Annotated in this window: 104 protein-coding genes, 1 tRNA gene and 1 riboswitch (1 of these 106 only partly in view); of the genes, 23 read left to right on the top strand and 82 right to left on the bottom strand. The window is 43.9% G+C overall.

Features of this window, described 5'->3' with window-relative positions; all coding sequences use genetic code 11:
* From AC4EG4_RS11740 to AC4EG4_RS11705, 8 genes are all read right to left on the bottom strand, one after another.
* Positions 1 to 503, bottom strand: partial view of an SMI1/KNR4 family protein gene (locus AC4EG4_RS11740; protein ID WP_490987932.1) — the 5' end (the start) only. 781 nt of this gene lie to the left of the window's left edge; the window shows 503 of its 1,284 coding nt (coding positions 1-503); it begins with the start codon at positions 501 to 503; its stop codon lies beyond the left edge, outside the window.
* Between the two features lie 16 nt (positions 504 to 519).
* A complete protein-coding gene (locus tag AC4EG4_RS11735) occupies positions 520 to 963 on the bottom strand; it encodes a hypothetical protein (RefSeq protein ID WP_490987931.1) in 444 nt (147 codons plus the stop codon).
* 215 nt (positions 964 to 1,178) lie between these two features.
* Positions 1,179 to 2,015, bottom strand: a complete 837-nt coding sequence (locus AC4EG4_RS11730; RefSeq protein WP_490987930.1) for an SDR family oxidoreductase — start codon at positions 2,013 to 2,015, stop codon at positions 1,179 to 1,181.
* 41 nt (positions 2,016 to 2,056) lie between these two features.
* The gene (uxaC, locus tag AC4EG4_RS11725; protein ID WP_490987929.1) at positions 2,057 to 3,463 is read right to left on the bottom strand and encodes a glucuronate isomerase; all 1,407 of its coding nucleotides are present in this window, start codon (positions 3,461 to 3,463) and stop codon (positions 2,057 to 2,059) included.
* A gap of 51 nt (positions 3,464 to 3,514) precedes the next feature.
* Positions 3,515 to 5,914 (bottom strand): glycoside hydrolase family 31 protein, encoded by a 2,400-nt coding sequence (locus AC4EG4_RS11720; RefSeq protein WP_490987928.1) that lies wholly within the window; start codon positions 5,912 to 5,914, stop codon positions 3,515 to 3,517.
* A gap of 63 nt (positions 5,915 to 5,977) precedes the next feature.
* Entirely contained in the window at positions 5,978 to 7,273 is a 1,296-nt protein-coding gene (locus tag AC4EG4_RS11715) for a TRAP transporter large permease (RefSeq protein ID WP_490979134.1), read from the bottom strand.
* A gap of 13 nt (positions 7,274 to 7,286) precedes the next feature.
* On the bottom strand, positions 7,287 to 7,796 hold the full coding sequence (locus AC4EG4_RS11710; protein WP_490979135.1) for a TRAP transporter small permease: 510 nt from the start codon (positions 7,794 to 7,796) through the stop codon (positions 7,287 to 7,289).
* An 86-nt stretch (positions 7,797 to 7,882) separates the two neighbouring features.
* Positions 7,883 to 8,914: a TRAP transporter substrate-binding protein gene (locus AC4EG4_RS11705; RefSeq protein ID WP_490979136.1), complete on the bottom strand. Its 1,032-nt coding sequence runs from the start codon at positions 8,912 to 8,914 to the stop codon at positions 7,883 to 7,885.
* A gap of 432 nt (positions 8,915 to 9,346) precedes the next feature.
* Between AC4EG4_RS11705 and AC4EG4_RS11700 the strand changes: the two genes are divergently transcribed.
* A complete protein-coding gene (locus AC4EG4_RS11700) occupies positions 9,347 to 10,342 on the top strand; it encodes a LacI family DNA-binding transcriptional regulator (RefSeq protein ID WP_490987927.1) in 996 nt (331 codons plus the stop codon).
* Positions 10,343 to 10,405: 63 nt separating this feature from the next.
* Here the strand turns inward: AC4EG4_RS11700 and AC4EG4_RS11695 are convergent, their stop codons facing one another.
* From AC4EG4_RS11695 to AC4EG4_RS11640, 12 genes are all read right to left on the bottom strand, one after another.
* A complete protein-coding gene (locus AC4EG4_RS11695; RefSeq protein WP_490979138.1) occupies positions 10,406 to 11,164 on the bottom strand; it encodes an SDR family NAD(P)-dependent oxidoreductase in 759 nt (252 codons plus the stop codon).
* A gap of 109 nt (positions 11,165 to 11,273) precedes the next feature.
* Positions 11,274 to 12,278 (bottom strand): LacI family DNA-binding transcriptional regulator, encoded by a 1,005-nt coding sequence (locus AC4EG4_RS11690; protein ID WP_490987926.1) that lies wholly within the window; start codon positions 12,276 to 12,278, stop codon positions 11,274 to 11,276.
* 27 nt (positions 12,279 to 12,305) lie between these two features.
* Positions 12,306 to 13,388, bottom strand: a complete 1,083-nt coding sequence (gene uxuA, locus AC4EG4_RS11685) for a mannonate dehydratase (protein ID WP_490987925.1) — start codon at positions 13,386 to 13,388, stop codon at positions 12,306 to 12,308.
* 13 nt (positions 13,389 to 13,401) lie between these two features.
* Positions 13,402 to 14,022, bottom strand: coding sequence for a bifunctional 2-keto-4-hydroxyglutarate aldolase/2-keto-3-deoxy-6-phosphogluconate aldolase (locus AC4EG4_RS11680; protein WP_490987924.1), 621 nt, complete (start codon positions 14,020 to 14,022; stop codon positions 13,402 to 13,404).
* A 15-nt stretch (positions 14,023 to 14,037) separates the two neighbouring features.
* Positions 14,038 to 14,994 (bottom strand): sugar kinase, encoded by a 957-nt coding sequence (locus tag AC4EG4_RS11675; RefSeq protein ID WP_490987923.1) that lies wholly within the window; start codon positions 14,992 to 14,994, stop codon positions 14,038 to 14,040.
* A 196-nt stretch (positions 14,995 to 15,190) separates the two neighbouring features.
* The gene (locus tag AC4EG4_RS11670; RefSeq protein WP_490987922.1) at positions 15,191 to 15,649 is read right to left on the bottom strand and encodes a hypothetical protein; all 459 of its coding nucleotides are present in this window, start codon (positions 15,647 to 15,649) and stop codon (positions 15,191 to 15,193) included.
* 72 nt (positions 15,650 to 15,721) lie between these two features.
* Positions 15,722 to 16,276, bottom strand: coding sequence for a restriction endonuclease (locus tag AC4EG4_RS11665; RefSeq protein WP_490987921.1), 555 nt, complete (start codon positions 16,274 to 16,276; stop codon positions 15,722 to 15,724).
* A gap of 56 nt (positions 16,277 to 16,332) precedes the next feature.
* Positions 16,333 to 16,581, bottom strand: coding sequence for a hypothetical protein (locus tag AC4EG4_RS11660; RefSeq protein WP_490987920.1), 249 nt, complete (start codon positions 16,579 to 16,581; stop codon positions 16,333 to 16,335).
* A 218-nt stretch (positions 16,582 to 16,799) separates the two neighbouring features.
* Positions 16,800 to 18,209 carry a D-xylose transporter XylE gene (xylE, locus tag AC4EG4_RS11655; RefSeq protein ID WP_490987919.1) on the bottom strand — a complete coding sequence of 470 codons (1,410 nt, stop codon included), beginning with the start codon at positions 18,207 to 18,209 and terminating at the stop codon, positions 16,800 to 16,802.
* A 244-nt stretch (positions 18,210 to 18,453) separates the two neighbouring features.
* Positions 18,454 to 19,959: a phytoene desaturase family protein gene (locus AC4EG4_RS11650; RefSeq protein WP_490987918.1), complete on the bottom strand. Its 1,506-nt coding sequence runs from the start codon at positions 19,957 to 19,959 to the stop codon at positions 18,454 to 18,456.
* A gap of 282 nt (positions 19,960 to 20,241) precedes the next feature.
* Complete coding sequence (locus AC4EG4_RS11645) at positions 20,242 to 21,591, bottom strand: GntP family permease (RefSeq protein ID WP_490987917.1); 1,350 nt, start codon at positions 21,589 to 21,591, stop codon at positions 20,242 to 20,244.
* A gap of 1 nt (position 21,592) precedes the next feature.
* The gene (locus AC4EG4_RS11640) at positions 21,593 to 22,735 is read right to left on the bottom strand and encodes a glycerate kinase (RefSeq protein ID WP_490987916.1); all 1,143 of its coding nucleotides are present in this window, start codon (positions 22,733 to 22,735) and stop codon (positions 21,593 to 21,595) included.
* A 133-nt stretch (positions 22,736 to 22,868) separates the two neighbouring features.
* Between AC4EG4_RS11640 and AC4EG4_RS11635 the strand changes: the two genes are divergently transcribed.
* From AC4EG4_RS11635 to AC4EG4_RS11615, 5 genes are all read left to right on the top strand, one after another.
* Positions 22,869 to 23,945 (top strand): CdaR family transcriptional regulator, encoded by a 1,077-nt coding sequence (locus tag AC4EG4_RS11635; RefSeq protein ID WP_490987915.1) that lies wholly within the window; start codon positions 22,869 to 22,871, stop codon positions 23,943 to 23,945.
* Positions 23,946 to 24,050: 105 nt separating this feature from the next.
* Positions 24,051 to 24,560, top strand: a complete 510-nt coding sequence (locus tag AC4EG4_RS11630; protein WP_490987914.1) for a glycine/sarcosine/betaine reductase selenoprotein B family protein — start codon at positions 24,051 to 24,053, stop codon at positions 24,558 to 24,560.
* A gap of 15 nt (positions 24,561 to 24,575) precedes the next feature.
* Positions 24,576 to 24,815, top strand: coding sequence for a hypothetical protein (locus AC4EG4_RS11625; protein WP_490987913.1), 240 nt, complete (start codon positions 24,576 to 24,578; stop codon positions 24,813 to 24,815).
* Between the two features lie 21 nt (positions 24,816 to 24,836).
* Positions 24,837 to 25,253, top strand: coding sequence for an NAD(+)--rifampin ADP-ribosyltransferase (gene arr / locus AC4EG4_RS11620; protein ID WP_490987912.1), 417 nt, complete (start codon positions 24,837 to 24,839; stop codon positions 25,251 to 25,253).
* 101 nt (positions 25,254 to 25,354) lie between these two features.
* A riboswitch (SAM riboswitch) is annotated at positions 25,355 to 25,462 on the top strand.
* 109 nt (positions 25,463 to 25,571) lie between these two features.
* A complete protein-coding gene (locus tag AC4EG4_RS11615) occupies positions 25,572 to 26,699 on the top strand; it encodes a 5-methyltetrahydropteroyltriglutamate--homocysteine S-methyltransferase (RefSeq protein WP_490987911.1) in 1,128 nt (375 codons plus the stop codon).
* Positions 26,700 to 26,807: 108 nt separating this feature from the next.
* Here AC4EG4_RS11615 and nadX read toward each other — a convergent pair whose 3' ends face one another.
* Positions 26,808 to 27,590, bottom strand: a complete 783-nt coding sequence (nadX, locus tag AC4EG4_RS11610; protein ID WP_490987910.1) for an aspartate dehydrogenase — start codon at positions 27,588 to 27,590, stop codon at positions 26,808 to 26,810.
* Positions 27,591 to 27,791: 201 nt separating this feature from the next.
* On the opposite strand from nadX, the gene AC4EG4_RS11605 reads away from it, so the two are divergent.
* Complete coding sequence (locus AC4EG4_RS11605) at positions 27,792 to 28,667, top strand: YitT family protein (protein ID WP_490979155.1); 876 nt, start codon at positions 27,792 to 27,794, stop codon at positions 28,665 to 28,667.
* A gap of 130 nt (positions 28,668 to 28,797) precedes the next feature.
* On the opposite strand, the gene AC4EG4_RS11600 is transcribed toward AC4EG4_RS11605, so the two are convergent.
* Complete coding sequence (locus AC4EG4_RS11600; RefSeq protein ID WP_490987909.1) at positions 28,798 to 29,607, bottom strand: TspO-related membrane protein; 810 nt, start codon at positions 29,605 to 29,607, stop codon at positions 28,798 to 28,800.
* 314 nt (positions 29,608 to 29,921) lie between these two features.
* Between AC4EG4_RS11600 and AC4EG4_RS11595 the strand changes: the two genes are divergently transcribed.
* From AC4EG4_RS11595 to AC4EG4_RS11580, 4 genes are all read left to right on the top strand, one after another.
* On the top strand, positions 29,922 to 30,737 hold the full coding sequence (locus tag AC4EG4_RS11595; protein ID WP_490987908.1) for a CPBP family intramembrane glutamic endopeptidase: 816 nt from the start codon (positions 29,922 to 29,924) through the stop codon (positions 30,735 to 30,737).
* A 214-nt stretch (positions 30,738 to 30,951) separates the two neighbouring features.
* Entirely contained in the window at positions 30,952 to 31,911 is a 960-nt protein-coding gene (locus AC4EG4_RS11590; RefSeq protein WP_490979360.1) for a thiamine pyrophosphate-dependent dehydrogenase E1 component subunit alpha, read from the top strand.
* Positions 31,912 to 31,955: 44 nt separating this feature from the next.
* Positions 31,956 to 32,957, top strand: a complete 1,002-nt coding sequence (locus AC4EG4_RS11585; protein ID WP_490979361.1) for an alpha-ketoacid dehydrogenase subunit beta — start codon at positions 31,956 to 31,958, stop codon at positions 32,955 to 32,957.
* Between the two features lie 19 nt (positions 32,958 to 32,976).
* Positions 32,977 to 33,432, top strand: coding sequence for a biotin/lipoyl-containing protein (locus tag AC4EG4_RS11580; protein ID WP_490979158.1), 456 nt, complete (start codon positions 32,977 to 32,979; stop codon positions 33,430 to 33,432).
* 198 nt (positions 33,433 to 33,630) lie between these two features.
* Here AC4EG4_RS11580 and AC4EG4_RS11575 read toward each other — a convergent pair whose 3' ends face one another.
* Positions 33,631 to 33,819: an SHOCT domain-containing protein gene (locus tag AC4EG4_RS11575; protein ID WP_490987907.1), complete on the bottom strand. Its 189-nt coding sequence runs from the start codon at positions 33,817 to 33,819 to the stop codon at positions 33,631 to 33,633.
* 328 nt (positions 33,820 to 34,147) lie between these two features.
* On the opposite strand from AC4EG4_RS11575, the gene AC4EG4_RS11570 reads away from it, so the two are divergent.
* On the top strand, positions 34,148 to 35,416 hold the full coding sequence (locus AC4EG4_RS11570; RefSeq protein WP_490987906.1) for a glycosyltransferase: 1,269 nt from the start codon (positions 34,148 to 34,150) through the stop codon (positions 35,414 to 35,416).
* Positions 35,417 to 35,661: 245 nt separating this feature from the next.
* Here AC4EG4_RS11570 and sstT read toward each other — a convergent pair whose 3' ends face one another.
* The 15 genes from sstT to AC4EG4_RS11495 form a co-directional block, all read right to left on the bottom strand.
* Positions 35,662 to 36,933: a serine/threonine transporter SstT gene (gene sstT, locus AC4EG4_RS11565; RefSeq protein ID WP_490987905.1), complete on the bottom strand. Its 1,272-nt coding sequence runs from the start codon at positions 36,931 to 36,933 to the stop codon at positions 35,662 to 35,664.
* Between the two features lie 318 nt (positions 36,934 to 37,251).
* Positions 37,252 to 37,539, bottom strand: a complete 288-nt coding sequence (locus AC4EG4_RS11560) for a putative quinol monooxygenase (protein ID WP_490987904.1) — start codon at positions 37,537 to 37,539, stop codon at positions 37,252 to 37,254.
* Positions 37,540 to 38,217, bottom strand: coding sequence for a type 1 glutamine amidotransferase domain-containing protein (locus tag AC4EG4_RS11555; protein WP_490979162.1), 678 nt, complete (start codon positions 38,215 to 38,217; stop codon positions 37,540 to 37,542).
* Positions 38,218 to 38,430: 213 nt separating this feature from the next.
* Entirely contained in the window at positions 38,431 to 38,928 is a 498-nt protein-coding gene (locus AC4EG4_RS11550) for a TspO/MBR family protein (RefSeq protein WP_490987903.1), read from the bottom strand.
* A 171-nt stretch (positions 38,929 to 39,099) separates the two neighbouring features.
* Positions 39,100 to 40,149 carry a 2,3-butanediol dehydrogenase gene (locus AC4EG4_RS11545; RefSeq protein WP_490987902.1) on the bottom strand — a complete coding sequence of 350 codons (1,050 nt, stop codon included), beginning with the start codon at positions 40,147 to 40,149 and terminating at the stop codon, positions 39,100 to 39,102.
* A gap of 307 nt (positions 40,150 to 40,456) precedes the next feature.
* Entirely contained in the window at positions 40,457 to 42,727 is a 2,271-nt protein-coding gene (locus tag AC4EG4_RS11540) for an excinuclease ABC subunit UvrA (protein WP_490987901.1), read from the bottom strand.
* Between the two features lie 259 nt (positions 42,728 to 42,986).
* Positions 42,987 to 43,718, bottom strand: a complete 732-nt coding sequence (locus AC4EG4_RS11535; protein ID WP_490979166.1) for a glucose 1-dehydrogenase — start codon at positions 43,716 to 43,718, stop codon at positions 42,987 to 42,989.
* A 149-nt stretch (positions 43,719 to 43,867) separates the two neighbouring features.
* Positions 43,868 to 44,839 (bottom strand): NAD(P)-dependent alcohol dehydrogenase, encoded by a 972-nt coding sequence (locus tag AC4EG4_RS11530; protein WP_490987900.1) that lies wholly within the window; start codon positions 44,837 to 44,839, stop codon positions 43,868 to 43,870.
* A gap of 219 nt (positions 44,840 to 45,058) precedes the next feature.
* Complete coding sequence (locus AC4EG4_RS11525) at positions 45,059 to 45,766, bottom strand: FAD-dependent oxidoreductase (RefSeq protein WP_490987899.1); 708 nt, start codon at positions 45,764 to 45,766, stop codon at positions 45,059 to 45,061.
* 128 nt (positions 45,767 to 45,894) lie between these two features.
* A complete protein-coding gene (locus AC4EG4_RS11520; RefSeq protein ID WP_490987898.1) occupies positions 45,895 to 46,305 on the bottom strand; it encodes an SRPBCC family protein in 411 nt (136 codons plus the stop codon).
* Between the two features lie 3 nt (positions 46,306 to 46,308).
* A complete protein-coding gene (locus tag AC4EG4_RS11515; protein ID WP_490979170.1) occupies positions 46,309 to 46,632 on the bottom strand; it encodes an ArsR/SmtB family transcription factor in 324 nt (107 codons plus the stop codon).
* Between the two features lie 151 nt (positions 46,633 to 46,783).
* Positions 46,784 to 47,344 carry a restriction endonuclease gene (locus AC4EG4_RS11510; RefSeq protein WP_490987897.1) on the bottom strand — a complete coding sequence of 187 codons (561 nt, stop codon included), beginning with the start codon at positions 47,342 to 47,344 and terminating at the stop codon, positions 46,784 to 46,786.
* 52 nt (positions 47,345 to 47,396) lie between these two features.
* The gene (locus AC4EG4_RS11505) at positions 47,397 to 47,753 is read right to left on the bottom strand and encodes a hypothetical protein (protein ID WP_490987896.1); all 357 of its coding nucleotides are present in this window, start codon (positions 47,751 to 47,753) and stop codon (positions 47,397 to 47,399) included.
* Positions 47,754 to 48,020: 267 nt separating this feature from the next.
* Positions 48,021 to 48,863 (bottom strand): aldo/keto reductase, encoded by an 843-nt coding sequence (locus AC4EG4_RS11500; protein ID WP_490987895.1) that lies wholly within the window; start codon positions 48,861 to 48,863, stop codon positions 48,021 to 48,023.
* A gap of 166 nt (positions 48,864 to 49,029) precedes the next feature.
* Positions 49,030 to 49,539 carry a YfiT family bacillithiol transferase gene (locus AC4EG4_RS11495; protein WP_490987894.1) on the bottom strand — a complete coding sequence of 170 codons (510 nt, stop codon included), beginning with the start codon at positions 49,537 to 49,539 and terminating at the stop codon, positions 49,030 to 49,032.
* A gap of 275 nt (positions 49,540 to 49,814) precedes the next feature.
* Here AC4EG4_RS11495 and AC4EG4_RS11490 point away from each other — a divergent pair, with 275 nt between their 5' ends.
* From AC4EG4_RS11490 to AC4EG4_RS11470, 5 genes are all read left to right on the top strand, one after another.
* A complete protein-coding gene (locus AC4EG4_RS11490) occupies positions 49,815 to 51,293 on the top strand; it encodes an amidase family protein (RefSeq protein WP_490987893.1) in 1,479 nt (492 codons plus the stop codon).
* Between the two features lie 214 nt (positions 51,294 to 51,507).
* A complete protein-coding gene (locus AC4EG4_RS11485; protein ID WP_490979363.1) occupies positions 51,508 to 52,548 on the top strand; it encodes an aromatic acid exporter family protein in 1,041 nt (346 codons plus the stop codon).
* A gap of 179 nt (positions 52,549 to 52,727) precedes the next feature.
* Positions 52,728 to 53,684 carry a calcium/sodium antiporter gene (locus AC4EG4_RS11480; RefSeq protein WP_490987892.1) on the top strand — a complete coding sequence of 319 codons (957 nt, stop codon included), beginning with the start codon at positions 52,728 to 52,730 and terminating at the stop codon, positions 53,682 to 53,684.
* Between the two features lie 245 nt (positions 53,685 to 53,929).
* Positions 53,930 to 54,958 (top strand): FUSC family protein, encoded by a 1,029-nt coding sequence (locus AC4EG4_RS11475; RefSeq protein ID WP_490987891.1) that lies wholly within the window; start codon positions 53,930 to 53,932, stop codon positions 54,956 to 54,958.
* A 397-nt stretch (positions 54,959 to 55,355) separates the two neighbouring features.
* Positions 55,356 to 56,348, top strand: a complete 993-nt coding sequence (locus AC4EG4_RS11470; RefSeq protein WP_490987890.1) for an MsnO8 family LLM class oxidoreductase — start codon at positions 55,356 to 55,358, stop codon at positions 56,346 to 56,348.
* 115 nt (positions 56,349 to 56,463) lie between these two features.
* Here AC4EG4_RS11470 and AC4EG4_RS11465 read toward each other — a convergent pair whose 3' ends face one another.
* From AC4EG4_RS11465 to AC4EG4_RS11450, 4 genes are all read right to left on the bottom strand, one after another.
* Positions 56,464 to 57,801, bottom strand: a complete 1,338-nt coding sequence (locus AC4EG4_RS11465) for a uracil-xanthine permease family protein (protein ID WP_490979179.1) — start codon at positions 57,799 to 57,801, stop codon at positions 56,464 to 56,466.
* A 30-nt stretch (positions 57,802 to 57,831) separates the two neighbouring features.
* The gene (locus AC4EG4_RS11460; RefSeq protein ID WP_490987889.1) at positions 57,832 to 58,995 is read right to left on the bottom strand and encodes a glycosyltransferase; all 1,164 of its coding nucleotides are present in this window, start codon (positions 58,993 to 58,995) and stop codon (positions 57,832 to 57,834) included.
* Positions 58,996 to 59,122: 127 nt separating this feature from the next.
* Positions 59,123 to 61,147, bottom strand: a complete 2,025-nt coding sequence (locus AC4EG4_RS11455; RefSeq protein ID WP_490987888.1) for a glycosyltransferase family 4 protein — start codon at positions 61,145 to 61,147, stop codon at positions 59,123 to 59,125.
* A gap of 364 nt (positions 61,148 to 61,511) precedes the next feature.
* The gene (locus tag AC4EG4_RS11450) at positions 61,512 to 61,967 is read right to left on the bottom strand and encodes a hypothetical protein (RefSeq protein ID WP_490979182.1); all 456 of its coding nucleotides are present in this window, start codon (positions 61,965 to 61,967) and stop codon (positions 61,512 to 61,514) included.
* Positions 61,968 to 62,307: 340 nt separating this feature from the next.
* Between AC4EG4_RS11450 and AC4EG4_RS11445 the strand changes: the two genes are divergently transcribed.
* Positions 62,308 to 63,837, top strand: a complete 1,530-nt coding sequence (locus AC4EG4_RS11445; protein ID WP_490987887.1) for an FAD-dependent monooxygenase — start codon at positions 62,308 to 62,310, stop codon at positions 63,835 to 63,837.
* A gap of 164 nt (positions 63,838 to 64,001) precedes the next feature.
* Here the strand turns inward: AC4EG4_RS11445 and nikE are convergent, their stop codons facing one another.
* From nikE to AC4EG4_RS11325, 24 genes are all read right to left on the bottom strand, one after another.
* The gene (gene nikE / locus AC4EG4_RS11440; RefSeq protein WP_490987886.1) at positions 64,002 to 64,820 is read right to left on the bottom strand and encodes a nickel import ATP-binding protein NikE; all 819 of its coding nucleotides are present in this window, start codon (positions 64,818 to 64,820) and stop codon (positions 64,002 to 64,004) included.
* A 26-nt stretch (positions 64,821 to 64,846) separates the two neighbouring features.
* A complete protein-coding gene (locus AC4EG4_RS11435) occupies positions 64,847 to 65,674 on the bottom strand; it encodes an ABC transporter ATP-binding protein (protein ID WP_490979185.1) in 828 nt (275 codons plus the stop codon).
* A 13-nt stretch (positions 65,675 to 65,687) separates the two neighbouring features.
* Positions 65,688 to 66,521: a nickel ABC transporter permease subunit NikC gene (nikC, locus tag AC4EG4_RS11430; RefSeq protein ID WP_490979186.1), complete on the bottom strand. Its 834-nt coding sequence runs from the start codon at positions 66,519 to 66,521 to the stop codon at positions 65,688 to 65,690.
* Positions 66,518 to 67,462, bottom strand: a complete 945-nt coding sequence (gene nikB, locus AC4EG4_RS11425; RefSeq protein WP_490987885.1) for a nickel ABC transporter permease subunit NikB — start codon at positions 67,460 to 67,462, stop codon at positions 66,518 to 66,520. Before nikB ends, nikC begins: the two co-directional genes overlap by 4 nt.
* A gap of 18 nt (positions 67,463 to 67,480) precedes the next feature.
* The gene (nikA, locus tag AC4EG4_RS11420; RefSeq protein ID WP_490979188.1) at positions 67,481 to 69,100 is read right to left on the bottom strand and encodes a nickel ABC transporter substrate-binding protein; all 1,620 of its coding nucleotides are present in this window, start codon (positions 69,098 to 69,100) and stop codon (positions 67,481 to 67,483) included.
* Between the two features lie 354 nt (positions 69,101 to 69,454).
* Entirely contained in the window at positions 69,455 to 70,153 is a 699-nt protein-coding gene (locus AC4EG4_RS11415) for a DUF4085 family protein (RefSeq protein ID WP_490987884.1), read from the bottom strand.
* A gap of 67 nt (positions 70,154 to 70,220) precedes the next feature.
* Positions 70,221 to 71,168, bottom strand: coding sequence for an alpha/beta hydrolase (locus AC4EG4_RS11410; RefSeq protein WP_490987883.1), 948 nt, complete (start codon positions 71,166 to 71,168; stop codon positions 70,221 to 70,223).
* Between the two features lie 296 nt (positions 71,169 to 71,464).
* Positions 71,465 to 71,791, bottom strand: coding sequence for a hypothetical protein (locus tag AC4EG4_RS11405; RefSeq protein WP_490987882.1), 327 nt, complete (start codon positions 71,789 to 71,791; stop codon positions 71,465 to 71,467).
* Positions 71,792 to 72,075: 284 nt separating this feature from the next.
* Positions 72,076 to 73,425 (bottom strand): PQQ-dependent sugar dehydrogenase, encoded by a 1,350-nt coding sequence (locus AC4EG4_RS11400; protein ID WP_490987881.1) that lies wholly within the window; start codon positions 73,423 to 73,425, stop codon positions 72,076 to 72,078.
* 437 nt (positions 73,426 to 73,862) lie between these two features.
* Positions 73,863 to 75,080, bottom strand: coding sequence for a DUF1572 domain-containing protein (locus AC4EG4_RS11395; RefSeq protein ID WP_490987880.1), 1,218 nt, complete (start codon positions 75,078 to 75,080; stop codon positions 73,863 to 73,865).
* Between the two features lie 1,103 nt (positions 75,081 to 76,183).
* Positions 76,184 to 77,023: a DUF4839 domain-containing protein gene (locus tag AC4EG4_RS11390; protein WP_490987879.1), complete on the bottom strand. Its 840-nt coding sequence runs from the start codon at positions 77,021 to 77,023 to the stop codon at positions 76,184 to 76,186.
* A 179-nt stretch (positions 77,024 to 77,202) separates the two neighbouring features.
* Positions 77,203 to 77,472 (bottom strand): hypothetical protein, encoded by a 270-nt coding sequence (locus tag AC4EG4_RS11385; RefSeq protein ID WP_490987878.1) that lies wholly within the window; start codon positions 77,470 to 77,472, stop codon positions 77,203 to 77,205.
* A gap of 149 nt (positions 77,473 to 77,621) precedes the next feature.
* Complete coding sequence (locus AC4EG4_RS11380) at positions 77,622 to 79,001, bottom strand: AAA domain-containing protein (protein WP_490987877.1); 1,380 nt, start codon at positions 78,999 to 79,001, stop codon at positions 77,622 to 77,624.
* Positions 78,940 to 81,366 carry a DUF4011 domain-containing protein gene (locus AC4EG4_RS11375; RefSeq protein WP_490987876.1) on the bottom strand — a complete coding sequence of 809 codons (2,427 nt, stop codon included), beginning with the start codon at positions 81,364 to 81,366 and terminating at the stop codon, positions 78,940 to 78,942. Before AC4EG4_RS11375 ends, AC4EG4_RS11380 begins: the two co-directional genes overlap by 62 nt.
* Before the next feature lie 516 nt (positions 81,367 to 81,882).
* On the bottom strand, positions 81,883 to 83,880 hold the full coding sequence (locus AC4EG4_RS11370) for an NACHT domain-containing protein (RefSeq protein WP_490987875.1): 1,998 nt from the start codon (positions 83,878 to 83,880) through the stop codon (positions 81,883 to 81,885).
* A 387-nt stretch (positions 83,881 to 84,267) separates the two neighbouring features.
* A tRNA-OTHER gene (locus AC4EG4_RS11365) sits at positions 84,268 to 84,367 on the bottom strand.
* 21 nt (positions 84,368 to 84,388) lie between these two features.
* Positions 84,389 to 85,180 carry a hypothetical protein gene (locus tag AC4EG4_RS11360; protein ID WP_490987874.1) on the bottom strand — a complete coding sequence of 264 codons (792 nt, stop codon included), beginning with the start codon at positions 85,178 to 85,180 and terminating at the stop codon, positions 84,389 to 84,391.
* A gap of 39 nt (positions 85,181 to 85,219) precedes the next feature.
* Positions 85,220 to 85,450, bottom strand: coding sequence for a hypothetical protein (locus AC4EG4_RS11355; protein ID WP_490987873.1), 231 nt, complete (start codon positions 85,448 to 85,450; stop codon positions 85,220 to 85,222).
* A 28-nt stretch (positions 85,451 to 85,478) separates the two neighbouring features.
* Positions 85,479 to 85,787: a hypothetical protein gene (locus AC4EG4_RS11350; RefSeq protein WP_490987872.1), complete on the bottom strand. Its 309-nt coding sequence runs from the start codon at positions 85,785 to 85,787 to the stop codon at positions 85,479 to 85,481.
* A 193-nt stretch (positions 85,788 to 85,980) separates the two neighbouring features.
* On the bottom strand, positions 85,981 to 86,658 hold the full coding sequence (locus AC4EG4_RS11345) for a hypothetical protein (RefSeq protein WP_490987871.1): 678 nt from the start codon (positions 86,656 to 86,658) through the stop codon (positions 85,981 to 85,983).
* Positions 86,659 to 87,000: 342 nt separating this feature from the next.
* On the bottom strand, positions 87,001 to 88,320 hold the full coding sequence (locus AC4EG4_RS11340) for a short-chain fatty acid transporter (RefSeq protein ID WP_490987870.1): 1,320 nt from the start codon (positions 88,318 to 88,320) through the stop codon (positions 87,001 to 87,003).
* A gap of 182 nt (positions 88,321 to 88,502) precedes the next feature.
* Positions 88,503 to 88,730: a hypothetical protein gene (locus tag AC4EG4_RS11335; protein ID WP_490987869.1), complete on the bottom strand. Its 228-nt coding sequence runs from the start codon at positions 88,728 to 88,730 to the stop codon at positions 88,503 to 88,505.
* Positions 88,731 to 88,758: 28 nt separating this feature from the next.
* Entirely contained in the window at positions 88,759 to 89,010 is a 252-nt protein-coding gene (locus AC4EG4_RS11330) for a hypothetical protein (RefSeq protein ID WP_490987868.1), read from the bottom strand.
* Between the two features lie 210 nt (positions 89,011 to 89,220).
* On the bottom strand, positions 89,221 to 92,019 hold the full coding sequence (locus AC4EG4_RS11325; RefSeq protein WP_490987867.1) for an EAL domain-containing protein: 2,799 nt from the start codon (positions 92,017 to 92,019) through the stop codon (positions 89,221 to 89,223).
* A gap of 290 nt (positions 92,020 to 92,309) precedes the next feature.
* On the opposite strand from AC4EG4_RS11325, the gene AC4EG4_RS11320 reads away from it, so the two are divergent.
* Together AC4EG4_RS11320 and AC4EG4_RS11315 are read left to right on the top strand one after the other, a co-directional pair.
* Positions 92,310 to 92,675, top strand: a complete 366-nt coding sequence (locus tag AC4EG4_RS11320) for a PH domain-containing protein (RefSeq protein WP_490979211.1) — start codon at positions 92,310 to 92,312, stop codon at positions 92,673 to 92,675.
* Between the two features lie 105 nt (positions 92,676 to 92,780).
* On the top strand, positions 92,781 to 93,884 hold the full coding sequence (locus tag AC4EG4_RS11315; protein WP_490987866.1) for a DUF4236 domain-containing protein: 1,104 nt from the start codon (positions 92,781 to 92,783) through the stop codon (positions 93,882 to 93,884).
* A gap of 83 nt (positions 93,885 to 93,967) precedes the next feature.
* Here the strand turns inward: AC4EG4_RS11315 and AC4EG4_RS11310 are convergent, their stop codons facing one another.
* The 11 genes from AC4EG4_RS11310 to AC4EG4_RS11260 all read right to left on the bottom strand — a co-directional run bounded on the left by AC4EG4_RS11310 (position 93,968) and on the right by AC4EG4_RS11260 (position 110,141).
* A complete protein-coding gene (locus tag AC4EG4_RS11310) occupies positions 93,968 to 94,498 on the bottom strand; it encodes a YdeJ family lipoprotein (RefSeq protein ID WP_490988042.1) in 531 nt (176 codons plus the stop codon).
* A gap of 194 nt (positions 94,499 to 94,692) precedes the next feature.
* A complete protein-coding gene (locus AC4EG4_RS11305; RefSeq protein ID WP_490987865.1) occupies positions 94,693 to 96,726 on the bottom strand; it encodes a beta-galactosidase in 2,034 nt (677 codons plus the stop codon).
* Positions 96,727 to 96,756: 30 nt separating this feature from the next.
* A complete protein-coding gene (locus AC4EG4_RS11300; RefSeq protein WP_490987864.1) occupies positions 96,757 to 98,481 on the bottom strand; it encodes a glycoside hydrolase family 35 protein in 1,725 nt (574 codons plus the stop codon).
* A gap of 193 nt (positions 98,482 to 98,674) precedes the next feature.
* Positions 98,675 to 100,885 carry an alpha-galactosidase gene (locus tag AC4EG4_RS11295; RefSeq protein WP_490987863.1) on the bottom strand — a complete coding sequence of 737 codons (2,211 nt, stop codon included), beginning with the start codon at positions 100,883 to 100,885 and terminating at the stop codon, positions 98,675 to 98,677.
* A 309-nt stretch (positions 100,886 to 101,194) separates the two neighbouring features.
* Positions 101,195 to 102,022, bottom strand: coding sequence for a carbohydrate ABC transporter permease (locus AC4EG4_RS11290; protein ID WP_490979218.1), 828 nt, complete (start codon positions 102,020 to 102,022; stop codon positions 101,195 to 101,197).
* Positions 102,019 to 102,966, bottom strand: a complete 948-nt coding sequence (locus tag AC4EG4_RS11285) for a carbohydrate ABC transporter permease (RefSeq protein ID WP_490979219.1) — start codon at positions 102,964 to 102,966, stop codon at positions 102,019 to 102,021. Before AC4EG4_RS11285 ends, AC4EG4_RS11290 begins: the two co-directional genes overlap by 4 nt.
* A 113-nt stretch (positions 102,967 to 103,079) precedes the next feature.
* Positions 103,080 to 104,378: an ABC transporter substrate-binding protein gene (locus AC4EG4_RS11280; RefSeq protein ID WP_490979220.1), complete on the bottom strand. Its 1,299-nt coding sequence runs from the start codon at positions 104,376 to 104,378 to the stop codon at positions 103,080 to 103,082.
* Between the two features lie 142 nt (positions 104,379 to 104,520).
* Positions 104,521 to 106,329 (bottom strand): sensor histidine kinase, encoded by a 1,809-nt coding sequence (locus AC4EG4_RS11275; RefSeq protein WP_490987862.1) that lies wholly within the window; start codon positions 106,327 to 106,329, stop codon positions 104,521 to 104,523.
* Positions 106,295 to 107,854 (bottom strand): response regulator, encoded by a 1,560-nt coding sequence (locus tag AC4EG4_RS11270; RefSeq protein ID WP_490987861.1) that lies wholly within the window; start codon positions 107,852 to 107,854, stop codon positions 106,295 to 106,297. Before AC4EG4_RS11270 ends, AC4EG4_RS11275 begins: the two co-directional genes overlap by 35 nt.
* A gap of 232 nt (positions 107,855 to 108,086) precedes the next feature.
* Positions 108,087 to 109,586 (bottom strand): flotillin family protein, encoded by a 1,500-nt coding sequence (locus AC4EG4_RS11265; protein WP_490987860.1) that lies wholly within the window; start codon positions 109,584 to 109,586, stop codon positions 108,087 to 108,089.
* Between the two features lie 153 nt (positions 109,587 to 109,739).
* Positions 109,740 to 110,141: a hypothetical protein gene (locus AC4EG4_RS11260; protein ID WP_490979224.1), complete on the bottom strand. Its 402-nt coding sequence runs from the start codon at positions 110,139 to 110,141 to the stop codon at positions 109,740 to 109,742.
* A gap of 112 nt (positions 110,142 to 110,253) precedes the next feature.
* Between AC4EG4_RS11260 and AC4EG4_RS11255 the strand changes: the two genes are divergently transcribed.
* From AC4EG4_RS11255 to AC4EG4_RS11245, 3 genes are read left to right on the top strand one after another with little or no spacing between them, the layout of a single operon-like run.
* Positions 110,254 to 110,421, top strand: coding sequence for a hypothetical protein (locus AC4EG4_RS11255; RefSeq protein WP_490979225.1), 168 nt, complete (start codon positions 110,254 to 110,256; stop codon positions 110,419 to 110,421).
* Between the two features lie 21 nt (positions 110,422 to 110,442).
* Positions 110,443 to 110,697 (top strand): hypothetical protein, encoded by a 255-nt coding sequence (locus AC4EG4_RS11250; protein ID WP_490979226.1) that lies wholly within the window; start codon positions 110,443 to 110,445, stop codon positions 110,695 to 110,697.
* 21 nt (positions 110,698 to 110,718) lie between these two features.
* The gene (locus AC4EG4_RS11245; RefSeq protein ID WP_490979227.1) at positions 110,719 to 110,889 is read left to right on the top strand and encodes a hypothetical protein; all 171 of its coding nucleotides are present in this window, start codon (positions 110,719 to 110,721) and stop codon (positions 110,887 to 110,889) included.
* 281 nt (positions 110,890 to 111,170) lie between these two features.
* On the opposite strand, the gene AC4EG4_RS11240 is transcribed toward AC4EG4_RS11245, so the two are convergent.
* From AC4EG4_RS11240 to AC4EG4_RS11220, 5 genes are all read right to left on the bottom strand, one after another.
* On the bottom strand, positions 111,171 to 111,527 hold the full coding sequence (locus AC4EG4_RS11240) for an iron chaperone (RefSeq protein WP_490987859.1): 357 nt from the start codon (positions 111,525 to 111,527) through the stop codon (positions 111,171 to 111,173).
* A 144-nt stretch (positions 111,528 to 111,671) separates the two neighbouring features.
* On the bottom strand, positions 111,672 to 112,151 hold the full coding sequence (locus AC4EG4_RS11235; RefSeq protein ID WP_490979229.1) for a DUF4306 domain-containing protein: 480 nt from the start codon (positions 112,149 to 112,151) through the stop codon (positions 111,672 to 111,674).
* 99 nt (positions 112,152 to 112,250) lie between these two features.
* Positions 112,251 to 113,306, bottom strand: coding sequence for a hemolysin family protein (locus AC4EG4_RS11230; protein ID WP_490987858.1), 1,056 nt, complete (start codon positions 113,304 to 113,306; stop codon positions 112,251 to 112,253).
* Positions 113,307 to 113,414: 108 nt separating this feature from the next.
* Positions 113,415 to 114,722, bottom strand: a complete 1,308-nt coding sequence (locus AC4EG4_RS11225) for a hemolysin family protein (RefSeq protein ID WP_490987857.1) — start codon at positions 114,720 to 114,722, stop codon at positions 113,415 to 113,417.
* 39 nt (positions 114,723 to 114,761) lie between these two features.
* On the bottom strand, positions 114,762 to 115,148 hold the full coding sequence (locus AC4EG4_RS11220) for a MerR family transcriptional regulator (protein ID WP_490987856.1): 387 nt from the start codon (positions 115,146 to 115,148) through the stop codon (positions 114,762 to 114,764).
* Positions 115,149 to 115,343 lie beyond the last annotated feature (195 nt).

The following is a 115,343-nucleotide window of genomic DNA, read 5'->3' as shown; positions in this document are numbered from 1 at the left end:
TCCTGAAGCGTTTTTGAAATAAATTCGATTAAATCTTCCACGCTCTGTGCGACGACATGCCGCGTATTTTCTTTAATTCCAAAGTTGATGACCTGTCCAGATAGACCGTTTGGGCCAGGATCCAAATCCACAGCCAGGAAATTGCCGCCGAAATCAGCCGCAAATGGAATCCATTTGCGATTGACGTAGTGGTCTTGGATCGTTTCCGGTGGAACTGCATAGAATGGGACATCGTTCATGGCTTCATCATCCGCTACTGCTGAACAGGATTGCCATTCACTCAAAACACCAGACAGAGGTAAAAAAGACATGCCGAAAAACAAACCAGGCGCTCCGCCCAACTCCCCATTATGCACTTGGTATAGTCTTTTCAAATCAGCTGGCAGGCTGGTTCCAAGTGTACGCTCCAAATTTTCAATCTCTTCGTTGGTCGCAGGTTGGCTTAAAAAGGATCCGAAATGAGAACTCAGTTTTTTAAAAATTCGTTTCATTACTAATTGCATCCGTCATCTCCCTCTCTCAATGCCAAGCATGACTTTCTAAAAGTGCACTGCAAACAACCGTAAACACTTGGCCTGAAAAAATCCGCTGCTTGTTTTTCAACTGTTCCTGGCCGGCTGCAATTGCTTCTTCCAATGTCTCGTACCGAACATAAGGTTCAAATGCTGAAAACGCAACGTGTTCGCTTTTTTCATGCTGTTGAACGAAAAGAAAATTTTGATAATGCGTAGCCTTTCCTTCATCCTTTTTTGACAAATCAGCGATACTACCCTGTCGAAGAATCGCCATTCTTTTATAGATGAGCAATGACGTATATCCCATGCTGATTTCGGTAAAAGCTCTATCCATAATGGTCGCTGGATCATCCGATATTAATGGAAAGGTGCCTTTCGTGTCACGATTTGACATCTGCACAAAAAAATTGCGGTGGTCTTGCTTGTCGATAATTTGTTTTTCAAACATATTCCAGACCCCCCTCTTATGCCTTCTATTATATACCAGTTAATCGTTAATTTATGCATACCGAAAGCATGATTTCACTTCTTAACTTATTTATTGCAAGCAAGCATTGTCCACCTCACCAGACAATGAGTCCGTCCCACTAAAAATCAATTCAAAAAACGGATTCTCAGTTAAGAATCCGTTTTTTCGTATAGTATTTAGTTAATCTTCGCTTTTTATACCCCTGAATAAGCCATAAATCCGCCATCCACAGCCATTGTCGTTCCCGTTACAAATGAAGAATAGGATTCATCGGCAAGGAACAACAATGCGCCAAGGAGATTTTCCGGTTCGCCGAACTTGTTCATTGGAGTAGCTTCCAGAATTTTTTTCGTTCGTGCTGTTGGGTTTCCTTCTTTATCCATTAACAAATCACGATTTTGGTCGGTCAGGAAGAATCCTGGAGCAATGGCGTTGACACGCAAACCTGTTTCAGCAAAATGCACGGCCAGCCATTGCGTAAAGTTGTTGATTGAGGCCTTCGCAGCACTGTATGCCGGAATTTTAGTCAATGGTGCGTATGCACTCATGGAAGACAGATTGATGATCGCTGGTGAGTCACTTTTCAATAATTCTTTGCCAAACGCTTGGCAGGCTAGGAAAGTCCCTGTGAAATTTAATGAAAAGACTGAAGAAAATCCGCTTTCATCCAGTTCAAAAAATGACTGGCCAGCTGATTCTTCATTGAATGTTTCCGGACCGGTAATGGCATCTGGATGGTTTCCGCCTGCTCCGTTTATAAGCAAGTCAATGCGGCCGAACTTTTCCAGAATTTTTTGCTTCGCCTGTTCCAGTGATGCACGGTCCAAGACATCAGCCGAAAGTGCTATCGCTTCTCCGCCTGCCTCGTTAATCGCCTTTGCAACAAGCTCGCCTTTGGCTGCCGTACGATTTAAAATGGCGACCTTCATACTTTGACGCGATAATTCACGCGCCATTTCCGAGCACAGGACACCGCTTCCCCCGGTTATGACAGCCACTCGCCCATGTAAATTTTCATGCATTGGAATCATACAACACCCTCATTTCTAAAATTCTTTTTTGCGTAGATTCATTAATCCACTTTAATATCAAAATAGTTTGTGGCGTTATTGTATGAGATGTCTTGGATCATCTTGCCGATAAACTCATAATCTGCCGGAACTTCGCCTTCCTCAATCCAGTTTCCAACCAATTGGCATAGGATTCGTCTAAAGTAATCATGGCGTGTAAACGAAAGGAAACTGCGGGAATCTGTCAGCATACCGACAAACAAGCTTAACAACCCAGCATTGGCCAGCTCTTTCATTTGGCGGAGCATGCCGTCTTTTTGGTCGTTATACCACCAACCCGAACCAAACTGAATTTTCCCTTTCATTTCACTCGACTGGAAATTGCCAATCGTGCTTGCCACCATCTCAAAATGGACCGGATTGAGCGGATAAATAATCGTTCTTGGCAAAACTTGATTGCGGTCCAAGCTGTTTAAGAATTGATTGAGCGGACGCGCCAGTTCAAAATCATTGATCGAGTCAAATCCGCTATCGGGTCCTGCTTGTTCGAACATGCGGGTATTGTTATTGCGCAATGGGCCAATATGCAATTGCATCGCCCAATTGTGTTTGGCATACAACTCACCTAGAAATTGCATCGTAAATGTCTTGTGTTTGTCTTCTTCGATTTTAGAAATCTTTTCTCCGGACAGTGCTTTATTGAAAATGTCCGCTGCTTCTTCAAAAGAGGTTTCTTCATAAGGTAAATACTCAAACCCGTGATCCGATATGCGGCAGCCGTGTTCATGGAAATAGTCGACTCGCTCTGATAAGGCTTTTAGGAAATCGCCATAGTTCCGAATATCCAACCGCGCTGATGCGCCAAGAGTTTGGATGTATGCTGAAAATCCAGCTGCGGTAATGCCCAAACCTTTATCCGGCCGGAAAGTTGGCAGCACTTTTGCTTCAATGTTTTTATCTTCAGCAATTTGAATGTGGTATTCCAGATTGTCTGCTGGGTCATCTGTGGTACAGATAACTTTGACCTTACTGTTTTTAATCAAGGTTTGCACTGAAAAAGAGTCTGATTGGACAACCTGGTTCAGTTGTTCCCACATGGCTTCCCAGTTTTTTTCCTTGATTGCTTCTTCATAATTGAAATATTTTTTCAGTTCGAGATGGGACCAGTGATACAGGGGATTGCCCATTGTATAGGGAACTGTTTGAATCCAGGCATGAAACTTTTCTTTGTCGCCTGCATTTCCTGTAATCAGGTTTTCATCAATTCCAAATGCACGCATCGCACGCCATTTGTAGTGGTCACCCTTTAGCCAGACATCTGTAATGTTTTCAAAGCGGTGGTCTTCTGCAATTTGCTGTGGGCTCAAATGACAATGAAAGTCATATAAAGGAAGGTCCTTTGCATACTCATGATACAGAATCTTTGCGCTATTGGTGTTTAGTAGAAAGTCTTCATCCATAAATTTCATCCGTACAACTCCCATGAAGGCATTATTTTCAAACGGTACTCACCTTATTTTTTAAAGCTGGACTTCGTAGCTTCCATTTTTCTTTACCAGCTGTTGTCCATTGACATAAAATTCACGTTGGTCATCCCCGTTCACATAAAAACGGATGTTGCTGTAGGGCAAGGTATATTCTCCCTGAATGTTGAGCTCCACCTGAATTTTGTGAGTGGTTGATTCCATGGAAACGTGGACTGTGGCATGATTCTCCTGGTAGTCCGCAGATACACCATCATCTTCGTACAATTGATAATCTGAGCTTCCCTGTTCGCGGTGCGGGAACAACAGAAAGCTTCGTTCATCTTGGGCTTTGGTCGAAAAGCTTGGATCCGTATCATTAATTGGAATAATGCCTCCTGCTTGCACAAGAAGCGGGTTGTAATCCAAAGGAGCCGGCACTGTAACAAGCTTCCCGCCTACATGCCATTCCGAAGTATGGAAGTTGTACCAACCGCCATCATTCGCTGGCAAGTAGACAGCTCTTTCTGTTTTGCTTTTTTCCACGACAGAAGCCACAAGCATGGAGTCGCCCAACATAAAGTCATCGTTTTCTTCGAAGGTTTGTACATCGTGTCCGAAATCATAAAACGTCGGACGAATAATCGGCTCATAATTTGCATGTGCCTCGTAAAGTGCTGTGTATAAGTAAGGAGTAATCCGGTGCCTGAACTTCATCAGCTCACGAATGGTGTCGGTGGTTTCTTCATACATCCAAGGAACATTGACTGTTTGATCATCGTTCCATGAATGGATCGTGAACCGTGGATGGAAGATCCCATTTTGTACCCAACGCACCAATAATTCGGGCTCTGGAGCAGGTCCAGAAAATCCGCCAATATCGTGCCCTACGTTGTAAATGCCGGACATGCTTAAGCCCAAGCCCATTTTGATATTGTATTTAAGTGATTTCCAGCTCGTGTAATTGTCTCCAGACCACGTTTGGACATAGCGTTGCATGCCTGGGCTGCCAGACCGGGAAATCAAATAAGGACGCAACTGCGGAGCATATTCTTTCTGTGCTTCATAAGACGCTTTCATCATCAGGAGCGGTTGGATCGCACGCACTGTTTCAAACGGCAGTTCTTTGCCAAAGCCATTGGATACAGCATCGGTTGACCAAATTTCGAATTCATTATTGTCATTCCACGTCGAGTCTATCCCATATTCCAGCAATTGTGAGGTAACATTTTCTTTCCACCATTGAATGGATTTTTCATTGGTAAAATCAATGTAAGCCCCGACTTCATCCCAAAACTGGACCATTTCCACTTCGCCAGTACGATTCCGAATGAAGATGCCCTGTTTTTCCAGTTCCTCAAATTGAGGATGGCTTTTTAGAAGCGCAGGTTTGATGTTTGCACACAACTGAACTCCCTTTTGGTGATAGTCATCGATAAAGCCTTTTGGATCAGGAAACTTATCTCTGTTCCAATTAAATACGTAACGTTTGTCGCCTATCGAGGTATACCCCGAGGACAATTGGAACGAATCGCAAATAATATCGTTTTTCTCACAGAGTTCAATAAACCGCTTTAACTGTTCCTGTGCGTCTGGAGCATCGGTGTAAGTCATAGTTGACCCTGAATAGCCCAAACTCCATTTTGGTGAAAAGATTGTTTTCCCTGTTAACCGGGAGTACTTTTTAACCACATTTTTTAATTCTGGACCTACGATTATGTAGTAATCCAAATCTCCGGCAAATGAATGGTAATACCGGTACCAGCCGTGGTAATTATCCATTTCATTGCCCATGTCAAAGACACTTTGTGCCATATTGTCATAGAAAATCCCAAAGGAGATGTCTGATTGTTTATTCCGTGTGATGTAAAACGGAATATGCTTGTATAAGGGATCTGTGTTTTGCGCATCGTAGCCCATTGGGTCCACACTTAACATCCGGTAGCGTTTGCCGTGGCGATCCATGTCCCCGCTTTTTTCGCCGAGGCCAAAATACTGTTCATCGTGATTTCTCTCTAAATAATGATAAATCCCTTTGCCGAGCGACCCGTCCAAATTGTATGCTTGGGTTTTTCGGTCTGACGCAATTTGAATCACTTCGCCATTGGTCTCTTTATAAAACCATGTCGCTTTAAAGCCATCCAAGTTGATGCAAAGTTTGACCATTTCCGTTTCAATGGTCACCGTCCGGCCTTCTTGATGCAACCGATACTCAGGAAGTGAAAAAGGGGACAAATCAAAGCGGCTGCGTCCTTCAAAGGGCACGTCATCCATTCCAGGAGCTACAAGCCACGTGTTGTCAATCTCCAGTTCTTCACCATTTGACATCAGCACTCGAATCAAGTCATTTTCCAACACCATCACTCGGGCAACCACTAAAGGGTTGTCGAGTTGGAAGGTGATGATATTGTTTTCTTCTTTTTGAAGTTCAAACAAGTAATTTTCTTTTAAAGACATACATCGTTCATCCTTTCGCTATGCATAGGCACCAACCTTACAAGCTGGTTGTGCGCAGTCGTGTTAATAACCAAGCAAGTTCGGAAGCACCATACTGATTCCTGGGATATAAGTGACTAAAAGGAGCACCACTATAATCGCGATGTAAAATGGAATGAGCGGTTTTATAACATCTTCCATGTCCAAATTCGCAATGCTGGATCCTACAAATAACGCACTGCCTACAGGAGGTGTGATGTTCCCGATGCTCAAGTTCATGACCATCATGATTCCAAAGTGGATGGGATCCATATCGAAACCGACGACAATCGGCAAGAATATAGGTGTAAAGATAAGAACGGCAGGTGTGATATCCATAAACGTCCCGATCAACAATAGGAACACATTTAAAATCAGCAGCAAGATAATCGGGTTATCTGAAATCCCCATGATGAGCTCACTGATCGCTGAAGGAATTCCGGTAAATGCCATAACCCATGACATGACCGCTGAAGCAGATACCAATAACATAATGACAGCTGTGATTTCCACCGATTCCATAATGATTCTTGGCATGTGCTTAAACTTAACCGCGCCATAAGCCAAAGACAGAATGAACGTATAGGCAACAGCCACTGCCGCAGCTTCTGTCGCCGTAAAGATACCAGACAGAATTCCTCCGATGACGATCACGATTAACATCAAGCTGGGAATCGCATCTAGGAAAGTTTTAAACGCTACTTTCAAGCTGACTCTTTCTGATGTAGGGTAATTTCTTCTTTTCGCGATAATAAACGCGACAACCATACAAGCAAAAGCCCATAACAGACCAGGCAAATATCCGGCCACGAACAACGCCGCAACAGATGTTCCTCCACTAACAAGTGAATAGATGATCAGGGTTCCGCTTGGGGGAATGATTAAGCCAATGGGTGCAGATGCTACATTGACTGCGGCTGAAAATCTTGGGTCATATCCTTCTTTTTTCTGCAGGGGACCCATAACGCCGCCAATTGCAGCTGCTGCCGCAACAGATGAACCGGATAAAGAGCCAAACAACGTGTTGCCCAAAATATTTGTATGTGCCAGTGCTCCAGGTGTCCGTCCGACAAGAACTTTTGCAAAATTAATGAGCCGTTCTGCAACGCCGCCATTATTCATTAAAATTCCTGCCAGGATGAAGAATGGAACTGCCAGCAACGTAAAACTATCCAGTCCCGTAACAAGTTTTTGGCTGGCCGTAAATATAGCCATATCCAAAGGTAAAGCTATCAATATTGCAGCTAACGAAGCGATAATAATACTCACTGAAATAGGTACACTAATGACGAGCATCAGCGTAAATACAATCGCTAAAACAATTCCTGCCTCCAAGGCCATAAAGTCCACTTCCTCATTCTAAAATTTCATCAGACTCGAATTTCGTATCAACATTTTTCCATTTATTTCTGTTGTGGAAATGTTCAACAATATGGATTACGGCGTAGAACAAAAATAGTACGCCCGATACAATTATGCTCAGATACAAATACTGCGTTGGCATATTTAAAGCGGAAGACACTTGCCCTACTGAGTTCTGGTAAGCTTGTGTGCCGCCGTAGATTAAAACAACCAGGATAAATGCCAGTACGATGATTTCAACGAGCATATCAACATAAAACTTAAATTTCTTTGGTATTTTGCGTGCCACAAATACGACAGCTAAATGTTTTTTCTTGCCGTATGCATAGGCTGAACCAAGCATCGTGAGCCAAATTAAGGAGTAGCGCAAAAATTCCTCGGATAATGTGCTAGGTGAATTTAATACGAACCGTGTAAAAACTTGCCAACAAGCAACTAAAACCATGGCCACCATTAGGGAGCAGGTCAAAAATGCGGTTACTCGATCCACAATATCTCTCATTGGGATTCTCTCCATTCCTGAATAAAGTAAGGGCCTCAACGGTGCAAGGGTTTCTTGCTGAAAGTTGAGACCCAGTTGATCATTATTTATTCGTTATAGCTTTGAAAATCTTCAAAGTAACGTTTGCTGTCTTCATTTTCTGACTGATATGTTTCGTGAAGTGGAGTAGCTGCATCGATAAACGGTTGTTTGTCGATGTCATAGAAAGTTACGCCCATGTCTTCTGCATCTGTGATGGCCTGTGTGATTGCATCGGCCCATACTGCTTTATGGCTTTCTGAAGAGTCAACCGCTGCATCTGTAATCGCTTGCTGCTGTTCTTCCGATAGCCCGTCCCACATGCTTGTGCTGACAATCAAAACATCCGGTACATATTGGTGCTCTGTGTACGAGTATGCTTTGGCAACTTCACCGTGTTTATTGCTTGTCAAACCTGTTTCATTGTTTTCTGCGCCGTCAATAACGCCTTGCTGAAGTGACGTATACACTTCACCGAATGACATCGGTGTCGGTGCGCCGCCCATAGCTTCAATCATAGAAATAGATGTTGGGCTTTCCTGCACACGAATTTTCATGCCATCCATATCTGCAGGAGAAGCAACTTCTTTGTCTACTGTGTAGATACTGCGTTGTCCGCCCGTATACCATCCAGCTGCAAAGAATCCTTCATCACGTGTATTCTGGAAAATTTCCTGTACCGCTTCGCTGTTGTCCATTACTTGGAAATAATGCTCTTCGCTCTGGAATACGTAAGGAAGTGAGAAGATGGCGTAGTTGCTGTCAAAAGATTCTAGAGCGCTTGCACTAACCTTTGCCATATCAAGTGTTCCTGATTTCACAAGTTCGATAACGCCTCTTTCATCGCCGAGCTGGCCATTCGGGAATAGTTCAATTTCGACATTGTCTCCTGAGTTCTCCGCAGCTAACTCTGTCAATTCAATCAATGAAGTATGGATTGGATGATCTTCCGGCTGATTGTGCGCCAGTCGAAGAGATACCGACTCCGCTCCTCCTTCAGCATCGCCTCCTGAAGCGCTTTCATCACTTCCGCAAGCTGCTAATAACAATAAAGATAGGACACCCGCTGTTGCTGCTGAAAATCTTTTTTTGAATACCATGTAAAATTCCTCCTTTTTTGATAAACCCTTTTCGAACCATTTACTCGTCTATAGATCCAATCCAATAAAGCAAGAAACCATTTCCTTAGTCCAATACAATATGTGTATGCTCATATCAGCGACAAACAAAAAGTTCTCCTTCCCCAGTTGATCTTTTTTACTACCAAAGGCAAACGCTTTCATTTTGTTGAAAAATATAAAAATTTAACTTAAAATTACGTTACGAACAAAATAACAACGTTGTTATTACAATTTTCATCTTAAAGTAATATAATAAAATAATCAAGTATGTTTTTTGAAATTTCTTTTTTAAAACAACTTTAGCTGGTGGAAACTCCCATTTGTGGGTTTTCACATTGCTTGTTTTTTTAATCGAATGCTATGGTGATACATACAGACAAAATTAGTATTTTAAACTGATGGAGGATTCCTATGACAATTACAATTAAAGATCTTGCCCTTATTGCGGGAGTCAGTTACTCTACTGTCTCAAAAGCCCTGAACAACAGTTCCCTTGTGAAACCGGATACAAAAGATAAAATCATCAAACTTGCGAAAGAAATGGGCTATGAACCAAACTACGCAGCTCAGCGCTTGGTATCAAAAGAGTCAAAAGTCATTGGCCTCATCTGGCCAACATTGGAACGTGTGGCCCCTTCCATATTGGTGACAAAAATCAATGAGGAAATTTCCAAAAGTTCATATTCCATGATTCTCTCGGTAAACCCCCTTCAAACTTCACTTGAAATGTTTAAGCGTTTCCAAGTAGACGGGGTAATCATCTTTAACGAGTACTTGGAAGACATGCCCGAAACCTTTCCGTTGCCCTGCCTCACGTATGGCGTCAGCAAAGACAATCCCTTCCCGGTTATCGATGTGAATTATCAAGCGGCAATGAATGATGCAGTGGCTTATTTGCACAGTCTGGGACACCGAAAAATTGCCTTTGTCGGCAGCCTCACCACTGTTGACGAGCGGCAAATTGAAAAATCAATCGGCTTTCGCAAAGCAATGGATAAATTCGGCATTTACGAAGAGGGCAGCTTGTTCGATACCGAAGGCTTAGGCTGGTACGACGGCTATATGGCCACCATTCAATTGATCAACTCATCTTATCGCCCAACTGCCATCATCAGTGCCAGCTACGATATAAGCGCTGGCCTTATCCGCGCCTTGATGCAGGAAAACTACAGCATTCCAAACGACATTTCCGTGCTCAGCTACGATAACATTCCACAAATGGCAACGATGGAAGTTCCTTTGACCAGCGTCGGGGTTCCCGTGGAAGAAATTGCACAAAGCATGGTACAAACTTTGACCAGCTATATCAAAGACCCGCAATCGGTTTCCATTGTCCAAACCTTGACTCCCGTGATTACAGAAAGAAGTTCCTGCGCTCAAGTTGTGGATAAAGCGATACAAGAATAAAAAGTAGAAAACTGCTGCAACTATCCGTTTTTTGGAAGTGCAGCAGTTTTTTTATTCGCTCTGTTAATCCATTAACATGCCGCCATTTACTTCGATAATTTCTCCCGTAACATAGCTCGCCAAATCCGATGCCAAATACAAGGCTGCGCCTGCAATTTCCTCAGCGGTTCCTGCACGGCCCAGCGGTGCTGCTGCCACCATCTTATCCACTAATTCAGGTGTTGAATAGCGCTCGTGAAAAGGTGTTTCAATCACTCCAGGTGCAATGCCGTTGACACGGATTCCATCCTCCGCAAGTTCCTTGGCAAGCCCTCTCGTTAATGTGCTGACAGCACCTTTAGCTGCAGCATAAATCACCGCACCACCTCCGCCGCCATTTCGGGCAGCAATGGACGACATATTAATAATGGCCCCGCCTGCTTGCTGTTTCATCAAAGGAAGAACAGCTTGTGTGACTTGGACGATGGATGTGAAATTGACAGCGAGTATTTTTTCCAGCGTTTCAATTTCAATGTCTTCCACTTTTGCACGTTTGACCATCGTTCCTGCATTGTTGATCAAGATGTCTATTCGCCCAAATTTGTCGGTGATTTCTTCGACCATTTTGTTTACTTGGCTTCGATCCGTTACATCCCCAAGTACAAGAAGGCTGTCCCCTCCATTGTCTTGAACGGCTTTCCAGGTTTTTTCAGCCTGTGCTTTGTTGGCATTTCCATGAACCACAACTGACGCGCCGCTCTCTGCGAACTTGATTGCCATCGCACTGCCGATGCCTGTACTACTTCCCGTAATCCACACAACTTTGCCTTCCAAATTAAACATATCGTTTCCTCCTATAAAAGTAGAATCGTTACAAAAAAGGTACATCAAAATAAGCAAATCCAAAAACACCTTGCGAACACCAGTGTTATTGGACTTGCTTTTTTAATCCTTAACAGGAATTTCGGTCTATCAATATTGGTGCCATCCGCTCGACTGCAGGTTTCCCGATTTCTTTTTCGCCTTTAATTTGCTTGAGCAGCAACTCAGCAGCCCGGTTGGCCATCTCGATTTTTGGCTGTTCCACTACGGTAATTGGCGGTGTGTAGAAACTTGCAAAGGTGACTTCGTCTATGCTGATCACCGCAATGTCACGCGGAATGGACATTCCGTGTTCTTTGATATACTTCAAAACTTCGATTAGCACAATATCGTTCCCTGCCACAATGGCTTGAGGCGGAGACTCCAGCTGGAACAGCGCTTGCAGCGTTTCTTGCAGAAATGCTGCATCCGCAGTTTTAATGTACTGTTTCTGAACCGGCAGCCCATGTTTTTCAAGCGCTTGCTTGTATCCATCAATGCGCTCTACCCGCGGACTGATATTGCGAATCACTGAAGTCGTGACGATCGAAATGTTTGTGTAATCCAGCGACACAAATTTGTCCACCGCCAATTCAGTGGCCCGGTGATTGTCGAGCATGACCGTATCAATGTCATAACCATCTAACTTCCGGTCCATAAAGACAATTGGAAAGTTTCTTTTTTTCATTTGTTCATACAAATCGAGATTTTCGCCGGTTGGAAAAACAATAAGGCCGTCAATTTGTTTCGCCAGCAGCATTTCAATGTAATTCCGTTCTTTCTCCGGATCATCGTCTGCATTGCAAATAATCGTGTGGAAGCCTTGCTTGTTAAATTCCGTTTCCAAGGTACGGATGATATGCGTAGAAAACGAGTGAAGAATATTGGCCACGATGATCCCGATTGTATAGGTCGTCTTTTGCTTCAGACTTCTGGCCACAGTATTCGGGTGATAGTTCAGCTCTTCAATCGCCTCTTCAATTCTCTTTTTCGTGCTCTCACTCATGTATTCATAGCGCTTATTCAAATACTGTGAAACCGTACTTTTGGAAATGTTCGCATGTTTAGCTACTTCTGCCATCGTTACACTTTTCATTGTCGATCAAACTCCCGAATAAACAGATTAGCGTTTTTGAGTACTGGCGTTCTTTTGTGTTTCGTATGCATCCCATAACCCAAGCAAATACATAATTCCCAGTGCCCGGTCATATAAACCGTAGCCTGGACGGCACACTTCGCCCCAAATATGGCGTCCGTGATCGGGGCGTACGTATCCTGTGAAGTTCTGTTCGTGCAATTCTTTGACAACCCCTTTAATATCAATCGAGCCATCCTGTGTGTAATGAGAAGTTTCGGTGAAATCGCCGTTGTCGTAAATTTTTACGTTGCGGATATGTGCAAAAGGAGAGCGGCTGGCATACTTTTTGGCAACTGCCACCATATCGTTCGATTTGCTGGCACCCATCGACCCTGTACACATCGTAAATGCATTTGACGGGGAATCCGAAATTTCAATAAGTTTTTCATAGCTGTGTTCGCCTGTGATAATACGCGGCAATCCAAAAATTGAGAATGGTGGATCGTCCGGGTGGATGGCCATTTTAATGCCGGCTTTTTCAGCTACTGGCAAGATTTCTTTTAAGAAGACTTCCAAATTGGCCCATAATTTTGCTTCATCGATTTCTTTGTAGGCCTCAAACAATTCGGTAATGCGTTCCATCTTTTCCGGTTCCCAGCCTGGCAAGGTCAAATCCGATGCTTCACTGACGGTGCGAATCAATTCTTTTGGATCGGCATTTTGCACTTTGGCATTTTCAAAAAATAACGCCGTTGATCCATCTTCCAATGGATGAAACATTTCTGTTCGTGTCCAGTCGAAAATCGGCATGAAGTTATAGCAAATAACTTTAACGCCTGCTTCCGCTAAATTGCGGATAGACTCTTTGTAGTTTTCTATATAATGCGCACTGTCCGCATTGCCCAATTTAATGGATTCGTGGACGTTGACGCTTTCCACGACATCTGCATGAAATCCGTGCGATTCGATATAAGCCACTTCCTGTGCGATTTCTTCTTTTGCCCAGACTTCTCCAGCAGGTTTGTCGTGAAGTGCCCAGACAATTCCTTTAACACCTGGAATTTGTTTGATGTGTTCGAGTGTGATCGTGTCGTTGCCCTGGCCATACCAGCGAAATGTCATATTCATGAATGAGGCTCCTTTACTGTATGCTTTTCTGCACGTATTTTTTGCTTAGTTCCACTGCGGCACTGTATCCACCTGCAGCGTAAGCTTTGTTCAAATCACTTCCGATGCCGGCTGCAACTGCTCCATTTGCCAACCATTCCTGAATATTGTCCAAATTGATGCCGCCTGTCGGCATAATTCGCACGTGCGGAAGCGGACCATTGACCGATTTAATGAATGAAGGAACGAAATTATTCGCAGGGAATAATTTGATGACGTCACATCCTGCCTCCAAAGCTTTGACCATTTCCCGAATTGTCATGCAGCCCGGCAAATACGGAATGCCGTAGCGATTGCAGATCGGGGCAATGGTTTCATCTAAATGAGGGCTGACGATAAACTGGGCTCCTGCCAAAATAGCATGGCGTGCAGTTTCCGCATCCAATACTGATCCGGCTCCAAGCAGCACCTCTTCTCCTTGCAACTCTTCAAATGCTTTTTGCACGTTTGGAGTTGTATACGTCAATTCGATCGCGCGAATGCCACCCTCAACCGCTGCTTTTGATAATTCAACGGCCTCTTCTGCGCTGCTTCCGCGAATAACCGCCACTACTTTAGTTTCTGTGATGCTTGATAAAATTTCATGCTTCAACATAACTTGCTTCCTCCTTTAACGTTCGATCTGCTTTTCTTTTCGGACCAATGCCAAAACCTCGTCAAGATATGGCAATCCTTCATTGTCTCCAGAAACAGTCGTCACCAAAGCTCCAACACCGTTGGCAAATTCCAGTGCATCTTCAGGTGCATAACCATGAAGAACAGCATAAACATACCCTGCATCAAAGCCATCTCCGGCACCCACTGTATCCACTACGGTCACTTTGAAGGCAGCCTTTGAATGCCATTGTCCATCTTGAAACACTCTCGAACCATTTCCACCGTCTTTGATGACAAGCTGGCTGATGCCATAATGCGCAGCAAAGTCTTCCAAAGCTTGATCTGATGCTGTGCCATTGAGCATTTCGATCTCATCCAAGCCCGTCAACAAAATATCCACTGACGGCAAAATTTCTTTGTATGACGCTTTTGCCTGATCCAAGGTCCACAATTTCAAACGGATATTGGGATCGAATGAAACGCGGATGCCTTGTTCGCCGGCAATTTTCAGCACTTGTTTAACAATAGCCAAATTTTTCGGATCGATGGCCAGGAAGACACCCGTCAAATGAACAAGATCAATCCCTTCAAACATTTCTTTCGTAATGTCTTCCGCTGCCATTGTCAGAATCGGAGATTGGTATCGATAGTAAAACGTTTTCCCAGAACCATCTTCCCGAATTTCTTTGAAGTTGAGCGATGTCGGGTAGTTTTCCACAAAGCTGACATCCGACATATCAACGCCTTCACCCCGTGCAAAATTGTAAATCACACGGCCGAATTCGTCTCCGCCTAGCCTGCTTACCCATTTTGTGTACATGCCAAGACGCGCACTGCCAATCGCAAAGTTCAGCTCCGCGCCACCCACTTTTCGTGTAAACGCTGGCACATAACGTAACGGCCCTGTTTCCGATGGATTGAACGTAATTAATGCGTCTCCCAATGTAAAAATCTTGTAATTCTCTGCCATAAGTATGATCTCTCCTAAATCGTCCATCAATATGATAAACCGGTTTAGTAAGAGTATAGACGAAGCCTTTTTCAAAATCAACTCGACTGACGCATTATTCTGAACAAAGCACCATGTTATTCCTTCTATGAAAAAAGCCACACGGCAAGGGAAATTTCCCTTCGCCGTGTGGGCGGTGGCAGTGAATGACGTTCATTTATTCACCTCTTCTATACAATACGTTAAAATCATGGGTCCAATTCACACCATCAGTGGATTGTGCCCATGAACTGTCAATTGCAGTTCCAGTTTTATCGATGGTTCCCATAAAGCGTTGACTAAAATCCAACGAAGAAAAATCTGCGCTGTCCCGCCACAACTTCCAAACACGGTCTTGCAAGCTCATTTGATACAAGCGCGTGACGCCGCGTGAATCAAAATAATGCTGCAAATAGCGCCCGGTTTCCGGATTCCAGTCGTAGACGATCATGCTGCTTGGAAATTCCGGTTTATCAATATGCAGACGCTGAATCAGGTAACTGTCATCTATCCATTCAAACGTGCTGCGGCCCATAATGGGAATGGGACGAAGATGCGGATGCGTCACTTCTACTGTCCAGGTGCCGACAAAAACGTCCAACTGGGCCATCATTTCGTTGCGCGTTGGTGATTTCATGAATTCTCCTCCCTTTGCATAACGGGCAGTCCAGCTCCATCATGGTTGAAACAAATTAAGCAAAAAAGCTGGTCACCCTGCTTTTTTAGCCAATAAGATCTCCACCAATTCATCACGGTTCACCAATTTTACGTTATTGCTCTGTGCCAGTTCTGCGGCCGCTTTTGTAAAAAAGCTGTTAGTGACAACCCAGCCTTCGTTTGCTTTGTAATGCCGTTGTGCATCAGTAATTTCCTGCACGGCTTTGATGTCCACATTCCTTTTGTGGCGCTTTGCCTGAACTGCTATTTTTTGCTGATTTTTTTCCAAAATAAGATCTGCTCCATAATCGCTTTTATAAGGCGTTTTGCGAACCACATATCCTTCAGCCCTGTAGCGCAGACGCAAAAATTCTTCAAACTCTGCTCCCGACATTTCATCCACCTGCAGAATCCCCGACTGGTTTAACTTCTTCAGCCTTCTGAATTGAAGGATTTTCGCAAGTGCCAACAGACCAATGAAACCAACACCAAATACGACAACGGTTGCTGAAACCGACTGCGTGAAAATAAACGTACTGACACTGCTTAATACCAAAATTCCAGTAAGCAACTCACCTAAGTTATTATTCTTTTTCTTTCGTGCCACATTAAACCACCTCGCTTTAAAATTCCTCCGCCCCTGAAAATATATTCGCATTACCGTCAGCTAGAATACACCAATTCATTATCAATGAATATTTTGCACTGAATGGCAAAAAAACCGCCAAGAGTTACTTTAATATTTTTCATATTCTCCATTTGCTTCAGCTTGCCAGTTAGATTTCCTCTGAAGCTAAGCCCGAGATTTTCGTCCTGCAACTCTCCGTCCACAAACAGCTTTTCACCTTCAAACCAGCGATTCTCCACTAAAATATGGCGTCCGTCATAAGTAATTTCAAAGGTTTTTTTCATGTAAGCCCTCCTAGAGAATGGATTGAGTATAGAAATCAGCTTTTGCTTTACTGATTGGTCGTACCATTTATCTGATTATTCCATAACCTTAGTGTAACATATTTTTAAAAAATAATGGCTATATTTCCCACCCCGACGTTCTCAAATGAAAACCGTACATACAAAAAACCGATCTATTTTCTCCGGAGTTTTTCTGGAGAAAGTAGATCGGTGCCCGGCTATTCGTTGACTGCCCGTTTCATGCTTTGCGATTTCTTTAATAATACTTCGAGTTCTTCCAGCGACTTGCCTTTTGTTTCAGGAATGAACTTCCAAACAAACAATGCTGAAAGGATACTCATCAAGCCGTAGATTCCGTACGTCATCGCACCGCTTACTTCCATCATTGGCGGATACGTAGAAGACACGAAATAATTCGCAGCCCATTGGAAGGCCACGGCAATAGCCAGCGCTTGTCCCCGGATTTTGTTCGGGAAGATCTCAGACAGCAAGACCCACACGACAGGACCCCAAGACATCATGAACGAAGCGGTGTAGATGATGATAAACACTAAAGTAGCGGTTCCGATTTGCTCAAAGTATGCAAGACCCGCAACCCCGAACATCCCGATGGTCATACCGATCGAGCCGATGATCAACAGCGGCTTGCGGCCGACTTTGTCGACCGTCACAATCGCAATGACCGTAAAGATGACGTTGACCAGGCCCATGACGATGGTTTGGAAAAGCGATGCATCGCGTCCCGCACCCATGCTTTCAAAAATTCTCGGTGCGTAATAAAGCGCGACGTTAATACCGACAAATTGCTGGAATACCGACAGCAGGATTCCGATGACAATAATGCCCCTGCCGTAAGCAAAAAGTTTTTCTTTTTTGTCGTCAAAGGAATGTTTGATTTCAAACAATGTTGCTTTTGCCATCGTTGTGTCGTAGGTTTTCAATAACACACCCATCGCTTTGTCGTCTTGGTGCTGAGATACGAGGTATCTCGGTGTTTCTGGAACAAAGAACAACAGCAGCAGGAACAAGAATGCCGGAATGGTTTCCGAAGCGAACATGTATCTCCAGCCCAGTTCGTTGATCCATTCGATTGTTTCACCTCTCGCAATGCCCCAGTTGACGAAATACACCACAAGCATCCCAAAAATAATGGCGAATTGGTTTAAAGCAACAAGCCGCCCGCGTAAGTTTGGCGGCGCGATTTCGCCAATGTACATCGGTGCCACTGCAGACGCAAGGCCCACCCCGATGCCGCCGATAATCCGGTAAAAGTTGAATGTGGCGAGCAGCGCGATAGATGGCTCACCTGGAGTGAAGAATAAAAACTCAGGATATGCAGAGCCCATCGCAGAAAGCAGGAATAATAATGCTGCCACAATTAACGTGTATTTGCGGCCAATCCGTGCAGAAAAGTATCCTGATAAAATTCCTCCGATAATACAACCAATCAATGCACTGGAAACCGTTAACCCATGGATAAAGGAACTGAGTCCCAAGCTATCCGTAAAATATGTTTGCAGCGAACCTTCTGCACCTGAGATAACAGCGGTATCATAACCAAATAAAAGACCGCCTAATGTGGCTACTAATGTAATTCCAACGATGTACAACAGCTTGGTATTCTTCATTTGGCAATCGAAAGCAGCTTTATTTGACTGCTCTCTCCTCCTCTCATCTTGTAAGCGTTATCAGTATTGTAACCATATTCCGCCACTTAGTGCAACGAGTAAACTAAGTTTTCTTCATTTTTTTGTTATGACGAAATAAAGTTTTGGTTGATTCTTACTGCTTCCTGCAATAAAAAAACTCTCAAAAGCGATTCTTCCGCTTTTGAGAGTTCCACTTATTTGAGTACCTTCACAAAATCGCCCGTTACCGCTTTGCTGCCTGATCACGTTTGACAATCTTATCGCTCACTTGCTGGCCGCTCAGTGTCACCATCGGCATGCCGCCGCCTGGATTGACAGTGCCTCCCACAAAGTAAAGGTTGTCGTAAAGTTCGCTTTGCTTTTTGTGCTTAAAGCCGCCATTCCTATTTTTATCGGAAACGGTGCCGTAAATCGCTCCGCGGTCTGAGCCATATGTGCGTTCAATATCGTGCGGCGTCCAAACGTCGCGCGTTACGATGTTTTCCCGCAAACCGTGCAAGCCCATGCGTTCCAGCTTGTCGAGTACGCGCTCTTCAAACTGGCGGTATTCCTCTGGTGTAAATGGTTTGTCTTGAATGTATGGGATATGCGGCAAGATTTTGATGTTTTCATGTCCGGGTGGTGCTTGAGTCGGGTCGGTTTTATTGACGTTGACCAAGTAAATGGTCGGATCGTCCGGAAGCTCGTGCTTCTCGAACACTTTTTCCATTTGTTCGTGCAAGTTTTCGGAAAAGAAAAAGTTATGGTGATTCAAGAACGGATAAGTCTTCTTGACACCGAGATGCAGCACGAGGCCAGAGCTTGACGGTTCATACTTGTTCACCAGCTTGGTGACGAACTTCTCGTCCACATCGACCATTTTTTTATAGAATGGAATCACTTCCATATTCGACACGTAATAGTCGGCCGTTTTGAACGAACCGTCTTCGAGTCTAACGCCTTCAATTTTTTTGTTTTCATTCGTATGCGCCTGAACTACACCCATCCCCGTATGGAGTTGAACGCCTTCTTCTCTCGCCAGACGCTCCAAACCTTCCGCCAGTTTGTGCGTTCCGCCTTCTACGTACCAGCAGCCTTGTGCATGCTGCATATAAATCATCATGTTGAGAACCGCCGGCGCGCTGTAAGGCGAAGAACCCACGTATTTCACATAATAAGAAAGCATGTCACGCAAATGCGGATTGCTGATGCGTTTAGAAATCGCGCTGTACATCGTAGAGGTCAAGTCGAAGCCGATCAAGGTTGCTAAGATGCCATTTTGTGCAACGGCTTCTCTCGGCGACTCAAAGCCTTCTTTCAAATAGCTGTGTTCGGTCGTCTTGTAAATCCGCTGTGCGTATTTCAATAGCGCGTAGTACTCTTTCATATCCTTCTTAGAAAGGGCTGGGTTTGCCCGTTCCATCAAGCGCAAGTCATGGTACAAATCCAGCACCGTGCCATCCGGGAAAAATGAACGCCATTCGCGTTCCAGCCGTTTGATTGGCACATAGTCCGCCATCCGCTTGCCGCTGCCTTGGAACAATTTATCGAAAATATGCGGCATCGTTAAAATCGACGGACCCAAGTCAAAACCGAAACCGTCCTGCTCCAGGCGATTTACTTTTCCGCCGATGTGGTCATTTTTTTCGTATAAAGAAACCGCGTACCCTTTTTGCGCCAGCGAAATGGCTGCGGACAAGCCGCCAAGGCCGCCCCCGATGACGATTACTGATTTAGTCGCATTCCCCATATATGTACCGCCTTTCATCTCTCAAGTATGTTTATTCCTAAAATTTGTTTGCCGAGCAAAAGTATTTGCATAGTCCTTTTAATTCCCTGTCTACGAGTCTTAAAAACTTTCATTATATAGTTTTTGTATAATTATTATACATATTTTATTATAGAAGCAGAATTGTTTGAATGTCCATACTGAAGGACTTTATTAGAGTAACCCATCCTTACTTTTCCAAACCAAAAACCACCTTTCCTAAGAAAGGCGGTTTCCCTTTTCCTTGCACATGCGTATTAATCGTTACACAAGAATCGTCCACAAAATCATCGTGAAGACAATTGTCGTAACCCCTTGCAATAAAGTCGCCATAGTCTGAGCTTTGTAGGCATCTGTTACTTTCATTCCGCTGAATTGTGTAATAACCCAGAAGAAACTGTCGTTGACATGGCTCACAGTCATTGCCCCTGCACCAATTGCCATAACAACTAGCGCGAGTGGCACTGCACCTTCAACCCCAAGAGTCGGCAATAAAGGCGCTACTAAAGTTGAAGTGATAACCAGTGCGGCAGTTGAAGATCCTTGAGCTGTTTTCAATGCTGCTGCGATAAAGAAAGGAATCAACAGGAACAATGAACCGCCGGCAAGTGCAGACAAGTCCATGCCTGCAATCACATCCGCCACGCCTGAATTGGTGATAACGCGGCCGAACGCACCACCGGCACCCGTAATCAACAAGATCGGAGCCGCACTTACCAGCCCTTCACCAATCCAACCAGACAAAGTTTCTTCGTTCCATTTTGGAAGCAATAAGAAAGCCGCAAACACACCAAACAGTAGTGCGACAGTCGGCGAACCTAAAAATCTAATCGTATTTGTCAGTGCGTCGTCACCGCCAAGAACACTGGCGATTGACCCCGCGGCGATCAACAACACAGGAAGTGCCAGCGGCAAAAACGCTTTGAATGTAGAAGGCATTTGACCAAACGACTTGATGACTTCTTCATAGTTCAAATCGCCACTTTGAACTGTATCTTCTGGCACTGCAATTTTTGAGGCGACTTTGACTGCCCAAATATAGCCGACAATCGCCGCAGGAATCGCAGTGATCAAGCCGATTAAAATGATTGTCCCCAAGTAATTTTCAGCACCGATATTGCCGGCAGCTGCGATTGGCCCTGGGGTTGGCGGTACCAATGTATGCGTCGCGTACAAACCTGTCGCAAGCGCGACAGACATTGAAGCAATCGAAACTTTTGCACGTTTTGCCAATGCTTTTTTCAAGCTTGATAAAATAATAAATCCAGAATCACAAAAAACAGGAATCGATACGATAAATCCAATAATCGACATGGCCAGCTGCGGCCGTTTTTCACCGATCAATCGCAAGACTACTTCTGCCATCCGGTATGCAGCACCGGATTTTTCTAAAATAACGCCAATAATGGTACCTGCAACAATAACGATCCCGATACTGGTCATTAACCCGCCAAAACCTTCATTGACACTCAGCACGACATCTGCCAACGGCATGCCGGATGCGATTCCCATGAAGAATGCCCCGATCAATAACGATAAGAATGGATGAACTTTAAAGACCGCAGTCAACAACACAACCAATACAACACTTAAAGCAATAATGAAAAATAACATGTCAGCACCCCTTTTGTTTTTTCAAATAAACTCCAACAACCGTTTGCGTTTTCATTTTCAGCCGGTAGTACGGATCGGCGATCGACTGTTGCGCTGTTACCGTCCCATCCACGACCGCATGGATTTCAGTAAAGTAGGGCTCCACCAGCACCGAACTCTGACTGTCAATCATTCCGGAAATCAAAAGAACCGGTTTGCCTGCTTTCATTCCAGCTTCAGCAATGCCTAAAGGTGTTTTTCCAGATAAGGTCTGGCTGTCTGTTTTGCCTTCACCGGTCACAACCAAATCGACCGTGTCCATATGAGCATGAAACGAAATAGCCTCCAAAACAACATCAACGCCGCGTTTCATTTCCCCAGCAAAAAATGCCTGCATCGCCCCGCCAGCACCTCCCGCAGCACCGGCCCCTTTTTTATCATGGAGCGACATGCCTGTCAGCCGTTCGGTAATGTCCGCAAAGTTCTGCAGATTGGCGTCGAGCTGTTGTACCATAGGAGAAGATGCCCCTTTTTGAGGTCCGAATACCGCCGAAGCCCCATGTTCACCGATTAAGACATTTTCCACATCACAAGCAATCAGGAAGGTGCTCTCGGAAATGCGGCAATCAAAACGAGAAACGTCCAGTACTGCAAGCTCAGCAAGTGCACCGCCGCCACGCGCCAAAATCTTTCCACTTCGGTCTAAAAACTTCATGCCAAGTGCTTCGAGCATCCCCGCACCACCGTCATTGGTAGCACTGCCGCCAAGCCCAATGATAAAGCTCCGAAAACCGGCATCCAAGGCATGGCGGATCAATTCTCCAGTACCAAAAGAAGAGGCTGCTAGTGGATCTCGTTCGTGTTTTTCCAGCAAGGTCAACCCGGATGCTTCCGCAATCTCAATTACGCAGGTTCTGCCGTCCCCAAGAATTCCATAACAGGCGGAAACGGTCCGTCCGATTGGATCCTGAACCTGGTGAGCGACCAATTTTCCGCCAGTCGCTTCCACCATGGCAGTCATCGTACCTTCCCCGCCATCCGCTGCCGGCATCAAAACGATTTCCGCTCCGCTGTCTAGTTCTTGTATGGCCTCTGCCATTGCCTGCGCTGCTTCCATGGCAGACAAGCTGCCTTTAAAAGAATCGGGTGCTATCATGATTTTCATAGCCAAAACCTCCTTGCCGCTTTATTAAAGCGCTTACATAAAATTATAATGAAAAGAAGTTGGAGATACATTATACTGAGTGTACATATTTTTTATCGAAATATTTAGAATATATATACCAAGGGGCGCATTTATGATTACAAGACAGCTAGCAGAAGAAATTGTCGAACAAACCATGATCCGCCTGAACCGCAATTTGAACGTCATGGATCCCAATGGCATGATTTTGGCGTCAGGTGAAGCGGAACGGATTGAAAAAATTCATGAAGGTGCAGTGCACGTTGCCAAAAGCGGCGAAACCCTCTCCATCACAGAAGCCAATTTGGCGGAATGGCACGGTGTAAAACCTGGCATCAATATGCCGATCCATTTTCAAGGAAAACTGGTCGGCGTCATCGGAATCACCGGCAATCCGGAAGAATTAAAAGAAATTTCTACACTGGTTCAACTGACCACTGAAATGATGGTCCACCAGTCGCTCATCACCTCCCACATCGAATGGAACCGCAAGCGCAATGAGTTGATTTTCGAAGAACTGACAAGCGGCAAACCTTTGTCTGCGGCTGTTCGTGAACGGATTTTCCAAATGGGGTTCGAAAACAAAATGTCTTTTGTCACACTGCTGATTGAATTGAAAAAGCCGCCTTCTCCTTCCCACCGGATCATCGAACAGCTGGAAGGGCATTTTCAAAACCAAACTGTCGTCGCTGGACACTCGCAGCTGAATGAGATTTTCCTGTTGGTGGCGAATGAAGAGCCATCCCTAATGGAAGAAGAACTGTACAATTTACTTCATTTTCTGCAGAAAAGTGCCCCTGGAAGAATCGGAGTCGGCGTAGCCGTCGACAGCATTTTTGATATCCGAACATCTTATTTGGCCGCGCGCAATGCCTTGGACTTTGGCACCCCCGGCCAGCAGCTGATTTATTTTGAAGACGTGGAATTGATGGCGCTTCTAAAGCGGAATTCTCAAGATGAACTCGCCAAATTCACTGGCAGAATCTTAGCGGGTTTGAGTGAACCTTTATGCGAAACACTGACAGCATACTTTGCCGCTAATCAAAGCCATGCAGAAACTGCTGCCCGGTTAAAGATTCATCGCCACACCCTAAGCTATCGCCTGAAAAAGATTCTGGACATTACTGGGTTGGACCCATCTGAATTCCAGGACGCGGTTGTTTTGCATTTAGCATTAGCTATTCGGGTCTAAAATTTTGTTTTGCCGTGCTCTAGAATGCACAGCATTTGTACAGGAATTTCTGCGCTGCCACCTAATATTATCCAATAGACTCTTTGAACTGGAGGAATGGCTGACATGAAAATGAAAACCCGACTCAAATCGAAATTGTCCCGGACGTTTTCCAGCAATTTCACGACTGCCTACCAGAAATTCACCATGAGCCATATGACAGAAAACAACAGCTTGCCTGAAGCCGTGTTGCCAAAACCATTGGACCAATGCAAAGTAGCACTGGTTTCAACTGCCGGTGTCCACCTAAAATCAGACGAACCGTTTGATGTGGACAATCCAGCGGGAGATCCTTCATTTCGGATCGTCCCGGCAGATGCCGCAGAGCAGGAGTTGACAGTGACGCACCTTTACTTCGACACAAAGTTCGCCAAAGCCGATCCGTCCATCGTCTTCCCGCTCCACCAGTTAAAGGACGCTGCAGTCGATGAAAAAATTGGGGGTGTTTCGGACATCCACATTGGATTGAACGGCGGCATCTTGGACACGATGACAGCCGAGAAAGATTTCATTCCCAAAGTGGTCGAATTGTTCCATAACGAAGGGATTGACGCCGCGCTCTTGGTGCCTGGCTGAGGATCTTGCCATAACGTGCTTGGGCTGTATGCCCGGGCTTTAGAAGCTTCACATATCCCAACCGCCATGGTCACTTTGTTCCCGGAAATTACCGACAAAGTCGGTGCTCCCCGCACCCTCCACGTCCCCTTTAAAATGGGACGCCCATGCGGCGAACCTTTCGACTTTGATACGCGAAAAAGAGTGGTGGACCAATTGCTGGAGCTGTTGGCACTGTCTTCGGGGACTCGGGCAATTTATCAGGAAAAGCGATAGAAACAACGGAGGCAGATCAATATGAATGAAACAAAAGAGGTTTTAGATCCAGGTCCTTTCTTTCACGGGACAAAAGCGGAATTGAAGATTGGGGATTTATTGCAGGCGCAGCATCCGTCCAATTACCAGAACAAAAAATCCAATTACATCTATTTCACGGCAACATTGGAAGCCGCCAAATGGGGTGCCGAACTAGCGGATTCTACTGCCAAAGAGAGAATTTACCTTGTAGAACCAGTAGGTGATTTTGAGAATGATCCGAATTTAACCAACAAAAGATTTCCAGGCAATCCAACACGCTCTTACCGTTCCCAATTGCCTCTCAAAGTAATCGCAGAGCTCGGTGCCTGGGAACGGCATACTGATGAACAACTTAGCACCATGCGGGCATCGTTAAAGGCGTTGCGTGAACAAGGAAAGGCCATCATCATTGATTGAATTTTTTACAATAGAAAAAACAGGATGTACATTTTCTTGCATTTATCTGGAAATTGCTTTATTGTGTAACACATCGACAAACCATTAACTTAATAATCTATTTCTTATCAAGAGAGACGGAGGGATTTGGCCCTGTGATGTCTCAGCAACCATTCTGTTACAGGATAAGGTGCTACTTCCAATAGGTGTTAGAGCCTAGAAGATAAGAAGAATGCATTTCCATACATGGGGCTTTCTTCTTTTTGAAGAAAGTCCCATTTTTTATTTGGGAAGATCGCACGTTAACTAAAAACTAAAAACCGAAAGTGGGAATGCAACATGGCCAATCCAATCACCGATCCAACGAAACGAGTCAATAAAGCGCCCTTCAAAGCAGATCACGTAGGAAGCTTGCTCCGCCCGGAAAGCATCCATCAGGCAAGAAAAGAGTTTAAAGATGGCCGCATTACGGCAGAACAATTAAGAGCCATCGAAACAACTGAAATCAAGCACATCGTCGACAAGCAAATTGAAGTCGGCCTGAAAGCTGTGACAGACGGCGAATTTCGCCGCACCTTCTGGCACACTGATTTCATGGCAGAGATTCACGGATTTGAAGGATACACGCCCGAAAAAGGCTATCAATTCAAAAATGTAGAAACGGAAGCTTATGATGTCCGCAATACCGGCAAAGCCGCCTTCAATGAAAATCACCCATTCATCCAAGACTTCATTGAATTTAAAGAAATCGTTGGGGGCCGTGCTATTCCGAAGCTGACCATTCCAAGCCCAAACCAATTTTTCAACCAAGGCATTCGCAATGAGCGCATTTATCCGGATCTTGAAGATTATGCAACAGACATCATCCAAGTTTACCGCGATGCCTTCCAAGCATTCTACGCTGCAGGTGCCCGCTATATTCAAATTGACGATGTCTATATTGCAGGATTGTCATCACCCGACATTCCGTTCAATGACGGACAATACAACCGGGATTACTTGATCGACCTGGCATTGCGCGTTACCAACGCCGTTTTGAAAGATCAGCCAGAAGATTTGGCGATCACGACCCACCTATGCCGCGGCAACTATCAATCCGATTGGGCATTTGAAGGCAGCTACGCGCTCATTGCGCCAACACTTTTCGCCAAAGAACAAGTCGATGGCTTTTTCCTGGAGTACGACGACGAACGTTCCGGCAGCTTCCACCCGCTGGAACATATCCCAGCCGGCGGTCCGCGCGTGGTGCTTGGTGTCTTCACTTCGAAAAACGGCGAACTTGAAGACAAAGAAACCATCAAAGCTCGCGTCGCAGAAGCAGCTCAATACATCCCTATCGAACAGCTCTGCATCAGCCCACAATGCGGATTTGCTTCCACCCACCACGGCAATATCCTTACCGAACAACAACAATGGGACAAACTGCGGTATATCGTGGAAGTTTCTGAAGAAATTTTTGGGGAGTGACTTGGAAAGCCCAACGCAGTCTTTGCGTTGGGCTTTTTTCGGTTGATTTACTTCATTTACGTTCTTAAAAGTATAAAATAGGTGTTCTGCTTCAGCTCACTGTCCAACTCAGTTGCCGATTCTCAATGCCCCATCTTTATTCTGTAATACAGCTAAAATACTCAACGCAGCGAGAAGGCTCGTCTTCGGGTTGCTCGGCATCGGATTGTTTTCCACTTGCAGCTGCAGTTTCCCGAAGTCCCCTTCTGCTTCAATTGTGTGCGTATTCCGTTCCATAGCCGGGTCGACAATGATGCGCACTGTCGTTTTCTCGATACCGATTCCCGCAAGTGCGAGTGTCATCGCGACGTTGACGTTTTTCGGGAATTTTTCAACGGCTTCATCTGCAGAACCTTCAAATAGTACTTTCTCTTGCTCTGCTTGAATCCCAAGCGATGCGGGTGATTTCCGTGTCGTAAGCTGAACCCGCTCCAAGCCACCAGCTGCTTTCGCCGATTGCAGGATGTCCAGTCCACCAATTGCACCGGAAGGCAGGAAAACTTGTGTTCCGCTAGACTCAGCCATAGCTTTAACATCAGTCAGAAGAGCGGCATCTTTAAAGACGCCGATACTGCTGACGACGAGGTCTTTTTGATGGGCAACGATCTCTTTCACGTAAAGATGAGCAGCTTCCACAGTCGCTGCCTCCACGACGAGATCGATCGGCGTCTCTAAGAATTTGTGAATATCTGTATGGAAATCGACCCCAAACTGTTCCTGCAAACGGCGGCCCGCTTTCTGGTTGCGGCCAAAAACTGCCGTTATTCTTCTTTCTTTGGCTACGTTGTTGGTATTCACCTGTTCCAATAAATACGTGGCGATATTTCCTGTGCCGATGATTCCGATGTTCATCGTTTAGCCTCCTCATTTAAATAGGTATAGTCTACCGAATGTTGGATACTTACCTATACCCTAAAAAGCGATACTTGATGAAGATTCATTTTGGCAGACGACTTCTTCTAAATTTGCTCTACTAAAATAGCAATAAAAGGATTATATTTAATAATTAGAGTGAAAAAGATCAGCTGGGCAACTACAGAAAAGAGGAAGAGAATGAGTATGCCATCTACAAAACGAAAAGCAAATAAAGGAAAATTAGTTTTACGGGCACTGGCCATTATCATTGGTGCGTTTGTTACTGCATATGGCCTTGAAGCTGTCTTGATTCCGAATAACGTATCAGATGGCGGCATCACGGGCATCAGCATTGTTGGCTCCCAATTATTCGGCATGCCACTGGGCGTGCTGATTGCAGTCTTGAATATTCCCTTTGTCTATTTAGGATATAAGCAAATCGGGAAAAGCTTCGCCATTTACTCCACTATTGGCATTGCTTCCCTCGCCTATGCGACGACTCTCATGCACCATATCCCGCCTATTATTGAGGGCGACACTTTATTGATTACCGTTATTGGCGGAATCATCATCGGTTTTGGCATGGGGGTTGCGCTGCGAAACGGCGGTGCGCTTGACGGCATCGACATGCTAGCCGTGCTGCTGTCACGCAAATTGCCATTCGGGACAAGTGACATGATCTTGTTCCTGAACATATTCGTCTTTATCATCGTTTCCTTCGTCTTCGGCTTGCAAGGCGCGTTCCTTTCCGGAATTGCTTATTTTATCGCATCCAAAGTGATTCATCTGGTCGAAGAAGGATTCAGTGGCTCGAAGACGTATAAAATTATTTCGCGGGAACCGGAACTTCTCGTCCAAACCATTTACGACCGCCTTGGACGAAACGCCACGTACAATATCGTCAACGGCGCCTACACGAACGAGCAATACAAAGAAATCACCTGCATCATCAACCGGCTTGAAGACAGCAAAATGAAAGAAATCATCTTCGAAATTGACAGCAACGCCTTTGTCGCCGTTTACGACGTCGCCGAAGTCAGAGGCGGCAGTTTCAAAAAGCGGGATATTCACTGATTGGTCCGAAACAAAAAAAGCGCCAGCTTCTCTTTATTAAAAAGAGAGCGGCGCTTTTTGCATCCACTAGAAAAATCAAGTATTTCTTAACGAGCTTATGGCATTGTCTACTTTCATTTGGAGAGTTCTCTTAAACCGTATGTCTCGGGAAAAGAGCATTTCCATTTTTAACAAATCTCCACACAACAGCAATCAAAAAGATGGCAATGCCAGTTAACAAGATGCCTTGAATAATCGCGGACATAGCTGGATCGAGCTGTCCACTGGTATAAGCACTATAGATTCCAAAGAAAGCCCAAGCGATGGGAATCGGAAAGGCAGCGTTTTTGAAACGGGCCAAGTAAAAGAGGACAAAGGCGATGGCAATCCCCAATACGATCATGGTCCAGATTGAATCGGAAAGTCCGAACCCGTTCCACTCCAGCTGCACTAAAAACGCAGAGATGTTAACAATCGTTGCAATGAACACCCAGGAACTGTAGAAAGTAAAACTAAGACCTGCAAACGTAGACGGAAAAGCAAAGCGATTTTTATAAATTCTTTCCACAATAAGAAGCAATGAAAACAACATGCCCAAAATCAACAGCGTTGATACGCCTAACTGTTCATAAGAAAAAGCAACAATCCACCCCATATTGAACAGGGAACTCGCGATAAACAAAGGAGAAATTAATAACACCAGCTTACTGATACGTTTGTCTTTCCTCTTCACAAATAAATAAATCAACGTAATCAGCAGTAAACTGTAGATAACTCCCCAAATCGAAAACGTAAAAGGTGCCGGCGAGATAAGCGTCATGTATTTGTCTGAGACGTCTTTCTGACTGTTCCCAGCAAAAAATCCGGAAGATCCGAAGTAATTGACGCCAAGTGTTAAAAAGTAGAAAACCAGATTTAGTGTCGTGAAAGTTTTTGTTTTTTTCAATGTGCTTTCATCCATTGTGAACTCATCCTCTCAGTAGCTGTTAGTTGGTTTCATTCGCAAGTAACCAATAAAAATATCTAGTTAACTCTCTTTGAATATGTTTTCCCTAATTGGCTTTGCTGCAAAACTATTTTTCTATAAAAACAGATTTCTTCAGTCATAAAAAATCTGTATATATTTTTAAAAATCCAAAGTCATGCTATTATAAAATCAAAATATTACTAATACGACGATTTAACATCATTTAGTAACATATGGTTTTATTTCAGAAAATAGTTCGCTCCACTTTCAGGAGCGCAATCAGCCTAAAACGAAAGGCGGCGCTGGGGATGTCTGAAGAACGAAAGCAACCGAGCATGTTCGGCTGGATGTTGGGGGCATCAATCGTATCAATCTTCATCCTGCTGCAAGTCACTCAAAATGTGCTCCTTATCGGTGTTGCCATGCTGTTGGTTTTCTATGTCGTCTTGCCGGTGCCGTTTGTCCGCTACCATTTCAAGAAGCGCGGCGTGAAATTGGGTCAATTTTTCTTTTTTCGGGGCACAGCGCGCTGGCTGATCCCGGTCCTCGGGCTTACCTTGCTGGTGATGTCATTTTCCATCAGCATCTATTGGCTGCAATTGCGTGGACTTATGTCTATTGCTCCGATGGCAGTTGAGTCAGCCCTTATGCCGCAGCCAATTCCCGACGCTTTTTGGTACCTTCTCACAACTGGCTTCATTTTGGCAGTGATTGCACCGATTGCAGAAGAGTTCGTCTTCCGCGGGCTGATCCTCAATTGGCTGGTCACGGCATTCGGCTTTTGGAAAGGAGTCGGCTTATCCAGCATGATTTTTGGTGTTTTCCACATCAACTTTTTCGGTGCCTTCTTGTTTGCCGTTCTGGCGTCGCTGTTGTATTTAAAAACCGGCAATTTGCTGGTTCCGATTTTGCTGCACATGGCCAACAACCTGGTCGCCGTTTACCAAAGTTTCGTCAATCCGTCTTTTCCCGAGTGGTTGATGGTGACAAGTATCAATGACCTGTATGCAAAAAGCATTCCGAACCTCTTAGTACTGGCCAGCAGTTTGACGTTGCTGCTGTTTGTTATTTCTTGGCTGGCTCGGGGAGTGGAAAACAAAGAAGAAGAAACTCGTTTCTTTTAGACACAAGTTTCCATATCTCCGTCATTATGACCCCTTTTAAATAAACTGAATTTTTACACAAATAAGAAAAGAGATGTTACTATAAAGATGTTTATATACTTATAATTGTGCTGCCCGCCACGGAAGGCATACCGTTTCTCAGTTGAAAGGAGGAAACGCAGTGACTATTTTTGAAGAAAAGCAATCCTCGGTATCTGTGGAAAAGCTGGAATGGATGTATGAACAGATGGTGAAGATCCGTTACTACGAAGACCAGATGGCTGAAGCTTACATGGAAGGCAAAACGCCGGTATTCAATATCGGGGCTGGGGCTGTGCCTGGTGAAATGCATTTGGCAACCGGACAAGAACCGGCTGCGGTCGGCATCTGTGTTCATTTGACGAAAGACGATACGGTGACGGCTCCCCACCGTCCCCATCACCACGCCATTGCCAAAGGCGTCGATTTGAAGAAAATGACCGCTGAAATTTTTGGCAAAGAAACGGGGCTTGGCAAAGGAAAAGGCGGACATATGCACCTGTTTGACCCAGAAGTAAAGTTTTCGTGCGGAGGTATTGTGGGTGCCGGTATTCCCCATGCAGTTGGCGCCGCCATGACCAGCAAAATGAAAGGAAAAGACTGGGTGGCCGTTGCCTTTATCGGAGAGGGTGCCGCAAATGCCGGTGCTTTTCATGAATCGCTTAATCTCGCAGCTGTATGGAATCTGCCGCTTATTGTTGTAGTGGAAGACAATTCATACGGCATTTCTGTGTCAAAAAAAGCGTCAACTTCTGTTGCATCCAATGATTTGCGGGCTTCAGCTTACGGCATTGCCGGTGCTTATGTAAAAGACAACGATCCGATTGCCATGTATAAAGCAGCGGAAGAAGCCGTTGCCAGAGCACGCAACGGCCAAGGCCCGACCATCATCGAAATCGAAACTTACCGTTATTTGGGCCATTTCCAGGGAGATCCAGAACTCTACCGGGACCAGACGGAAGTGCCGGGACTTCGCCAACTCGATCCGATCAATAAGCTGAGAAAGATGTTGGCTGAATCCGAAAGCGTCAGTGAAAAAGATCTTGAAAACATGGAAACACGCGCCAAACAGGAAGTGGATGAAGCGTACCAGTTTGCGAGAGACAGCAGCTATCCGAATCCAGAATCTGCGCTGAAAGATGTCTTTAGCTCATAAAACAGGAGAGGAGCCGATCTATTGTGGAAACAGCGAAAAAACGAATGTTGACCGGCAATAAAGCAATGGCTGAAGCGATTTCGCAGGAAATGGAAAAGGATCCGAATGTCTTTGTACTCGGAGAGGATATCGGGAAATACGGAGGCATCTTTGGTTCGACGCAAGGATTGATCGAAAAGTTCGGACCTGAACGCGTACTCGATACTCCGATTTCTGAAACCGCGTTTATCGGAGCTGCTATTGGTGCTGCAGCGGAAGGCATGCGCCCCATTGCGGAATTGATGTTCGTCGACTTTTTTGGCGTCTGCATGGACCAAATTTATAACCATATGGCGAAAATCCCTTATATGTCGGGCGGCAATGTCAAACTGCCGATGGTGCTGATGACTTCTGTCGGCGGCGGTTACCGCGACGCTGGCCAGCACTCCCAAACACTCTATGCAACGTTTGCTCATATGCCTGGAATGAAAGTGGTCGCACCGTCCAATCCGTATGATTTAAAAGGGATGATGGTGTCCGCAATCCGCGATGACGATCCGGTTGTTTTCATGTTCCATAAATCACTGCAAGGACTCGGATGGATGAAACAGTTGGATGTCGCCGTAGACCACGTGCCTGAAGAATCCTATACCGTTCCGCTGAACAAAGCAAAAGTCGTGCGGGAAGGAACAGATGTGACCATCGTCGGCATCCAAATGATGACCCATTACGCAGTCGAAGCCGCAGAGCGCCTTGCCAAAGATGGCATCGAAGCGGAAGTCATCGATTTGCGGTCGCTGGCACCGATTGATAAAGACACCATCATCGAGTCCGTCAAGAAAACCCATCGACTCCTAGTGGTCGATGAAGATTACCTATCCTACGGCATGACAGCGGAAGTTTCGGCAATCGTCGCAGAAGAAGCGTTTTTTGAAATGGAAGCGCCGATCAGCCGACTGGCTATACCGGATGTGCCGATTCCCTATAGTGGCGTGCTGGAAGACTTCGTCATTCCCGGGCCGAATAAAATCTACGAACAAGTGAAAAAGATGATGGATGAAGCATAGTGACTCTGGAGGTGTTGGAATGATCGAAGTCCGATTGCCGCAGTTAGCGGAAGATGTGGAAGAAAGCTTGATGGTTCTATGGTTTGTGTCAGTAGGCGATTTTGTGGAGAAAGGACAGCCGCTGGTGGAAGTCCAGACGGAAAAAGCCGTTTCTGAAATCACTGCCGAAAGCAGCGGCACCGTACAAGAAATTGCGGTTAAACGCGGGACCTCTGCAAAAGTTGGCGACGTGCTGGCAACGATTGATCCTGACGGGGCTCGGGGCCAAGAAGCTCCCGTCCAAGATCAACCCGCCGCTCCGGAATCAGAAACCGAAGCGAACTCTAATAGCCAAGCATCCAAAAGTTTCGTACGGGTGTCACCGAGGCTTCGCAGACTTGCCAAAGATCTTGGAGTTAATCTGGAAGCTGTAAAAGGATCCGGACCCCTAGGCAGCATCACGGAAGAAGATGTCCGGGACGAAGCGGGGCTTTGAGAGTTGAAAATGCAGAAGAACGTAACAAAAGTACGCTTTATCCAAGAATTTAAAAATGCCTTCCCGACAAAATGGGAAGGCATTTTTTTCTAGGAATCTATAACTCACTATACTGCCAACAGTTCATAAAAGCCCAAATGGACAACTCCATTATAACCACTTATGAAACATCCTGAAAATGCAATAATAGTCTTTGTTTTATAGAAGTCTTTTCTTGATTTCTTCAAATTCTTCAGTAGTTATCTCACCTTTAGCAAGCCGTTTCTTGGCGATGTCCAATGCATCTGCACTGGAGTCATTCTTGGAACGATTCCAATCGTTGTTATTACTGTTTTTCACAATGAAGTAAATGCCGAAGCCCACAATTACGATTACGATGATTAACACCAAAAACCCTCCTCCCAGTCCCATTCCCCATCCTGGTCCCATAATTGCTTTCTACCTCCTTTTTAGTTCTGGCATATGTCTGCACTTCAAATGTATACGCTAGATGTGCAGAAATGGCGAAGTTCCGGCAACAGTGGATACTGCCTCTAGTACTTCAGCTTTTTTGGAAATAAAATTTCAAAGGCCTCTGAATGAAGCCAATAACTGGTATTCAATTCTAGCCATAATCTCTAGATATTATTGACAAAGAACTTACTACAATAGAAAATCAAGTTATTCCGACGACACTGTCAGCGGAATTTTTTTATAAATATGGGGTGGTGAAAACATGAAAATCACAATCCTGACACTAGGCAGCAGAGGCGATGTACAACCGTATGTTGCGCTTGGTAAGGAACTTATAAAACATGATCATGAAGTTACCATTTGCACAGGTGCTACTTTCAAGGGTTTTATAGAAGAGAATGGAATTGCTTTTCAAGCAGCATCGGCTGATTTAATGGCCATCATAGAGAGCGAGGAAGGCAGCAGGGTTTTTAACGGCGGGAACTTTAATCTAATTAAAATGGTGAAGTTTTCAAAAACGGTGATTACGCCGACTTACAGAAGGAGTATGGATGACTTTTTCCAGGCTTCTCAAAAAGCAGAGCTGATTATTTATCATCCTAAGGCTCTTGGTGCTGTTGATATAGCTGTACATTATAATATTCCTTGTATTTGTTTATGCCCTGTCCCCATCATGTATCCGATAACAGAATTCCCGAATTTCTCTGTATCGCCCAATAAAAACTTTGGCCCCATATTAAATAGATTGTCCTATAAGGTTGTGGCATTAGGTGAGCGGCCTTTTATGAAACAAATCAACGACTTTAGAGAAAAAACATTAAACTTGCCAAAAAGAAAAGCCGGCCTATACACATATGAAATGAATGGTTCGCCTATCCCAATCCTTTATCCCATTAGCCCTTTTCTTTTTAAAGAAGTAGAAAGTTGGAATAGCCGCGTTTTTTTATCCGGTTTTTTCTTCTTAAATTTAGGCGAAGAAACACTGTCCAATGAAATCGAAGAATTCTTGGACAAAGGAACGAACCCCATTGTGGTATCGTTCAGCTCTATGCCTTTAAAAGACCCAGCAAGTTTCAAACAAAAATTGGTTCAGGCCTTAAAGGAAACAAATAATCGAGCCATTGTGCTGACCGGAACAAGTGGTATGACATTTACTCAGGAGCTGGATATAATGGCTGTTGAAAAGGCATCTCACCGACTTCTTTTCAAGCGTGCGAAAGGCATTATCCATCATGGCGGTGTTGGAACAATGTCTGAAGCTTTATTGAGTGGGGTCCCACAGTTAATCATGCCGTTTACAGTCGACCAGCCGTTTTGGGCAAATCGATTATATAAAAACGGCTATTCAATAAAGCCATTGCGCGAAAAAAATCTAGAAGTGTCTGACCTAGTACATGCCTTAGAACAAATGAATAATGAAGATTATCTAAAGAATGCACAGCGTATAAAAAACGAAATCCAATCGGAAAATGGTTTGCAAAAAGCAGTGAATTATATAGAAAATATAGCAGCTGACAGGAAAAAGGAGTGAATTCGAGAGTTTAACTAAAGAAAATCAAATCTCGCGATGCCACCTGGTTTCCTTCAACTAAATGACGTGGCTATTGAGCAATGAAACAAGCGTTCAAAAAAGTGTACTCCTGCCCTGACACCCAATACCAACACCAAAAAGCACCGCTCCGATTTTTGCCGGAGCGGTGCTTTGCCTTTTAACAAAACCTGTTTCGTTGGCGATGCAGCCTTATTTGAAGGTCCAAGTAACATCAGCCAAACATCTTAACTTTTCACCAAGTCTTCAGAAGGTTTATTGATCTCAAAACTTTTCCCGACCACTACTTCGTGGCCTTCTTTCAAACGCTTCTTGTATTCAGCCGTTGCTGTGAACAGCACGTCTGTTGAAGAGTTTAAAGCCGTTTCAAAAGAATCCTGCAGCACGCCGATGATGAAGCCGACGCCGACCACTTGCATTGCTACGTCAGCCGGGATGCCGAACAAACTACACGCCAGCGGGATCAACAACAGCGAGCCGCCCGCCACACCAGAAGCTCCGCATGCACATACTGCTGCCAGAATGCTAAGCATGATTGCTGTCGGGATATCCACTTGGATGCCAAGCGTATTGACCGCTGCAAGCGTCAAAACGGAAATCGTAATTGCGGCTCCAGCCATGTTGACTGTTGCACCAAGCGGAATAGAGACAGAGTAAGTGCCTTTGTCCAAGCCCAGCTTTTCGCAAAGCGTCATATTGACCGGAATGTTTGCAGCCGAGCTGCGGGTAAAGAATGCCGTAATGCCGCTTTCGCGCAAACATTTGAAGACTAGCGGATACGGATTGCGGCGGATATTGATGAATACGATAAGCGGGTTGACCACTAGCGCAAAGAAAAGCATACAGCCGATCAACAGCGCCAATAGTTTGCCGTATCCCAAGAGCGATGACAGTCCGTTTGTCGTAATCGACTCGATGACAAGACCCATGATGCCAAACGGCGCGAATTTAATGATCCAGCCGACCATCTTCGCCACAGCATCCGACACATTTGTAATAACCGTTTTGGTCGTATCCGCGGCATTTCGCAATGCCAGGCCAAGGACGATTGCCCACGCCAAAATACCGATATAGTTTGCATTCACAAGCGCGTTGACTGGGTTGTCGACCACGTTTAACACCAAAGTTTTGAGAACTTCAATCGCATTGCCCGGAGGCGTCAAGCCTTCAGCTCCTTGCGTAAGTGCAATGCTGACCGGGAAGATGAAGCTCGCAACGACTGCGACAACCCCTGCTAAAAATGTTCCTAATAAATAAAGAAAAACGATCGATTTCATATTCGTTTGCTGTCCTTTTTTGTGCTGGGCAATCGATGCCATGACCAGGAACAACACGAGGACAGGCGCTATCGCTTTCAGTGCTCCGACAAACAAGGTGCCAAAAATCGTCAATGATGCCGCAGTTTCCGGAATCGCAACCGCCAAGACCACCCCTAAGACCAAGCCAATCAGGATTTGTTTCACAAGACTGATCCGGTTCCACATTTTCAATACGTTCATACCCATTCCCCCACGCTAGTTTATTCTGTGCTGTATGTCAGCCGCCGCTCTCCCATCCGTTGCAGATGCAGCCGCCATTTTCAATCTATTCCTATTCTAACTAAATAGATGTACGAATAGAATAAATTTTTTATAAAATCAAATACTTAATTCATTCGAACCGCTGCCACGACTAAAAAGACCCGCCTTATTGACTGGTCGTTGCCTATATTATTCCAGATTAGCGGCTCTGTAATCGCAATGCCAAAAGAAAAACAGAACTTTGCGATGGTTCTCTGCAAAGTTCTGTTTTCGGTATTCTATGGAATTGCTAACGAATCAGATTGCCTTCAGCTTGTAAACTTCTCTCTCCGACACCAGATCCGCGATGTTCGCGCGGTATTCCTGGTAATGGAGAGATTCGATATGGCTCTGTAAAGCATCCTGGTCTTTCCATGTTTCATGAAGGACAAACGTATTGTCTTCAATTGATTGGTGGAGAACATAGTTCAGGCAGCCATCTTCTGCTTGCGAAGCTTCCTGAACTTTTTTTAATTCCGCCAATAATCGGTCTTCCATGTGTTCCTTTGGCTTCAGGATTGCGGTAATGACGATGGGTTCCATCATTTAGTTGCCCTGCTTGTTTCTCTTCTCAAAGGCCTTTACCAATTCCTCGGCCAATTCTTCAGAAGAAAACGGATCGCGTCCGGTTACCAATTGGTCATTGCCCCATACTACTTTTTGCTCGGCAGAATAATTAGCCACTTCGCTCATTTTCCCTTCCAGGCTGAATGGCAGAATCGCAGGCAGGCCTTCAGGTTCAACCGCTTCCGGATATCCGGTTACGTCCAGTCCGGAAATGATGCTCTTGCCATCCGGACGTTTTGTCCAAAGCAATGGAGCTGGTCCATGACATACCGCTGACACGATGTTTCCGTTGTCGTAAACAGCATTGATGATGCTGTGCAGTGTTTCATTCTCAGCCAGATCGTACATCGCTCCGTGGCCGCCCACGATGAAGACTGCGTCATAGTCTTCTGGAGTAACTTCCGAAAGAGCTGTTGTGTTATCGGCTAATCCCGATTCGTACATTTTTTTGTACTTGCCTTCAGGATCATAATCTTCACTGATGCTGACTTTGTCCAGTTCAGGTTTTCCGCCCAGTGGTGAAGCCAGGTCTACTTGATGTCCCGCTTTTTCCAAGACTTCCATTGGTGCAAACAATTCTTCCGCCCACCAGCCGGTTTCGTAATTATTTTCTGTATCCTTGTGTCCGCTTGATAATACTGCTAATACTTTTGCCATGTTCGATTTCCTCCTCTGAATGATAAACTATCCTAATACTAGTATTTCCCGAATTCTTTCGAGTTCAAACAAACGAACAAAAAAGACAATTTCAATCGTTGGTTTTTCGCATGAATTGCCCTTATCTCATTTTGATTCACTTAAGATGGAAAGGCATCACCGATATGAAATGAATAGGTGCTTAGCATGCGCCCTGGTCTGCTCTCTCATCGGTCATTTATTGAGCATCCAAATCGAGCTGTTCAAGCCCATTGCGAACATTACCCAAGCGATATAAGGGATCATGAGATTGCCTGCGGTTTGATCGTATTGGTAAAATTCATACGTCGTCCATGTGATTGTTGCGAGCAGCAAAGCCATTTCTACAAGCGCAGCGCCGCGCAGTTTCCATTTGAAGAAAAGGAATGACCACAGGAAGTTTAGGCCCAATTGCAAATTATAAGGAAGCAGCACTTTTCCTGCTTCTCCTTTCAACGCAGCTTTTTCGGCAGCGCGGTATTTTGCCAGCCCCATGGAAGTGTATAAAGCGGTCCACGCCAAGGGAAATACCCAAGGCGGCGGGGATAACGTAGGCCTGTTCAATTCGGCGTATTCTTCTTGGGTGTTGTTGTTTGCGAACGCGCCGATCAGTGAACCACCGACAACCGGCACCATTATGCTCAACGCCAGTTTTCCGGGTTTGATTTTGCCATCCACTTTCAGGAACTCCATAAACTTTCCTCCTCAGAAATAAACTAATTTCTATAAAGTTAATCAATAAGATGCAGTTTCAGCAAGGAAGTAAAAGAAATCCGCTCTATCGTTGAATAGGCGGATTTCTGGTGGCTCTAGTCATACTTTGAGCAGGAGTTCTTATTGAATTGAAATTTGAATACTTACTACTTACTTTTCGCCGCTTAACTCCACAAGAATTTTCACTTGTGTTTTATCTTTTGTTAACGCCTCGAAGCCTTTTTCAACAATATCGTCTAATTGAATTTGAGAGGTGACAATGCTTTGCGGGTTGAGTTGGCCCGTCCCCATCAAGTCTACCGTCTGTTGAAATGACGTCGGTGTGTACGCAATCGAAGACGTGATTTTCACACCGGTATTGGTCAATTGAAGCGGATTCCATTCAATAGGTCTCGCGAAAATAGAGACAATTACCATCGTTCCCCGCGCTTTTGTTGCTGCGATTGCCTGTGTGAATGTGGGTGCGACACCGGCCACTTCAAACGATACATCGACCCCGTCTGGAACAATAGCACGAATGGCTTCGACAGCATTTTCAGTTCCGGAGTTGACGATATGTGTAGCCCCTAATTCTTTTGCTTTTTCCAGACGCGTTTCGGATAAATCCAAGACAATGATTTTGCTGGCTCCTGCCGCTTTTGCCGCAATTACCGTTACCAAGCCAATAGGGCCGGCTCCAAATATAGCGGTCGTGTCTCCAAATTGAAGGCCGCCTTCTTTGATGGCTTGAACCGCCACGGCAGTGGGTTCAACAAGTGCGCCTTCTTGCAGGCTTAAAGTTTCCGGAAGCAGGTAGACATTCGATTCTGGGGCATTGGCAAACTTCGTGAAGCCCCCATCTCCGTGAAGACCAATAAAGCTAAAACCATCGTATTGGTCAATGTCTTCCGGTTTATTGCCAAAAGTTAACGTAGGATTAATCGCGACACGATCTCCCACGTTAAACTTGGTTACTTGTGATCCCACTTTTTCGATGACGCCGGCAAATTCGTGACCCATGATCAGGGGTGCGACTTGCCCCGTTAATTGGTCTTCTTTTTCCGTAGGGACAAAAACCGGGCCTTCTTGGTACTCATGCAAATCACTGCCGCAAATACCCGCCCATGCGACACGGACCATTACTTCATTGTCTTTTAATGTTTTTAACTCCCGTTCTTCGATGCGAATGTCTTTTTCTCCATACCATACGGCTGCTTTCATAACATCATTCCTCCTGAGTTTTGAGTTCATACCTTGTTTACATATGCTGCTAATTAAATATATATGCAACATCATCTTAGTCCTCTTGTTTTCTAACGTCAATAATGATGCATTCATCTCTTGATACTTAAATATCTAGATATCATGCAACGCTATTCACCCCACTTTTTCAAATGCATAAACATGCAAAAAATCTGTTTTTGTCCGAAACAGAACAAGCCAGAAATCAAGGAACCAAAAAATGTGCGGGCGACTGGAGTCGCCCGCACATCTGCTATTTCACTCTGTAGTACCAATCAGTTTGCGATTACACCTCTACACCTTTTCTCATCCACTTCGCCGTTAAAGTGTCAGCATCGAGCATTTCTTCCGGTGTCCCTTCAAACAACACTTCGCCGCCTTTTTTGCCTCCGCTTGGACCCATTTCAATAACCCAGTCGCTCGCTGCAATAAAGTTTAAATTGTGTTCAACAAGGATGACCGAATTGCCTTTGTTTACAAGGCCTTGGAAAACATCCAGTAGATGATCATTATCTTTTGTGTGCAGCCCGAGTGAAGGTTCATCCAATAAATAAATTTGCCCTTCTTTTTTCAAGTGGCTGGCGAGTTTGAGGCGCTGCACTTCTCCTCCGCTTAACGAACTGGTCGTCTGGCCGAGTGTCAGGTATCCCAATCCGACATCTGTTAAAGTATCTACTTTTTTGACGATTTTTGGCATGCTTAAATACTGATTGGTTTCATCGATTGTGAGTTCTAAAATTTCTACGATATTTCTTCCTTTGTAGCGGTAAGACAAGGCTTCTTCTGAATACCTCGTCCCCCGGCACGCTTCACATGTGACGCTCACCGGATCCGCAAAAGCGACGTCTGGCGTGGTGACGCCTTTGCCCTCGCAGACAGGACAAGCACCTGATGAATTAAAGCTGAACAATCCCACGGGTTGTCCGGTTTCTTTTGACAGGATCGACCGGATGTCATCCATGATTCCCATGTAAGTCGCAAGTGTCGAACGGCTGGACGTTCCGATGCTGCCTTGGCCGACTGAAATGGTTTCAGGATAGTTTTCGGTAAATGCGCCAAACATTAACGAACTTTTGCCAGAACCGGAAACGCCGCATACCGAGACCAGAACATTTTTAGGAATGTCCACGCTGACATTTTTTAAGTTATTGGCAGAAGCGTTGCTTATGGAGAATCTTTCTTCAGCTTTTCGCGGATTCTTATTGATAGTCGGTTTATGGTCCAAATTGGTGATGGCTGATACTTTTTTCAACCCTTCCAGTTCGCCTTGATAGACCACTTCGCCGCCGCTTACGCCGGCTCCTGTCCCCATCTCAATGATTTCGTCTGCTGTTTTGATAACCGCTAAATTGTGTTCAATCACCACGACCGTGTTGTAATTGTCCCGCAGACTTTCCAACATATGCGTCAACATCTCGATTTCTTCCGGATGCAGTCCTGCACTGGGTTCGTCAAAGATGTAGGTGATGTTGTTCAGACTGCTGCCCAAGTGACGGGCAATCTTCACGCGCTGCGCTTCTCCGCCGGACAACGTCCCCATTTTTCGCGACAGACTCAAATAACCCAGCCCCAAGTCAACCAGCTGTTTTACATTCGGATACGCCTGCTGTGCAATGGATTTTCCGACAGGATCTTTTATTTTCGCTAGTTCACCTAGCAATTCTGTCAGTTCCAACCGGTCGTAATGCACGATATTCAACCCGTTGATTTTGCATTCCAGCACTTTCGGATTTAATCCCGATCCTTCGCAAGTTGGGCACGCAGTGTGTGTCGTCATCGCTAACACGTCATCCTGGGACGTTATTTTCAGTTTCGTGAGGTCCCGGTTAATGTACAGGCGAATAAATCGGGGAAGGATGCCGTCCCATTCGATTTCCCGATTGCCTACTTTGTAATAATAGGTGCTGAATGCCCGCTCGCCTTCCGGGGGGCCGTAGACAAGCATATTGTATTTTTCTTCTGTGAAATCTTTGATGGGGAGATCAGGGTCAAACAATCCGCCGTCCACCATCCACCTGCCCTGCCAGCCAGGCGGCGCCAGCGGCTTGAATTGCACTGCGGATTCCCTGAGTGACTTCGTGTGATCGATGAGTTTGGTAATATCCGGCGCAACGATTTCTCCGTATCCGCTGCATTCCGGACAGTTTCCGAAAGAACCCTCACTTGAAAATTCAGTTGCGGAGCCGATTGATGGACTGCCGATTCGCGAAAACAACAGCCGTATCAACGGATCGATGTCCGTATACGTACCAACCGTCGAGCGCGCGTTGCCTTTTACCGGTTTCTGTTCCACGACAACGACTGGACTTAAATGCTGCATCAAGTCAGCACGCGGCCTTTCGTACCGCGGCATCTGATGCCGTACATACAATGGATAGTTCAATGTCATTTGCCTTCTGCTTTCGGTCGCCAAGGTATCAAAGACGACGGAGCTTTTCCCTGAACCCGACAGGCCGGTAAAGACATTTATTTTTTCTTTTGGGATATTTAAATCAATGTTCTTCAAGTTGTTTTCTTGAAGCCCTCTTAGTATAATTTCATCTCGTTTATCTGCCACGTTGACATTCTCCTTTTCCAATCCATTCAAGGAATTGTCCGATTGTATACATTTAACTAAAGCATCCGCAAAACTATTTTATGCAGTACCGGTTACTATAGTTTATTAACGCAACTTAGTATAGTAAAAGGATTCCCTGTTGCTGCCCGCCTTACACAAAAAGATTGAAAAAGAAGCACCTCGATTTCCAGTGCAATAGAAGTAGTGACGCCAAACTTGGCTGCTTTTGTAAAAGATTGCGTTTGCGTGAAGCTTCTCTTTATAATTTTGCGGTCAAACCACCGTCAATCACAAATTCAGCACCGGTGACATAGCTCGATTCATTGGAAGCCAAGTAGACAATGAGGTCGCTGACTTCCTCTGGCTGGGCTGTACGCTGCAGCGGAATGGCCCTAGCCAGCTTGCTGACGCGGCTTTTTCGGACCATTGGGGTTTCGGTAATCCCTGGATGAACGGAATTCACACGGATGCCTTCTTTTCCGAGCTCGATAGCGGCACTTTTTGTCATGCCCCTTACCGCAAATTTCGAAGCACTATAAGCGATGGAGTCTTCGTTTCCTTGTAATCCACTAATCGATGAAATATTAATAATGGACCCGCTTTCCGCCCTTTTCATAGACGAAAGCACATACTTCATCCCCAGAAATACCGACACTTGGTTGACATCAATAACTCGCCGGAACTGCGCCTCTGTCAGGTTGTCGATGGATTTGAGCAACGCAATTCCCGCATTATTCACCAAGACGCTGACAGGTCCAAATGTGGATTCTGTCTCAGCAATCACTTGTTCCCATTCCAGAGTCTTTGTGACATCATGCTTCATGAACTTGATGTTGCCGCCAAGATTGCTTGCTATCGCTCTGCCTTCTGTTTCCAAAATATCCGTAATCATCACTTTTGCCCCTTCTTCCAGAAACCGCTTTGCATGTGCGGCCCCCATTCCTCTTGCGCCTCCTGTGATGATGGCTACTTTGCCGTCTAATCTGCCCATTCTCCATTACCTCCTCTTCTTTACCTATCCGCGGAAAAGTTGGAAAGCCTTTTGAACTGCCTTACAAATTTTTAAAACACCCAACACGCAGAAGCATTGGGTGTAGGAACAGAAGAACTTTTGACCTTCTGTTTTTCACAGTCTTTTTGTTATTGATGGGTGATCACGACATTCCCTTTTTTCGCTCCACTTTCCACATAATGATGCGCTTGTCGCAGCTCTTCCAAAGGGAATGTTTGGTCAATGACCCCTTTGATTTTGCCATCCGCCAACAGCTCGCCCAAGTAGCGTAAATCTTCGGTTTTGTAGTCGGCCGCGGCCACAACGATTTTCCGATCGTTTTTCATCATTGGTAAAAATCTCCGAAATATTTTGCTGAGGCTCGGGTTCCCGATCAAGTAGACCCCTTTAGGTTTCAATAATTTGATGGTTTTAGAAAAAGAGGCCTTTCCCACAATATCGAAGACCACATCATAAGTTTCACCAGTTGCCGTAAAATCTTCCTGCTGATAATCAATTACTTTGTCCGCGCCGATGGATAAAAGTATGTCCAACTTTTCTTTGCTGTCGACAGCCGTCACTTCAGCACCTGAGTTTTTGGCAAGTTGAACAGCCATCGTGCCGATGCTCCCACCCGCTCCGATAATCAACACTTTTTGGCCAGCTTGAATTTTGGCTTTTCGAAGAAAAAACAAGGCATTCATTCCACCTGTCGGGATGGTGGCCGCTTCTTCAAAACTAACCCCTTCCGGCATACGGATGATGGCATAACTGCTGGGAAGACAGATGAAGTCGGCATTAGCGCCAAGCTTCAATTCCGTCGAACCAAATACACGGTCGCCTAGTTGAAATAGCGTCTGCTCGCTTCCCACCGATTCAATTTCTCCAGCAAACTCCTGTCCCAATACGTTCAATCTCGGTTTCCGCAAACCAAAAAATAGCCGCAGCGGAATCCACAAAAACAACGGAAAGGCAAAGTTTCGCATTTCGCAGTCTCCTGCTGTTGCGGTAGATGCCCGAACTTTTATCCCGATTTCATTGGCTTTCGGCACCGGCTTGTCCAGCTCCTGAAGTTCCAACACTTCCGGCGGTCCATACCGTGTACAAACCATGGCTTTCATTTTCCGTCATCCCCTTTTCTTTCGAATGAAAAGTCAACAATCAAATCTAGTGCATTGCATGGAATAAGAGAACCGCTCCTATACTGATGCGGTATATTATATGGCGTGCATCGCCTTCTTTCAACCTTTTTTCAGTCAAAAGGAACCGCCAATAAAAAATGCCTTCCCGGGAAAAACCGGAAAGACATTGCTTATCCAAGCAACTGGTGCTTGATGCTTTTAATACCCTAAAAAAACATCCTTAATGATTTTGCGTTTTGCAATATCCTTTTCTTTTAAATAAGCGGCAAGTTCTTTCACCATTTGCTTTGGCCCTGCTATATAGTAGGTGCCCCCGTTCTTATGCAAGCTTAAAAAATTGTCCAGCTCTCTACGCAACTCATCCCGTGTCACAACATAAGTGATGTCTATCAAAGAGTGAGCAGCAATCGCGTCAAATTCATCTTTGAATGGATAGACTCCCTTGCTGTCCAAGTACAGCAGCTGGATTTCGTGATCATGCCCATTGCCTTCCGCCTCCAGTTGTTTAATGATCGACCGGAATGGAGTGATGCCCATTCCGCCTGCAACCAGAAGAGTCGGGCTGTTTCCGTTGAGGTAAAACTTTCCCACTGGACCATTCAGTTTGATTTTCATGCCCTGTGTCAATTCCAGCATGGCACTTTTGAATTCACTTGGTTGATCGCCGATGCGTGTCGTGATCCTAATGACATTCTCCTTAGGTGCAGATGCAATTGTAAATGGCCGTGTCGGCTTTTTTATCTTCTTATGGGTAATCGTAAACAAGCCATGCTGTCCTGCTTTCCAATTCAAATCCTCGTCTTTTTCGAACAAAAAGGAGTAAATCCCTTCTGACTCCTTCTGGCTTTCCAAAAACATCAATTCTCTCTTTTGGAGTATAGCTAAGGTATCTTGTACGAAGTTCATAACCTTATCCTCCTTTAATTGGGGGAAACAGGACACTAATTGGCAGTTCCCACCATATTTAGTAACCTGTTTAGCGTTGCTGCTATCCCGTTGCTTTAAAGCCCAATTTCAGTCGAATCGCAATGCAATCATTTTTCCAATACTCCCTCGAGTTGCTCTCCAAAGTTTTCCCAACTGGATTTGGCGCCTTCTAGAGCTCCCTTGGTTGATTTGGTTTCTTCACTAAAGCCGGTTTGTTCAAAGTGCACATGTGTCAAACCATCTGACCCCTTTTTCAATGACCATGTAATTGTCGTAGTTTCTCCAGCACTTGCCCAAATATATGACAAGCTGCGTGGCTCATCCACTTCCAGAACTTCCCCATTAACGATTCCGTCCCACCATTCGTTCGGTTCCGAACGGAATTGGAATTTTTCTCCGATAGCCGGTTTAAAATCGTTGTCCCATATCCACTGTGCCAGCACATCTGAATCCGTTAAAGCCTTCCAAACTTTTTCAATGGAACTCTTTAATTGAAAATCCAATGTAACGTCTGCCATAGTCTATTCCTCCGATAATAGTTTTTTTAAATGCGTCACTTTCTGTGTCCAGAAACTCTCGTAAAAAGATACCCAGTCCTGGATTTCTTCCAAAGGAGCCGCATTTATTCGATACCTTGTTTCCCTTCCAACCTTTTGGACGGTAACCAAACCTGCTTCCTTTAAGACAGCCAAATGTTTGGAAACTGCCGTACGCCCAATTTGGAAATGGACCGTCAATTCGTGCAGTGGCAGTTCCCCTGCTTCTGCCAACAAACGAAGCAATTCACGCCTTGTCGGATCAGCAATCGCTGCATACACATCATGTCCTTCTATTTTTTTATCCAAATCCTCCCTCCTCACAAATAGGACACCTTTTAGTGTCTTAATAATACGACACTAAAAGGTGTCCTGTCAAGGGACAAACACCTATATACTGAACTTTTTTACTAGAAATCCGGCTGCTTAGATTTCCACATTCCAAGAAGCAAGACTATTATTATTCCACTTTCCCTACAGCAGCGGTACCTTTAGTTTCTTGACTCTTTTTCATCTCCAGCATCCATTTTATTAACAACTCACGATCCACCAGACGTACTTTGTTAGATGCAGCCAATTTCTTGGCTGGCTCCGTATAATAGCTGTTAGTGACTACCCAACATTCATCTGCATTGAAGTGATTTTTGGCAGTCGAAACTTCCTGTACGGCCTTTAATCCAACATTCTTTTTATAGCGCTTTGCCTGCACGACAATTTTTTTATTTTTATCGGATAAGATGAGATCAGCTCCAAAATCACCAGTGGCCGGCGTTAATAGAACATGGTATCCTCTTTCGCGGAAGAGAACCCGAAGATATTCTTCAAATTCTCTTCCCGCCATTTCATCTACGTGAAAGATGCCTGATTTTTTCAGTTTGTTGTATCTTAATGTCTTTTGAACAAGTCCCAGCACCACTGAACTAATAAAGAAGAATGCCAGAATTCCAATTAGTAACGGATTGGCTAACACAATCGTCCACAGCATCTCTAGTCCCATTCCAAAACCTTCGGTAAATTTCATATTACTTATCTCACTTTCTATAGGTAAGTTGGATTTTCCGCTTCTGAAAGAATTAACGCTTTAGCTCATCTACAATCCGTTGAAGTCCGTTTAGATTTCCTCTTCCTAAGGTTCCATAGTAATTGATGTGCTTTTGTGCGGCAGTTAATGCTTTTTTGTAGTATTGCTCTCCGAAATCTCTTCGGATGCTTTCAAATAAAAATCGATTGGTTTCGTTATTAAATGCTCGCTTGTACTCTTCCCCGTTCATCATCGCTAAAAAAATCGTGATGTATGCACTGGCCGATCCTTCGTTCATACCAGAAACGCGATTAATTTCACTTTTCCCGTCAGTTCTCGTTAATTGTCCGGAATAAACCCGCTTTGCTATTGGATAGGCTTCTTCACTCATTTTCATTGTAATTTTCATTTTATCTTTCCCCTTTTCGTAAACTTGCAAATTCTTCAGCTAAACATTTACTTACTATCATTAAAAATAACCGTTACTTTAGACATGAGTAAATCGTATCATAAAAACCCAATTTGAAATACATAAATTTTCCATTTCAATTGATTTCTATAAAAAAATTTCCACAACAAAACCCACCGATGGAATCGATTCCATCGGTGGGTTTGCAAATACACTCGTTACATTTAACTTGAAAAAGCTCTTCCAGTTATTTGGCTGGTGTCTACTTTAAAACTCCTCATGCGTAGCTGGATCCATCCCAAACAGTCTGCCATCCGGATGCGACATGCCCGCAATCGCAGCCATTTCGGATTCGCTTAGTTCAAAGTCAAAAATAGCCAGGTTTTCCCGTTGCCGCTGTGGAGATGTGGAACGCGGAATCGATACCGAGCCGATTTGGTACTGCCAGCGGAGCACCACTTGCGGAACGGTCTTGTTGTGGGCTTCGGCAATTTTTATAATGGTTCTATTCGACACAATATCTGCCGCTCTGGCGATTGGGCTCCACGACTCGGTTTGGATATTGTGTTCTGCGTGCACTTTCCGCTGTTCTTCCTGGTTAAAGAACGGATGCAATTCCACTTGGTTGAGACTCGGCGTTACGCCGGTCTCCTGAATAATATGCTCTAGGTGCTCAGGCAGGAAGTTGCTGACGCCAATCGAACGGACGAGCCCCCATTTCTGGGCATCAATCAAGGCCTGCCACGCTTCCACGTAAAGATCTTGATTCGGAAGCGGCCAGTGAATCACATAGAGGTCGAAATAATCCAAATTCGAACGGTACAGCGATTCCTGAATTGCCACCAATGCTTTTTCGTAACTGTGATATCGTCCTGGCAGCTTGGAAGTGATCCACAGTTCCTCGCGGGAAATGCCGCTGCGCTTGATGCCTTCCCCCACCGCTCCTTCGTTTTCGTAATTATAGGCCGTGTCAATCAGCCGATATCCGGCATTGATCCCACTGCTGACTGCGTTCGCCCCGGCATTGCCCCACAGTCCATATGTACCAAGTCCAGTAACCGGTAATTTTGTTCCATCGTTCAACATCACTTCTGGTATTGCGTTTTTCATCTGCTTTCACTCCTTTCAATTATATTTTCAGATTACTCTTACATCCTCGCAAACTCAACCGATTCGATCCTTCAAGCTTTCCCGATAAAACTAAATAAAATCCTCTCCATTGCTAAATGGAAAGGATTCCTTTTGTGTGCTCACTACTAAAATTACAGTTGAAGGCTTAGTTCCCCACGGCAATCTTAATATGCGCCAAATGATGCTCTTCGTGCCAAGACAGCTTTGCGAGATTTTGGGCGCTGCGGATTTCACCGTCCGTTTCGTGGGTGAAGACCCGGTCCAATTGTTCGGCCGTCATCTGTTTTCCGAGTGCAACGATCCGTTCATTCAGCCCTTCTAGCATACGGATAGAACTTTCTACCGGCAGTCGGTTGTCCGGAAGCTGAGCCCATTTTTCCTCATCGAACCCGGGCACGGTCGGATTGTCTTCCGTTACAGCTAGTTTCAAGCGCTGGTACATGGCCACTTGCGAGTCCGCAATATGGTGCACCAGCTGACGGACAGTCCAGCTGCCTTCCCTGTAAGTCTTGCCTAACTCCTCATCACTCAACGAATCAACGGCTTCCCGCAGCCGCGTCGTGTAACTCTCGATTTCCTTGAGCCACTGCCGAACATCTTCTGCCGTCACTCTATCTGGAACGTGCAACTGTCCAATGGGAAATTTCACATCCATTTGACTAACCTCTTTTCCATGCTTAGTTGTGAAATGCCATATTCACGCTCAATATACCAATGTGTTTAGGTTTTGTAAACTAACTGGCTAAGTTGGATTTCGCTCTCTCAGAGGAAGAAATCCAACTAGAACCAGTAAGCTTTTCGGCAAATAAACAGAATTGTCCTCACTTCTTTACAAGTCTCGCTCACCAGTTGAAAGCAATACTTTATGTAAAATTAAGAATTGGTGTACAATTAAAGATATGTAAATTACTTATAGTCAGGAGCTTACCCATGGAGAAAACCTCATTCACATTAAATGAAGCAACAATCGAAGATATTCAACAGGCTTTTCAGGAAAACCGACTCACTTCTGTCGAATTGGTGCAAGCCTACCTCGATCAAATCGAGACATATGACCGCAATGGCCCGAAGATCAACTCAGTATTGACCATCAATCCGGACGCGCTGAAAATCGCTGCTGAGCTGGATGACATGCGAGGGCAAGATGGGCAAGGTCCGCTATACGGCATTCCCGTGCTGCTGAAAGACAATATCGAAACGACGGATCCGATGCCGACAACAGCCGGCACTATCGCCTTGGAGAAGAACTTTGCGCACCAGGATTCTTTTGTCGCGTCGCAGCTGCGGAATGCCGGTGCCATCATTCTCGGCAAAGTGAACTTGAGCGAATGGGCGTATTTCATGTCAAAAGAAGGCGTCAGCGGCTACAGCTCACTCGGTGGGCAAGTGCTGAACCCTTACGGAGTCGAAACCTTTAAAGATGGAGATGTCGGCGGCTCAAGTTCAGGAACAGGCGCTGCGATCGCATCGAATTTCGCCGTTGTCGGTGTCGGTACCGAAACTTCGGGATCTATTTTGAGCCCCGCCAGCGCCAACTCGATCGTCGGCATCAAGCCGACAGTCGGACTGATCAGCCGCTCGCGCATCATCCCGATTTCCGAAAGCCAGGATACCGCAGGACCGATGGCACGCACCGTTGCAGACGCCGCGATCTTGCTCGGCGCTATGACCGGCGTCGATGAACAGGACCCGGTAACACACGCAAGTGCCGGTAAAGCATTAACTGATTACACGCCGCACTTGAAAACGGACGGTTTAAAAGACGCCCGCATCGGTGTCGATCTTACCTTCTTAAACAATGAAGAACCAGAAGAACGTGCCATTATGGATGAGGCAATCGAACAGTTGAAACTGCTCGGTGCGACTGTGATAGAAATGACAATTCCCCAGCAGTCATTTGAATCAGACGTCTTATGGTATGAATTCAAGCGAGGCGTCAATGAGTACCTCAGCACTGTCCCTGACGAGGTGCCGGTTAAATCACTGGCGGATGTCATCGAGTTCAATAAACAAGACCCGGACCGCCGCATGAAATTTGGCCAAGCGGAACTGGAAAAATCGCAATCCTTAAGCGACGATCCGGCTGACCCAACGTATGTGGAGCACCGCCGAACCGATTTGCGCCATTCCACTCTGGAAGGACTGGACCTCGTTATGCGCGAACACCAACTGGATGCGCTGTTATTCCAAAACAACCGCGGCGCTGCTCTTCCGGCAAAAGCGGGCTATCCGTCCATCACCGTCCCTGCCGGCTACACAAGCAGCGGAGTTCCAGTCGGTGTCACGTTCAGCGCCCAGGCATTCAGCGAAGCACGCTTGATCGAACTGGCTTACGCTTACGAACAGGCGACCCAAAAACGACAAGCACCGGATTTCAGTAAGCATACAATAACCAACACATCCCAATAGAAGTTTCTTCACAAGAACCCCTTTCCAGATTTCAATTTCTGGGAAGGGGTTTTCATGTTTAATTCCTGTCTACCGAACAACTAAAAAACGGTCCATCTCTTGCTTATCATATACTCGAACCTGACAAAAATTGTCTTGGAATCCAGAGAGAATTTGGTGATATACTAAACTACGTTGAAAAATACTACGCAAAAGAGATGGTGCTTAACAAATGATGCGATCCTTCCAGGGCAGCCGAATTTTAAAAACAGGGATAGCGATATTTATAACAGCAACAATTTGTTTGTGGTTTGGCTGGCCGCCTGTCTTTGCGGTCATCACTGCAATTGTGACAGTTGAACCCACCGTCAGCGATTCGATTAAAAAGGGACTGGTCCGGTTCCCGGCATCTGCGATCGGCTCAGCATTCGCGGTGTTCTTTATTACCCTATTCGGGAATTCCCCGATTACCTATACACTCGCTGCCGTTGCCACTATTTTAGTTTGTTACCGACTCAATTTGCATGCCGGTCTGCTCGTTGCCACGTTGACATCTGTCGCGATGGTGGAAGTGATCCATGATCATTTCTTAGTGTCGTTCTTCATTCGATTGGGTACCACGACGATTGGCCTGCTCGTATCCACTGCGGTCAACATGCTGGTGTTTCCGCCAAACTACCGGTGGGATATTTTAAAAAACATCCAAAGCATCAGTGAACGCGCTGGAACGATGCTGGAACAGACTTTCCACACCATTCTGTTTGACGGAGATGCAAACCGTCAGAAAGAGCAGCAGCTTGTGAAGCAACTGACGACGAAAATCAAAAAGACGGAGAAATTAATTCATTACCAACGGGATGAAGCAAGTCTGTACCCATGGGTCCGCAACCGGGAAGCCGAACTTCGCATGGCGGAACGGCAATTGCATTTTTTACATAACCTGGAGTTTCACTTGGATGCCCTGCTCCGCATCCCGTTCCATAGCATCAAGTGGTCGCCAGCCGAGCGGAATATCATCATGCAGGCTGTGGCAGAGCTTGCCGACGACTTGCAGAATTCCAATGAATACGACCACAAAACGCATCAGCAGCAATTAAAAATCATCACTGATTTCTTTTGGGAAGACAGCAAAGGCGTCACGACAAGTGATGCCTTGCACCCTACCCTATTCCCGCCGGAGTTCAAGATTCTTTACGAACTCATCACCATTTATGATTTGGTGGATAACTTTTTTGATCCAGGCAGTGTAAAGGCTGCGCGGGAAGCGGAAAAGTGAACAAACAGACGTGTCAGAAACAGAGCCGTTTCTGGCACGACCGTTTTGTATTCATCATATTTCTTATGCAGAGCGACAACTTCTTATGGTTTTTACATAAGTTGTAAGGGTATGAGCATAGAAAGAGGAACGTTATTTTTCTTTAAAAAACAGAAAAAAAGGGAGGAAGTAATCAACACATGACTTATCTATTATTATTAGTAGGATTCGCTCTTTTGATCAAAGGAGCTGATTATTTTGTAGAAGGAGCTTCAAAAATAGCGCAAAGCTTGAGGGTTTCCCCCCTATTGATCGGCTTAACGATTGTGGCTTTTGGTACAAGCGCACCGGAAGCGTCGGTCAGTTTTATTGCTGCCTTCGAAGGAAACAGTGACGTCGCGATCGGGAATGTAGTCGGCAGCAATATCTTTAATATCACGTTCATTCTCGGAGTTACAGCTCTGGTTTTCCCTTTGATGGTTCAGAGCGAGACCATACGGAAAGAAATTCCTTTCGCTTTGTTGGGTTCCGTTGCCTTGCTGCTTTTAATTAGCGACATTCAAATCGGATCTTCAGACAGCAACCTCATTACAAGAACTGAAGGCATTATGCTGCTCCTCTTCTTTGTGATTTTTCTTTACTATATTTTTGAAGTGGCAAGAAAAGATCGACTGAACATCGAAGAAAATCCTGTTGATACCGCGAACGTGTCCAAAGTGAAAAACACGATTTTAACAATTGGCGGACTTGCGGCCATCGTGTTCGGTGGGAACCTCGTGGTAGAAAACAGCATTCAAATCGCGCTGTCGCTTGGAATGAGTGAAACCTTAGTCGGTTTGACGATTGTGGCTGTAGGAACTTCACTTCCTGAGTTAGTCACCTCTATAACCGCAGCGTTAAAGAAACAGGTAGAGATTGCGTTGGGTAATATTATCGGAAGCAATATCTTCAACATTTTCTTCATACTGGGAACTTCCGCAGCGATCCATCCTTTAACGGTGGATTCAAAGATCTTTCTAGATGTATGGGCCATGATCGCTGTGTCCATTCTTTTAATGATTCTTGCAAGAACCAAGTATAAGATTTCACGGATTGAAGGTTCGGCGTTAGCCGTTATCTACATCATTTACGTTGTTTACATTATTCTAAGGAATTAACATGTAGAGCAGAACGAATATAGTATAAAATGGGGCTGTCCCAAAAGGGCGTGAAAATGACTTTTGGAGAACAGTCCCTTTTTACATTCAATGATAAAATACTGAAGTGCACGATTCGCTTTTGACATACTGTGCAGCGCAATTTAAAGTTTAATTAGACATCATTATATAAGATAATAGTTGCCTAACGAGATACTGGGGAGTGAAAAAGCGTTCCTCCAGTTCGTTATTATCTGAAAGGAGAAATGGATATTACTTTTGGTCCTCGTATTTTTAAAACTGGCGTAGCCGTTATCATCGCCATATATGTATGTGAATTTTTCGGATTGGACAACATTGCGTTTGCGGCGGTTGCAGCTATTTTAGCTGTACAGCCCTCGCTGTACCGGACTTGGAAGCAATTGCCTGATCAATTGATTACAAATACTTTAGGCGCATCCATCTCGTTGTTTTTCATCTATTTTTTAGGAGAAAACCCAATCACCATCGGCTTGGTGATTATGATTATGATTTCATTAAGCTTGAAATTAAAAATGGATAGCACAATCCCATTAACTCTTGTAACGGTAGCTGCGATCATGACTTCCGGTGCAGGTGAGGATATGTACTTTGCCCTGGAAAGATTTTTAGTTATTTTAGTCGGAACAATTTCTGCTATAGTCGTAAACCTGGTTGTTTTCCCGCCGAAATATAAAAAGAGTTTTTCGGATAACATCTACTCAGCTTTTCAGGAAATGTCATTGTTATTAAGAACTGCCATTTCAAATGAACTGACAGAAAGTTCTTATCAAGTACTTTCCCGCAACTTTAAGAAAGAACTTGAAAAATTAGTGGAGCAATTCAAGTTGTTTGATGAGGAAAGAATTAAGCTCGGGAAATCACGAACCAAACAATTGAATGACAGAGAAATGATTGTCTTCAGGCAGATGTTGAAAACATTAGAGGAGGGAGATCAGCTTCTCAGAAAAATTGAGGACCATTACTTTCAGAGTACGTCTGAAGAAAGTGTCAATCTGCTGTTTGATGAGTACCTGGAAGAATTAATCAAATATCACGAGTACCTGTTTTTGAAATATCAGGGCAAGATTAAAGAGTTTCAGCATTCAGATGCAGATATGCTAAACCGAAGAGACGAATTTTATAGATCCGTGCTTTCTCTCTCTAAAGAAGATCCGGAGAAAAGCATCCGATTAATGATCGTAGCATCTGCTCTTTTGGATTATACCTTTTACCTGCACCGCCTAGATCAGCTGCTGAACCAAGCACAAAAATAACAGCAATATATTATATAGGTGTGATGGAGTAAAAGGAATAAAATAATGCCCAACAACAAAAAAGCAGCCACCTGCAATCCTGTTAAGGAGAAGGTGGCTGCTTTTTTGCTTAAAACATCTCTGGTTATCTCTAATTTATATTCCCCAACTCGTCCAGCAGCACTTTTCTTTTTGGGTACATAAATTCAGTTCTTTAATAAGTCCCGCTGCTGCTTCCTTTTGTTTAAGTTCATGAGAAGTCCCTTTAGATCGATTATAATTTGCGCGGCTTTGAGGTTGAACTGGAAGTTTTTTTTGGGTGGAAGTACTCTTAAAGGCAGATAGCATGATTTCAGTTTGCCGGACTGCTATACTCCTCTATGTGCAAACCTGCAGTTAACGAAAGGAAGTCATATAGATGAAATTAAGCGTATTGGACCAAGCGCCTGTCACGACAGGCAACACCGCAGAAGATGCGATGAAAAAAGCAGTAGAGCTCGCGGTTCTCGCCGACAAGTTAGGGTACAGCCGGATGTGGATGGCGGAACATCATGGCTCCGGCGCATTTTCCAGCTCCGCCCCCGAAGTCACGGCTGCCTACTTGAGCGCCAAAACGGAGAAGATCCGAATCGGCACTGGCGGCGTGATGATGATGCATTATTCACCGTTGAAACTTGCAGAAGTCTTTAAAACATTGAGCGCACTTGCGCCAGGGCGCATCGATTTCGGCGCGGGTCGCGCACCCGGCGGCGACCACAGTTCCATTTACGCCTTGTCCCAAGGACGCCGCCCGATGACAGACGATATGTATGGGAAATTCGACACCGCACTGAAACTGATTAACGACGAAACGCCGGAAGACAATATGTACAATAAAACCATTGCTGCCCCAACAAATATCCAATTGCCTGAAGCCTGGCTGCTTGGCTCAAGCGGCAACAGCGCACTGGAAGCTGGCCGAATGGGTGTCGGCTATTCGTTTGCCCAGTTTTTCAACGGCGGCATGACCAAAAATATTTTGGATTCCTATCGGTCTAATTTCGTCCCTTCCGCTTTTATGGAGAAACCCGAAATTTCGGTCTCATATTTGGTAACAACGGCTGAAACCGCCGAAGAAGCAGAATACGAAGCATTGCCGCAGGACATTTCACGCCTGATGTTGATGAAAGGCCGCCTGATGCCCCTCATGACACCCGAAGAGGCACAAAATTCCGCCTTATCGGAAATGGACCGCATGCAAATCCAGGCAAGCCGCAAACTCCATCTCGTCGGTTCCGCCAAAGATGTAGCAGACCAATTGCAGCGGGAGCAACTTGAATATGGTTTTGAAGAAGCCATGATCTGCAGCATTCCGCATTCCCAGGAAAAGCGTTTGGATGTTTACCGTTTACTGGCACAGCAGTTACTTTGACTGAACAAAACCAAAGCCGTATCCATTAACCCTCGAGGTTAGTGAATACGGCTTTTTTCATGCTAGTGTTATCAATAAACTGAATTGAGTTTGACACACAAGGGCGTGATTTCGCCTATGCGGCTCTTTTCTTTGAATCCTCTGGAATGATGAGGTTCAATGCAATCGCAACAAAACACGCGATGGTGATGCCAGATCCGCCAAACAACAACTTAATAACTTCGGGAAAGGCATTCATCGCATCGGGTACTTGACTTAATCCGAGACCGAACACTAAAGACAACCCAATGATAATTTTTGCTCTTTCATTCAAAGGCTCTGACGTCAATATGTCTATGCCCGTTAACGTAATCTGAGAAAAAATAATGACTGTGGCGCCGCCAATAACTGCTGGTGGCATAGTAGATACAAGGGCTCCAATCTTAGGAATAAGACCAGCCAGTATTAAAAACACAGCGCCAACAGCTACGACATATCTGCTCATTACTTTCGTAAATGCGATCATTCCCACATTTTGACTAAAAGATGTATTAGGCAACGAATTAAAAATTGCGCCCAAAGAAGAGGTAAACCCATTGGCTATGACTGAGCCGGAAAGTTCATTTTTCGTGGGTTCTCTGCCTGCTCCCCCCGTAGTCATGGCTGTAACATCTCCAACTGTCTCAACAGATGTCACGATAAACATAATTAGCATCGGGAGTATAGCTCCCCAGTAAAATTCCATAGGAAAATAAAACGGTTGTGGAACTGAGAACCAGGTAGCTTCTCTTATTGCTGTAAAATCTACCATCCCCAGCGGCAAAGCCACCATGTATCCTATGACAATCCCGATTAAAATGGAGGAGGTTTTCGCCATTCCCGTTGCATATCGATTGAGAAAAAGCACAATGGCCAATACCAGTAAAGCCACCAGCCAGTTTTGGGCTGATCCAAAATCTGCAGATCCACTTCCTCCAGCCATCGATACAATACCTGTAGGCAAAAGCGACAAACCGATCGTCAGAACGACGGTGCCTGTTACAATCTTTGGAAAAAACCGTCTTAATTTCTTTATGAAAAATCCTAAAGTTCCGCCAAACAAACCTCCTATCAGACTTGCCCCCAGTAATCCTGAGATGCCATAGGAGCTTGCAATCACGATATTGGTAGGTAGAAATCCAAAACTGGTACCCATAACTACTGGGAGCCGTGCGCCAATCATCCATATTGGGTAACATTGAATAATCGTTGCAATTCCTGCCATGATCATGGCGCTTTGAACCAGTATCGTTAAATCCGTTCCGGTGATGCCAACCACACCTGCGATGATGATCGGGACAGCGACATTCCCCAAAAACATTGCAAAAATATGCTGCAACCCTAAAGGTATTGCTTCTCTTAATGGGGGTACACCATCTATATCATATTTACTTGTATTTTTAACTTTCTCTTCATATCCAACTGCCTCTTTCATAAAACACCTCTTTCTAATTTTATATATATTTTATTCGATCTCCAATATTTTTTTGGCTGCATAATCGGCTCCTCTTTCTCTTGAGATGTTTTGCCAATGCAGTAAATTATCTTTGGAAATCTCTTCTATTTCAATAAATGCCTTTGCTAATTCTTCTTGGCTGAAATTATTTGGATCCAGTACTCTTCCTAAATTATTCTTTTCAACATCATATGCGATATTAAACTGATCGCTGGAAAATGGTAAGATGACCATCTCTTTTCCATGGTACATCGCTTCTGTTAAGGTGTTGCATCCCCCATGAAAGACAACCGTATCCACATAATGCATCAGTGCAATTTGGGGGATGAAATCTTCTATGATTGTATTGGGCGAGCTGTATTTTTTTAATTCTTCCGCATTGCTGCCTGCAGAAACGATCAATAGCGCATCCGGGTAACTTTCTCTGGATGATAGGATCAGTTTTTCAAGTACATCTTTTCGATTTGATAAAAAGGTGCCTAAACTGATCATGATGATCTTTTCTTTGGTATCTATTTTTTCCATCCACTCCGCGTCCAACGCAACCACGTCAAATGAATTCCCGATAAATAGTTCCTTTGGGTTTTCTTCATTTTTTTCAATGTTGTTAAAATCGAAATAGTTGTAGATGACAGCTATTTCAGAGACCAAACTAAACGCATTATCAATTTTTTCAATCGACTTGTTTTCAGTGATAATTTCATTAAAAACTTCCGTGAATTCACTTTGCGTTTGGGTTGAAACCTGCTTGAGCATCCTCAAATCTTCTTCCTTGATCGTGATCGCCTCAGGCCAGCTTTTCGGTACATTAAAATACTTTCCTTCTTTTGGAATCGTATTGGGATGAGGGGGGCAAAATGTGACAAAAGGCAGCCCTAAAAAGTACAAGCTCAGCGTAACAGAGTACGACAATATATCTACCACATACAGATCCACATCCAGTGAATCATCAATGAGCTTTACCTTATCGATAAGCTCTTGTGGATTGTAAAGCATATCCGCCTTTCTGTGGCGGGACTGGGTGATCAGTGTTTCTACTGCACCCTTTTTTGTCGACTCAAAAAATTCTTCCAATCTTATTCTCTCTGTGTCTGGTTGTATCGTGTTTTCAGCTTTGCCCGTATTTTTATTTGCACTTATATCTATTTCATAAAAATTCAACTTTTCTTTCAAGATTTTTTCTTTAAACTCGATACTGCAGCCAAAGGTCACTTCTGCACCATGTTCCTGAAAACTTTTGGCTAACACCAACAACGGGTTAAAATGCGAATAAAAAGGGGGGCTGATAAAAAAGATCTTTTTATATTTCATTAACTTCTTCTCCTTCTATAGACAAATAAAATGATACAAACTCATTTGAAATCTTTTCAATTGAAAAATTCTCATCTACCGTTTTTTGTCCGGCAGCTTGAATTTTTTTCATTTCATCTTTGCCGACGTTGGAATCATAAAGATGGTTTTCCGCTTCTTTTGCAATCGTTTCCCAATTACTTGTGTCGATTAAAAAGCCATTTTCCCCATTTTTCATATAACTTTTAACCCCGCCTTTTATCGGGCCCATGGTTAGAAATCCGATCGACATCGCTTCTAAAATCGCGATGCCAAACTCTTCTTTTACACTTGAGCACAGATAGATATGAGGATAGGCAAAGTCTCTCTTAATGATCGCCCTTTCCAGCAATCGGATATCCAAATTTGACATGGCGCCTTTATGGATAAACCTGCCTTTGAATTGTGGATGCCTTTGCAAGTAATCCTTAAAATAATCAATGACCATTTCTTCTTCTTTATTAGGTCTCTCCAGGTCTCCTCCGATTAGCAGAAGATTATGCGTTTCCGAAAGCTTGGAGTTTGACCATGCTTGTAAAAGTTCCATCTGCCCTTTTAAGACAGATAATCTCCCCACGTTTAAGATTACAGGTTTTTCAAAAAAATCTTTATTGGTTTCGATCAAGCGATTTGAAGTGATGTCCTCTGCATCAATGGATTGACCTATTTGTATGCCTTCACCGATCATTTTTATTTTTCGATTTATATCTTCATCTTTAAATTGCGGAAAATAGACCTCAAGTTCGGTTTTCACGTCTGCATTCCCTATGCCAACGATTCCGTCGCTTGTGTGGATTAATTCGTCCCCTATTTTTATCTTGTTCAGTTTTTCAATAAGCTCGCTAAAACCAAGTTCTTTTATATGGCTCTGTCCATCAAACATGTTTCGGTGCGGGTCTGGCGTTAGGGTAAAGACAAGTTTTCGATTCCATTCTTTGCTTAGATGAGCAACCGATTTAGACGCGTTGTCCAGAAATCTGATATGAAAGACATCAGGATTTATTTTGGACTGTTTTAAAAAATTGGCTATATACCTTTTGATAAATAACTCTCTTTTTATAAACTTGTCGGATACAGACTGATCTAAATAGATTGGCAATCGAATAAATATGTGTTTGTCCCCATGAAAGCTTATAAAGGGCTTATTTAATTCTTGCGTGATCGTAATCGTAAATACGTAAGATATGCGGCTGTCTTTCGAGATTTCCTCACCCAAACCTTTTAATAATACGGCTAAGCCTCCATTATTTCCTTTTCCGCTATCTTCAAAATCGCCATAAAACATGGACTGCAAAATTGATATGCCTGGCTTTTCAAATTTAAAATCCGTCTGGAGAAAGTCCATATAGCTGTCAAAAAACACTCCGTTTTTGTCATTTCTTACATTCTTCTCGACAAATGATTGATCGATAGTTTCTACTGAGTACAAATTCCGCAATAAATTGATTCCCTGGAGTTTTATGCTATCGGGGTAATCCAAGGTTACTAATTTGTATAGATGCTCTTTAAATCCTTGCCGTTTAAAACGATCCAGATAATCCAGTAAGATAGACATGATCTCTAAATCCATTTTGTATTTCTCAAGCAATAATAAGATATCGCTATCACTTAAACTATCCAGACCACATTCAATGCAAATATCCAACACATGATACAGCTTTTGACTACCATACTGCTGCTTCAATAGTAAATCTTTTGTTTTTCTCTCTACTAGTTGCTTGATTTCTTCATTGGAAAATTTTAAAACCGTATCCACTATGAATCGGTCTGTAGACGAATGCTCACCCAAAAACGAGATCAATTCATCTATTTCTTTTTCGCTCAGCTTCTTTTTCCGCTCTAATTGCTTGATCGTCCGAATTTGCTCGATTACTCTTTTTTCATCGGAATTTACAGCCTGGCTGGTATTTATGTACTCATCTAAAAATTGGAGCGGATAACTATCATTACTTTCGTGATCATAAACACGATTTCTAAACTCAACAAACTCGTTCATTTTTCATCCCCCGATGCTTTCAGTAGAATAGTATCTTCCTATTTTATACCACAGGTGGTGCTACTATATACGCAGATGCTTCTTCATTCTTTTTAATAAAACGAAAGATGCCAATTAATGCCAAAAATATTGAAGCAATTAGGTGCAAATATACTCCTTTCCTTATACATCATTTCTATGTCCTGCATAGTTGCTAACCAATTAGGTATGAAGGATACAATATATTCAGGCCACTTACTGAGTGTGGACAATAAAAAACACACTTGCTAGTTTGATTTGGCAAGTGTGGAAATATAGTTAATCACCTAAAATTTGTGCGGCATAAGAGCGTGATTGAAGTTCCGCCATTCAGCTAAGCTATCCATCACTTATGAACAGCAGTGATCTCTTCCATCAACTGAACCCATTCTTCTCTCTTAAAGTCATACAATTCCAGCTCTGTTTTTCTCAGAACCATATGAAGACTGTCGAATTTCTCGTCCGACCGGAACCGCCACCAGCTTTTCGCTGTCGATGTCTTGGTGCCTGGCTCGTAATACGTCAATGTGAATTCGGGATCGATGATGTCATCCAGCCGATCAATCTCGATATACTTATGCGGGAAATCAATATACAGTCCGAGCGCCGCTTTATGAGGCGTAATGGACCCAATTTTATACGTCGTGTGTGCGTCCTTCTCCTCAAGCGTCTCACTCCACGGAACCGGGGTGTCGCTCACGATCAACGTCCGGCCGGCCTCATCGGTTTCAATCCGGCAATTCGGCAAACTGTTAAATACTTCTGTCATCTCGTTCATTTTTTGTTCGACCATTTTGTTCATTTTGCTAACTCATTCCTTTCAACTCATCTATCAATTGTGAATGCTGCACGTTCTGCTACCTGTTATTCTATCACGTTCCGCCCTTTGCTCCGGATTTAATCTTGCATTGTTTGGTCAAAACGTTCAGGCTTGTTTCTTATCCAAGGACGCGACAATTATTTTGAGCGTTGCTTGCTTGAAACGGGTCGATTAAGGATATAGTAGGTGTACAAGATCTTTTCCGTTCGGTATCATCCGCTTTTTCTTATCAGCACTTTTCCTATACTCGATTTTATAACTTTACATGATACTTGAAACTTAACAGATCAGCAGGCGTGCTACTCATTAGGAGGTCTCTAGGATGAACCCACAAATCTTAATCGTCGGAGCCGGCCCCACTGGCTTGGCTCTAGCTTACAGCCTGGCGCGTCAAGGCGTGCCGTTTCGGATCATTGATAAAAACGCAGGAACCGGCACCGCGTCTCGTGCGCTCGCTGTGCATGCGCGCATATTGGAGCAGTATGAGCAACTGGGCCTCGCCGAACGCAACGTCAAGCGCGGGCATCCGATTTTGTCGCTGGATGTCAGCGACGGCAAACGAGTGAGAGCCACAGTGAAATTCCATGAGTTGGGCAAAGGGCTGAGCCCGTTTCCGTTTATCTTGAGTTTGCCCCAAGACGAGCATGAAGAAATTCTCGTTGACGAATTAAGTAAAATCGGCGTCGAAGTCGAATGGAACACCTCGCTGCTGTCGTTTAGAGACACAGGAGCTGGCGTAAACGCCGTGATGCAGCAGCAAGGACAGCCAGAAGAAGCAGCGGAATTCGCCTATTTATGCGGATGCGACGGCGCCGGCAGCATGGTTCGAAAAGAACTCGAACTCGATTTTCCCGGCGGCACCTACAAGCAATTGTTCTTTGTCGCTGACATTGAAACCGAGCAGCCGGTAGACGACATGGAAAAGATGGATATGTACATGGACAATGATGGCTTTATGCTCTATATGAACGTCCGGAACGCCAACACCAAACGAATCCTCGGCATTGTGCCCGAGGAATTCAACGATCGCACCGATGTTGAGTACCAAGACATCACCAATTACATTGAAAACAAAATCCGCGTCAGCGCGGCCAAAGTCAATTGGTTTTCAACTTACCGCGTCCATAACCGCGTCAGCGAGCGATTTGCCAAAGGACGCATCTTCATCTTGGGCGACGCCGGCCACTTGCACAGTCCGACCGGCGGACAAGGCATGAACACCGGCATTGGGGACGCCATCAATCTGGGTTGGAAGCTCGCAGCGGTGGTTCAAGGAAAAGCCGCTCCTAAAATATTGAGCACCTACGAACAAGAGCGCATTGCCTTTGCGCGCCGATTGATCGCGACGACCGACAAAGCGTTCCAAACGATCGTCAACCAAAAACTGCCCGGCACCTTGCTGCGGGAATATGCCGTCCCTTACGTCTTGCCGTCAGTATTCAAATTTTCCTTCGCCTCAAAAAATGCTTTTAAGATCTTGTCTCAAATCCACATCAATTATCGCGATAGCATCTTGAGCAAAGGCAAAGCCGGCAAAGTTTATGGCGGCATGCGCTTGCCGTGGATCGAAACCGCAAACGGCGATAATTTTACGCCGCTGCGCTCCGTCGATTGGCAAATTCACATTTACGGCAAAGCGCAGCCCGAACTGATCGACTTTGCCCACGAGCAGTCGCTCGAGATCCATCAGTTTGCCTGGGAAGCAAAAATGAAAGACGCAGGATTTAAACAAGATGCGCTGTACTTGATCCGGCCGGATGGACACGTGGCGCTTGCGACTGACAAGCAATGGCTGCGTGTGTTGAAATTGTATTTGGAGACTTATGGGATTGTGGCTTTTGGGGCGGAATGAGATAGAAATATAAAGGAGGCTGGAGGAATAGATCCGTGATGGGATCATTCTTCTAGCCTCCTTATACTTAAAAGCAAAAAATTTACTTAGGCTTTCCAGGGAAAAATATGATTCCCACATAATTTATAAAGATGAATAAAAAGAAAATACTTCACCTGAAACGTTTATACAGTAGGTATGGACTGTATAGAACGGTAGCGCGGATGCTCAGGAAGCATCGAATCGACCAGGCTCTTCACTGCAGGCTGCTGTGAAGTAAACACTTCATCCTTGTCATGAAACACTTCTGCTATTTGTCCCTTGTGCATAATGGCCACAGCATCTGAAATGGAGTAGGCCGCGCGGATATCATGTGTGATGAATAGATAAGAAAGGCCATGCATCGTTTTCAAGTCCTGCAACAAATTCAAAATGGTCGTCTGAGTCACCATGTCCAAACTGCTGACGGATTCGTCCAACACGATCATCTTCGGTTTTAAAGCCAAAGCTCTGGCAATATTGATGCGCTGCAACTGCCCGCCACTGAACTCGCGCGGGTATTTTTTCATGTCGTCCTTGCTCAGTCCTACTTGCTCTAATAAACTTGCAATCGTCCGTTTCTGCTCAGCGGAGGATAGCTTTTCGTAATTCTCCAACGGTTCTGCAATGATCTTTTCAGCCGTTAGACGCGGATTTACGGAAGAATAGCTGTCCTGGAACACCACCTGCAAATTCCTGCGCATTTGCTGACGGCTTTTGGCGTCCATGGCGTATACGTCCTGCCCTTGAAAAATCACCTGCCCTTTTTGGGGCTTTTCGAGTCCAAGGATGACTTTTCCAAGCGTACTTTTGCCGGCCCCGCTTGATCCAAGCAATCCCAGGCACGTTCCTTCTTCTATCGACAATGAAACCCCGGAAAGAACCGGCTTCACATCTTTTTTGCGCCAGAACGAACGGGAGGCACCATATGAATGGGTAACATCTTTCACTTCCAATAAACTCATGGCTTGCTCCTCCTTGCCCGCTTGTTTTACATAACGAGCCGGTTTAAAGTGTCGTTGTATGGCACCATCAGTCTTGCCTGCAGCAATTTCTTTGTGTATTCATGCTGCGGACGATCAAACAAATCGCATACTTCCGCTTTTTCGACGATTTTCCCATGGCGCATGACCGCCACTTCATCGGCAAGTTGTGAAATCACGCCTAAATCATGTGAAATCAGCAGAATCGCTGTCCCGCATTCTGTCCGCAAGCGGTCCAGCTCTTTCAATACTTGCAATTGATTGGTAACATCCAGCGCTGTTGTCGGTTCATCGGCAATGACAACAGATGGCCGCAGCGACATGGAAATCGCGATCATGACCCGTTGAAGCATGCCCCCGCTTAACTGAAATGGATATTTTTTCATCAATTTAATAGGTTCTTCTAAATTCATGCTTTCAAGTGAAGCTATGGCTAATTCGACCGCTTGCTTTTTTCCCATGCCTGTATGAGTCCGGATCGTTTCGACAAATTGATTGCCGATTGTGTAGACAGGCGTAAAGGCGTTCATAGGGTTTTGCATAATAAAGCCGATTTCCTTGCCGCGAATCGGACGCATGGCTTTTGGCGCCAAGCCATTCAACTCCTGGCCATGAAGCTGGATGCTTCCCTGGACGTGCATAGCACGCTGGTCCAATAATTGCATCAAGGCCATGGAAGTGACTGTTTTGCCGCTTCCGCTTTCCCCGATAAGCCCCAGTACTTTGCCCGGTTTTAATTCCAAATTCACGTTTTGCACCAAAGGAAGAACCCCTCGGCCGGATTTGGCAGCGATATTCAAGTTGTCGACTTTCAGTACATTAGCTTGTGTATGCATGTGCCTGCTCCTTTCAGTAGCGCCGCTTGACGCCAAACTGCTCTGATAACGATTCACCAATAATGTTAAACGAAATCACCACGAACAAAATCATCAATCCCGGGTAAAGCATCAATTCCGGATTGCTTCTCATAAAGCTGGTGCCTTCGTGAATCATTGCACCCCATTCCGGATTAGGCGGCTGGATGCCGAGCCCGAGAAACGACAAGGCCGAAATGTCCATAATAGCCCATCCCATTTCAAGGGTGCCCATGACCATGATTGGCGGCAGCACATTCGGTACGAGATGGCGCCTGATGATTTTCCAATTAGACGACCCGCTGATACGCGCTGCTGTGATAAAGTTCTGTTCTTTCATCGAGACAACCATTCCGCGAATCATGCGGGCGTAATACACCCACTGGACCATCATCAATGCGACCACAACTTGCCATAGCCCCGGCCCGAGAAGACCAACAATCCCAAGGACCAGTACGAGGTTCGGAAAAGCCATGACGCCGTCGCAAAAACGCATCAATACCGTGTCAATCCAGCCGCCGCGATAGCCTGACAATGTTCCGATGACAAGTCCGATGCCGAGCGATGCCACAAAAATCAAAGTCGCGAAACCGAGCGAAACACGCGCTCCGTAAAGTAAGCGCGACAGATTGCAGCGTCCCAGCTGATCCGTCCCGAGCGGATATTCGAGAGACGGCGGCATCAGTTTAAGTGCCAGGTTTACTTGAATCGGGTCATTCGGGGCGATCCATGGAGCCAAAATGCTAACAAGGAAGAACACTGCCAAAATCCCTGAACAAATCATCAATGGCCATTTGCCTTTTAATGCAGTTCGTATACGTGCCATCAAATTTGCGCCCTTCTTTCCCGTGAAATGCGTGGATCCAAATACAGCTGGATAACATCCACGATCAAATTGCAGACGATAAACAAGCACGCAGCGAGAACGACGTAGCTTTGGATCACGGGAATGTCCCGGTTAAAAATTGCTTCGATGAAGAACCGTCCGAAGCCTGGCCATGAAAAGACCTGCTCGACAATAATCGTCCCCGTGAGCAATTTCCCCAAGTTCATCCCAAGGCCTGTCAGCATCGGAGAGATGGAAATTCTCAATACATGCTTGCCCATAATGGCTTTTTCTTTTAAGCCGCGCGTTCTTCCATACAAAACGTATGCCTCTTCCAATTCCTCCAGCACACTCGCCCGCAACAGCCTTGTGTAAATTGCGATTAACGCAAGCGACAGCGTGATGCTCGGCAATACGAAATGCTGCCAAGTCCCCCTGCCCTCAACCGGAAATAAGTCCAGTTTGACGGCAAAGAAGAAAATCAATACATAGCCAAGCCAAAACTGCGGAATCGATGCGCCTAAATAGGAAAGCAGCCGGCTGAAATGATCCAGCCAGCTGTTCTTATAAACCGCTGATAAAAATCCGAGCGGCACACTAACAACAATAGCCACCAAAATGCTGCTTAATGCCAGCTGAAGCGTTGCCGGCAGACGGGTCGTGATTTCCTGCCACACGGGCGTATTCGTTACATAAGAATTGCCGAAATCAAACCGGACAATGTCGGCCACCGTCTGGACATATTGAACAATAAGCGGCCGGTTCAAGCCAAATTCCTGGCGTTTTTCAGCCAGCAATTCTTCTGTCGGATGGATGTGGGAAGCCGCAAGATAGGCTTCTGCCGGATCTACCGGAGACAGGCGCACCAACACAAACATCAAAAAAATCGCAAAGAGTATAATTGGAACAATCGCAAAAAGCCGTTTTATCAAATATGTGCCCATTGGATTGCCCTCCTGTTATCAATTGTTTAGTGAAATATCGTTAAACGGGTGCTCATCGCGATTCGCCGGGAACTCAAATGACTCGATATCATTTTGGTAGATCACCGTCTTTTTCATATAAGAAATCGGAATGAATACCGACTGCTCCTGCAAGGTGTTTAAAATGGAACCATATAATTCCTGGCGTTCCGTTTCATCTGTCGTGGCCAGTGCTTCATGTACCTGCTCGTCCAATTCCGTTTTCATCGGCAGATTGGAATGCGCTTCTGAAACACCCCAGCCATTTTCAGCGACGACATTGATCATGGAATGCGGATCATAAGGCGCCCCGTAGTTAGACCAGAAATCCAAGTCGAAGTTGCCTGCTTTGCGGCGCTCGATTTGCTCGGTCAATTCCAGTCCGGCAATGTTCAGCTTAACGCCGAGCGCAGTCCATTCGGCTTGAAGCGTTTCAGCCATTGCTTTTTGGATCGGATCGGTCTTATCGTATATTAATTCCAGTTCAAGTGGCTGTCCATCTTTTTCACGTACAGAACTGCCGGATTCAAGTTTCCAGCCGGCCTCATCCAAATAAGAAGCCGCTTTTTCCACATCGTATTCAATCGCTTTGATCTCTTCAACTGCATAAGGGAAATTGGATGAGAGAATCGAATCCGCTTTTTCTTCAAGCCCCAGTGTGATGCCTTCCACCATCGCTTGTTTATTGAAACCATGATGCAGCGCCAAGCGGACATTTAAATCGGACAGCTTTTCGCTCGTCGAATTCACCAGCATTGTTCTCGTCGCCACAGGGTCTGATAAATCGGTCGTGTATTCACCGCTTTCTTTCAAATAATTGAATGAATCCATGCTGACCACCCCTTCACCGTAAATCAGGTCAAGCTCGCCTTTTTCAAAAGCGAGGACGCGCGTTTCCGCATCCGGAATGATTTTGATGGTCACTTCCTCCAGTTCCGGACTCTCTCCCCAGTAATCAGGATTGCGTGTGAAAACTGCATATTCATCTGTTTTATATTCGTCCAATACCCAAGGGCCAGTTCCCACCGGTTCTTTAATTCCTTTGGATGTATCGCCGTCTTCCGGAAATCCTGATTCACCGAGCATTCGCACCGGACGAACAACTGCCAAATCCTGCAAAGCCGGGTAATAAGCTTGCGTCAGCACCATTTTGAATGTCAGCTCATCCACCACTTCAATCTTGTCGAGCACATTGATGACGCCAAGCCAGCTGTGAGAACTTTTATTGGCAAGTACGGCATCAAAATTCTTTTTGACAACTTCTGAAGTCAATGAAGATCCATCCGTAAATTGGACGCCTTCGCGCAGCTTGAACGTATATTCCAGACCGTCTTCTGACACTGTCCACGACTCAGCAAGATGCGGCTCGATTTCTCCGCCTTCTTCGTAGCTGACAAGCGGCTCGTAAATCATCGATTGGGTAATCAATTGCGATGGATTATAGACATGCGGATTCATCGAACCGATATCACGCGGCCAAGACATCGTAATGGAATTCGCGTTATCGTTTTCTGCTTCGCCCGAACCCGTTGCATTTTCGTTTGAGCAAGCGGTTAGCATTATCGCTGCAGAAGCCGCCAGAGCTAAAAATAATTTCTTTTTGCTATTATGTATTCTCATGGTTAGCAGATCCCTCTCTTATTTCAATCGTTGATAATGATTCTCATTTTCACTTAACTAAATATAAGGAACTATTGCCGATTTGTCAACACGAATTTCCAGTGGAAATGATTTGTTCCGCATCCCTTAACAGCTTCCACCTCCCATAATGGAAAGTTCCCTCCAAGTAAAAGGCTTGAGTCGAAAAAAACCGAATACCAGAAATCGGCATGCGACCCTTAATGCTGAATACTTTCTTTTCCACCTGAACATACAAAAGCCGTATCCATTAACCATTGAGGTTACTGGATACGGCTTATTCACATGGTATGGCAGTTTATAAATTAAAACACGTTTTACATAAAGACTCGTTTCTTACCTTCTTCTATACCATTTCTGTAACCGGCGCAATAGCGGCAGTTTCAACGGCTCGATTTTCACATCGCGCGCGCAAATTACAGTCTCGCTCATTGGGGAATCGAACAAGGTATGAAGCTCAAAGCCACCGTCCACTTTGTAAATTTCATCATACAACCACCATGCACCTTTGAAATCAGCCGGAACGTTTGAATAGGTGACCCCTTCAAAAGTGAAACGGACATCCGTGAAGTAATGAAAACCTCCGCTGCAGTCGAGCGTCAGGACCAGCTGATCTTCAGATGGTCTTTCAACAGAAAGGACGACCGCATCGTGCAAGCCATTCTCCATCAGTTCGACTGCAGTTAGCGGGAGCTCCGCTTTGATCGATTCGAAATGCTGCATATACCGGTCACTAAGCTCTTCCATCCGCCGCTCGTAATCCCGTTCCCATCGATTGACGAGCATGCGTAGCTCCGGCGTCGGGTATTCGGTCACCAGCGTGCCGTCGTGGATATACGGATGAAAAGTTTCCGGCAAGTAGCGCAGCAAACTTTCCCGCATATCGTCCAGATTGCGTAAGTTCAGTTCCCGCAAATCCTCTCCTTGCCTTTGGTAATATTCCAATTCCTCTTCCCAGTCCTCTTCTGAATCGTGCAATGCGAGAAAACCGGAAACCTGCATTTCGTCATACCAATCCTTCGTGAAGTACTTCATCAATTGAGCCTCCTGACATATGAATATGCGCCTTTCCGTTCCCAAGCAGATGCCCATTTCACGAAAATCACTCCTCCATACTATCCTCAATAAATCTCTTCAGCCGCTCCTGGTATTCCTGAGTGGCTATCGTATAGGCCTTAACATGTCCGGCGTCCGGAATTGTCCAAAACAGTTTGTCGCCGCCTGCTGCTTCGTGCAGTTCTTCTGCCATCGACGTCGGAACGAGCTCGTCCGCCTCTCCATGAATAATAAACAAAGGAAGCACATTTTTTGCGGCTTGCTCGAGCGCGGAAGCTTCATTAAAAGTGAAACCCGCTCTGAGTTCTGTAATACCGCTAGTGATTGGAATGAGCGGAAACGCCGGCAGATTGTAAATAGACTCGAGCTGATAAGATAAAATATCCGCCGCTGACGTATAAGCACTATCAGCAATAATCCCTTTCACTGACGCCGGAAGCTCTTCGCCACTCGTCATCAATACGGATGCTGCTCCCATTGAAACGCCATGAAGAAAAATAGCGCTGCTGTTTTCCTCATCAATGAGCAGCTGGGTCCATTGCTTTATATCTAGCCTGTCGTGCCAGCCGAAACCAATATAATCCCCTTCGCTTTCCCCATGGCCACGAGCATCGGGAAGTAAAACATCAAACCCCTGGTCATAATAAAACTGAACAAAATTTTTCATATCTTCCCTGTTTCCGCGGAAGCCATGTGAAAGGATCACGGCTTTCCCACTGGAATCTTCGTTCTCCAAAAAGTCACCTTCCAAGCTAAGATCGTCATATGAAAGGATAGAGACAGTTTCAAATTCCTGCTCTTCGTACCATTCAGCCGCTTCCTCGATAATCTGTTCATCTTCAAGGGCTATTGTCACTGGGACCTCTTCTTCCTCATAAAGTTCAACTTCAGTCCCTCGTTGCACCGCTTCGCCATAAAAAAAATCCCCGGCAAAGGCAAGAGCGATGATGATAATTGCCAATAAACTAATTGCCACAATCGAAAACTTACTCATCTATTAATCTCCCTCTTTTAAAATCACTCGTTTCGCTTCCCTGGAAGCACCACATTTTCCAATTTATGCAGGTAAACATACAAAAATACCACACTCTAAATGTTAATGCAAAGAGTGCGAAGAGATATAGAATATGAATCTTAGTTTATTTTGTCAAATGTTCCAAGAAAACCTACATGTATAAGACTCGACACTACAGAAAAAAGTAACCTCCAATCCCTGATGGAAAGACTAGCATTTAGATATCTAAACAAAAAGAACCTTGAGCATGCCAAGGTTCTTTTTACAAATATATATTAAGCATTTAATTTATATTGCTCTGCCTTGCCATACATGCCGTTTTCAGCTGTTGCATCATCCAATTCTGCAATAATGACCTTAGGTCTGGAAGGACCGACTATTGTAGAAATGTAGCTAACTTTAAATGTGTAAATAGCTTTTTTGCGGAAGTTTCGATATTCAAGCGAATCTTCTGTAGTTGTCCAATAAAAAACATAGCCATCTCGATCTATTAAAGCGATTACTCGATATTCTTCGGTTTCAAAGCAAGAAACAAACTCAAGTTCCTTAGTATATTTCTTTCCTTTTTCAAATCCGTTCACTTCTTTGATTGCAAGCACCATCGAAATACACCTCATTCCATAGTGGTATGCATTCAATATAACAGAACTTACGTTCGATTCCTAGTGAAAAGATTAAAAAAGTTAGAATATTTAGTTCATTCAGCAACTAAGGTGGTGATTTTGGATAGCTCACATACTAGCATTAAGTTCTTCATCACAGTCAATGACTTCTTAGATAAAAACACAAAAGCCGTATCCATCAACCATTGAGGTTTCTGGATACGGCTTATTCTTCATGCAATTGTAGTTAGTAAACTGAATCCTTTTGACACAGGAGCGCGTTTTTATTCACCTGCTGCAGAAATCTGATAAATCTTACCGCCATCAGTGGCTGCAATAAGCGCGCCATCCTCAGTGACAAGTATATCACGGAAACGTTCGCCTTCATCAGTTAATAGACGTTCTTCTCCAACGATGGTGTCATCTTCAATAACGACACGTGCGATATAGCTCGATACTAAACCGCCGATGAACAAGTTGTTCTCCCATTCAGGAATTGCGTCGTTATCATAGAATGAACTACCACTTGGCGCACTTGTCGGATCCCAATAATATCTTGGTTCAACAAAGCCTTGCGCTTCGTGTTCTGAAACACCACCATTGATTAATTCGCCAGTATACTCGATACCATAAGAAACAATTGGCCATCCATAATTATTGCCTGGTTCAACAATATTCAGTTCATCCCCAGCTTGTGGACCGAATTCAACAATCCATAAGTCTCCTGTTTCAGGGTGGAAATCCACACCTTGAATATTACGGTGACCGTAGCTGTAAATGCCATCCAGTGCGTCTTCATCTTCAATAAATGGATTCGACTCTACTGCTTCTCCATCTTGTGTAATGTGAATGACTTTACCCAAGTATGCATCCAAGTCTTGTGCACGTTCGCGAATTGGATCATCTGAACGCTCACCCGTTGTTAAGAACAGGTTGCCATCCTCATCAAAGATAATACGTCCACCATAGTGCAAGTCGCCATCATATGCTGGTGTCGCTTGGAAGATCGTTTCAAAATTTTCCAGTGACGCTTCATCTTCTGATAAAACACCTTTACCGACAGCCGTTACAGTACCATCTTCAGCATCTTCAGAATACGTCATAAATACCATTCTTGATTCGTCAAAATCAGGGGCAACGGCTACATCCAGCAACCCGCCTTGACCTTCGTTATTTACTTCTGGTGTACCTTCGATTGGATCTGAAACAGCGCCATCTTCAAGGTTGACGATTAGAAGTTCTGCTTCATCTCTTTGCGTAACAAATAAGCGGTTTGGTTCAAACTCTGCCATACCCCAAGACACGCCAAGACCCTCAGCAATAACTTCCTCATTAAGTTCTGTTTCAGTCACGACTGCAGGTGCTCTTGTTTGTTCTGGAAATGCTGGTTCAAACTCAGTAACTTTTGGTTGAGATTCTGCACTTCCATCAGAGACTTCTTCAGTGCCCTCTTCAGCGTCTTCAGTGCCCTCTTCAACACCTTCTTCTGTTTCAGCACTTTCTTCTGTTGTAGCATCCGAATCAGCAGATGATTCTTCGTTTGAAGCATCCTCATCATTGCCACATGCTGCCAAAGCCAATACAAAGATCAGCATTGTAAATAACATAAATCTTGACCACGAAACTTTCGTCATTATTTTTCCTCCCTTTTCTAAACTATTAAACTGGAGATGTTAAAATTCAGTACCCTAAAACCCAGTTATAAAATTAGGTAAGACTTTCATAAATAAACTGAAATTATGAAACGCCTTTGAAGTAATATACCCGGATTTACTCCAAATAAAACAAAAATATTACTTTTCTGTGACATTTACTAAATTCTTGTAACAATTACTTGATAAAAGACATCAACTGTAGGTGCTGGTTTTTGTGATGTATTTAGCCTTTCTTTGTCTTGCATCCTCTACAGGGCGTAATACTTGCCAAGTCTACTCGAATATTTCGGCAAGCTCTACATAAGCTTAATTAACTTCAATGTAGCAGAATCTAAAACACCCTTCACTGAAACTTTGGCATACAAATGCCGACGGCTCAGAAAAGGGTGTTTTTGGTCTAATTTCTATTATTCATTTTATCTCGGCATATATGCATACGCTTTATCATCTTCCGTCACTTCAACTAGCACCTCAGTCGGAACCTCTTGTTGTGCCAATAGCTGCTGGCTGATTTTTTTCGGCGTCAGTTGTTTCAAACTCTCCAAATTGCGATATTTCAAGGCCTTGATGCCGAAATTTATTTTCACCTTATAATTCTCTTCGATGCTTTTAACTTTTCCTTCGATGGCCTCAATCAAGATATGGTTCTCCCTAATGACCTGCGCCAAGGTCTGGGATTTTACATCGGCTTCCTCGTAGTTCCGAATCGTTCGGAGGTATGGCTCGTAGCATTCCTCGATGAACTGCACATTCAACAGCACGAGCTCCTGCTTGGCGTTGAATTCTCCGACAAGCTGCTCGTACTCTTTTTTTACGGGTGCGTCTCCCCATTTACGCAACATTTCATGTTCTTTCAACCCTTCAATATTTCCAGCGGTTGCTTTCAAGTCTTTCGTTAACACTTTCAAATCCTGCAATGTCGCTGTATAAAACCCTTCGATTTCTGCGTCTTCCACACCGCCAAGCGTAATACCGTTTCGGCGGAACCGTTCGATCACTTCCTTGAAATAGCCGAAACGCGCTTCAATCCGTCCAGCAAAATCATTTTCTCTGTATTGAATCAAGGTCTCAAGCTTCTGTTCCATGCTTTTCAAGGAACTTTGGATTTCGACAAGTTGCTGCTGGCCAACGACCGTCGTCAAAAGATTCATGCTTGCATGCGCCAAGAGCGCCGGGTTCACGCGCTTCACGAGCACTGCCTGCTCATAAATCCCTTTCACGCCGTCTTTCTTCACCGCCGGCACATAGCCTTTGCTATTCACTCGTTCGATTAGACTTATGCTCTTATCCTTTAAGCCTTTCACCACTTCCGGGCTGAACTCCACCCGGAAGGTACGACTCTGGTGAAACACCACCGCACCGTCTTTCAAAGTCTGGACGATGATCGGAATCATATTCGAAGGGATCTCAATTCTCTTATAGCCACTTTCGATGAACCCTACGTCCTCGATTTCAGATACCTTAGGGTTCAAATTGCTGTCTTCTTCTGGCTCCTCTACTTCGCTTTCTTCTACAGTTTCTTCAATGTCTGGTTCTTCTAGTTGCGGCTGTATCTTCTTATTCTTTTTAAAATAAATAAAGACCACTACCAGTGCAATCAATATTACTACAATCGAAATGAAAATATATTCCATGGTTTGGCCCTCTTTCTGGCGTAGTTCTTGCGATATAAAGACTTTACCATCTCTCATACTGAAAGAATCTGAGTGTCTTGTTATATTAGTTCCCAGGCCCTTACTGTGTCACAAGTGATTATAGATATTTAACTTCCTAAATAAAATTACTTAAGCCGTATCCGCTAACCTTGAGGTTATGGGATACGGCTTCTTTATACAAATTAAGCTAATAAACTGAATTGAAATTGGCACAGAGAGGCGACTTTTTATAAATTTAAAAATTCATTTGCTATTTCTTCACAATCTTATAATTCGTCATAAAATGCCAAACACAATTTGCAATTAGTATAGCTACTACCGGAAAAGCTATTTCTAAGAAATATTGCTGCAAGACACTCTACCCCCCTTTCTTTAAAGGGTGTAGCATTAGACTTTCAATAGATTTTCATTTTTTCATTTAAGTAGACTCTTAGTTTTTAGGATTCCCTTTTGAAATTATGTTTTTCAGCTTTTTATTATTCGCTTTTTTTGATTCAAAGGGTTTTTTAGTTTTTTTGGTCTCTTGTCATTTTTTATTTTATCTAATATAGGTCTATCCCTTTTAGATTTGTTAATCAGCTTCTTAATGCTGACTAGTAAATTATATCATGATTTTTCACTTGTGGTAAAATTCTAATAACTAAATTTTACTTCCTTACAAGTAGCACAAATTATAATTACTAAGACTGGTATATAAAGTGAAAAAACTGCCTACACTTAAAATATTGTTCGTGTGGCAGTACATAGAATAAAAAAAGCTTATATAAAAACGGAAACTTTTCAAAATCCGATTTCTAGCAGTCTTCAAATTCACTCTATGTTGAACATAATTCCCATGCGATTTATAGTCATTTATAGAACAAAAAATCCACTTCCGAATTGCTGATACAAAGGAAGAGGAGATGTATAGGATATAAATTTTAGTGTATTGGTTCATTCGTTTAGAGTATATTTTTACAGAGGCATCCAATCACTAATTATCTGATAACGTTTAGAATTTTATAAGATAAAAATAAGATGTTAATTCTCATTACCTTTCCCATTGGTGATCAAGTTAATACTCTCTTATAGAATATTAACTTTTACCTTATTTCATTAGAAACTGACTCAAGGAAAAATAGTCCGGAATTTTCTTCATATTCTTCAACTACAGCGGTAATACGTAGATTTTGGCCCATACCAATAGTGTCCGGCACCTCAGAACCAGTAAGATTTAAATCAAAAACATTCACATCTTCGAACTTAAAATCAGGTCCACTATAAGTCGTTTGACTAGAATCACCAACTGCGATTAAAATATCGTATCTTGTTGTATTATCCCCATATGGCATCATATGTGCGATATATCCATCGAATTCAATGGTTCTACCAGCATATTTTTTTGCAAATTCAACAACAATTGGATCATTAGTATCCTGGACTGCCAAAAGAGCTGCAAGATCTTCGTTATTTTCTTCCGTTAATATTTCCCGTTCACTTTCCACAGATGTATCATCGGTTGATTGATCAACGGGCTCTGCACTCTTTTCTTCAGTTGATTTTCCGTCTGTATCCGAGCTCTTTTCATCAGCGGCTTCAGTATCACTTTTCTCTTCTTTTGAAAATGTATGATATGTAACAACTATTTCAGAATCTTTTTCAAAACTATCATTTGCACTAAACTCGGTAGTTCCATTGATCTCTACTTGTTCAATTTCTCCGTCTTTTGTTAGCCAACCAGTAATTAAATCATCTAATACCTTAGTCTCGATATTAGTAAATCCTGTTTCTTCAAATTCTGAAAGGATTGTTTGATAATTTTCCCCACTCATTTCATCTGAAGATTTACTTACTTCTAGTACATTGGGATCCTGTTCATCAGAACAAGCTGAAAGAGTAATAATCATAATCATTAAACATAGAAACACGAACATTCTTTTCATAATGACCTCCATCGAGTATGTATAAAATTAACATTTTATAGTCAAAATATTATAGCACATTGACTTACCTATTTTGTGGAATAGTTACTAGCAGAATAGCTTTAGACTGCAATCCAGATTTGTTACTACCGTCTGTATTTCTAATTTGAATAGTTCGCAAGTCTATACCTCTTATTAGCCTATAGTTCTCTATATAAACTTATAAATTTTTCACTGAATTCTCTCGTATTAAGAGGGCTCTTTCTATTTTTAGGAGCATATTCAATTTGAAACTTGAATTCATCATTTAACTTTTTTACTTCTCCTAAAACATTTTTAATAGTGATTTCCTTTTCACCTTCCATCTTGTATAGCTCAATTTGCGGTAAAGCATTGCTATCACGATACTGGTAGAAACGATACGCTCCGTTTACTGATGTTACGTCAATAGTACTTATTAGCTTTTTCATAATTCCCACTCCTTTAAGAATTACTATATATTAAATGGAAAATTAATGTAAGTAAGCATAGATTGTGTTCGATTGTTGTGTTTAGAACATTACTCTCATAAAAAAACTTTCCGATTTCTCGGAAAGCCTTTACTTCACTTTTAATTCTTTTATTTCAAACTTCCCGTCATACTCCCCTTAACCTCATCCTTCTTCACCAAAGCCTTAATCACCTGATCGATCCGCTCAATCTCTACACTCTGGTTTTTCCACCAGTTGCGGCTCCAGATGCGTTCGATCGTCCATCCGCGACTTTCCAGGAATTTTTGGCGGTAGATGTCACGCTCTTTTGCATTTTTGGAACTGTGGTACATTGCCCCGTCGCACTCGATTCCCAGAATGTATTGAGAAGGATCGTTTGGATGGATGATGGCCAAGTCAATTCTGTAACCTGACATGCCAACTTGTGTTTGAACTTCGTATCCCAGGTTTCGCAGTTGCTGATAGACCTGTTCCTCGAAAGGTGAATCGAATTGCAGTGCTGATGCGGAGACACTGGTATTCCCAAGTTCATTGACATCTTGGATAACTTCCTGTACTCTTTCGATTTGACCATTGGAAACTGCTCTTGCGTATTTCAAATAATCTTTAAACAGGCGTGGGCCATTGCTTTTCGAGCTCGCCACTTCCAGCTCTTCCGGTTCAATGCTGCTAACGACGATTGTCTCTTCTTTGGCACGTGTCACAGCAACATTCAGACGGTTTTCACCGCCTTCTTGGTTTAATGAACCAAAGCGGTTGTATACGCGTCCTTCTTCGTTTCGGCCATATCCTACTGAGAAAAGAATAATGTCTCGCTCATCGCCTTGGACATTTTCAATATTTTTTACAAAAACTCGCTCGTCGAGTCCTCTGCTCATCACTTCTCCATACAAGGAACCAAATTCTATATCATCGATTGCCGCTTTCTCAATCATATCCAAAATTTTCGTCTGTTGAGTACTATTGAACGTAATGATTCCAACTGACTTATCTTGTTTAGCCATCAAAAGTTCTTTAAGAACTCCTACTACTTTTAATGCTTCCACTTCATTTGCTCGATCGATCCATCTGCCGTTTTCCACCTTAATCCATTGGATAGCTGGAGGCTCTTTATACGGTTGGACATTTGGCGATATTTGAATCGCGCCGTTATAAAAAGCATGATTCGAGTAGTTGATCAATTCCTCATATTTGGAACGGTAATGCCATTGAAGCGTTTTTTCATCAAATCTGCGTTTAGCCAAATTCAATAAACTCGGTGAATCATTGGACAGAAAATCTTCTTCATCCTCATCATTTTCAATAGTAGACATGAACATATTTGATGGCGGCAGTTGCATTTCGTCGCCTGCTACAATCACTTGCTTCGCGCGATAGATGGACGGCAAGCCGTTTTCAACGGTACATTGGGAAGCTTCGTCAAAGATGACCAAATCGAACAGATTTTCAGTCAACGGGGAAAATGGATGAGACGATTTCTGGAGATGCAAGCCATACCGGAGCAACATCCATTAGTCCTTTATCCGCATATTGGTTCACCAGCTTCCTCAACGGCCATACTTGCCGCTTTTTACCGGTCTGGTGCTTGAGGTCTTTGAATACATCCCGTGATGAATCCTGTGCGCCTTGCAAGGATAGTTTCAGCTCGTTGATCAAATATTGACGAGCCAGTTCTTTTTTCTTTTCAACCAATTCTTCAAAAGTAGATCGCAGTCGGTTGTATTCAGAGTTCGATACTTTTTTCACTGCCGGATGCTTTCGTTCCGCTTTGTCGATCCAATAAAGGTAAACAGATTGACGTAACGCCTCTGTCCATTTTTCCGGAAGATTACCGAAACCGATTTGATTCTTTTTTTCTATCAACAGCTTTATCAGCTTTTGTTCCGTTGGATTGCATTCCTGTCCAAACTGATCCATATGCTGCAAATCTTCAAAATCAGAATGAAGATATTCTTGAATCAATTCCATTTCCTTTAGTGGCAAAGCACCATCAGAAACCATTTCTTTGTACTTCTCCACTTTCGAAGGTTCAAGAAAATGCTTCAAGACTTCCATTTCTTTATTTATATCACTTGTGATTTGCGCCAAATCATTCATTAGCAATAAGCTCTTTTTGATCTTCGGCCATTCCTGCGATTTAACTCCTGGAAACTTAGCCCCTTTGTTTAGATCCTCAACAATTTTTTTGCCGGTGAAACTTGTCCAATACCATAAACGCAAGCCTTGCATTGTCCGTGGTTCACCGTCAGAGATATCCGGCTGGATTTTCAGTAGATCCTGCTGGATTCCCCATGTATAGCCGGGAGTGATGTCATCAGCATCCAAGAGATTTAAACACTCTTCCGCTTTTTTCATCTGTATAATTAATTGAGCCATTTTTTGTGTGAAATCCGTTTTTTCCTTCATCCCAAATTTGGCGAAGGAAAGTCTGTCTTTCAGGGGATAGGAATCTTTACCAAACCGTTCATACCATTCGGCATACGTATAAACCGTTGCCAAAGCATCTTCCAAATTTTCAACATTCAACTCATTCGCAACTGAGTCGACTACGATGAAAGCTTCAATATCTCCAGTGCTTTTAGTTCTGCTGTATAAATCATACAGCGACAGCCCGTTCTCATTTTTCGAATGCAAGCCGGCAGCAATATTATTCAGTTCCATTTCCTGCTGTTCAAGTTTCTGAGACGTGGTCCGCAAACTTTGCGTCCATCCTTGTTCGTAATTTAAGGAATACGAGAGGGTATCATTTATTTTCCCATAAAGTGCTTTTCTATCTTGGTTTTCGTCGTGTATTAAAGCGGTATAACCGGTCAAGTCGAGGCTGTGGAGCCGCTGGTAAACAACATCCAGGGCAGCCCTTTTTTGGCACACTACCAGAATTCTCTTCTTTTGGTGTAAAGCATCTGTAATCAGATTGACAATCACCTGTGACTTCCCGGTTCCTGGTGGACCATGAACCGCTAATCCTTTTTTGTAGCGGGCTTCCTTCAAAATTTCTTCCTGGGAACCGTCAGTATTTAACAGATACAGACGATTAAATTCACGGATATCTTCTGGCTCGGACTTCTGAGCATCCCAATCACTTTCCATTATTGTCGCATTTTCAGGGTTTAGAAGATCACCCACTAGCGATAAATTGCTGGTTTCGCTCAGGTCGATCAATTGATCATAATCGCGGACAAGCGAAGAACTCCCCTGCGGGAAATGACCAATGATAGCATTCTTTGTGAGTTTCAACTTGCTCTTAGGTGGAATACCATCCGCTTTGTATTCTTTTAAAGGTTCATAACCAGTGGATGTTTGTGTAACAGCTAATTGGAATCTTTCCAGGAAAGACTGAATTTCTGCATCCCCTTTTGAGGCTACTTCCTGCGCTTCATCCATCCACTCTTCTGAAAAGCGCAGCTGATCTATTTTCTTAAACGCCAAAAACAAGGTCCGATTGAGAATAGGCTCACCCTCGTCTTTCTTCAATTCAAATGTCTGTCGGTTGATTGCTCCCTTTTCCAAACGTACAGGGTAAAGGAACAGGGGTGCTTGAAAGAACGTACCATCTGAAAAAGTCCCGGAAACAAACGGTGTCCCCAAATAAAAGTCATGGACACCGGTCTCATCTTCAATACCTTTTATATTTCTGTAGAGCGCAGTCAATTTCCGCGTATTTACAGCATCCTTTTCTTCATCTTTGGTCAGTAACGAGAAAGACTTTGTCGACTTCTTCTTTAAGCCTTCCACGATCCCCTCTGCAATTTCAGGAGAGCTGCGCATCAAATCAAAACTCCATTTATCATAAAGCTTCAACAATCGGATTGAGCGGTTTCGTTTGCTGATATTATTCAATTTGTCCCGCATATGCACTAGTTCCTGTTTCATATCTTCACCTCTATATTCTTTAAAAATAATTTCGTTTCTAATTAATAGTTATCATTATTTCATAATTTTACCACAATTTTTCTTGTGCAATTATAAATTGGTTGGGATTCTAATTATAAAGCTACAGAGCAAACAGCTTTATTTAAATACAAATAAACCCAAAACAACCGCCTTTCCTTATCGGAAAGGTGGTTGTTTTGGGTTTATTTGGTTCACAAGTGCATTGATGGATAAAGAAGAGCACGATCTGTAGTAAGGTCTCCATCGACTCCAGTCAAATAATTATATTGACTGGAAGAGAGGGTCTTGAGTTTTCCAGCAGTTTCCATTCTCCCCCTGTGTACCGCTCATTTATGAATACTTACCGATCATCATATAAATATGAGGAGAATTCTTTCTACTACTGATTTCAACGTTTTTCTTATGCAGTATTGTTACATATTTTGAATTGCGTTCAACACATGGAAGCGATTTTACAAACACAGGGAGCGAATTTCATAGAGTTATTATCAACCTTTAAAAATCATACAAATCATTATATTCTTCTTCAAATGTTTCTTCTAACATTTTTTGATAAAGATTTGAAATTTCTTCAAAGTCTATAGCTATCTTTCCATAATTACCTATTTCTATAAAATCATTAACTAGTTCATAATACTTGAATGTATTTAATATAGAGGATTTATCATTATTTAGAATTGTTCCCTCTGTGTCTATTGAGTTAAGTAACATGGCCATTTCGGAAATATCTTGTTTTACTTCCTCTCTAGTAGACGAATATGAAATACTTTTAAAGGATTTAGAAGCTAGTAATTCTATAATTGAATAGTTTAATTTTTCATAAAAAATCAATAGAAATTTTGTGTTATAGTCGATTGCTGCTCCAATATTTTCATAACCAGCTATCAATCCTTTATAATTTTCTTCTATAAATTTCAAGCCTAGATCAATTTCTTCATCAAAGTTTTTCATTACTAACTCTTTGTCCTGTACAGTGCTTATAGAGTCATTATTTTTTTTAATTGGTATCAAAAAAAATTGTTTTCCGAAAGTATAATGCATTCGCTTTTTTAAATAGTACTCGGGAATTTCAGAAGTAAAAGGTTCAAAACTTTTTTTATGTGAATTTACTTGTTCTGAAAATAAATATATAATCGATTTTTCAAAGCTCTTATAATCTACATCGTAACAGAGATCTAATATATTTAAATATTCGTTAAAGTTCTTGCTATTATAAATATTCGTAAGAATTAATTGTTGCTTGTCCTTGGTGTCAGTACAGATGTATAGTGCTGAAAAATACTCCTGTAATGATTTATGCTTCCATCTGAAAAAATTACCTTCTTCATAAAAAAGGGGCACACTAGATACTAAGTCTCTTAAGAATAAGCTTTCTTTAAAGTCAATTTTTGTTTGATTCTTAGCTTGAGTTAAATAATTAATTATTTCATCTTTTCCATACTCTACTTTTCCTTCTTTAATAGTTAAAAAGGCTGTAGTTCTTAAAATTGTGTGAAACTCTTCTATATCTAATTCCGAGTGCTTTTCATGGATATAAGCCCCTCCTTTAGTTAAATCATGGTTCTCAAATAATGCATCAAAAACTTGTCTGTAGAATATACTCTTTTTATATGAAATCGTTTGTTTATATTCGTACCCTTTATATAGTAAAGAAACCATTAAAGGATTTATTAAAAACTCTTTTAAACTTTCTCCGTGAGTATTTCCCTCGAGCAGGTCAATAATTTGGACAGCCAAATTGTTACTTTTGTCATATTTCTTAAGTAAATTGTAAGCTTCGTCTTTATTTAAGGGTTTAATATTAAATTCGTAAAAGTCTGTAAAAGATACTATTGCAGAGTTTGGCCTCGAGGATAGTATAAACTTATTATTAGATGCCTTTGAAATAAAACTCTGAAGGTCTTCTGTTACTTCAACTCGACTATTTAAAGGTACCTCATCATAGCCATCTAGATAAAAAATGAAGTCTCCTTTATGAATTAATTCCAATATAAATTCTTTGTCATATTCTTCATGAAGAGGATTTAATTCTTTAAACAATTCGTCAATAACAGTGTTATTTTTAGATAGTTTTCTTAATTCTATAAAAACTGGAAGACCCAAATTTAACTCAATACTTTTTCTGAACATCCATTTCAGCAAAGTAGATTTCCCCATCCCAGCAGAATCAGTAATTAATATTTTATTAAACTCAGTAAAAATTCCCGAAATATTATTATTTATTACAATATCAGTAGTTTCTTCTTTTGTTTTTAAAGTGAGAGGGATGTATAAGTCTTCTATTTTTTGTGGTACATTTCTAAAAATAATTGTATTCATATAGCTATTTTTCTTATATGTTCTTTCCAAATATTCAGTCATTTTAGACTTTAAAGTATATTGAGTAATTTTCTTTCTAATCCCTAAGTTTTCCGTGAGATTTTCAACTTTTGGAGCTAGCCAAGTTGTTACAACAGGAGCTACTATATCTGTTATTATACCTTCTGAGAACATCCAATTTAATCCCCTTCTAATTTGAATTTGAGTTGAAGTAATAATAAAGATTTTTATTTTATCTAGCCATGTCATTCAGTATAAACGATTTAATAAAAATTGATTTTAAACTCTCACGAATCTATTCGATATTCAATACTTTGTTTAATACACCTACTTTCATTTCTTATCATTTCGGATTTCTAAGGACATAAAACTTATTATTTACATTAAAACAGGACTTTTAAAAAAAACAAATCTTTCATACAAACAAGTTTACTTCTGAGGTTTAGAACTATTCATCTATATTATTAGTTTTTTTGTCTTAAACATTTTTCTATTCTCTTTTAAACATACAAAACCGCAGCAAGAACCTTACTGATGTCCAGCTGCGGCTTCAAAAATTTAAATCTGGCTGTGGATTCGAACCACAGGCTCCCCCTTCATTGATTCACGAAACTTTCATGAGCCAATGGAGGGGGGTGCTTTACCACTAAGCGAACCAGATAAATATGAGTTAATTGTAACTTTATTCCTTCAACTCTACAATCCTATTTATTACTAATTTTGAATCTTCTTCTCGTATCCCATAGTTAGATTTTAAATCGCTCTTAATTGCCTTTTCCATTCTATCTATATTATTTAAATATTTATTATATTTTTTCATCTCTATCAAATTAATAATTTCTTCTAATTGGGGGCTAGAAAATTCACAAAACTTTAGCGCTAATTTTTTAACTGCTCTCGAATATAAAAGAAAATCGTCAAAAGTGATTTCTTTGAATTTATTAGGAGCATTTAAATTAGTATAGTTAGATTTTACTTTTGCATTCTTCGTTATATGCTGATGTTGTTTATTAACTTTATTAATAAGATTTTCATCTTTACTATGTAAGGTGGAATTTCGAACAAGTCTATAGTAATCACAAATACCATATTCTAATATTTCTTCTTTTTTACTATTACCTATTACTGCTTTAAAAGCACTTTCAAGCCTTGCTTCTTTCTCCTTCTCCTCCCATGAATCTCCTTTTATTTTTCTGTACTCACTTTTAAAACCCACCAGGAATTCTTCAAAACACTGGGAGACTTGAGTTATATAATTACTTGCTATAATTGAATTGAATTCTTGTGGAATGTCATTGAAATCAACTCTGATTCCATACTTTTGAGATTTCTCTTTTAAAAACATATTAAAGTTTTCTTGTTCTTCGGAATGATATATAAAGTCTCTTTTGGCTACTTCACTCAGCTCTATAATAGAGTCTAAGTAACCTAATTCTCTTATTAGCTTTGTATAAGATCGATAAGTAAATTTCATATCTTCCTCCACATTATAAATTGTTTTTTATATTTTATTTCATGAAAATATCAGTAAATACTTGATATCTCTCGCATAGCGTTCATTGAGCAAAGGCTCTGCCAGGTTGTTCGGAATGTAGTTATGCAGATAAGCACAGGAGCTTAAGTTGATGGATGTATCTTCGTATAGGGCTTCATTGAAATTCTCAAGATAGCGTTTATAGGACAGCGATTGATAAGACGGATGAACGGTTTCGCGTTCCCGGCCCTCCCAGGTAAGTTCTAACAATGCCGTCCCCTTCAGCCAGTTGCGATTTCTACCATTGTTTCAGTTCGACGATGACAGCGTTTTGCCGGCCGGTCTTGTCTTCCCCGGTAATCAGGAAATCAATGCGTTTTTCAGTGGAAGGCAACTTGTATTCCAGCAGCACGTGGGTGCCTTCCTTCAAATCGGCGTCCCGCAGAATCTTGGCCATTTGCGGCAAAGAGTTGGTCCACGAACGGATTTCGCTTGGCGATACGGAATGGTTCATCTTTTCCTGCACCTTTTCAAGGAGCACAGATTCGATGCGCTGTTCCAGCACATGGTTAATAAATTTTGAAGAGCTTTCGTTGTAGATAATCATGAGGTGCTCCTCTCTCCTATATATGTAAAATACTGTATGAAACTTATTTTTAGTTTAGCATTATTTAACTATGTCGGCATCAATTATTCGCAATATTATTGCAACTTACATCATATTTCTATTTAGAAAGCGTTTCTGAGCAAAAAGACCTCAAACAAGAATTTTCTTGTTTGAGGTCAAAGTTTTATTTCACTTAGTTGTTTACTTCAATTGTATGCGAAGCTTCTTCTCCTACAGTTTCAAAATTACTATCCGTAGGAGCTGAAATACGCAGTTCAATACTTTCAAGTTGATCTACTGTTGAATTCTTTAAGATATATACATTGTGGCCTTCATGACGAACTTGTCCTAAGTATTCCCCATCAATATATTCAGACAGGAGCATATCAGGCTCTAATTGTTCCTTAGTGTTGGTAATCGCAACGGCTTGGCCAAGGTAAAAACTCACATCTTCTTCAGATGTGTTTTCTCCAGCAAACTGAACTGTAAAAGCATGGACCTCATCTCCTACTGCCACTTCGAAAAGATCGGCTGTCGCTTGGTCTTTTGGTTCAATGATCTTCAACTGAATTCCAGGGATCTCGTATTTCATCGGACCTATTTCGCCGGTAATACCCAACTCTTTATTCGTGTAAGTATTTGTGGCTTTCATGCTGTCATCTTCCTGTACATCTTCGTCGACTTCCACAGCTTCTTCGACTTCTTCTGTTTCTTCTTCAGTCTCAGATTCCTCGGTTTCTGCAGCTGTTTCTTCCTCACTAGCAACAGTTGTCGTGTTTTCAGACTCCTCGTTAACTTCTGTAGTATCAGATCCACACCCGGTTAAAACCATAGAGCTGATTACAATTGGAACGAACCATTTTTTTATCATAAGTCAATTTCCCTCCGTTTTTAGATAGTAGTTGATAACTTATACAACCATTACAACGGCTTTCGCCATTTTAAGAAGGAATACTAAAGAATTTTAATTGCTAAACTATTCATAGTAAAAAGCTATTCTTTTTTTCATTTTTCAACCTTCTATAGGTAAATATACTATACTAAAGAAAGTATTACCATATATTTTCACCTGTTATTATATATACTTACTAAAATTTGAGTTAGACAGTAGAATGGTTTTATTAATAGCTTCTTTCTCATTGTTTCTCTTTACATACAACAATACAAAAATGACCTTGCCTGTTTTAGGCAAGGCCGAAATCAACATTTTCATTTACAAAAACAACAACCCAAGCCCAATCACAACACCGCTGACAAACAACACAATCAGACAGAAGCCCATGATGTCTTTGGCTTTGAGCCCGGCGATTGCCAGTGCCGGCAATGCCCAGAACGGCTGGATCATGTTCGTCCAAGCGTCTCCCCAAGCGACAGCCATTGCGACTTTAGCGGTGTCGCTGCCAAGCATTTCGGCCGCTTCCAGCATGATTGGCCCTTGAACGGCCCACTGTCCGCCGCCGGAAGGGACGAAGAAGTTGACGAGTCCTGCGCTTAAAAAGGCGAAAAGCGGAAAGGTCTCAGCCGTAGAAATGCTGACGAATGCATCCGAGATGACCGCTGCCAAACCGGATGCTGTCATCATCCCCATGATTCCTGCATAAAACGGGAACTGGATGATGATACCGCCCGCTCCTTTGACGGCTTCTTGAACCGCCACCAAGTATCTTCTTGGCGTCCCGTGGAACAGGATTCCGAGGAACAAGAACATGAAGTTAACCAAGTCGAGCGTTAACGCAAAGCCATTTTGAATGAAATAATAAGCGACAAATGCAACACCCAGAATACCGATGATGGCAGATAGGATCCAGCTGTTTTCCAGACGTTCTGCCGGGGTCATGTCCGATTTCGCCGGTTGCTCCTCGGCTACAGGTTCCACCAGCACTTTCGGATCGACGACCACGGTTTCTTCTTTTTTCGGCATCATCAACCGGTTTAATAAAGGAAGAATGATAACTAAAGCCGCAATGATAATTAAGTTATAGCTCGCAAAAATCGTTTCTCCTGTTGGAATAATGCCGATTTGGTCCATGAATGGATGGCCGTCTGTCGCAATCGACAGCGGAATCGAACCCGAGAACCCAGCATGCCAAATGATAAATCCAGAGTAAGCGCTTGCAATTAACAGCCGGTAATCGACATGGTCCACGCGTTTTGCCAATTCTTTCGCAAATAACGCACCGATGACCAACCCAAATCCCCAGTTGATCCAGCTCGCTGCGAGTGACACCAAAGTTACCCAAATGATGGCGCTGCCCGGCGTCTTCGCAAAGCTCGCCAGTTTGCCGAGTCCCTTTTTGAAAATCGGGCTGCTCGCCAATACAAATCCGGTTACCAGCACGAGCACCATTTGCATAGAGAACGCTAATAACGCCCAGAATCCTTCACCCCAGAAGGCGACCATTTCAACAGGCGTCGAACCGGTCAATCCCAAGCCCATGCCGAACACTACCAACGTCAAAATTATGACGAACAAAAATGGATCCGGCAAATAGCGTTCCATCAAATTATTGGAAAAACGAATAATTCCTTTCATCCTCTTACACTCCTTTGTTAGCGTTTTCATTACCTTTCTAATGCTACCTCATTTTGCCGCTTGGGTGCGGATAAATTGAAATTTTTTGATGATTTCTGGGACCTTTTGGTTATTTCCGCAACGCATCCAAGAATCCGAAACAAAAAAAGCCTTCGGAGAGCAATTCGAAGGCTTTGTTGCATTCACGTAGTATTCTTGTTTTTTCTTAGAAGACTCAACACCAAGGCGATGACCAGCAAAAGAGCGCCGACAAAGACCAGCAGGATCATAAGAAAGGCTAAAAAGTAAGCAAATCCTTCTCCTTGCCCAATCAGCACCGTAAAGTCCGGAACACCTCCTAATGCAATAAACACCAAAGGCAGAACGACTAGCAAGAGCCCGGTTAGTGCCATTTTTTTAGGTTGTCTCATCTTACTCCTCCTCAGTTTTTAGTCTTTCTTATGTATGTTTATCTTGCTGCCTGCTCCTTCTCCATCCAGTAACAATCAACTTAATCGCTAGAACGGTGAGAGTGGCGATTAATACAAGCCAGAGAATGTATTCCCCATACCCCATATCACTGTTTTGATAAAATGCGTTTCCCATCAGTGCCGCTAAAAAAGCGAGGAAAACACTCAAAAACGGGTCTGCTTTCTTCGTTAGTATCGGTCCTTTCAACCAAGTCGCCAGTCTATTCTTTTTGTTTTCCATAGAGTGCCCCTTTGTTCTTTTTTTCTTTCCACCAAGGTTAAATATCGAATAGCGAACCTGTCCAGAAAGCTTCTCATTTCACTCATACCCTTCTCGTTCAACTGGAAACTAATTGTTAATATTGGACCTTTTTTAATTTGCCTGATCGACAACATGCTCTGATCAATTTAAAAAAGATTGGACAAGTCACTCTGTCCAACCTTTCGCTATTCACTGGGATATCTTAGGATCGACTGTTGTCTTAACCGTAATTTGGTCAATATACTTTTCCAATGCTTTGGCTTCTAGCGGTTTGCTGTAGTAATACCCTTGGATGTTAAAGCAGCCTTTGGTCATCAGATATTCCAGCTGCTCTTTTGTCTCGACGCCTTCCGCAATGATCTTCAATCCCAAATTTTGTGCCAGGGTGATGATCGTGTTCGTAATGGCTGCATTGTGCTTATCTGTCAAAATATCAAACACAAAAGAGCGATCGATTTTCAAGGTATCAATCGGGAAGTTTTTCAAATAGCCCAGCGATGAATAGCCTGTACCGAAGTCATCCAATGCGATTTTAACGCCGAGCGTTTTGATTTCTTTCATTTTTCTTAACGTTACTTGTGTATTTTTGAAAATTTGATTTTCTGTCAGTTCGATGTGCAAAAACTCCGGAGCAACCCCCGTTTCGGTGAGGATGCTGTCAATCATGGAGACCAAGTCCTCTTCTTCAAATTGCCTGCCGGAGAAGTTCACGGACACCGTCATGTGGGAATTTCCCTTAGCATGCCAGAGTTGAAGTTGTTTACAGGCATTCAACAGCACCCATCTTCCAATCGGTACAATCAACCCGGTCTCTTCCGCCGCCGGGATAAAGTCAATTGGAGAGACCATGCCTCTCGTTGGGTGATTCCACCGAAGCAAGGCTTCTGCTCCAGTAATTGCGTTGGTTCTACTATCGATTTGTGGCTGGTAGTGAATCAACAGTTCTTCGTTTTCCAGAGCTTTGTACAATTGATTTTCCAAGAAAATGTTCTCCAGATTCCGTTCGCTCATTTCACTTTGGAAGAAGTGGTAATGTGTGCCGGACTTTTCTTTTGATTTGTACATGGCGGCATCTGCATTTTTGATCAACTCTTCAGCTGTGTCTCCATCTTTTGGAAACACACTGATGCCGATGCTGGTTTTAATGTGAACTTCATTTCCTTTTAGCGAAAACGGGTGGGTGAACGACTCCACTAGCTTATTCACCAGGCTCAAGACTTCGTTGTTCTCCATGAATCCTGGCAAGATGATGGTGAATTCATCGCCTCCTTGCCGTGACACAAATGCATTGTCCGGTACATTGGCGCGCAGCCGATCAGCGACATCTTTCAATAGAATGTCTCCATAGCTATGGCCCAAACTGTCATTGATCAGTTTGAAGCGATCTAAATCCAGATATAACACCGCCACTTTTTGTCCCAAAACGGTCGCATTCCCGATTTCTTTTTTCAAAAAATCATTCAGCAAGACCCGGTTTGGCAAATCAGTGAGGTTGTCATAATAGGCTAAGTGACTGATTCTGTTTTCCAGCTGCTTTCTCATCGTGATGTCTCTGAATGTAACTACGTGGCCAATAACCTGGCCGTTTTCTTTAATAGAAGAAACTACATGTTCAACAGAAAATGGCTGGCCATCTTTCTTATAAAACTTCAGTTCTTCTTCCAAAGGAAAAGAAGTACTTGGAAAATCTTCGGATTTGTTCAAAAGGATCCCATAGGACTGCCCGATCAGTTCAGTTTTGCTGTAGCCTAAGGTGCAATGTGCAGCCCGGTTGCAAAACGTGATCTTTCCAGCTAAATCCAGACCGAAAATACCTTCTTCCACCGAGTTCAAAATCAGCACCTTTTCTCGTCCCATATTCTCGAGCTCTGTAACTGCATTTTTTAGTTCATTGTTCTTTAGGAGAATTTCGGAGGTTCGTTCTTCGATCAAGGCTTCCTGTTTCTCCATATACAACAGATTGGAGAGAGTTGAAGCAGTAGCGTCTGCTATGGATTGAGCCAGTTCGATGTCTGATTCGTAAAAGACGTCTTTATTTTTATTGAAACTTACCAGAACCAAGGCACCCAAGACTTCACGCATCGTTACAAAAGGAAGCATCAGCATCGATTCAATCCCAAATGATTGGCAAACTTCCTGATTGACCCGTGAGTCTTTTGTGACGTCTGCAATGTGCACGGGTTTTTTCGTACGGACCACTGCATCAAATACGGGATCATTGGAAAGATCAAACTGCAATTCAGTATGCTTTTCCAACCATGCTTCTTTTTCCCACTCACTCTTCGCACTTAAACTAGTCGGTTTGATTTTTGCGCCCGCTACAGGGTCCAATAAATGGACGCCGATATTATCATTTTTCAGGACTTTCCCAATATAGTGGAAACATTTGTCCATAACAGTCGCTACCGAAGAGCTCATTGACAAATCCCACGTTAAATCCAAAAGCAATTGTTTTTCGGCAAGTACGCTTTCTTGGTCCTTAAAGTTGTTGGCGTTGCGAATCGCTACTGCCGCCATGCTGACGTAAGCTTCGACAGCTTGTATTTCATCTTCTGTCAGATCCATCGGAATTCCGTAGTCAAACAGAAAAACAAGCCCAAACAGTTCCCCTTCGTATGAAATGGGCATTGCCAATAAAGACTTGATGCCGAATCCGGCAACGGCTCTCGGATCCGGTCGATCGTCTTTTGATGTATCCGGTATATAGATGGTTTGTTGAGTTTCAATAACTTCCTTCGCCAATAAATCAAAATCTGTATCCACCACATGCATATCGAGGGTCATGCCATTGATCACTTCCGGTTTCCCTACATATCCACGGAACGTTCCGTCTTCCTGCGGCAAGTAAATGCCAACAGAATCGCATCGTACCACTTCTTCGGATATGGCCGTTATTACATGTTCCAGCAAAGGACGCAATTCAAACTTGGTATTGATCAGTTTAGTTATATGTGCCAACCGGGAATACTTGGTTTGTTGATTCTCCATAAACAGAGCCCTCCATTCTATTTCCTGTCGATACAGCAGATTATCACCAAAAGACATTAAACTACTTCAGGTCAATTAGGTATTTTATATTGTAAAATAATTACTTTTAATAATTCTATTGTACCTCATAAATTGTATAATTAAATAGTCGTTTGTGTCTAACAGAAAATATATAAATATTAAGAACGCCGATGAGACAGCCTGTCAAAATGACATGCAGCAGCTAATGCTTACTATTAATTCCAACATATGAGAAACTATTGGAAGAAACAATAAGGAGGAATTTTTTTATGGCAGATTTAAACGCAATGATGGCATGGACGTTCACCCAGGAAATCGATGTACCTGCATCGGTCAACGATTTGTTGATTGCTGGGGAAGTGGCACAAATAGCTTACAAAACGGTACGAGACACAGCTGTTGTGACGAACAAGCGCATCATTATTTCTGACAAACAAGGATTGACCGGAAAGAAAGTAGAGGTTTACACAATTCCATTCAAATCGATCACCATGTACTCTTCGGAAAATGCCGGAACCTTCGATTTGAACACAGAGCTGGAGCTTTGGACAACAGCCGGCAAGTTTAAATTAAATTTGGCTAAAAAAGTGGATATCCGCAAACTTGATAAGGTTATTGCGGAGGCAATTCTATAAGCTCGATTACCAGTCCTTCGATCACTATCGAAGGACTTTTTTACTTTATCTCCTCTTCCTTTATTTGGTTATAGCATTTACAATTTAAGTAAAGGGGTGAATTGCATGGCGATTAAGTTTAGAAAAAGTTTCAAAGTGGCTCCGGGTATGCGCATTAACGTTTCCAGCAGAGGGATTGGTGCAAGCGTTGGTGTGAAGGGGCTCCGGTATTCGGTAAATTCGCGTGGGCAACGCCGAACAACTGCGAGCATTCCTGGCACAGGGATATCGACAACAAGATCTAGTTCAAGCAGAACCTACAAAAGTGCCGCTCAACAAAACAGACAGGCTCTTGCCAGGCAGCAGAAAGAAATTGCCAAGCAAGAAGAAATTGAAAGAGCCAAATACGAAGTACAGGTTTATGAAAACAAAATTGAGTTGATTCATTCGATCCATAAAGAATGTGACGATTATTTTGACTGGTTTGACATCAGCCGTTCCAAGCATCCTCATCATACAAAAGACATTGGGTATCATGAGTTGGAAGCCCAAGAAAAATTAACTTCTTTCAAGCCATCTATGGTGCAGAAAATGCTGAAAACAGCAGATAAAGAAGAAGAGAAATTGCGTCAGGAAGTCTCTCTGGCAAGAGAAAAAGATGCGGAAGAAGCGAAAGAACTCATTCGGACAACTCGCTTGGCCAACCGTATTTTGCAGCAGGACACCGATGCTTATCTGCAGGTGATTGAAGACCTTTCGCCGCTGGATGATTTGCTGGAATTCGGAAGCGGATTTGAATTTATTATTGAAGATCCTAAAACTCTTGAAGTTGAGTTTAATGTCCATTCCAAAAACGTGGTCCCTTCAGAACAAAAATCTCTAACGAAAACCGGCAAGCTCACAGTAAAAGAAATGCCGAAAACGAAGTACTACGACATCACCCAGGACTACGTCTGCAGTTGCGCAATCCGCATTGCCCGGGATATGTTCGCCATCCTGCCTTTTGATACGGTCGTAGTTCATGCAATGGACGAAATTTTGGACACGTCAACTGGAAGAACCGAAGTACTGCCGATTCTTTCTGTTCGTTTTGATAAAGCTACGTTGAACTCTTTGCATTTCGAAACTATCGATTGTTCAGACTCCATGGTCAATTTTCCACACAATATGAAATTCAAGAAGACACAGGGGTTTTCTCCCGTCGAGAAAGTTCAGCTACCTCAAACCTAAAAAGAGACTCGCTTCATTAATAAAAAAAGATTGGACAGGTAACTGTGTCCAATCTTTTTTTGCTTCTACTAAATCCCCTCGACCTATTCTTGAATTTCCAAAACTTCAATCAAATCGATGACTTTTTCTTCTTCTCCTGGATTGATCTCTACAAGATCTGCACTTTCAATGATATCGTTGTAAAATTCCTCACCGGCAGGATATTGGCCGTCCCAACGCAATGGTACATTGTAAATATTGATGTTACCATCTCCATTGCTGCTGTAGGTTACGGACCCGTCCACTAAGCGTGATCCTGCCAATTGGATGACCGGTTCAAGATACGCGGCGCTCGTGTCATCGTCCGGATTAAGCGGTGTGCCTGCAAGGATAGATTGGACATACAAGCCGTCTATCTCCTGATTTGGCCCAAGCTGCAGCCACACTCTGGCGTACTCGATTTGCTCGCTGGAATACTGAGACAAGGCATCTGCCGAATCGGTTCTTTCTGCTGTTGCGCTTTCTTCCGGTTCTCCTCTGGCTTTTGAAGCGTCCATAATTGGCGCATCCTCTTCACCGCAGCCAGCCAACAACAAAGCTCCACACATATAAAAGACCTTCCCGAAGTTCCTCATCTGTTTCAACTCTCCTCTCCTTTAATCCGAATAACTAAGTTACGTGTACATTCTACAGCGAAAGCTCGTTTTCCTGCCCTCAATCATTCCAACTAAACAACAGAAAAAGCCCACCTGAACGGCATCTCCATTGTCAGATCAATCGCTGACAACTTTGGTGCAGTCCACATGGGCCAATATTTATTCAATTGATTTTACACTTTTGCTAAAATCAACACGCCTTTTTCTTTCAATACCAGATTTCCGCTCACGTGTGCGTCTGTCAGCACTTCTTTATACTGGCTGTCCTGCAGCTCGATCGTGACTTCATCGTTGTTGTGGTTCAACACGAACAAGAAGGTTTGGCCGTCTTTTACGCGCTCGGTTGTTTCGACGCCTGCCGGTACGTCAAGCAATGGCTCGACCCCTGCTTCTTCACAGACGGTTTCCAGGAAGTCGACCAGGAAGTCCGCGTCCGGGCTTGAAGCCACATACCACGCTTTTCCTTTTCCGAATTTGTTGACGGTCAGGACTGGCATGCCTTTGTAAAAGTCAGAGCCGTATTCTGCAACAGCTTCTGCGCCTTCTGTATGAATCAAATCAAACAAGAGATTGCATGAATACTTGCCGCTCAAACTTCCGCGGGATCCTTTAACGACGATCTGATTGGTTTCATCTGGATGCAACGCGTCAATTTCTTCTGCCCAAATGCCAAGGACATTGCGCAGTTCACCCGGATAGCCGCCGAGTGTGACAATGTCGGTTTCGTTGACGATGCCACTGAAGAATGTCGTCAGGAAGGTACCGCCTTTTTCGACGAACTTCTCGACTTTCGCTGCGTAGCCTTCTTTGACCATGTACAAGACCGGTGCAATGACGACGTCGTATTTGCTCAAGTCTTCTTCGACGCCGATCATGTCGACTTGGACATTCAATTTATACAGCGCGTCGTAGTATTTATGGACTTCGCTGACATAGTCGAGCGATACGGAAGGTCCGCTTGATAGTTCCGTCGCCCATCGGTTTTCCCAGTCAAAGACGATCGCCACTTTGGCGTTGACCCGTGCATCGAGCAAAGTATCCGATAATCCATTTAATTCTTTCCCTAATTGGGCAACTTCGTTAAAGACGCGCGTGTGTTCATGCCCGACGTGTTCAATGACCGCTCCGTGGTATTTCTCACAGGCCCCGACTGAACGGCGCAGCTGGAAATACAGAATCGTATCTGCTCCGCGGCCGATTGCCTGGTAGCTCCACAAGCGCATAACGCCGGGACGCTTCAAGGAGTTGTACGGCTGCCAGTTTTGCTGGCTCGGCGTTTGCTCCATCAGCATGAACGGCTGCCCGCCTTTTAAGCCGCGCATCAAATCATGCGTCATCGCGGTGTAGCTGAATGGCGTATCGATCGCCGGGTAGTTGTCCCACGACACAACGTCCATTTCTTTTGCCCATTTAAAGTAGTCCAGCATCGGGTATGTACCCATCAAGTTGGTCGTAATCGGGATATTGGTTGGCACGTGCTTGCGGATCGCGGTGTATTCCAACTTGTAGCAATCCAGCAAACTATCCGACTGGAAACGGCGGTAATCGAGTGAAATCCCTTGGAAGTCTGAGACATTGTCTTCGCGTTCTTCGCTCAACATATTCGGTGCCACGATTTCATCCCATTCGTAGAATGTGTGTCCCCAGAAGCCGGTGTTCCACGCTTTGTTAAGTTTTTCAAGCGTTCCGTATTTGTCGCTCAACCAGCCGCGGAAAGCATCCTGGCAGTTGTCGCAATAGCAATAGCCACCATATTCGTTGGATACGTGCCAAATCAAAACAGCCGGGTGGTCTTTGTAGCGCTCTGCTAGTTTCTCAGCAATTTTCTCGGAATACTTGCGGTACGTTGGGCTGTTCGGGCATGAGTTGTGACGGCTGCCGAATTTGCGTTTGCGGCCGTAAAAATCAACGCGCAATACGTCCGGATATTTTTTCGCCATCCATGCTGGATGTGCCGCTGTACTGGTTGCCAGGCATGTGTAAATGCCGTTTTCGTACAAGCGGTTGATTTTTTCATCAAGCCAGTCAAAATTGTACATGTCTTCATTCGGCTGGTTGAGTGCCCATGAAAAGACGTTTAATGTGGCCACATCAATGCCAGCCAGTTTGAACATGCGGACATCTTCGTCCCAAATTTCTTTCGAATCCCATTGTTCCGGGTTATAGTCCCCGCCGTGCCAAATCTTCGGTAATTTATCGTTAATCATTTTTTCCATCCTCTCTCTTTTAAACTTTGGTCAGCTCAGCTTTGGCTGATCCAGCAATTGGATTTGATCGGTAGTCGTGTGCTCCAACTCCAACACAACGATTTTATTGTTTTCTTTTTTCAATAACGGGCCTGGCAAATACAGCCGCTGCTGCGGGCCTGCAGAGTTCCAGTAGCGTCCCAAGTTAAAGCCGTTAACGAAGACATTGCCTTTCGTGAACCCGTGCGTGTCTACATACGTATCCAAGCCTTCTGCTGCATCGAACGAGCCGCGGAAGAATTTTGGAAATCTCTGTTCCTGGCTCAATTCGTATGCTTCCGGCAAACGGTCCAGTTCGACTTTGAACATGTCCCAATGGAAGAAATACTGTTCGCCTAGCCACAGGTTTTTGATCAAGCCTTTCGGATCGGTCAAATGCTCGCCATAATTGGCGCGCCCCATGTTTTCAACCAGAATTTCCAGTGTGTTGACGGCATCTGGAAAATTCAATGTCACTATTTTTTCCAGATCATTGATATAGACAGTGGTAATAAACTGGCCGTTGACGTAAATCAACCCACGGTCACGGATATTGCTGGAATTGAACTTCAGTTCGCCTTGGCGATTGACCGTCGTGCGGTACAGCGTGTAACCGTAAGCCTGATCGATGTCTTCCATCGCAAGCGGCACAATGTGCTCGACTTTGCCGCTGATGTCATCGAGGACATCGAACAAACTGACCGATTCGCTGAGGGTAACACGTCCATATGTTTTCGCCGATGGAACTTCTGTGAAATCCGCCGGTACGCTTCTGTACTCACTTAAAACTTTTTTGACTGCCTTGTATTTCTCTGTAATCGTTCCGCCCTCTGTCAGCAAGCTGTCGTAATCGTAGCTGGTGATGGTCGGGTAGTAGATGTCGTAATGGTTGGCGCCATTCATAAAGCCGAAGTTGGTACCGCCATGGAACATGTAGAAATTGACGGAGATGTTCTTCTCCATAATTTCCTTAAAGACTGCAGCGACATCGTCCCCGCTCCGCACGGTATGTTCCCCAGTCCAATAATCAAACCAACCGATCCAGAACTCGGCCACCATTTTCGGTGAACCCGGTTTGAATACATCGAGCGCATCAAACGACTCGTCGACCCGTGAACCAAAGTTCAAAGTTGTCGTAACGTCTGGCAAAGAGCCTTGCGTAATAAAGTCCGGGCCATCTGATGTGAACAGGAAGGTATCGAGGTCGTGTTTTTTGTATTGCTCTTTATAAAAATCGAGGTACGCCAAATCATTGCCGTACGCACCGTATTCATTTTCGATTTGCATCGCAATGACCGGTCCGCCGTTTTGATACAAGTGTTTTTTAAACTTTGGCAGCAATTCCGCAAAATAAGCTTCCACATTTTTCAGGAAACACGGATGGCTACTTCGCATGACCAAGCTTTTGTGTTTCAACAGCCAAGACGGCAAGCCACCCATTTCCCATTCTGCGCAAATATACGGCGCCGGACGCAAAATCACGTACAATCCCACAGTGTGGGCGAGCTCAATAAAGCGCTCGATGTCCGCCATTCCCGAAAAATGAAACTCGCCTTTTTTCGGTTCATGGAAGTTCCACGGAATATAGGTTTCGACCGTATTCAACCCCAAAGCCTTCAACTTCAGCAAACGGTCTTCCCACTGTTCCGGCACTGTGCGGAAATAATGCATCCCACCCGACAAGATCTGGAAAGGCTCGCCTTCAAAATAAAACGATTTGTTTTTAGCAGTCAGCACGTCGACGCCTCCTATGTATGTTGGAGTGATGGTTTTTGATTTGTCGATATAAATAAAATTACTTTTTTAATAGCAGCTATCCAGCACCGGCGCGTCCACGGGCTAAGCGAAGCAAGAAGACAGATGCTTTTCCTGGCTTCTTGCGGGAGCTATGCCCAAAGCGACCGGTGCGATAAGTAGAACTCAACACCATCTACACTTTCGTTAATTTAAAAACAACCGAAGAAAAATCAGCCGGATGTTCATTCCTACGGTAACGATTTAGCTGCAAGCCTGCGCCCATCAGCTCGTCTCCGTAAAATGTGTCGGCAATTCCGTTGATGGCGTATTCAAATTCCGGGTTCAGCCCTTGGAAGAACACACGCGTGAGTCCCGGATTGGGCTGGGCCAATACTTGGTAATAGCCAAGGATCGCTTCGGTTTGATCGTTGGAAACCACAGTCCAGCTGGTAACGTTGCCGTCTTCCGCAAACGGACTCTTGATTCGGTAAAACTGCCCTTGCTGAATCAGCGAACGATTTTCTTTGTAAAAAGCGATTTGTTGTTTCACTGTTTCTTTTTCTTCGTCTGCCATTTTCGTTACATCCAGCTCGTAGCCAAAGGCGCCAAAGTAAGCAACATTTGCCCGTGTGTCAAGGCTCGTGATGCGTCCGACTTGATGATTTGGCACTGCAGATACGTGTGCGCCCATCGAGCTGATTGGGTAAACCAGCGAGGTGCCGTATTGGATTTTCAAACGTTCAACCGCATCGGTATCGTCGCTCGTCCACCCTTGCGGCGCATAATGCAGCATGCCGGGATCAAAGCGGCTGCCGCCTCCAGCACAGGATTCAAACAAGACATGCGGAAACTCGCCCGTCAACCGTTCGTACAAGGAATACACACCCAATATGTACCGGTGGACCACTTCGCGCTGGCGGTCAGCCGGCAACTCCAAAGAGCCAATCTCCGTCATATAGCGATTCATGTCCCATTTCACATACGAAATCGGTGCGTCCTGCAACACTTTTGCCACTAAGCCGTGAATAAAATCCACCACTTCCTGCCGGGAGAAATCCAGAACATACTGGTTTCGGCCATGCGACATGTTGCGGTTTGGCACGTGAATCACCCAATCCGGATGGGTTTTATACAAGTCGCTTGCTTTTGATACCATTTCCGGCTCAAACCATAAGCCAAATTCCATGCCCAGGCCTGTAATGTTTTTGGCCAATTGAGCCAGGCCGTTTGGCAATTTGCGCTTGTCTTCAAACCAATCGCCCAACGAAGACGTATCGGCATCCCGCTTGCCAAACCAGCCATCGTCCAAAACAAAAAGCTCGACACCCAATTCTTTGGATGACTTCGCAAGGTCAAAAATTTTCGTTTCATCAAAATCAAAATACGTCGCTTCCCAATTGTTGATCAATACCGGCCGTTCACGGTCGCGCCATTGCCCGCGCGCCAGCCGCGTCCGGTAAAGCTTGTGGAAAGTCTGGCTCATCTCATTCAAGCCTTCCGCCGAATACACCATGACCACTTCCGGCGTCTGGAAATTCCCGCCGCTTTCCAGGAGCCAATTAAAATCAAACGGGTTGATGCCGATCATCAAGCGCGTCACATCGTAATGGTCCACTTCAACCTGCGCCAGGAAATTGCCGCTGTAGACCAAGCTTACGCCGTACACTTCGCCTTGGTCTTCCGTTGTAGCAGGACGTTTCAGTGCCAGAAATGGATTGTGCTGCGCACTGCTCGTTCCTCTTGTGCTGGCAATACTTTGAGTGCCTGGCACCAGTTTGCGGTTTTTCATATGCCGCTCCCTTGCCCACGAACCCGACAGCTGAACCATCTCAAAATCTGAATCCGGCAAATCGATGCTTGCACTCATCACTCTCGTCAAATTGACATCGGCCTGTCCCCGGTTCATAAACTGAGCTGACCGGGCAATTGCATTTAAGTCTTCAAACACCGTATACGAAAGTCGGACTTCCACGTCGATTTCCTGGTCGTATAAAGAAATCTCCAATGTTGTTGCCTCGTCATCATTTTCCACATACGTCGCAGGCAAACCTTCTAACTTTTTCTTCCCTTGAAAGATGGTATGACTTTGATAAACAAAATCCGTAATGCGGCTGCCGTTTTCCTGCAGAACTTGGTAAGCCGGCTCACGGAAATCCGTTGCACCATACGCCGGGTATTCCTGCTTGATCAAATCCAGTGAAAACACAAGATCCCCTTCATTGACACACGCCGTGTTTGGCGCCTCTTCCACATGGAACAAGCGCTCAAACGACTCCCGGTGGCGCAGCTTCTTGCCGTAATAAAGATGGCCCAACTGCCCATTTTCCAAAATGTTGAGAATATAACTTACTTTTTCGGTTTGCAGGTGAAACTCACGTGTGGATTCGTTATATAAAATCGGCACAATTTACCTCCTACTTGTAACTTAGATAAAGTGGATTTCTTACCCGCTTCGGCCGCTCTGGGCATAGCTCCCGCAAGAAGCCAGAAAAACCATCTGTCTTCTTGCTTCGCTTAGCCCCTGGACGCGCCAGCGCTAAGTATCTGATTAACTGAAAGCAACTTTACTTTTTTACTACTTAATTAGATATGGAGCAAAATAGCGGAGACGCCTGCGGGAAAGCGAGACAGCCGAGACCCTGCAGGAGCGCAGCGACGAAGCGGCTTGGCGCTCGCCCGCGGCAAGCGCAGCTATTTTGCGGAATATCGATTATTACCCCTTAACCGATCCCATCATTCCAGCAACAAAGTGTTTCTGCATCAGGAAGAACACAAGAGCCGTTGGCAAGGTTGCGATAACGATGGCCGACATGATCACGCCATAGTCTGGCGAGTAGCTTGATCCCAGATTTGAAATCAACAACGGGATCGTACGTTTTTCCGGTGACTGCAAAATGACCAACGGCCACAAGTAGTTGTTCCAGCTGTTCATAAACGAAATAATCGCTGCTGCGGCATACGTCGTTTTCATCGTTGGCATATAGATGCGGAAAAAGACGCCAAGTTCACTCAAGCCATCAATGCGCCCTGCTTCCACCAAATCTTTCGGAAACATCTTCGTGTTCTGGCGGAAGAAAAAGATAAAGAACGCCGTTGTCGCTGTTGGCAAAATAACCGCCCCAAGCGAGTCAATTCCGATTAACGGAGCTGTGTCGCTGATGCTGCCGAACATGCGGTACAACGGAACCATGATTGCCGCAAACGGAATCATCATTGACAACAGCAAGATGTTAAAGATGATGTCTTTCCCTTTACTGCGGTGAATTTCAAAGCCATAACCTGCGAGCGAGGCCAGCAGGAGTGTCAATACAGTGGTGATGACCGCTATAATGGTCGAGTTGATCAAAGCTGGAACGATATCGATCGTTGCGAACAAAGTTCTCATGTTTTCGATCAAGTGAGTCCCTGGCAATAAGCGGCCCTGGGTCACATCCACTGATTTATTGGTGATGCTGACGAGCATCCACAGGAACGGAAAAATGGAGACGATGGCCGCGAGACTTAAGAATACATAAATGAAGATTCTTTTTACGTTTTTCATTTTTTCTCACCCGCCACTCTGAATTGAATAATTGATAGAATTACCACTAAAATTACGATGACATAGGATACAGTTGACGCATAACCGAAGTCAGGCGTGTATTCGAATGAAAGATTGTAAATGTATTGCGAAATCGAAATCGTCGCATTTCCGGGTCCGCCGTTGGTGATGTTGACGATCTCATCAAAGATCTGCAAGGTCCCGATTGTCGACGTAATCGATGTGAACAAAATAATCGGCTTCAGCATCGGTACGGTAATTTGGAAAAATTGCTGGATCGAGTTGGCTCCGTCAATTCGTGCTGCTTCGTAAATCGACTTGTCGACATTTTGTAAAGCCGCTAGATAGAAAATCATGTTGTAACCGGTCCATCTCCATGTAATTGCAAGGATGATAACCACTTTCGCCCACACCGGATCGGCCAAAAAGTTGATCGATTCAGGAATAAAACCAAAGTTGAGCAAAAACAGGTTGATGATGCCATCGATGCCGAACAAGTATTTAAAGATAACTGAGTAGGCAACGAGTGACGTTACACACGGCAAGAAAATTGCGATTCTGAAAAAACCTCTGAATTTCAACTTTGGATCATTCAACAGGACGGAAAAGAATAACGCCAATACAATCATCAATGGCACTTGAATGAGCAAGTAAATTGATGTATTGGTTAGCGCTGCGATAAACGTCGGATCGCCGAACAATCGCTGCCAGTTGGATAAGCCCGTAAATTCCAGATTTCCGCCCATTCCGGTTTGGAACGACAACAGAAAAGCTTGAACCATCGGATAAAAGTTAAAGATTGTAATGGCGATGACTGAGATAATGATAAACAGCCAACCAACTTTTTTCTTGAAATACACACCAGTTTTTTCGCGTTTGGTTTCTTTGTGGCGCAAGCGCACAGGAAGATCCATTTCGCCTTTTTTTGTTGATTGCTGACTCATGCTTGTCATTCCTCCTATTTAAAAAAACCTTGAGTTGTGCCGGACTGGTAAGTGATAAAGCACTTCTACCAGTTATTCGGCGGCAACTCAAGGCTTCATTTATTTACCATCCATTAATTGAGTTGTGCTTCAGCTTGTCCTTGAACACCTTCAAGTACTGTTGTAAGATCTGCACCGTTCAAATAATCTTGCATTCCCGTAACCAAAATGTCTTCAATTGCATACGTGTGAAGGCCATAGTTCACAGCTGGAATTTCGTCTGTCCATGTAGACAGATCCGTTAGAAGCTGCTGCCCGCCAAAGAATTCATCTTCAACTGCATACGCATCTCCTTCAGCTGCCGGTGAATACGTTCCAAGAGCACCGATTTCTTCTACAAGTGTTTGGTACAATTCAGGATTTGAACCAAATGTGTTCAGCATGAAATCTGCCGCTTGTTCTTTGCCATCTACGTTCAGGACGTACCACGAGCTGCCGCCCAAGTTAGATGAGTTGACTGCGCCTTCCATATCCAAACGCGGCATTGGCACGACTGCCCAGTTGCCGGATTGATCAGCTGCTTGCTTGACGCTTGGCGTAATCCAGTTTCCTGTTGGAACACTGGCGACATCGCCGCTGTTGAACGCACCAACGAATTGGCTCCAGTCAGAAACGATTTTCGCGATGTCCGCATCCATCATTTCTTTGTATGTTTCAAATGCTTTTTCAAGTGATTCGTTGCCAGCAAGGTTTGGTGTTGAACCATCTTCATCCACATACCATGAACCGTTTGTCTGAATCATCATGCGCACTTGAGCCAAATCGTTTGGATCCAATGTCAGCATGTTCTTGCCAGTTGCTTCTTTTACGTCTTTACCAATTTCAATGTATTCATCCCACGTGATATTTGTTACGTCTTCTACTGTGTATCCAGCTTCTTCAAGATAATCTGTACGTACGTATAGTGCTGCTACGCCAGAATCGAAAGGCAATCCGTATTGCTCGCCTTCAAAGCTTGTTGTCGCAATTTTATAATCCGCAAAGTCGTCTGAGTTGATGACATCCGTCAACGGATGGAATGCATCCGGGTAAGCTTGCAAGAAGCTTTGTGCACGGTAATCTTCAATCAGGACAATGTTTGGCATTCCGTTTGTTGTACCAGAGCTTAGTCCTGTGTTTAATTTTTGAATGATATCGTCTTGTGCGTTTTCAATAACTTCGACTTCGTACTCACCGTCTCCGTTATAAGCTTCTTTTGCATTTTCAAGAGCTGCAATGTTGAATGCTGGATCCCAAGCCCAAGCTGTGATGGTATCTACACTTGATGAACCTTCTGAACCGCCGCCTTCACTTGCTTCTTCATCCCCCGAAGAACAAGCTGCTAAAACAACCATGCCGACTACCAGCAATAGCATAAGATAAAACTTCTTCATCAAAAATCCCCCTTTTTGTAAGCGCTTAACTTTACGCCTTACATACAGTATAGCGACATAAAAAAAAAGATTGTTAGCACAATCTTTAGGTGTTTTGTTCGAAAATTTTTAGGTGTTTAAAATTTCCGACTATTTAGTTGCATTATTCTTGGATGCTTGTAATTTTATTAGGTTTGTTCAATGGATCTACTTTTTGAATAGGCAAATCCACTTTTATTTTTGTGCCTTCGCCTCTTTGGCTTGTGATTTCTACGCCGTATTCTTCTCCATAAAGCAGCTGAATGCGTTCATGGACATTGCGGATGCCAATTCCGCTAAACAGATGGCGTTTCTCTTTAAAATCTTCTTTTGTGTGGTCGCCTTTCATTTCCATGCCATCGCCATTATCAGCGATTTCGCATAACAAATTATCGCCTTTTTTGGACACCAAAATTTGGACAAAGCCTTCTTTTTTCTCGTTAAATGCATGGAAGAAAGCATTTTCGATAAACGGCTGAAGAATCAGCTTGGGCAGCTGGCAGTCGAGGCAGTCCGGCGAAACAAAGAAATTCACTTTGATGCCATCGCCATAGCGCGATTGGTTGATGAGAACGTAGTTTTTCAAATCAGCGATTTCCTGTTCCACGGTAACGGTTTGATCGACATTGCTGAGCGCATTTTGTAGAAGCGAAATCAAGGCATGGATCATGTCGGTTGCCTTTTCTTTTTTTCCCTGCTGGATCATAAACTTGATGGACGCCAGTGTATTGTAAATAAAATGCGGGTTGATTTGATGCTGCAGCGCCATCAGTTCGGCACTGCGCTGCTTTTGCTGGGCTTGAACGACCAAGTCGACGTACGCCTGCAGTTCGCTGAGCATTGAGTTGAACGCATTGGCGATTTTTTTCGCTTCATAGCCCCCCGTTTCAGCTACCGGCTTGTTGAAATCGTGTTTGGCCATGACTGAAATTTGTTTGACCAATCGGCTGATGGAATTGGTCATCCGGCGGGAAATGAGAAACACAACAATGACGGCAAGCAGCACAATGCCAAGGCTGATCAAGAGAATTTCTTTCGTGTTGACCAAACTATCCAGCACCGCATTTTTGTCCACCAAATTCACCAAATACATATTATAAGTCGGAAGGTATTGGGACATCAGCATATAGTCCTTGCCAAACACATGGACGTCTTTGAATTCCAACTCTTCGTCGTCTACTTGTTTTGCCAGTGCCATGACGTCAATTGCTTCATTGCCAATCATGTCTTCTTTATTGCTCGAAACAATCTTTCCGGTTGAATCCACCAACAGTACTTCGTTTTCCATGCTTGTGTAGCCTTCGTAAAATTGTTTCAGCTGTGCTTCGCGGATTGGAAAGTACAACACGCCGTAGATTTCACCAGTGGACCTTTCCATGAGCGCTTTTGTTGCGACAATCATGGGTTCGTCCGTAAACGAAGTGGACGGCAAATATTGATAAAGCAAGGCGTCTGGCCGATTGATGGTGTCTTGGGTAATCGGATGGTTTCGCAGCACTTCCCAAGAAACCGGCCAATTCGCATAATTGACATTGTACAGCCGCTCGTTGTTTCCAAGCACAATCATATTGGCTTCGTACGGCTCGACTGTCGGGTAAATGCGCTCAATTTGAAGGCTGATGTCGTGATAGGACCGAAACGTTTCAATCGTGGTGGCATCGGTTTGGGTCAACACCCTTTTGATGGTGCCGTTGTTTTGGACCTGATTTGCTGCACTGACAATCGCAAAGCTGTAGTCTTCAAATTGGGTTTCAATCTGTTCCAGCGCTTTTGTATTGGAAAGGCTGAATGTCTCCATAAACAAATTGGAAGACATTCGAATGGAACTGAACGTTATCAACAAAGACACAGCTACGATGCTGACAAACATAATCAGGAACATTTTAATAAACAGGCTGTTATTTCTTAAGATCAGAAAAATCCTTTTCTTCATTTTCATGGCGCACCTGGAGCTCCTTTCGGTAACTTCCTGGAGATGTCCCGGTTATGCGTTTAAAGACTTTGCAGAAATAGCTATGCTCCGAATAGCCCACCATTCCACTGATGTTCGAAATGGACACTGTGCTGTTTTCCAGCAGTTCCATCGATTTCTTGATTCGTACACGGTTCAAGTATTCACTGAATCCCTCTTTGTGGTGCGTGCTGAAATACGATGACAAGTAGGACGCGTTAAAGTGGAAATGGTTGGCGATTTCAGACAGCCGCAGCGGTTCTGTGTAATGCTGCTCGATATACGCCAAAATTTTATCCAAGTTATTCGACTCGCTCGCTTTGTCGCCCACCAGCATAACCGTCCGCACCTCTTCCAAAAATCCGTTAAACTGGCAAAATGCTTCTTTCGCATGAGGGGCTTCGTTGATTGCCGAGAAATATCCATACTTTTTTTCTTCGAGAATTTGGGTATCGTATTTCATGGCATCCAGCAGCACGATCACGTTAAAAACGATGTTGCCTAAAAACGACTTGAACTCAAAACTGTCGTTGTTGTAGCGCCCTGCCAAATAATCGACGTGGTTTTCCAAATACGTCAGAGCCGCATTAAACAGGCGGTCTTTGAACATTTCGATAAACTGGTTCAAATCAAAATTGGCTTGTTTTTCATTTTTTTCCGGCAGTTTGTCGTAAATAAACAAGCTCATGTCCGGCAAGTAAAACAGGTATTTTTTCATCTTCAACTGGCCTTCATCGTGGACCCTTTTCAACTCATCGAGCGCATCAAACGGCTCGTACATTAGCCATTTCACGTCCATCATACTAGCTGCCTGATGTTCGATCGTCCGTTTGATCGCTTCCAGTTGATGTGGGTTGAAGTTCAGCAAAAACATGGCTTCCCCTTCGCTCGCGCCTATAGAGAAAACAGGCAGTTCTTCGAGAACGGAGCGTTTTAAAATCGCTTTCAATTGCTCCGGCTCCAGGTTGTTTCCGTGGACGCTGGCCAATGCAAAATGGCTATTGGGCAATACGTCTGTTAAGGCTGTTAAATCCTTCGAGAAGTCCTGGCCCAAAATTATGCTTTCCAGCAACTCTTCCGGCGAGCGTTCCGGCTTCACTGCCGATGCCGCATGGTGCAAATCAGGAATACGGCTGACGACCCGGTTTAAAATCTTCAGCAGTTCCGGTCCGTTTAACTTGGGTTTTAGTATATAATCGGCCACCCCGTTCTGGAAAGTCGACCGCACGTAATCAAAGTTTTCAAAGCTGCTCAAAACAATAAATTCAATCTTTGGAAATGCCTTTTTTCCTTCTCTGACCAGGTCGATGCCATCCATAATGGGCATGACAATGTCGGTAACCACAATATGCGGTGAAAATTCCTCAATCAGCTGCATGGCTTCTTTGCCATTTGAAGCTTCCCCGACGATTTGAAACCCTTCTTGCTCCCAATTAATGTAATTAATAATCCCTTGCCGGATCAACATCTCGTCATCCACAATCAGCACTTTGCATGCTTCCCCCATGAAATTTTCCCCCTTCAATTACAATTCATAAGAAAATCTTGCTCCCCTTTGGCGTGGCTGTTTGTCTTTATTCGGCCATTGTCTACGTCTCTTTTGTGCCAATCTACAGATTATAATAGCATCTTTTCAACGAATTATGTCGATTATTCGGATTTGACGGATATGCTAGCAACAGAAAAAACCGCCATTCTTTTGCTGATGAAAGCAAAGGAAGGGCGGATTTTATTCCGCTTTAGCGGTCTTCTTGCATGTTGTCGTTGGCATCTTCTTCAAGTGGAGATTCTCCGTTTTGGCCGATTGGCAATGGTGCGGCCGGCCCTTGCTGTGGAGCAGCAGGTTTGTTGCGGTTGACGTAGGATTTCAGCAGCTCGCCCACATCGATGCCGGTCATTTCCTTGAGCGGCTCCTGCATGTCGACCATCGTTTTGGTAACGCTTTTGCCGAAGGACGGAATGCCCTGGCCGTTGCCGGAATCAATGATTTTCACCGAGTCGATATTGCTTAATGGCAACGCGACTTTCTCGGCGAAGACCGGCAGCATGTCGATCAGTTTTTCGGTGATGATAACATCGCCGTGTTCTTCCATGGCTTCTGCCAACAGTTTACGGGATTCGGCTTCTGCCTTCCCTCTTTCGCGGATAACTTCTGCTTCTGCAGAACCTTCGTCGCGTTTGATCTTCGCTTTTGCTTCCCCGTCGATCACGGCACGGCGAGCGTCGGCTTCTGCAGAACGCGTCGTTTCGTAATAGGTCGCATCGGCTTTTGTCTTCCGCACTTTGCTTTCTTCTTCTTCGAGTTTAACGGCGCGTTCCCGCGCTGCAAATTGCATGCTTAATTCTTCTTCCTGGATTTGCATCGCCAGCTTGGCTTTTTCCAGTTCGTATGACTGCTCGGACTTGGCGCGCGCACGCTCGGTTTCTTCTTTGAACGCGGCGTCTTTGATGTCTTTATCCTTTTTCGATTCTGCTGTCGAGATTTGGCGCAAGTATTCTTCTTCTTTCGCTTCCTGATCGGTCTGCGCACGGTGAATACGTGTTTCGCGTTCCGTGTTCGCTTCCGCGATTTCAGCCAGTTTGCGAACTTCCGCAATACGAGGACGACCCAAGTTTTCCAGGTAGCCATTGTTTTCATCGGCATCGCGCAAATCGGTCAAGCCGAGTGACGTGATTTTAAAGCCCATCAAATCAAGCTGCTTTTGCGCCACTTCCTGCACATCCGTGTTGAATTTTTCGCGGTCGCTGTTGATGTCTTCCACTGTCATCTTCGACAGGATAGCACGCAAATTACTGCCCAGCACTTCGATGATTTCTGTTTCGATTTCCTCTTGTTCTTTGCCAAGAAACTGCTCCGCGTAATTGGCGATGCCGTTCAGCGTATCCGCCACTTTGACCATTGCCACGGCGTCTGCGACAATCGGCACCCCAGCGTTTGTATAAACACGCGGTGTTGCCAATTTCAGCTGGAACGAGGTCAAGCTGACAGGCGTTGACGTTTGGAAACGTCTCAGCAAGTACCCGCCGCCTCGGATGATTTTCATCGAACGGCCTTCGTCGTCGGTAAAGATGTTGGTGTCTTTTTCCGGATCCCCCAGTTTCGGTCCCGTGATAATTAATGCTTCATTGGATTTGGCGGTGCGGTAGCGGATTTTCATCCAGAAAAAATAACCAATACCCGCGATTGCGGCGACGATCAGCAACGCGATAACCACTGTAATGATGCCTAATGATTCCATACTGCTTCCACTCCTTCTGTTTTGGTAATTGCCTCCTGCCACCCAGTTCATTCCTATGTATGCGGTAGAGGCTTATAGTAAGTATACGGAAGTCTTATCTAAATGTTTCAAAAAAAGGGAATGTTTTTACAGAAAAACAAAATCTGTCGCACTTTATGGCCGGTAGCCGTAGCCAAAATCGATGATGAAATAGAAGAAAAAGACCAATGCTGCGACTGGCAGCAGGCTTATTGTGAGGAGGATTATCGCGGTTAGAGACTGTGCATTGGTAAACCATCGATAGTAAAGGTAAAACAAAATTCCTGTGAATGGCAATAGAAATAAATGCGATGCCGTGGATGCCCACTCGGAGTTTTCATCCCAATACGCTTCGGGAACCGGGATGATTCCGCTATATTTTTCTTTGATCTGATTGGTGTTGATGATGAACAGGAATGTTAAGACTCCATAATAGATAACGGAAAGGCTTTTAGCCCACCAGGTAAAATAAGAAGTTGCCATAACGATGAGGAGTATGATTCCGACAATGATGAGCAGCCACGAATAGATATCCATTGGCGTCCTCCTTTAGTTGTTCTTTTCAATCATAACTTAAGTTTATTTCTTCGTCTAAACTTTTTGAAACAATTGTATGATTTTTCCGTATACAGTAACAGGAGGTGAGTACATGAACATGATGGGTGATTTTTTCTTTATCTTTCCGATTTTAGCGATCTTGTTTAATGTAGTAATATTCGGCGTCATCGTTTACATTGTGATAATTGCTTTGAAATTGACGAAAGAACGCAATGCTTATTTAAAGACGATTGCTGAGGAATTACAGCGGAGGCCGTAAATAGCGGGAGGAGTGTGCCGTATGGGATTGATCCGTTGGCTTTTTTTCAAACGAAAGCATTTGGTGTATACCGCGTTTGGTGATGATATGTACTACAAAGCGGGTGGCAGATTCAGCGCACACGGCATCGCTTATGATGCCGTATTGAAAGTGACCGCCAATGTACACGGCACGGAAGCTTATACCGGTACTCCTCAAATGCGCAACGCCGCGCAGTATGACTTTTATGTGGCAACAGAAGATCAGCATCGTGCGCAACAGGCGCTTCGCAGCTGATTTTGAAAAGGAGGACTCGCTATGGAAATTGGCTTTTACTTGCTGCTGGCCATTCTTGGCAGCGGCTTTCTTTTGCTCGCCGGCTTCGACATCTACCGGAAATCGCAGATCAAACTGGCTGAGATTCAATTAGAGCGCGACAAACTGGCGTTGGAGAAAAAGCAATTGGAACTTCACAACAGCAATACATAGATTTTTCAAAAACGCTTCCGGCCCCTTTGTGCCTGAAGCGTTTTTTTCATTGCGCAAAGAAAGTTCACGATAGCGCAAACAACAAAGGGTATTCTGCAAATAAAAGATGAGATTGTGCAAACAACGCTACGCATACTGCAAACAAACGGCCTCTAACTGCAAATAAAGACGTGTTCTGGCAAGTGAAAAGCAAATTTCGTGACTAATCTTATACTTTTTCCTCAAAAAAACGCAAAAACAGGCAGGCCCCATTGGCCCGCCTGCTTGTTTTCATTTAATCCTTATTTCTTTGCTTTCTTCTTGTTCTCTACCACCCGAAACCTTACAATCTGGCGAATCAACTCATATGGCATCGGCTTATCCAGCGGAAACTGGACCGATCCTTTTCCTTGTTTGTAAGGGGCGAGTTCTTGCTGAAAAGCGCTGATTCCACTTGGCACGGGATAAAAGCCGATATGGTTTTTGAATGCGGCAAAATGCACCAAATTGCCATGCAAAATAAAGGTCGGCATTTGGTAGCGGATGGCCTCTTCAGCTTCCGGTGCCTCTTCCTGAACAATAAGCCGCAAGTTCTGCAAAATTTTCCGAACTTCTTCTGGAGCTTCCCTGATATAATCGTCAATCGTCTCAAACCCCATCCGTTCTCCCTCCTTCACGCTATATTTTGGATTTTGCTTACTCAGATTTTCCTGTCCGCTGCTTTTCTGCAAACAAACCTGCTTATTCCACAAATAAAGACCGGGATAGCGCAAACAAACCCGCTTATTCTGCAAACAACTCACTCAACCTGGATGCCTTGCCGCTTTTATCACTGAAATGAGGCACCCTATCAGTATCAAGATGCCGCTTCCGAGAAAAATATTGGAAAACAGCTGGAGTCCTTCGGTCGGCGAAGCCATCAAGGCGCCACTACAGACGAATAGCATTGTTGCGGGAAACAGCAGGAAAATGCTGAACGCCATTTTCTTTCCTCGAAACAGCCAAAACGCGAGCTGCAGGAATACAATCATGCCGGACAGGAACATAATGACCGGAAACAGTGGCTCAAATTTTGCGGCGTAGACCAAATAGTCAATTGTCAGGATTTCATCAGCTGAGGAGACAGATCCGTTCAACCAGTTGGTGAAAATTGCGGAATGTGGCCATTCCCAAGATACGTCGTCGAGTTGGCTGCCTTCATACAAGCTGAAAAATGCGGCAACAGCGAAAAAAACAAAAGCCCCCAACAAAAGGATTGGTTTTCTTATCGTTTCATTTTGCATGGAATCGCTCCTTCCAAAGATTCTGTTGCTTCTACTATATCAAAATTTTTCCATAAAAAAAGAGAAACCTCAAAAGGCTTCTCTCCATTTTTATTCCAATTAAATCGGCTCTGCTTCGAACGAGTCGTCGCTGATTTCGCCGACAATTTCTTCTAAAATGTCTTCCATCGTCACAAGTCCCGAAGTGACTCCGTCTTTATTGGTGATGATCGCCATGTGCGTACGGCTTTGCTGCATTTTGGTCAATACAGTCTGGATAGGAGTTGTTTCCGGGAAGCGCGGCATCTCGTGAATGAAAGACTCCGGATCCTGGCTTCTTCCTGCTGCCATACTGGTCAGCAGTTCTTTGGTGTTAATAAATCCGATCAACCGGGATTTGTCGCCATGTTGGGCTACTGGGAAACGGGTGTATTCGTGCTTGTCCAACACTTCAAACAGCTCTGAACGTGTCAGGCGGCTGTCGACTGAGACGATTTCGGCTTGGGGAATCATAATATTCCGCACAATCCGGTCATCAAAAGCAAAAATGTTTTTCAAATAAGTTAACTCTGTCTGGTTGATTTCACCACTCTGGAAGCTTTCTGCCATGATCAGCTTTAATTCTTCTTCCGAATGGGCTTGTTCGTGGCCGGCCGGCTCTACTTTGAATAAACGCAAAAGTTGACGGGCCGAACCGTTTAATACCCAAATGAACGGGCTCATAATTTTACCGAACCAGTAAAGCGGCGGTGCCAGCAGCAAGGTCATTTTTTCGGCATATTGGATTGCCAATGTTTTAGGCGCCAATTCTCCGATGACTACGTGCAGGAATGTCACAATACTAAGGGCGATTGCATACGACAAGAACGTCGACAGTGCAGGCGAAACCTCAAACGTATCAAACAACGGGTGCAGCATACGTTCAACTGTCGGTTCTCCCAGTGCACCTAGCGCCAGGGCGGTTACGGTAATTCCCAGCTGACAGGCGGACAGGTAATAATCCAAATCATTGGCTACTTCTTTGGCACGTACCGCTTTTTTGTTGCCTTCTGAAATCAGTTGGTCGATCCGCGACATCCTTACTTTCAAGATGGCGAATTCGCCGCCTACGAAAAATGCGGTACCGATAATCAGCAACGCCACGAGTATTAAGTTAATTATTATTTGTCCATCCAATTGGTCTCCCTCAAAACGAGGGATTCACCTCCATTAAATTTAATAAGAAGAACTGCAGCAAAACGTCTCCGTTCTTGTCATCAGTTCAGCTTATTCTGTTGACTCTTTTTAGTTTTTCGAAAGTTTTTGGAACATCACTTGTTTAATTTGTTGGTTGTCCATTTCGACCACTGTCCATGAAATATTGGACTCTGTGAAAGTGGCGTTGGTTTCGACTTCTCCAGGGCTCTTGAAATGAATCCAGCCACCAATAGTATCGATGTCTTCACTTTCATCAAACGAGAAGCCAAAGCGCTCTTCAAGATCTTTCAGCAAGACGCGCCCGTTTACCAAGTATTGGTCGTCGTTGACCCAGGTGATATCCGCTACTTCGTCTGCATCAAATTCATCGCGGATTTCGCCAACGATTTCTTCTAAAATATCTTCCATTGTAATCATACCGGCAGTACCGCCGTATTCATCCGCTACAAGAGCGATGTGGACACGGGCATTTTGCATGCGCAATAAAGCATCCTGCAAACCAGTTTGTTCAAAAACCGTCGGCATCTCTATTACAAAACCTTCAAGCTGCCAATCACGTCCGGCAACAATATGGGGAAGCATTTTTTTGGCGCTGACAAAACCGAGAACGCGGTCTTTGTCGCCGTCTTCTGTTACGGGATAACGCGTGTAGTTATTTTCGTCCAAAATCTCGATGATTTCTGCCAGTGGCATATCTTTGTCGAGTGTTACGAGCTCCGTACGCGGCACCATGATGTCTTTAGCTACGCGCTCATCGAATGAAAAAACATTTTCCATATAGGAAAGTTCGGTTTCATTGATGGCGCCGCCTTCAAAGCTCTGGGCCATAACGAGTTTTAGTTCTTCTTCTGAATACGCCTGCTCGTGTCCTGCCGGCTGAACTCCGAAAAGTTTCAGCAAAAGGCGGGCCGCTCCGTTCAATGACCAAATAAATGGCTTCATGATTTTACCGAACCAATAAAGTGGCGGTGCCAACAGCAACGACATTTTTTCAGCAAATTGGATTGCCAAAGTCTTTGGCGCCATTTCACCGATGACTACGTGAAGGTAAGTCACAAGCAAGAACGCGATGGCGTATGAGGCAGTTGATGCAATAGCATCTGAAACTGAAAAATAATCAAAAATCGGGTACATCAAGCGCTCGACTGTCGGTTTTCCGAGTGCACCGAGTCCGAGTGCGGTTACTGTAATACCAAGCTGGCAGGCAGACAAGTAATAATCCAGATCGACTGCTACTTTTTTTGCAATGACTGCTTTTTTATTGCCTTCTGTAATTAATTGGTCAAGCCGCGACATACGGATCTTAACGACCGCAAACTCCGAGCCAACGAAAAATGCCGTCAAGGCAATCAATACTACTAATAACACTAAATTTAATAAGGTAACTATATCCACGTGTCTTCCCTAATAAAAGGGATTCACCTCCAAAGTTGATTACAGCAAAGCGATCAAGGCGGTAATTGCTGCCAATTGATGCTCAAGTGCTTTACTGACGTGCGTCTTCACCGTACTTGGTGCATCTTTTAATTGCTCTTCCAAACACGTGATTTTTCGTTGCAGGCATTCGAATTCTTCGTGAACTTCCTCTACCAGCTGCTCCGTTTTTGGATTTTCAGGTGTGTCGAGAATTTCTTTAATTTCCATAATCGACAAGCGCTGTTTTTTTAATAGCTGGATGCGCTCGAGCGTCTGCAAAGCAGAAGCCGGATACAACCGGTAATTGGAATCAGAACGTTCACTGTGCAGCAATCCGGAGAGCGTGTAATAATCGATGGTTCTCGTTGATACTCCGCTCAATTTTGCAATTTCACCAATCTTCATTAAGTCCTTCCCAATGCAGACGCCTCCTTTTTTGATTCTTTTCAACTGCCCAACCTATTTGTGGCGGCTGAAATCCGATTTGATCCATTGCCGATAAGCAATTTCTCTTTGTAATAAGAAATAATAGCACATTCCAGCGAAAAGTATACAGTTCAACGTGCTGCTTTTGATGGAAATATTTTCTTGGTTAAAAAA

The organism is Planococcus sp. TJ-201 (genome assembly GCF_058268495.1).
Note: the sequence above shows the minus strand (reverse complement) of the source record. Positions and strands in the feature narration are given on the sequence as shown.

Excerpts from the sequence above, each read along its gene's own strand:
- AC4EG4_RS11570 (WP_490987906.1), top strand. The coding sequence starts at position 34,148 with ATGAAAATCACAATCCTGACACTAGGCAGCAGAGGCGATGTACAACCG.
- AC4EG4_RS11675 (WP_490987923.1), bottom strand. The coding sequence starts at position 14,994 with ATGGCAGAGAATTACAAGATTTTTACATTGGGAGACGCATTAATTACG.
- nadX (WP_490987910.1), bottom strand. The coding sequence starts at position 27,590 with ATGAACATCGGAATCATCGGCACAGGAAATATCGCCACGTATTTATTG.
- AC4EG4_RS11360 (WP_490987874.1), bottom strand. The coding sequence starts at position 85,180 with ATGAAATTTACTTATCGATCTTATACAAAGCTAATAAGAGAATTAGGT.
- AC4EG4_RS11645 (WP_490987917.1), bottom strand. The coding sequence starts at position 21,591 with ATGTTATTTTTCATTATTGCTTTAAGTGTTGTATTGGTTGTGTTGTTG.
- AC4EG4_RS11245 (WP_490979227.1), top strand. The coding sequence starts at position 110,719 with ATGGAAATTGGCTTTTACTTGCTGCTGGCCATTCTTGGCAGCGGCTTT.
- AC4EG4_RS11370 (WP_490987875.1), bottom strand. The coding sequence starts at position 83,880 with ATGTTCTCAGAAGGTATAATAACAGATATAGTAGCTCCTGTTGTAACA.
- AC4EG4_RS11310 (WP_490988042.1), bottom strand. The coding sequence starts at position 94,498 with ATGAGGAACTTCGGGAAGGTCTTTTATATGTGTGGAGCTTTGTTGTTG.
- AC4EG4_RS11395 (WP_490987880.1), bottom strand. The coding sequence starts at position 75,080 with ATGGAATATATTTTCATTTCGATTGTAGTAATATTGATTGCACTGGTA.
- AC4EG4_RS11465 (WP_490979179.1), bottom strand. The coding sequence starts at position 57,801 with ATGAAAGAGGCAGTTGGATATGAAGAGAAAGTTAAAAATACAAGTAAA.
- AC4EG4_RS11635 (WP_490987915.1), top strand. The coding sequence starts at position 22,869 with ATGATTACAAGACAGCTAGCAGAAGAAATTGTCGAACAAACCATGATC.
- AC4EG4_RS11330 (WP_490987868.1), bottom strand. The coding sequence starts at position 89,010 with ATGGAAAACAAAAAGAATAGACTGGCGACTTGGTTGAAAGGACCGATA.
- AC4EG4_RS11680 (WP_490987924.1), bottom strand. The coding sequence starts at position 14,022 with ATGTTGAAGCATGAAATTTTATCAAGCATCACAGAAACTAAAGTAGTG.
- AC4EG4_RS11650 (WP_490987918.1), bottom strand. The coding sequence starts at position 19,959 with ATGGGGAATGCGACTAAATCAGTAATCGTCATCGGGGGCGGCCTTGGC.
- AC4EG4_RS11235 (WP_490979229.1), bottom strand. The coding sequence starts at position 112,151 with ATGCAAAATGAAACGATAAGAAAACCAATCCTTTTGTTGGGGGCTTTT.
- AC4EG4_RS11320 (WP_490979211.1), top strand. The coding sequence starts at position 92,310 with ATGGCAGATTTAAACGCAATGATGGCATGGACGTTCACCCAGGAAATC.
- xylE (WP_490987919.1), bottom strand. The coding sequence starts at position 18,209 with ATGAAGAATACCAAGCTGTTGTACATCGTTGGAATTACATTAGTAGCC.
- AC4EG4_RS11415 (WP_490987884.1), bottom strand. The coding sequence starts at position 70,153 with ATGAAGTACTTCACGAAGGATTGGTATGACGAAATGCAGGTTTCCGGT.
- AC4EG4_RS11325 (WP_490987867.1), bottom strand. The coding sequence starts at position 92,019 with ATGGAGAATCAACAAACCAAGTATTCCCGGTTGGCACATATAACTAAA.
- AC4EG4_RS11405 (WP_490987882.1), bottom strand. The coding sequence starts at position 71,791 with ATGGTGCTTGCAATCAAAGAAGTGAACGGATTTGAAAAAGGAAAGAAA.
- AC4EG4_RS11480 (WP_490987892.1), top strand. The coding sequence starts at position 52,728 with ATGACTTATCTATTATTATTAGTAGGATTCGCTCTTTTGATCAAAGGA.
- AC4EG4_RS11340 (WP_490987870.1), bottom strand. The coding sequence starts at position 88,320 with ATGAAAGGAATTATTCGTTTTTCCAATAATTTGATGGAACGCTATTTG.
- AC4EG4_RS11670 (WP_490987922.1), bottom strand. The coding sequence starts at position 15,649 with ATGAAATCACCAACGCGCAACGAAATGATGGCCCAGTTGGACGTTTTT.
- nikB (WP_490987885.1), bottom strand. The coding sequence starts at position 67,462 with ATGGGCACATATTTGATAAAACGGCTTTTTGCGATTGTTCCAATTATA.
- AC4EG4_RS11580 (WP_490979158.1), top strand. The coding sequence starts at position 32,977 with ATGATCGAAGTCCGATTGCCGCAGTTAGCGGAAGATGTGGAAGAAAGC.
- AC4EG4_RS11435 (WP_490979185.1), bottom strand. The coding sequence starts at position 65,674 with ATGCATACACAAGCTAATGTACTGAAAGTCGACAACTTGAATATCGCT.
- AC4EG4_RS11695 (WP_490979138.1), bottom strand. The coding sequence starts at position 11,164 with ATGTTTAATTTGGAAGGCAAAGTTGTGTGGATTACGGGAAGTAGTACA.
- AC4EG4_RS11485 (WP_490979363.1), top strand. The coding sequence starts at position 51,508 with ATGCGATCCTTCCAGGGCAGCCGAATTTTAAAAACAGGGATAGCGATA.
- AC4EG4_RS11550 (WP_490987903.1), bottom strand. The coding sequence starts at position 38,928 with ATGGAGTTCCTGAAAGTGGATGGCAAAATCAAACCCGGAAAACTGGCG.
- AC4EG4_RS11410 (WP_490987883.1), bottom strand. The coding sequence starts at position 71,168 with ATGAGTAAGTTTTCGATTGTGGCAATTAGTTTATTGGCAATTATCATC.
- AC4EG4_RS11630 (WP_490987914.1), top strand. The coding sequence starts at position 24,051 with ATGAAAATGAAAACCCGACTCAAATCGAAATTGTCCCGGACGTTTTCC.
- AC4EG4_RS11510 (WP_490987897.1), bottom strand. The coding sequence starts at position 47,344 with ATGAAATTTACCGAAGGTTTTGGAATGGGACTAGAGATGCTGTGGACG.
- AC4EG4_RS11445 (WP_490987887.1), top strand. The coding sequence starts at position 62,308 with ATGAACCCACAAATCTTAATCGTCGGAGCCGGCCCCACTGGCTTGGCT.
- AC4EG4_RS11345 (WP_490987871.1), bottom strand. The coding sequence starts at position 86,658 with ATGATAAAAAAATGGTTCGTTCCAATTGTAATCAGCTCTATGGTTTTA.
- AC4EG4_RS11530 (WP_490987900.1), bottom strand. The coding sequence starts at position 44,839 with ATGAAAGCCATGGTTTGTACACGGTATGGACCGCCGGAAGTGTTGGAA.
- AC4EG4_RS11240 (WP_490987859.1), bottom strand. The coding sequence starts at position 111,527 with ATGGGGTTTGAGACGATTGACGATTATATCAGGGAAGCTCCAGAAGAA.
- AC4EG4_RS11260 (WP_490979224.1), bottom strand. The coding sequence starts at position 110,141 with ATGGATATCTATTCGTGGCTGCTCATCATTGTCGGAATCATACTCCTC.
- AC4EG4_RS11505 (WP_490987896.1), bottom strand. The coding sequence starts at position 47,753 with ATGAAAATTACAATGAAAATGAGTGAAGAAGCCTATCCAATAGCAAAG.
- AC4EG4_RS11585 (WP_490979361.1), top strand. The coding sequence starts at position 31,956 with ATGTTGACCGGCAATAAAGCAATGGCTGAAGCGATTTCGCAGGAAATG.
- sstT (WP_490987905.1), bottom strand. The coding sequence starts at position 36,933 with ATGAACGTATTGAAAATGTGGAACCGGATCAGTCTTGTGAAACAAATC.
- AC4EG4_RS11265 (WP_490987860.1), bottom strand. The coding sequence starts at position 109,586 with ATGGAATCATTAGGCATCATTACAGTGGTTATCGCGTTGCTGATCGTC.
- AC4EG4_RS11290 (WP_490979218.1), bottom strand. The coding sequence starts at position 102,022 with ATGAAAAACGTAAAAAGAATCTTCATTTATGTATTCTTAAGTCTCGCG.
- AC4EG4_RS11335 (WP_490987869.1), bottom strand. The coding sequence starts at position 88,730 with ATGAGACAACCTAAAAAAATGGCACTAACCGGGCTCTTGCTAGTCGTT.
- nikE (WP_490987886.1), bottom strand. The coding sequence starts at position 64,820 with ATGAGTTTATTGGAAGTGAAAGATGTTACCCATTCATATGGTGCCTCC.
- AC4EG4_RS11315 (WP_490987866.1), top strand. The coding sequence starts at position 92,781 with ATGGCGATTAAGTTTAGAAAAAGTTTCAAAGTGGCTCCGGGTATGCGC.
- AC4EG4_RS11500 (WP_490987895.1), bottom strand. The coding sequence starts at position 48,863 with ATGAAAAACGCAATACCAGAAGTGATGTTGAACGATGGAACAAAATTA.
- AC4EG4_RS11275 (WP_490987862.1), bottom strand. The coding sequence starts at position 106,329 with ATGAAGAAAAGGATTTTTCTGATCTTAAGAAATAACAGCCTGTTTATT.
- AC4EG4_RS11350 (WP_490987872.1), bottom strand. The coding sequence starts at position 85,787 with ATGATTATCTACAACGAAAGCTCTTCAAAATTTATTAACCATGTGCTG.
- nikA (WP_490979188.1), bottom strand. The coding sequence starts at position 69,100 with ATGAGAATACATAATAGCAAAAAGAAATTATTTTTAGCTCTGGCGGCT.
- AC4EG4_RS11385 (WP_490987878.1), bottom strand. The coding sequence starts at position 77,472 with ATGAAAAAGCTAATAAGTACTATTGACGTAACATCAGTAAACGGAGCG.
- AC4EG4_RS11525 (WP_490987899.1), bottom strand. The coding sequence starts at position 45,766 with ATGAACTTCGTACAAGATACCTTAGCTATACTCCAAAAGAGAGAATTG.
- AC4EG4_RS11250 (WP_490979226.1), top strand. The coding sequence starts at position 110,443 with ATGGGATTGATCCGTTGGCTTTTTTTCAAACGAAAGCATTTGGTGTAT.
- AC4EG4_RS11720 (WP_490987928.1), bottom strand. The coding sequence starts at position 5,914 with ATGTCTTTAAAAGAAAATTACTTGTTTGAACTTCAAAAAGAAGAAAAC.
- AC4EG4_RS11400 (WP_490987881.1), bottom strand. The coding sequence starts at position 73,425 with ATGACGAAAGTTTCGTGGTCAAGATTTATGTTATTTACAATGCTGATC.
- AC4EG4_RS11615 (WP_490987911.1), top strand. The coding sequence starts at position 25,572 with ATGGCCAATCCAATCACCGATCCAACGAAACGAGTCAATAAAGCGCCC.
- AC4EG4_RS11690 (WP_490987926.1), bottom strand. The coding sequence starts at position 12,278 with ATGAAAAGTGTAACGATGGCAGAAGTAGCTAAACATGCGAACATTTCC.
- AC4EG4_RS11470 (WP_490987890.1), top strand. The coding sequence starts at position 55,356 with ATGAAATTAAGCGTATTGGACCAAGCGCCTGTCACGACAGGCAACACC.
- arr (WP_490987912.1), top strand. The coding sequence starts at position 24,837 with ATGAATGAAACAAAAGAGGTTTTAGATCCAGGTCCTTTCTTTCACGGG.
- AC4EG4_RS11490 (WP_490987893.1), top strand. The coding sequence starts at position 49,815 with ATGGAGAAAACCTCATTCACATTAAATGAAGCAACAATCGAAGATATT.
- AC4EG4_RS11595 (WP_490987908.1), top strand. The coding sequence starts at position 29,922 with ATGTCTGAAGAACGAAAGCAACCGAGCATGTTCGGCTGGATGTTGGGG.
- AC4EG4_RS11715 (WP_490979134.1), bottom strand. The coding sequence starts at position 7,273 with ATGGCCTTGGAGGCAGGAATTGTTTTAGCGATTGTATTTACGCTGATG.
- AC4EG4_RS11475 (WP_490987891.1), top strand. The coding sequence starts at position 53,930 with ATGGATATTACTTTTGGTCCTCGTATTTTTAAAACTGGCGTAGCCGTT.
- AC4EG4_RS11285 (WP_490979219.1), bottom strand. The coding sequence starts at position 102,966 with ATGAGTCAGCAATCAACAAAAAAAGGCGAAATGGATCTTCCTGTGCGC.
- AC4EG4_RS11545 (WP_490987902.1), bottom strand. The coding sequence starts at position 40,149 with ATGAAAGCAGCCGTATGGTATGGAGAAAAAGACATTCGCATCGAAGAA.
- AC4EG4_RS11660 (WP_490987920.1), bottom strand. The coding sequence starts at position 16,581 with ATGAAAAAAACCTTTGAAATTACTTATGACGGACGCCATATTTTAGTG.
- AC4EG4_RS11390 (WP_490987879.1), bottom strand. The coding sequence starts at position 77,023 with ATGAAAAGAATGTTCGTGTTTCTATGTTTAATGATTATGATTATTACT.
- AC4EG4_RS11705 (WP_490979136.1), bottom strand. The coding sequence starts at position 8,914 with ATGGTATTCAAAAAAAGATTTTCAGCAGCAACAGCGGGTGTCCTATCT.
- AC4EG4_RS11380 (WP_490987877.1), bottom strand. The coding sequence starts at position 79,001 with ATGTTGCTCCGGTATGGCTTGCATCTCCAGAAATCGTCTCATCCATTT.
- AC4EG4_RS11710 (WP_490979135.1), bottom strand. The coding sequence starts at position 7,796 with ATGAGAGATATTGTGGATCGAGTAACCGCATTTTTGACCTGCTCCCTA.
- AC4EG4_RS11520 (WP_490987898.1), bottom strand. The coding sequence starts at position 46,305 with ATGGCAGACGTTACATTGGATTTTCAATTAAAGAGTTCCATTGAAAAA.
- AC4EG4_RS11455 (WP_490987888.1), bottom strand. The coding sequence starts at position 61,147 with ATGAACGAGTTTGTTGAGTTTAGAAATCGTGTTTATGATCACGAAAGT.
- AC4EG4_RS11605 (WP_490979155.1), top strand. The coding sequence starts at position 27,792 with ATGAGTATGCCATCTACAAAACGAAAAGCAAATAAAGGAAAATTAGTT.
- AC4EG4_RS11495 (WP_490987894.1), bottom strand. The coding sequence starts at position 49,539 with ATGGATGTGAAATTTCCCATTGGACAGTTGCACGTTCCAGATAGAGTG.
- AC4EG4_RS11700 (WP_490987927.1), top strand. The coding sequence starts at position 9,347 with ATGACAATTACAATTAAAGATCTTGCCCTTATTGCGGGAGTCAGTTAC.
- AC4EG4_RS11535 (WP_490979166.1), bottom strand. The coding sequence starts at position 43,718 with ATGGGCAGATTAGACGGCAAAGTAGCCATCATCACAGGAGGCGCAAGA.
- AC4EG4_RS11305 (WP_490987865.1), bottom strand. The coding sequence starts at position 96,726 with ATGATTAACGATAAATTACCGAAGATTTGGCACGGCGGGGACTATAAC.
- AC4EG4_RS11640 (WP_490987916.1), bottom strand. The coding sequence starts at position 22,735 with ATGAAAATCATGATAGCACCCGATTCTTTTAAAGGCAGCTTGTCTGCC.
- AC4EG4_RS11280 (WP_490979220.1), bottom strand. The coding sequence starts at position 104,378 with ATGAAGAAGTTTTATCTTATGCTATTGCTGGTAGTCGGCATGGTTGTT.
- AC4EG4_RS11735 (WP_490987931.1), bottom strand. The coding sequence starts at position 963 with ATGTTTGAAAAACAAATTATCGACAAGCAAGACCACCGCAATTTTTTT.
- AC4EG4_RS11450 (WP_490979182.1), bottom strand. The coding sequence starts at position 61,967 with ATGAACAAAATGGTCGAACAAAAAATGAACGAGATGACAGAAGTATTT.
- AC4EG4_RS11555 (WP_490979162.1), bottom strand. The coding sequence starts at position 38,217 with ATGGCAAAAGTATTAGCAGTATTATCAAGCGGACACAAGGATACAGAA.
- AC4EG4_RS11730 (WP_490987930.1), bottom strand. The coding sequence starts at position 2,015 with ATGATTCCAATGCATGAAAATTTACATGGGCGAGTGGCTGTCATAACC.
- AC4EG4_RS11590 (WP_490979360.1), top strand. The coding sequence starts at position 30,952 with ATGTATGAACAGATGGTGAAGATCCGTTACTACGAAGACCAGATGGCT.
- AC4EG4_RS11270 (WP_490987861.1), bottom strand. The coding sequence starts at position 107,854 with ATGGGGGAAGCATGCAAAGTGCTGATTGTGGATGACGAGATGTTGATC.
- AC4EG4_RS11560 (WP_490987904.1), bottom strand. The coding sequence starts at position 37,539 with ATGATGGAACCCATCGTCATTACCGCAATCCTGAAGCCAAAGGAACAC.
- AC4EG4_RS11255 (WP_490979225.1), top strand. The coding sequence starts at position 110,254 with ATGAACATGATGGGTGATTTTTTCTTTATCTTTCCGATTTTAGCGATC.
- uxaC (WP_490987929.1), bottom strand. The coding sequence starts at position 3,463 with ATGAAATTTATGGATGAAGACTTTCTACTAAACACCAATAGCGCAAAG.
- AC4EG4_RS11600 (WP_490987909.1), bottom strand. The coding sequence starts at position 29,607 with ATGGATGAAAGCACATTGAAAAAAACAAAAACTTTCACGACACTAAAT.
- AC4EG4_RS11220 (WP_490987856.1), bottom strand. The coding sequence starts at position 115,148 with ATGAAGATTGGTGAAATTGCAAAATTGAGCGGAGTATCAACGAGAACC.
- AC4EG4_RS11375 (WP_490987876.1), bottom strand. The coding sequence starts at position 81,366 with ATGAAACAGGAACTAGTGCATATGCGGGACAAATTGAATAATATCAGC.
- uxuA (WP_490987925.1), bottom strand. The coding sequence starts at position 13,388 with ATGAATATGACATTTCGCTGGTATGGCCAGGGCAACGACACGATCACA.